Origin of the sequence: Mixta theicola (assembly GCF_002895925.1) — a bacterium.
GTDB lineage: Bacteria > Pseudomonadota > Gammaproteobacteria > Enterobacterales > Enterobacteriaceae > Mixta > Mixta theicola.
The window spans coordinates 1-115343 of sequence record NZ_NWUO01000010.1; the positions used below are offsets into that span (position 1 = coordinate 1).

The window sequence follows — 115343 nt, forward strand, 5'->3', positions numbered from 1 at the left end:
AACGTTCCCAGTCCCACGTTCTGTCGCGACGCCCCCCGAACATAAATAACCCCCCACGTCCGCCGCGACATCTCCGAACTCACTTCCATCCCCAGTTCGCCGCGACGCCCCTGAACTAAATACCACCTCCAGCCCGCCGCGACGCTCCTGAACTAAATACCCCCTCAGTCCGCCGCGACATCCCCGCACAAAACTACAATCTCACCGCCTTTTCAGTTAAACTCCTCCCTTATATCTAACGTCACTCCTTAAAAGATCCTAAAGCCATGTTTGAAATTAATCCGGTGAAAAATCGTATCCAGGACCTCACTGAGCGCAGCGACGTTCTTAGGGGGTATCTTTGACTACGATGCCAGGAAAGAACGCCTCGAAGAAGTAAACGCCGAACTGGAACAGCCTGACGTCTGGAACGAGCCAGAGCGCGCCCAGGCTCTGGGTAAAGAACGCTCCGCGCTGGAAGCCATCGTTGACACCCTTGACCAAATGGCTCAGGGGCTGGAAGACGTTGCCGGCCTGCTGGAACTGGCGGTAGAAGCGGACGATGAAGAAACCTTCAACGAAGCCGTCGCCGAACTGGATGTCCTTGATAAAAAACTGGGCGAACTGGAATTCCGCCGCATGTTCTCCGGTGAATATGACAGCGCTGACTGCTACATCGATCTCCAGGCGGGCTCCGGCGGTACGGAAGCACAGGACTGGGCCAGCATACTGCTGCGTATGTATCTGCGCTGGGCAGAAGATAAAGGCTTCAAAACCGAAGTTATCGAAGCCTCCGACGGCGAAGTCGCGGGCATTAAATCTGCCACCATCCGTATCTCCGGCGACTACGCGTTTGGCTGGTTGCGCACCGAAACTGGCGTCCATCGCCTGGTGCGTAAAAGCCCGTTCGACTCCGGCGGCCGTCGTCACACCTCCTTCAGCTCCGCCTTCGTTTACCCGGAAGTGGATGACGATATCGATATTGATATTAACCCGGCGGACCTGCGTATCGACGTCTATCGCGCATCCGGCGCGGGCGGTCAGCACGTTAACCGTACGGAATCAGCGGTGCGTATCACCCACATTCCAACCGGCACCGTAACCCAGTGTCAGAACGATCGCTCTCAGCATAAAAACAAAGACCAGGCCATGAAGCAGATGAAAGCCAAGCTTTATGAACTGGAAATGCAAAAGAAAAATGCCGAAAAACAGGCGCTGGAAGATAACAAATCTGATATTGGCTGGGGCAGCCAGATTCGCTCATACGTGCTGGATGATTCACGCATCAAAGATCTGCGCACCGGCGTAGAAACGCGTAACACCCAGGCGGTGCTGGACGGCGATCTGGATCGTTTCATTGAAGCAAGTTTGAAAGCAGGGCTATAAGGAACCGACATGTCTGAACAACAACCGCAGGGCGCTGATGCCGCGCTTGAACTTAACAACGAACTGAAAGCGCGTCGTGAAAAGCTCAGCGCGCTGCGTGCACAGGGCGTGGCGTTTCCGAACGACTTCCGCCGCGACAGCGTCTCCGACCAGCTGCACGCGCAGTTCGATGATAAAGAAAATGAAGAGCTGGAAGCGCTGAATATCGAAGTCTGCGTGGCGGGGCGGATGATGACGCGCCGTATCATGGGTAAAGCGTCATTTGTTACGCTGCAGGACGTGGGCGGACGTATTCAGCTTTACGTCGCGCGTGACGATCTGGCGGAAGGCATCTACAACGAACAGTTTAAAAAATGGGATCTGGGCGACATCCTCGGCGCGCGCGGCAAACTGTTTAAAACCAAAACCGGCGAGCTCTCCATTCACTGTAGCGAACTGCGTCTGCTAACCAAAGCGCTGCGCCCGCTGCCGGATAAATTCCACGGCCTGGCCGATCAGGAAACTCGCTATCGTCAGCGCTATCTTGATCTGATCGCCAACGAAGAGTCGCGTAACACTTTCCGTATTCGCTCGCAGATTATGGCCGGTATCCGCCAGTTTATGGTTGGCCGCGACTTTATGGAAGTGGAAACCCCGATGATGCAGGTGATCCCCGGCGGTGCGTCTGCCCGTCCGTTTATCACTCATCATAACGCGCTCGACATCGATATGTACCTGCGTATCGCGCCGGAACTCTATCTGAAACGCCTGGTGGTCGGCGGTTTCGATCGGGTGTTTGAAATCAACCGTAACTTCCGTAATGAAGGCATCTCGCCGCGCCATAACCCTGAGTTCACCATGATGGAACTCTATATGGCCTATGCGGATTACAAAGATCTGATCGAACTGACGGAAAGCCTGTTCCGTACGCTGGCGCAGGATGTGTTGGGCACCACCGAAGTGCCTTACGGCGAGCAGACGTTTGATTTCGGCAAGCCGTTTGTCAAACTGACGATGAAAGAAGCGATTCAGAAGTATCGTCCGGAAACCAACCTTGCCGATCTGGAAGAGTTTGATAAAGCGGTGGCGATTGCGCGCTCGCTGGGTATCAAAGTTGAGAAAAGTTGGGGCCTGGGCCGCGTAGTTACGGAGATTTTCGAGGAGACGGCGGAAAGTCATCTGATTCAGCCGACCTTTATCACCGAATATCCGGCGGAAGTTTCTCCGCTGGCGCGCCGCAACGACACCAACCCGGAAATCACCGATCGCTTCGAATTCTTTATCGGCGGTCGTGAAATCGGCAACGGTTTCTCTGAGCTGAACGACGCTGAAGATCAGGCCGACCGTTTCCGCCAGCAGGTGGAAGCGAAAGACGCCGGTGATGATGAAGCGATGTTTTACGATGAAGACTACGTTACCGCGCTGGAGCACGGCCTGCCGCCGACCGCAGGTCTCGGCATCGGTATCGACCGTCTGGTTATGCTGTTCACCAACAGCCACACCATTCGTGACGTTATTCTGTTTCCGGCGCTGCGTCCGTCCGCGAAGTAATATCGTCAGGCTCGGTGAAAAGGGACGCTCAGGCGTCCCTTTTTACTTTGGCTGCGCGCTGGCGCTTTTCTTGAGATTGTCTTATTCCTTTGCCAGACTTAAACGATCCTTCTGCGGAGCCGATAACATGCAGCCGATAACGAGCCCCGACTTTATTCGTCACTGGCAGGAACTGGAAGAGCCAGATAAACCGCATTACCGCGACAGTAATGAACATATGGGCATCGGCGCGCCGCTGGGCCGGGCGCTGGGATTAACACGCATTGGCATTCATCATGAGCGCCTGCTGCCAGGGCGTCGCCTCTCTTATCCGCATGCTGAAAGCGCGGAAGAAGAGTTTGTCTATGTGCTGGAAGGGCATCCTCATGCCTGGATCAATGGCGAGCTATATGCCTTGCAGCCGGGCGATGCGGTGGCATTTCCGGCGGGAACGGGGATTTGTCACACATTTATCAATAACGGGACGGCGGAAGTCAGGCTGCTGGTTGTCGGCGAAGCGCAGAAAGAGGAAAACCGCATACATTACCCGCTTAATGCTGAATATGAAGCGACCCGAAAAGATCGCTGGCACAATCCGCCATCGCAACCATTCGGCCCGCATAACGGATTGCCGGATAAACCGCGCGGGCAGGGCTAACACGCCGGGCCGACGTTATAAACTGTCGCTTATGACTTTGTTTCTGCCGTCAGCCAGGTTGAAAACTGGGACCAGGGAATATAAAGCGCGACATTCTTATACAGCGTTTTGCCGCTTTTCTTATCGTTAATCTCTGCGCTGTAGCCGACAATCACCCCGGCCAGCGTATCATCAGACGCATTATAAACCGCGCCGCCGGACATCCCCTGAACCACGCCCGCGTCAGCGGCCACCACTACGCAGCTCGGCTTATTCCAGCTGTTTTGCAGGCTGCTATTCACCAGGTTTTTACCGGATGAAGCGACCGGCATCGCGGTATAAAAGCTGTAGCCGTACAGGTTAACCCGATCGCCCATAAAACCGTTACGAAAGCGCGGCGGCAGATCTTTTTCATCATTCTTATGGTAAATAATGGCCAGATCGCATTCAGGATGCCAGGCCTTAACCTTATATAAAGAGAACTTCGCAACGTGGGCGGCGGTCAGGCTATAGTTCGCGGTCAGAGGAATGGTGGTGCCCAGCGTGCCCAGGCCCAGCACCGTAGGGATACCGGTTACGGTCATATCAACGCGCCTCTGGGCTTCTTTACTGTATTCATAATGGCCAACCGAACAGCCGGTCAAACCCAACACCAGCAGGGCGAACGTCTTACGCATGATAAATCCCCGATATTGACCATTAAGCGCTGTTTATCCGTTGTCAGGATGTCGGCAGCCGCCTTGCTTTCTTTAATGCCTTATTTATCCGCTAAAAACCATAATGTTGTTACATTCCACACCGTTGCAGCATGGGGAAGGCAAACTTTAACAAAATACCACCGCCAGTTGTTAAGTGAGGGTAAAGGAATACTCTTAAAGGCGATGCGCGCTTTGCCCCAGCTAACCGCAGGATTATTGCTCGTAGCGCAATAAACCCTTGTCAGTTTCGGGGTGTTTGTCACATTAACGCTGTGCTTTAATAGCCGTCGTGACGCAATAAATAGATGCAGCAACACAACGCGTCATCCCATCCGCTGCCCGCTAGCGGTCTGCCTGGAGTCTGCAATCATCGTTTCTGGAGAATGTTATGCCTGTTTCATTACTGGCGTTGGCGCTGAGTGCGTTTGCAATCGGCACCACTGAGTTCGTTATTATGGGATTACTGCCGGAGGTAGCGGGCGACCTGCACGTGTCGATTCCTTCCGCCGGCTGGCTGATTAGCGGCTATGCGTTGGGCGTCGCGATCGGCGCGCCGGTAATGGCTCTGCTGACCGCGCGGCTGCCGCGCAAACGCACGCTGACCCTGCTGATGTCGATTTTTATTATCGGCAACATACTGTGCGCACTGGCTTACAGCTATAACCTGCTGATGCTGGCGCGTATTGTTACCGCGCTGTGTCACGGTGCCTTTTTTGGTATCGGTTCGGTGGTTGCCGCCAGCCTGGTTGCGCCTGGCCGTCAGGCATCGGCGGTCGCGTTGATGTTTACCGGCCTGACGCTGGCTAACGTGCTGGGCGTGCCGCTCGGTACCTGGTTTGGTCAGCTGTATGGCTGGCGCGCCACCTTTGGGGGCGTAGCGGTGATTGGCGTGCTGGCATTTATGGCCCTGATCGTTAGCCTGCCGACCAATAAAGATGAGAAGCCGGTACACCTCGGCAGCGAAATCAGCGCGCTGGCGAACGGCAAACTCTGGCTGTCGTTGCTGATGACGGTCTGCTTTGCGGCGGCGATGTTTGCCCTGTTTAGCTATATCGCTCCGCTGCTGTTACAGGTCACCGGCATCAGCAATCGCGGCGTGAGCTGGACGCTGTTTCTGATCGGCGCCGGCCTGACGGTAGGCAATATCATCGGCGGCAGGCTGGCGGACTGGAAAGTTTCCTTCAGCCTGATGCTGAGCTTTGCGCTGATTGCGCTATTCTCGCTGGCCTTTAGCTGGACCAGCCACGGACTCTGGCTGGCGGAAATTACTCTGTTCCTGTGGGCGATGGCGACCTTCGCTACCGTACCGGGCCTGCAAATTAACGTGGTGCGTCACGGTAAAGAGGCGCCGAATCTGGTTTCTACCCTGAATATTGCCGCGTTTAACGTTGGTAATGCGTTAGGCGCCTGGGTTGGCGGGGCGGTTATTGAAGGCGGCTACGGCCTGACCGCCGTGCCGGTGGCGGCCGCATTGCTGGCAGCGGTCGGGCTGATGGTTTGCCTGATCACCTTCCGTCGCGCTGGCGGAGAGGCGCAGCCGGTACGCGCTTAATTTAGCAGAGCGACGCGCTGGCGGCATATCATGTGCCGTCAGCGCCTTCGCCAGCTCCTCTCTCACGCCCGCCCGATCCCGATGCCGCGCTATGCGTCCCTGTTACCATTCTGCTTCATCCACTCCGTTTCCAGATGCGCTCTGCGACTTGTTGCGCAGGCCGCAGATTATCAAAGCGCTAACCATAATATTTCCTGCACGATAAATCATCGGAAATAGCCCGCGGAACGGTCAGTATTATCCGAGCGCGTTATGGCTAATTGCACGCTAAAGTGTGCGCTTATGCCTCATTGGCTTATTAACGCTTTATGTTACCTTATCTGTTTTATACAAGAGTGTTAATCTATGAAGATACACAAAATCATCACCCCAAACTTTTATAAGAAGTTTAAATGTGCGGGATCGGAATGTTTAAATGATTGCTGTCATGGATGGAATATTTACATAGATAAAAAAACACATGAAAAATATATCAATTCACCTGATGAAGAAATAAAAACCATTGCTAAAAGCAGTTTAAAACTGGCCAAAGGGGGCAAAAATAAATATTCCATTATTCATTTTGATGAGAATGGAAAATGCCCATTTTTTACGGCGGATAAGCTGTGTAAAATCCATCAAAAAATGGGCGGCGATTCGCTCTCCAATACCTGTGCGGGCTATCCCCGAAGAACGGATAGCTGGGGCGATCAGTTGCGCCATAACATGACAATGTCCTGTTCGGAGGTAGTGCGACTGGTGCTGTTTGAACAGGAGAGTATGCTACAGCATGAAGAGACCAACCTTATTGCAACGGCCGCCAAAACCACACTGGCTTCCCGGCATATCTTAGGGCAAAAAAATCAGCTTATTCATCTGTTTGCCTGGAACCTGATTGCTGCGCAAAGCAGCAGTATCGAAGCCAACCTGCTGGCGCTGGCTCAGTTTATTTTATATCTGCAGCGTATAAACTTTGATTTATCTGGCCGGCTGTCTGAAGCTGAAGCCTTTTATGAAGAGCTGATTGTGGCGCTTAACCGCGGCCAGCTGGTAGCGAATAGCAATACAAACGAGCAGTCTGCGCTGTTGAAACTTCGCGCCGTCATGGCGATTTTTAAAGATAATATAAATACCACGGTGCGTAATTACTCTCTTCGCGATAATTATATTTTAATTGCTGATTATCTGAGCGGAGCGGAAACCGCTGATATTGCTGCAATGCAGGCTAAGTTCACCGAGATTAACCAGCAATGGCAGCAGCTTTGTACGGTTTCATGCCTGAAAGAGCCGTATGTTATGCGTAATTATTTACATTATCAGCTCTACAGCAGCTGGTTTCCAGGCAAAGACCTTGCCCTTATTATGCGGAAATTTTACCGCATCGTTATGGATTACTTTTTCCTGAAATTTTCGCTTGCGGTGAAATCGCTGCAGCAAGAAATTAAACAGGACGATGTGGTTGAGCTATTTGCCGATTATTATCAGTACATCAACCACAGTTCATCAATGGCGGATAAACTCGATAAAGCCATCGATGAAATCAATGGCGGCGATGATTTATCCTGCCTGCTGCTGTTAGGCTAAAAACGCTGCCGTCTGGCTAATCAAGCAGGGCATTAAGCTTAACCCGAAACTGCGCGGCCTCGTGCTGCAGGTGCAGGCTAAACGCGTTAACCAGCGCCGAAGCCGGACGATGCAGCGGGCGGATCAGGCTCACCGTAAAGGGCACCTCAACGCTAAAGCGTCGGATTGCTACGCCGCTGGCCGCATAATCAAGAGCCGTCAGCGGATTCACCACCGAAATTCCCACGCCTGCCCGCACCATCGCGCATACCGACGCCGCGCTGTGCGTTTCCATAACCATTCGGCGCTGCACGTTCTGCTCATGAAACAGCGCGTCCAGCAGCTGCCGATAGCTGTCGCTGCGCGACAGGCTGATATAGCTTTCGCCGGCAAAATCCTGCGGCGTTAGCCGCCTGCGCGAGGCTAAAGGATGATCCGCAGGCAAAACGCAGACCTCGTTCAGCGTTAACAGTTCGATGCGCTCCGTACCGGCGGGCGTAATGTGGGTTTCGGTCAGGCCGAGATCGTGGCGCTGGGCTGACAGCCACTCTTCCAACAGCGGCGATTCCTGCGGAATGATATTCAGGCTGAGATCGGGATAGCGCTGCAGAAAAGGCTGGCAAAGCGGCGGCAGCAGCGACTGGGAAAAAACCGGCAGGCAGGCGACAGAAAGCTCGCCCTGGCGAAACTGACGCAATCCTTCCGCCGCGCTGATGATGCGATCGAGACCGTACCAGGATCGCTGCACCTCTTCAAACAGGCGCAGCCCCTGTACCGTGGGATGCAGGCGGCCGCGCACGCGCTCGAACAGACTCAGCCCGGTCAGCTTTTCAAAGCGGGCCAGCTCGCGGCTGACGGTTGGCTGAGAGGTATGCAACAGCTCGGCGGCGGCGGTCAGGTTGCCGCTGGTCATCACCGCGTGAAAAATTTCGATATGTCGATGGGTGATGTTAGCCATGATTTCTCCGAAAGCGAAAGCCATATCATATTTGCATAGACTCTGCAGAAACAGATATTTTTCAGGTAAAAAGAGCTATGGCGTAATGGGGGAAATTTTAAGGAGAAACCTCATGCCGCGCCCGCTTAACCACCCTGACAGCGCCCTGAACGCCGCTAACCTGCTGCCGCTAACCGAACGCTATGATGGTCCGTTTTGGGCCTATGATGCTGATATTATTCGCCAGCGCATTGCTCAGCTACGGCAGTTTGACGTGGTGCGTTTCGCCCAGAAGGCCTGCTCGAATATTCATATTCTGCGCCTGATGCGTGAAGCTGGCGTGAAAGTCGATTCCGTTTCGCTGGGTGAAATTGAACGTGCGCGGGCGGCGGGCTATGTCGCGGGCGGCGATGAGATCGTTTTTACCGCTGACGTGCTGGATAAACCGACGCTGACGCGGATTGCCGAGCTGCGCATTCCGGTTAATGCCGGATCGGTGGATATGTTGCATCAGCTGGGCGAGCGTTCGCCGGGCCATCCGGTCTGGCTGCGGGTCAACCCAGGTTTTGGTCACGGTCACAGTCAAAAAACCAATACCGGCGGTGAAAACAGCAAGCACGGCATCTGGCACCATGATTTGCCGCAGGCGCTGCAGGCCATTCAGCAGTACGATCTGCAGCTGGTGGGCATTCATATGCATATCGGTTCCGGGGTGGATTATCGCCATCTGGAGCAGGTATGCGATGCCATGGTAAGCCAGGTTATCGCGCTGGATCGGGATATTACGGCGATCTCTGCCGGTGGCGGCCTGTCGATTCCCTATCGTTACGGCGAAGAGGCGATCGATACGCAACACTATTACAGCCTGTGGCACCGCGCGCGCGAACGTATTGCGGCACATTTGGGTCATGCGGTGAAATTAGAGATCGAGCCTGGACGTTTCTTGGTTGCCGAGGCGGGCGTGCTGGTGGCGCAGGTGCGGGCGGTGAAAGAGATGGGCAGCCGTCACTTTGTGCTGGTGGATGCGGGCTTCAGCGATTTAATGCGCCCTTCGATGTACGGCAGCTATCATCATATTTCGCTGCTTTCTGCTGATAACGCGGCGGCGCAAAGAGAGCAACGTGAAACGGTGGTGGCGGGGCCGCTGTGCGAATCGGGTGACGTATTTACCCAGCTGGAAGGCGGCAAGGTAGAAACCCGCCTGCTTCCGGTAACGGCGCCGGGCGATTATCTGGTGTTCCATGATACCGGCGCGTATGGTGCCTCCATGTCTTCCAACTACAACAGCCGTCCGCTGATCCCGGAGGTGCTGTTTGATGGCGGCGAGGCGCGTGAAATCCGCCGTCGCCAGACCATTGAAGAGCTGCTGGCGCTGGAGCTGTAACACGCGGGCCGTTCCTGCTGCCATAGCGGGAGCGGCCGGGTATTTACGCCAGCAGCTCTTTGCGCAGCAGCACGATCTCCTCTGCCAGATCCCGGCACAGCATGGCATTCATTAAATGATCCTGCGCGTGCACTAGGATCAACGTCACCGGTAATTTCCCTTCGCCCTCATCGGCGCCGATCAGTTGCGTTTGTATTTGATGCGCCGCTTTAGAGGCTTCCGCCGAGGCTGCCAGCGCCTCGTCCGCCTGCTGCCACTCACGCCTGCGGGCTGACTGAATCGCGCTCATCGCATAAGAACGTGCCTCGCCAGCGTGAATCAACAGCTCCATGACGACTTGTTCAAAATTCATACTCACCTCGATTATTGGCATACCAGATTTGAGTTAATCATCTTATTGGAATACCAAATAAGCAAACTGCGCTAAAGATCACAGAAAAAAGCGGATAACAGGCTAATTTTGGTATGCCATATCAGGGAAGGGTTGGGTTGTCACAACAGGACGATTACTCACTTACCCTGAGGTATTGCTTATGTCTCTACAGGATCGACTGATTGACTCGCTGGGAAGCTTCGCCACGCGCTTTAACAGCTATCGCTACATCATGGCGATCAAAGCCTCTTTTATTACGTTGATGCCGGTGATTATCGTTGGCGCTTTTTCGGTGCTGATCTCCAATATGGTGCTGGATGCCAACAACGGCCTCGCCAGTTTCCCGGCGCTCTCTTTCTTGGCCGATCTCAAGCCGATCACCACCAGTATTAACTATGCCACGCTGAGCTTTCTGAATATCGGCGCGGTATTTTTGATCGGTATTGAGCTGGGCAGGATTAACGGCATTAAAACGCTGTTTCCGGGCCTGCTGGCGGTGATCTGTTTTATCGCCGTCACGCCGACTACGCTGCAGATGATGGTAGACGGGCAGATGCGGCTGGTAACCGACGTGCTGGCGAAACAGTTTTCCGATACCAAGAGCCTGTTTCTCGGCATGTTTATCGCCATTTTATCGGTAGAGATTTACTGTCGGCTGGAGAATGTCGATCGGCTAAAAATTAAGATGCCCGATACCGTGCCGCCAAACGTTTCGGCCTCTTTCTCGGCGTTGATCCCGGCGATCATTACCGTGTCGGCTATCGCTACCTTCGGCTTTATTTTTCACCGGGTCAGCGGCATGTATCTCTACGATGCGGTTTATCGCGTGGTGCAGCAGCCGCTGGAGTCGGTGGTGCAGAGCCTGTGGGGGATCTTGCTGCTGATGTTTGTCGCCCAGCTGTTCTGGGTGATCGGGATTCATGGCAATCAGATGATTAAACCGATCCGCGAGCCGCTGCTGCTGGGAGCGATTCTGGTGAATATGAACGCTTTCGAGCAGGGTAAAGAGGCGCCCAATATCATTACCATGCCATTCTGGGATGTTTATATGAGCATTGGCGGTTCAGGATTAACCATCGGCCTGCTGACGGCGGTGATGCTGGCGACCAAACGCAAAGAGATGCGCGAGATAGCCAAACTCTCTTTTGGGCCGGGGCTGTTTAATATCAACGAGCCGGTAATTTTCGGTATGCCGATTATGCTGAACCCGATTCTGGCAATCCCTTTCATCATTACGCCGCTGGTGACCGGCGCCATTGGCTATTTCGCTACGCTTACCGGTTTTGCGGGTAAAGCGGTAGTGATGGTGCCCTGGACTACGCCGCCGATTATTAACGCCTGGCTTTCTACCGCCGGCTCAATGGGAGCAGTGGTGACCCAGCTGGTTTGTATTGTTGTTTCGGTGCTGATCTATCTGCCGTTTGTCAAAATCGCGGCGCGCCGTGCCGAAGCCGCCGAGGCGAAAGCCCTGCAGCAGCCGGAGCTGGTGCAGCCTTAAGGAGTGGGAATGAGCAAATTGACCATTGATATTCCGCCAGATTTTATCCTGGGCGCGGCGGCGTCCGCCTGGCAAACCGAAGGCTGGCACGGCAAGAAGGCGGGGCAGGATTCTTATCTGGATGCCTGGTATCAGCAGGATCGTCACGTCTGGCATAACGGCTACGGCCCGGCGGTGGCGACCGATTTTATCAATCGCTATCGGGAAGATGTGGCGCTGATGAAAGCTTGCGGGCTGACGCACTATCGCACCTCGATTAACTGGTCGCGCTTTCTGCTTGATTATGAAACGGCACAGGTGGACGAAGAGTACGCCCGCTATTACGACAGCCTGCTTGATGAGATGGAGGCCAGCGGCATTGAGCCGATGCTGTGTCTGGAGCATTACGAACTGCCGGCGATACTGCTGGAAAAGTATGGCGGCTGGGGCTCGAAAAAGGTGGTGGATCTGTTTGTTCGCTACGCGGAAAAGGTGTTTGCGCGCTATGCGCATCGGGTTAAGCGCTGGTTTGTGTTTAACGAGCCGATTGTGGTGCAAACCCGCGTTTACCTCGATGCGCTGCGCTGGCCATATCAGCAAAGCACCGCGATCTGGATGCAGTGGAATCATCATAAAAATCTGGCGACCGCGCGGGTAGTGGCGCTGTTTCGCGCCGGAGGCTGGCCGGGCACTATAGGGACGATTTTAAACCCGGAGGTAACCTGGCCGCGTTCCAGCGCGCCGCACGACAGGAAAGCCGCAGAGATGTATGACCTGTTCTATAACCGAGTGTTTCTCGATCCGGCGATCAAGGGGGAATATCCGCCCGCGCTGCTGCAGCTGTTAGCGCAGCATCAGATAAGATGGGAGTACAGCGATGAGGATTTAGCGTTGATCGCAGCGCATCGCGTCGATGAAGTCGGTTTGAACCTTTACTATCCGCATCGGGTAAAAGCGCCGTCGCGCGCCTGGCATGCACAAACGCCGTTTCATCCCTCTTATTACTATGAACCTTTTGAGCTGCCGGGCCGACGGATGAATCCGTCACGCGGCTGGGAGATTCAGCCACGCATCGTGGCGGATATTGCCCGGCGGATGCGCGATGAGTACGGTAATTTCCCGTGGTTTATTGCGGAAAACGGCATGGGAGTTGAGAACGAAGCGCGCTTCAGGAATGCCGAGGGTGAAATTCAGGACGATTATCGCATCGCCTTTATCGCTGAGCATTTATATGAAGCGCTGCTTGCCCGGCAGGCGGGCATTAACTGTCAGGGCTATATGCTGTGGGCGTTTACCGATAACGTTTCGCCGATGAACGCTTTTAAAAATCGCTATGGTCTGATTGAGATCGATTTAGAAAATCAGCGCCAGCGGCGGATGAAAAAGTCAGCGCACTGGTTTCGTCAGCTGCGCGCCAGCCGTCAGCTGACCCTGACGCTGGATGATCAACCCAGGTAAGGAGCCGCAAATGAAACGTATCGTACTGGCCTGCGCTGCGGGCATGTCAACTTCAATGGTGGTGACGCGCATGGAGAAAGAAGCAGCGGCGCGCGGCCTGAGCTATCAAATTTACGCGATCCCGGAGCAAAACCTGCGCGAGGAGCTGCAAAACTCTGCCGGTGAAGTGGCCGTCGTGCTGCTGGGGCCGCAGGTGCGTTTTAAGCTGGAGGAGAACAGGAAGCTGACCGATAGCCATCAGATTCCGATTGCGGTAATTGATACGCTGGCTTACGGCACGCTAAACGGCGCAAAAGTACTCGATCAGGCGCTGGCTTTGATAAACTAGCGGAGTATCGCCATCTGTTATTATCGGTTAATCAGGCGCTACGGGATGGTGTTGTCAACGGGCTAAGGGTGATGAAGTGGATAAGGGCGCAGCGCCGCAAGAGAGAAAGCAGTATCAGGAGATTGGCGAGCATTTGCGCCAGCAGATCGTGGCCGGGCTTTATCCGGTTGGCTCACGTTTACCGCCGGAGCGTCATCTTGCTGAGACCTGGGGCGTGAGCCGAACCATCGTCCGCGAGGCGTTGCTGATGCTGGAGCTGGAGGGAACGGTCGATATTCGTCAAAGCTCTGGCGTTTATGTGATGCGTATTCCCAGCGCGAGCAGCGATGAGGAGGAGGCTTTTTTCCGCAGCGACGTGGGGCCGTTTGAGATGCTACAGGCGCGTCAGCTGCTGGAGAGTAATATTGCCGCTTTCGCCGCGCGGATGGCAACCAAAGCCGATATTGAGAATTTGCGGCGTACGCTGGAGCAGGAGCAGCGCGCGATCGCGCTGGATGATACCAGTCAGGATAACGATCGTTTGTTTCATTTGCTGTTAGCGGGGGCGACGCAGAATCAGATGTTGATGGATACGGTAAAGAGTATCTGGCGGCATCATGAAAATAATCCGCTGTGGCAACAGTTACGCAGGCATATTGAGACGCGCAGTTACCGGTTGAAGTGGCTGAGCGATCATCAGACGATCCTGGCGGCTTTACGTCGGCGCGATGTGATGGGTGCCTGGCAGGGGATGTGGCAACATCTGGAGAATGTAAAAAATACGCTGATGGAGCTGTCGGACGCCGATGCGCCGGATTTCGATGGTTATCTGTTTGAATCGGTGCCAATTTTTCAGGGTAAGCTGGTATGAGCCGCTGGCATATTGTTCCGTTGGCTGAGGTGCCGCAGTATCAGCCGCAGCTGATGGAGTGGCTGTGGCGTGCCTTTGGCGATGAGAAGAGCCGGGATTTTTTCGCCAGCGTGATAGAGAGTAGCGTGCGCGGCGCTGATTTCCCGCAGACGTTTGTGGCGTTGGACGGCGGGCTTCCCGTGGGAACGGTAGGCGTTTGGCGTTGTGATTTGATTAGCCGTCAGGATCTTTTTCCGTGGCTGGCGGCGCTGTATGTAGATGAAAGCGCGCGCGGCAGCGGGCTGAGTGCGGCGCTGCAAAGTTATGCGGAAGCGTGGTGTCACGCACGGGGCTTTGCCGATCTGTATCTGTACGCGCTGTGTGCTGATTATTATGAGCGTTTTGGCTGGCGCTATATTGGCGATGCGTTGGATTATCCCGATGTGGTGGTTCGTTTGTATCACAAGGCGCTGCGATAAGCGCGGCGCGTCGGTTTCAGTTCGTTCGGCGGCGGGGCTGAGTTTACGGTGGTTTCAGTTCGTTCGGCGGCGGGCAGGCGCTGCGTAAAGAGGTCGTGAACCCATCCCTGGGGACTCCGCCGCGTCATCCCTGACGCGGAGGCTTTACTCCGCTGCCTGCCCGCCGCCTCACTGGCTCTGATGTTTGTTTGCTGCCGCCTCACTGGCTCTGACGTTTGTTTGCTGCCGCCTCACCAATTCTGATATTTATTCGCTGCTGTTCCGTCGAAACTGCCGTCCTCTTGTGCACGACTTACATCACACTGGATATATCGGCGCGATACTTTTATGTGATTATAATAACTTTTTTATTTCAAGCGATATAATTCGGCCTTTATATAACGGATGGAATTACCTTTTCATATAAATGATATAAGTTATTATTCTTTATAATTACGCCCACTCACTAATAATTCCTGAAATGTGCCCCCGTTAAAATAATGGATGATTCTGACTTGAAATAAAGCCAATGATTATGTAATTGTCCACCCGGAAATTTGCATCATAAGTATATGATGTATGAGCTTCAGCCTGCCCGGAACCGATTTTTATTACCTGCCGCGCGACGATCTGGCCCCGGAGAAATATGAGGAAATTATTTCTCCTCGTTCCGCCTGGTCGCATATCGACAGCAAATATGTTTTTGATGACCGCCCAACTTTAGGTTTTCAGCTGATTAATATGCATGAGCGCGAATTTAGCGGCTATAGCAATCAGCCGCCGCCGCACGGGCCACGGGAGCGGGACAAGCTGAAAAGAATGCTCTTCAGCGGTGAGGTGGTAATGCTCGGCGGTTTTTCTGCCTCAAAGGGATGGCTTTTTTATATCGACGAGCACGGCGAACTGATTTGCCGCGACCCGCTGGCGTTTAAGTTTGACGGGGCGCAAGGCGTCATCCGTGAATATAAAAGATCGATCGCCCGCCGGGATTACAGCAGGCGGGGCGGGAAACCGCGCGCCACCGTTTTGCCGGCTCCACTGGCGAAGATAAAGCAGCCCGCGCCGCTCAATACCATCAACAGCAAAGCCGCCGGGCGGCTTCTGGCGGCAGGCGGGATTTATAACGGTAATCCTGACGGGTTCAGGCAGACCGCAGAACAGCTGGGAGGCGAGGCGCCCGCCGGTTATGACCAGATGATGTCTGACCAGGCCAAAGGCTTGCTTATTGCGGGCGCTTCGATAGCGGCTGGCCTGACTATGGGGCGATTAAGAGTCGGGGATGATAAAATTGCGGGGCCGGCGAATAAACTAAAGAAAAAAGGAAGCAATTTCGCTACATCAGAGATAGAAGCGCGGATTACCGCGGCTAATAAACCGATCAATAATCAAGGGATGTCAACTGCTGCAAGGGCGTGGGAAAAACATTCTGTCAGGCCAGAAGGAACCTTCGAACCTATAAAGGGCAGCCAGGCCAAGAAAAATGCGGCAGCAGAAAGCTTTATTCGTGATGTTTTGCACAATCCTGATACAGTGCGAAAAGAACTATCGCGTGGCGGTGTCGATTATCGTTTACCTAACGGGCGAGGAATTAGATTTAATCCTGATGGCTCGTTCAATACCTTATTGGATCCACCGGTGAAAAGATGATGAAGAAAAATCTGGAACTGTTTTTTTCCAGCCCAATGGAATATGAAGAACTGACCCTTGAGATCCAGTTGGATCGAGAAAGAATTATTGAGATCAATCAAGATAAAGGAGTAAATCATCTGGAGGCTGAGCTTTTTGGTAGCGATCAAGCTCATGGATTTGTGGCAAAAGTGCCGCTCGATGAGCTTATAGCTATTTTAATTGAAGCGAGAGAAACGCTTAAAAATAAATAAATTACACACTTCGTGCTGTCGCCCAGCCGTTTTTAAAATTTGATGGGACGCAGGATATTACCCATGAATCTAACAGGCCGGTTGCCCGCCGGGGCTACAGCAGGTGAGGCGCACGCCCCACCGTTTTACCCGCCCGCCGCCTCGCTGGCTTGGTATTTGTTTGCTGCCGCCGCACTTGTTCCTGCGTTTGTTTGTAGTTCTTCAACCCGGCGGGCTAACCGAATGCCTGCGCACCAGCGTTGGATTAAACGTATTCGTCACCTCCGGCAGCGGCTGATTATTCGCTAACGCTAATGCCAGCTCGGCGGCCTGCTGCGCCATTGTCACGATCGGATAACGGATGGTGGTTAAACGCGGACGCACATAACGCGACACCAGCACATCATCGAAGCCGATTAACGACATCTCCTCCGGCACACGAATGCCGTTATCGCTCAGCACCGCTAACGCGCCCGCCGCCATCGAATCGTTATAACAGGCGACGGCGGTAAAATTCCTGCCGCGCCCTAACAGCTCCGTCATTGCCTGCTCGCCGCCCACCTCATCCGGCTCGCCAAACGCGACCAGCCGATCGTTACAGGGCAAACTGTGTTCCTTCAGCGCATCGTAATAACCCTGCAAACGCTCCTCGGCATCGGAAATCGTATGCGTAGAACAAATATAAGCAATCTGATCGTGACCCTGCTGAATCAAATGTCGGGTTGCCAGCCAGGCGCCGTAGCGATCGTCCAGCGCAATACAGCGCTGCTGGTAAGCAGGCAGCGAACGATTAAGCAGCACCATGCCCGGCATCTGCTGCATCAGCTTCTCCAGCTCCTCATCCGGGATCTTTTTGGCATGCACCACCAACGCCGCGCAGCGATGACGCATCAGCTGCTCAATCGCCTGCCGCTCCTTAATCTCATTGTGGTAACCATTACCAATCAGCAAAAAATTGCCGGTCTGCCAGGCAATCTCATCAACGGCTTTTACCATCGCACCAAAAAACGGATCGGAAACATCGCCAACAACCAAACCAATGGTTTCCGTTGACTGCTGGGCCAGCGCGCGCGCGTTGGCGTTCGGGTGATATTGCAACTGTTCCATTGCGCTAAACACCGCCAGACGAGAATTTTCACTGGCCTTGGGGGAATTATTGATAACGCGCGAAACGGTGGCGACAGAAACGCCCGCCAGTTTGGCGACATCCTTTATCGTAGCCATGAATAGAGTATCTTCCGGGGTAAACGTTTACACATACTGAGAGTGTTGCGGAAAAGACCCGCAAGTTCAACCGCACAGAATGTCAGCCCCGTCGCAAAGCACACCGAATATTGCACTTTTATTTTTCTGACGGGAAAGGCTACCATGCCCACCTGTTTCTTTTGCTGACTTCTGCCTCCGCGCCATGACTTTCAAAAAAGTTCCGCATCTCGCCCACTGGGGCGCCTTCACCGCCGTAACTGAAAATGGCCGGCTCACCAGCTGCGAACCGTTTTTTGCTGACAGCAATCCCTCGCCGATGCTGCAAAGCATTCCGCAGCTGGTCTATTCGGATAAGCGTATCCGTCAGCCGATGGTGCGCCGCTCCTGGCTAAAAGCGCGGGAGAACAGCGATCGCACGCTGCGCGGACATGAAGACTTTATCGCCGTTGACTGGGAAACCGCGCTCGATCTGGTCGCGGAAGAAAACCAGCGCGTACGTGAACGCTACGGTGCCAGCGGCATTTTTACCGGATCGTATGGCTGGTCCTCGGCGGGACGGGTAAACCATGCGCGCACGCTGGTACGGCGCTTTTACTTCAACGGCGGCGGCGGCGTCGATCAGATGGGCAACTACAGCTGGGGCACGGCGCAATTCTTCCTGCCTTACGTGATCGGCACTTATATGCCGCTCACCGGACGCGTAACCGACTGGCCAGGCGTTATTGAACACGCAGAAGTGATGCTGGCCTTTGGCGGACTGGCGCTGAAAAATGCGCAGGTTGCTTCGGGCGGAGCGGGTGAACATACCCTGAAACCGGCGCTGGAGCAGCTGGCGCGCAAAGGCACGCGCGTAATCAACGTCAGCCCGCTGCGCGATGATTGTCCCGCCTTCCTGAATGCCGACTGGATCGCGATTCGCCCCAATACCGATGTCGCCCTGATGCTGGCGCTTGGCTATGAAATTGAACGCCTTGGCGCGGCGGACCGCGACTTTCTTAACAGCCACTGCGTTGGCTATCCGCAGCTGCGGGATTATCTGCTGGGACAAAGCGACGGTGTCGCGAAAACGCCGCAGTGGGCCAGCGCTATCACCGGCGTCGCGGCGGAGCGCATCGCCGAACTGGCGCGTCAGCTAATCGGTAAACGCAGCTTTATCACCTGTTCCTATGCGGTACAGCGTGCGCATCGCGGCGAACAGCCCTACTGGATGATGATTGCGCTCTCCGCCATGCTGGGACAGCCGGGCCTGCCGGGCGCAGGCTTCTCGTTTGGGCATGGTTCGATGAACAGCGTGGGCAATCCGCGCATTGATACGCCTGCGCCGCAGCTGCCCACCGGGCCAAACCCGGCCGGGCTGGCGATCCCGGTCGCGCGCATCTGCGATATGCTGCTGCAGCCCGGCGAAAGTTATGCTTTCCAGGGACAAACGCACCGCTATCCCGATATTCATCTGATGCACTGGGCGGGCGGTAACCCTTTCCATCATCATCAGCAGCTTAACCGGCTGGTGGAGGGCTGGCAGCGGCCAGACACGGTTATCGTACAGGATATTGTCTGGACGCCAGCGGCGCAGATGGCCGATATTGTATTGCCGGTCACCACCACGCTGGAGCGTAACGACATCGGCGGCTCCTCGCGCGATCGCTTTGTTTTCGCTATGCATCAGGCGATCGCTCCACAGCATCAGGCGCGTAACGATTTCGATATTTTTGCCGATCTGGCCGAGCGCCTCGGCTATCGGGAACGCTTCACCGAAAACCGTAATGAGATGCAATGGATCGCCCACCTTTATCAGCAGTGCGGCGAAGCGCAGCAGTGTAAAGGCGTACAGTGGCCGACGTTTGATGAATTCTGGCAGCGCGGCTATGCCGACGTTCCGGCCAGCGAGCGCGACTACATCTTTATGTCTGACTTTCGCGCCGATGCGCAGGCCAGCCCGCTACAGACGGATAGCGGGAAAATCGAACTCTTTTGCCAGACCATCGCTGATTATCAGCTGGACGACATGGCGGGGCACCCGGAGTGGCGCGCGCCGCAGGAGTGGCTGGGCAGCGAACAGGCAGATCGCTTCCCGCTGCATCTGATCTCTGTTCAGCCGGCTGACCGATTGCACAGCCAGCTGGATGCGACGCCGAACGTACAGGCGAACAAAACCGCCGGACATGAAACGCTGTGGATGCATCCGCAGGATGCGGCGGCACGCGGCATCAGCGATGGCGATGAAATTGAGGTCTTTAATTCGCGCGGCATTATGCTGGCGGGTGTCCGGCTGAACGCTGGCCTGACGCCGGGCGTGGTGGTTATCTCTACCGGCGCCTGGTTCGATCCTGGCTTTGGCGGAGCCTGGCATCCCTGGGACCGCGCCGGCAATCCTAATGTTCTGACGCTGGATATTGGTACCTCGTTGTTAACGCAGGGGCCGAACGCTATGTCCTGTCTGGTAGAGATCCGTCAACGGCAAACGTTGCAAAAAAGCTGATAAATCACATAGCTGGTTACATTTTGCGGGTAACTGTTGCGAATCATTGATAGCCGCCCGTCGCTGCCGCTTGGTACATTTTAAATCCCAGAGGTATTGATGGGTGAACATCAACAAGTTTATTGATTACACCAACCTGCGCAGATGCGCAGGTTTTTTTTGCCTGCCTTAAGGTCACGGACCATGCCCCGCATACAAAAATTTCTTGGAAAAGACCAGATTAAAGCGCCGTTCAATCCATTTCGGTTTCGCCTTATTTGCCTGGGCGTGCTGGGATGCCTGACCGTTCTGCTGGCCCGTGTCGCCGACCTGCAGTTAATTAATCATCCGATGCTGGAACACGAAGCGGATCAGCGTTCGCTGCGTACCGTTACCCTGCCCACTAACCGTGGCACCCTGCTGGACCGCAATGGCGAAACGCTGGCGCTTAGCGTCCCCTCACGCGACATCATTGCCGACCCGCAGCGCGTACTGGAGGCGAACCCCGATTTCACCAGCCCCAAATGGGAATATCTGGCCAACGCGCTTAACCAACGTCCGGAACAGCTACAGCAGCAAATTACCGCCAACCCGCATCGCCGCTTCCTTTACCTGGGCCACAAAATCGAACTGGGCATTGCCAAGGATATTAGCAAGCTGCATCTGAAAGGCATTAGTACTGTGTATAACGACAGCCGTTTTTATCCGATGAGCGAAGCGGCGGCGCCGCTTATTGGCATCGTCGGGGCCGATAACATCGGGCTGAACGGGCTGGAAAAAGGCTATGACAAAGTGCTGCAGGGGCAGCCGGGCGTCGAGAAATATCGCCAGGATCGCGAAGGCAACATCATTTCCATGATCGATTATCAGCCGCCGAAGCAGCCGCCTACCGTGCAGCTCAGCGTTGATAAATTCGATCAGTACACGCTTTACAGCAAGCTGCGCGATGGCGTGCTGCTGAATAAGGCGGATTCCGGCGCGGCGGTACTGGTTAAGATTGATACCGGGGAAATCCTTGGAATGGCCTCCTATCCTTCGTTCAACCCGAACAACTACGCGGACGTCTCGCCTGCGCAGATGCGTAACGTGGCGATCAATGACAGCTTTGAACCGGGATCGACGGTAAAACCGCTGGTGGTAATGGAGGGGCTGGAGCGTGGCCTGGTGCGGCCTGACTCGGTGCTGGATACCACGCCGTACCGCGTTAACGGCCACCTGATCCGCGACGTGGGCCACTGGCCACGCCTGACCATGACCGGCATCCTGCAAAAATCGAGCGACATCGGCGTATCGCATATTGCGCTGGCAATGCCAGCAGAAGCGCTGGTGAATACCTATCACGCTTTTGGTCTGGGTAAGCCGACCGGCCTGGGGCTGACCGGCGAAAGCGTCGGCTATTTTCCGCTGCATCGTCAGCGCTGGGCGGATATTGAACGCGCTACCTTCTCGTTTGGCTACGGATTACGCGTCACGCCGCTACAGATCGCCCGTGAATATGCCACGCTGGGCAGCTATGGCATTTACCGTCCGCTTTCCATTACCAGGGTAACGCCGCCGGTGATCGGTAAACAGGTCGCCAATCCGGAAACGGTAAAAACGGTGGTGCATATGCTGGAGAGCGATGTATTGCCTGGCGGGACCGGCATTCGCGCGGCGGTGCCGGGCTACCGGTTAGCCACCAAAACCGGTACGGCGGAGAAAATGGGCGCCAGCGGAAAATATGACGGCGGCTACGTTAACTATACTGCCGGCATCGCTCCGGCCAGCAATCCGCAGGTGGCGCTGGTGGTAATGATTAACCATCCTACCGCGGGCGATCACTTTGGCGGCTCGGTCGCCGCGCCGATCTTCGGTAACATTATGGCGCCGGTGCTGAAGCATATGAATATCGCCCCCGATGCGCTGGTAAGCGCCGCGCCGCATTAAGGAGGCTGAGATACAACCGCGCAATAAAATAGCCTGTTTGTTTTTTTAACCTGCCAGCGTTGAGTTCAGCAAACCTTTGCTGCATGGTGATAGGCAGTTTTTTAACTGCTAAGGAACTGGCATGTTGTTTAATTTTTTCCGTTTTCTGTTTCGTCTACTGTGGCGTGTACAGCTGCGCGGCGATCTCTCCGGGCTGCGCAAAGAAAAGGTACTGATTGCGCCTAATCACGCGTCGTTTATGGACGGCGCCTTGCTGGCGCTGTTCCTGCCGGTAAAGCCCGTTTTCGCCGTCTATTCCGATATTACCGATAAGTGGTTTATGCGCCTGCTTAAGCCGCTGGTGGATTTTGTTCCGCTCGATCCTACGCGGCCCATGTCGCTTAAATACCTGGTGCGTACGCTTAATGAGGGGCGTCCGGTGGTGATCTTCCCGGAAGGGCGCATTACCATCACCGGTTCTTTAATGAAAATCTACAGCGGAGCCGGCTTTGTCGCGGCGAAATCGCAGGCGACGATCGTACCGATGCGCATCGAAGGTGCGGAATACACGCCTTTTGGTCGCCTCGGCGGCACCTTTAAGCGCCGCCTGTTCCCGCGCATTACCCTGACGGTGCTGCCGTCCACCCTGATTCCCATGCCCGATGCGCCACGCGCCCGCGACCGGCGCGCCCTGGCCGGTGAGCATCTGCATCATATTATGATGGAGGCGCGAATGGCGGTGCGTCCGCGCGAAACGCTGTTCGAAGCTTTTCTCAGCGCCCGTACCCGCTACGGCTGGTTCAAGCCCTGCATCGAAGATATTAGTTTTGCCCCGGACAGCTACAGCGGCCTGCTGAAAAAATCGCTGGGCGTGGGGCGCATTCTGGAACGCTATAGCCAGCAAGGCGAATATGTCGGCCTGCTGCTGCCGAACACCACGGTGACCGCCGCCGCTATTTTCGGCGCCACGCTACGCGCACGCGTTCCGGCAATGCTGAACTACACCGCCGGAGTAAACGGCCTGACCAGCGCGGTTACCGCCGCCCGGATAAAAACCGTTTTCACCTCGCGGCAGTTTCTGGATAAAGGCAACCTGTGGCATCTGCCGCAGGGGATCCCGCAGGTAAAGTGGATCTTCCTGGAAGATCTGAAAGATACTCTTACCGGCAAAGATAAGCTGTGGATCCTGGCGCATCTGCTGATTCCCCGGCACGCTATGCTGCCGCAGCGGGCGGAGGATGCGGCGATGGTGCTGTTCACTTCCGGCTCGGAAGGCAATCCGAAAGGGGTCGTACACTCGCATAAAAGCCTGCTGGCGAACGTGGAACAGATTCGTACCGTCGCGGACTTTACGCCGCGCGATCGCTTTATGGCTTCGCTGCCGCTGTTCCATGCCTTTGGCCTGACGGTTGGCCTGTTCACCCCATTATTTACCGGCGCTCAGGTGTTTTTATATCCCAGCCCGCTGCACTATCGCATCGTGCCGGAGCTGGTATATGACCGTAACTGCACCGTGCTGTTTGGCACCTCGACCTTCCTCGGCAACTATGCCCGTTTCGCCAATCCCTATGATTTTGCGCGCCTGCGCTATGTGGTGGCCGGGGCGGAGAAACTGCAGGAGGGAGTGCGTCAGCTTTATCAGGATCGTTTCGGCATCCGTATTCTGGAAGGTTATGGCGTTACCGAATGCGCGCCGGTGGTGGCGATTAACGTGCCGATGGCGGCAAAACCGCATACCGTTGGCCGTCTGCTGCCGGGCATGGATTCGCGTCTGATGTCGGTGCCTGGCATTGAACAGGGCGGACGGCTACAGCTGCGCGGACCGAATATTATGAATGGCTATCTGCGCGTGGAGCGTCCTGGCGAGCTGGAGCCGCCAATGGCCGATAACGGCGAGGGCGTTATGGAGCCGGGCTGGTACGATACCGGCGACATTGTCAGCTTTGATGAAGGCGGCTTCTGCCAGATTCAGGGCAGGGCGAAACGCTTTGCCAAAATTGCCGGCGAGATGGTTTCCCTGGAAGTTGTTGAGCAGATCGCCCTGAAAGCCTCGCCGGAAAAACAGCATGCCGCCACCATAAAGCCGGACGGCAATCGTGGCGAAGCGCTGGTGCTGTTCACCACCGATCACGAACTGCAGCGCGATAGTCTGCAGCAGGCGGCCCGCGAGCTGGGCGCGGCGGAGCTGGCGATACCGCGAGATATTCGTTTCCTGCAACAGCTGCCGCTGCTGGGCAGCGGTAAGCCCGATTTCGTTACGCTGAAAAAAATGGGGGAAGAATGAAACGCCCCGTTGATAGCTCCCCGTTAATGTCGCGCGGCATGCTGGCGGTGATCGTTGCCCAGTTCTTCTCCGCTTTCGGTGATAACGCGCTGCTGTTCGCCACGCTGGCGGTGCTGAAAAATCAGCACTATCCCGACTGGAGCCAGCCGGTGCTGCAAATGGTATTTGTCGCCACCTATATCCTGCTGGCGCCTTTTGTCGGTCAGCTGGCGGATAGCTTTGCCAAAGGGCGCGTAATGATGCTGGCGAACGGCCTGAAACTGCTGGGCGCGCTGGTGATCTGTTTTGGTCTGGAGCCTTTCGCCGGTTATGCGCTGGTCGGTATCGGCGCGGCGGCTTATTCACCGGCCAAGTATGGCATTCTTGGCGAAATCACCACCGGCGAGCAGCTGGTCAAAGCCAACGGCCTGATGGAAGCCTCCACCATTGCGGCGATCCTGTTGGGATCGATGGCGGGCGGCGTGCTGGCGGACTGGAGCCTGCTGGCGGCGCTGATCGCCTGCGTGGTGACTTATGCGCTGGCGGTGGTCGCCAACGTGTCGATTCCGAAGCTTTCGGCGGCGCGTCCCGGTCAGAGCTGGCATCCGCTGGCGATGTCGCGCAGCTTTTTCCAGGCGGCCCGGCTGCTGTGGCGCAACGGTGAAACGCGCTTTACGCTGGTGGGCACCAGCCTGTTCTGGGGCGCTGGCGTAACGCTGCGCTTTTTGCTGGTGCTGTGGGTGCCGGTTGCGCTGGGCATCACCGACAATAAAACCCCCACGCTACTGAATGCGATGGTGGCGGTCGGGATTGTGATTGGCGCGGCGGCGGCGGCGAAGCTGGTTACGCTAAAATCCGTCGGACGCTGTATGCCTGCTGGCGTACTGATTGGCGTCGCGGTGGTGATTTTTGCGCTACAGCACACTCAGCTGAACGCCTATGCGCTGCTGATTGTTATTGGCGTGCTGGGCGGCTTTTTTGTGGTGCCGCTTAATGCGCTGCTGCAGGAGCGCGGTAAGCAAACGGTCGGCGCGGGTAACGCGATTGCGGTGCAAAATCTGGGCGAGAACAGCGCAATGTTGCTGATGCTGGGCCTCTATTCGCTGGCGATCGCCAGGGTGCGCCGCCGGTCGCGACCGGCGTCGGCTTTGGCGCGCTGTTTGCGCTCTCCATCGCCATACTCTGGGGCTGGCAGCTGGCGCAAAAACGTCGCGGATAGCAAGAGGGATAAGCAGGCGCAGCGTTCAACGCTGCGCCGCTGTTTCAGGGCGCGGGATAGGTATAGCGACGATGAATGGTTTCCAGCTGTTCCATTAGCTCGCTGCTTAGCGTCAGCTGCCAGCTGTCAATATTGCTCTGCAGCTGCTCACACGTCGTGGCGCCCAGCAGGGTGCTGGCGACGAAAGGCTGCTGACGCACAAAGGCCAGCGCCATCTGCGCCGGATTGATACCGTGGCTGCGCGCCAGATCGACATATTCAGCTATCGCCTGCTGCGACTGCTCGCCGCTGTAACGCGTAAAGCGGCTAAACAGCGTATTACGCGCGCCGGCCGGACGCGCGCCGTTCAGGTATTTGCCGCTAAGCGTACCGAAAGCGAGGCTGGAATAGGCCAGCAGCTCGACGCCTTCGTGCTGGCTGATTTCCGCCAGGCCAACCTCAAAGCTGCGGTTTAGCAGGCTATAGGGATTCTGGATGGAAACAATCCGCGGCAGCCCATGTTTTTCCGCCAGCTGCAGATAACGCATCACGCCCCACGGCGTTTCATTCGAGACGCCGATATAACGGATCTTACCGGCGCGTACCTGTTCGGCCAGCGCCTCCAGCGTTTCCAGCAGCGTAACCGGCACGCTGGTATCGGTATACTGATAGCCCAGCTTGCCAAAGCAGTTAGTCTGACGCTGCGGCCAGTGAACCTGATAAAGATCGATATAATCGGTGTTCAGACGCTTCAGGCTCTCTTCCAGCGCCACGCGAATATTCTTGCGATCCAGCACCTGGACCGGGCGAATGCCAGCGTCGCTGCCGCGCGATGGCCCGGCGACTTTGGTCGCCAGCACGATCTTGTCACGATTGCCGCGCGCCTTCAGCCAGCTGCCGATATAGCTTTCGGTAAGTCCCTGCGTTTCCGGGCGTGGTGGAACGGGATACATTTCCGCGGTGTCGATCAGGTTAATGCCGCAACTAATGGCTAAATCCAACTGGGCATGAGCATCGGCTTCGCTATTCTGCTCACCAAACGTCATGGTTCCCAATCCCAGCTGGCTGACTTCCAGCGTACTGTGGGGGATACGGTGATAGTGCATTTGCCGGCTTCCTTTTGTCATTATGGGAGAATCTTGGCGGCACCGTTTCAAACGGCGCCATTTCGACTATAGCGGGCGCTGACGAGAGGGGGAAGAGGAGAGTTGTGGTTCAATTTATCGATAAGCGCCGAGAGCTGTTGCAGAGTCGGCGCTTATATCAGATTAGCGCTCAATGATGGAAGAGACCTCATCACCGTTAATTTGCATTTCATTACCGGCCTGATCGGTATATTTGACCAGCCCTGTTTCCTTATCAATTTCTGGCTTGCCGTCGGTCATAATCATATGACCATCTTTGGTGGACATGACGTAATTGCTGCTGCAGCCGCTTAACAGCAGCATCATAGTCAGGGCAGCTACGCTGGTTAACCGCTTCATTGCCTCTATTCTCCTGGGTGGTTATTTAACTAAACAGTGTAGTAATAAAATATTTACTGCCCAGGATTAATCACAGGATTCTGAAAAAAACGCAGATAAGGAAATATCCGGCCGTAGCCGGATAATAACGTGCGGAAATTACTGCGCGGATTTTTTGCCACGCAGCAGATTAAGACTCTCTACCGCCATTGAGAAGAACATCGCGAAATAGATATAGCCTTTCGGCACGTGGATATTGAAGCTTTCCAGAATCAGCGTAAAGCCGACCAGAATAAGGAAAGCGAGCGCCAGCATTTTCACTGAAGGATGGCGATCGACAAACTCCCCGATTCCTTTCGCCGCGAACATCATCACGGCCACCGCAATAACCACCGCCGCCATCATAATAAACAGGTGATCGGAGAGACCAACCGCGGTAATCACCGAATCGAGACTGAAAATAATGTCCAGTACCATAATTTGCGCAATGGCCCCGACAAAGGAGTGGACGTTAGTTTTATGCTCCTCATCATTGCCTTCGATGCTTTCGTGGATCTCCGAGCTTGATTTCCACAGCAGGAACAGGCCGCCGCCGAGCAGAATCAAATCGCGCGCGGAAAAAGGATGATCCATCAGGGTAAACAGCGGGTTGGTGAGTTTAATCACCCAGGCGATAGAGGCCAGCAGCCCCAAACGCATCAGCATGGCGCCCATCAGGCCAAGGCGGCGTGCGCTATTTTGTTGATGTTTAGGCAGTTTTGCGACAACCAGGGAGAGGAAAATAATATTATCGATGCCCAACACAATTTCCAGTATGGTCAGCGTGCCGAGGGCCAGCCAGGCATTGGGATCTGCAATCCAGTCAAACATTGTAACATTGCATCCTAAACGAAAATTAAACGATGATTATACGCATCGCTTCACGGACTGGACAATGTTAAAGCAAAAAATGGCGCGCCAGCAGCGGGGCGGTAAAGCTCTTTTTCAGATAAAAGCCGCGCGGCAACGTCATAATCGGCTGGCCATATTCGCCGATGCCTTCAGTTAACGCCTTGCTGTTGGCCGCTTTGGGGCGGATCTGCAACACTTCGCCGTGGCGGGCAGTGATGCGATCCACCTGGCCTAATACGATCATATCCATCAGCTCTTCCCAGTCGCGCTGCAGCAGCTCCTCTTCCTGCGGCGTCGGGCTCCACAGCAGCGGCGCGCCAACGCGTCGCGTCGCCAAAGGAAGGGCACGATCGCCTTCCACCGGCATCCACAGAACCCGCGCCAGCTTATGACGTACGTGGCTGTTTTCCCAGGTAACGCCGCTATTGCCGGTCAGCGGCGCGACGCAAACGAAAGTGGTTTCCAGCGGTCGGCCCTGCGCATCAACCGGGATCGTTTTTAGCTCCACGCCAAGGTGGGCAAAATCACGTTCAGGCTTGCTGCCAGCGCTGGCGCCCAGATGCATCTCCAGCAGCATGCCGACCCAGCCTTTATCGCGGCGTAAATCCGCAGGCGCGGCGATACCGGCCTGCTGCGCCAGTTCGCCCAGCGTATAGCCAGCCAGCGCCTGCGCGCGCGCCAGTAAGGTCGCCTCATCCGGCGGCGGCGTGGTTAGAAAACGAGGCTCCATCTCTCCCTCATTGATTGGTTAAAAAATAACCACCCGTGACGGGCAGCTTATTAGCGGCCAGGCGGACATAAAAACGGGGGAATAATAGCATGATAAATCTTAAGATTTTATTTGGCCGCGTTAGCGGCGGCTCAAATCGCGTCGGCGTTTTACCCACATTGTCACCGGCAATGAACAGGATCTTACACCCAGTTATCCACAGAAACATGGGATAACTCAGCTTTTTCTCCCATACTGTTTCCATTTACAGCCTTGACGCAGGGCCTTTTTACTGGGCGCAGCCATTTTGTGCATAACTTTATGGCATATTCTGTGGATAAAATCAGCGGTGTGCGATCTTTCGCCAGTAAAGGATCCTTGCGGGTATAAACAGTGCGATTAGGGTCAGAATAGCCGCTAATAATGAGGATAAGCTTTTTAAAATAAATGGGTTACGCATACTTGTCCCGCAAAGGATCGCGGCGGCTGTTGCTGCTTTTCCCACGCGGTTACCATGTTCTGCACAAAGCTATCCACAGAAAAAGTGAATAAAATTACCATTTTTCGCCGACCGCTGTTTATAACTATGTTGAAATCTGTGAGTTATCCCCCTGTTATGCGTTATTCACAGCCGCAAGCAGTGGTTTACCGCCTGTAAGGAGTATGAAACAATCACTCTATCTGAATTTCAGTTTGAGGTAGTCCCGTGATCGACGATGATGGCTACCGCCCAAATGTTGGTATTGTAATTTGTAACAGACAGGGACAGGTATTGTGGGCCCGGCGTTTCGGACAGCACTCCTGGCAGTTTCCTCAGGGCGGGATTAATCCCGGAGAAACGGCGGAACAGGCCATGTACCGCGAACTCTTTGAAGAAGTCGGCTTGCACCGTAAAGATGTGCGCCTGCTCGCCTCTACCCGAAACTGGTTACGTTATAAGTTGCCAAAACGTTTGGTGCGTTGGGACACGAAGCCGGTATGTATCGGCCAGAAACAGAAGTGGTTTCTTCTGCAGTTGATGTGCAATGACGCCGATATCAACATGCAAACCAGCAGCACTCCGGAATTTGACGGCTGGCGCTGGGTCAGCTTTTGGTATCCGGTTCGTCAGGTTGTCTCCTTTAAACGCGACGTTTACCGCCGCGTGATGAAAGAGTTTGCCGCTGTGGTCATGCCATTGCAGGAGAGTGCAACGCAGCGTAATACGCCTGCTTATCGACGGAAGAGAGGTTAAGCCACGCTGATGATGCTGACTCAGTTGCGTGAGATTGTAGAGAAAGTGGCGGGCGCACCGCGCCTCGAAGAAGCGCTGGAAATCCTGGTTAACGAAATCTGTTTCGCCATGGAAACTGAAGTGTGCTCCATTTATCTCGCCGATCACGATCGTCGTTGCTATTACCTGATGGCGACGCGCGGACTGAAAAAGCCGCGCGGTAAGATCGTCACGCTGGCCTTTGATCAAGGCATCGTCGGGCTGGTTGGACGGCTGGCGGAACCGATCAACCTGGCCGATGCGCAAAGCCACCCCAGCTTTAAATATATCCCTGCGGTTAAAGAAGAACGTTTCCGATCCTTCCTCGGCGTGCCGATTATTACCCGACGCCAGCTACTGGGCGTGCTGGTGGTGCAGCAGCGCGAGCATCGCCAGTTTGATGAAAGTGAAGAGTCCTTCCTGGTCACGCTCGCCACTCAGCTGGCCACGCTAATTACCCAATCTCAGGTTAGCCAGCTGTTTGGCCATTTCCGCCAAAAACGCGTGCGTGCGCTGGCGGCGGCACCCGGCGTGGCGGTTGCGCCCGGCTGGGTCGATGCCACGCAGCCCTCGCTGGAGCATGTTTTCGCCGCCTCGACGCTGGATGTAGGGCGCGAGCGTGAACGGCTGTCGCAGGCGATGAGCGAGGCGGGCAACGAGTTTCGTCGCTTTAGCAAACGCTTCAGCGCCAGCGTGCAGAAAGAGAGCGCGGCGATTTTCGATCTTTACTCTCACCTGTTAACCGATGCGCGGCTTAAACAGGATCTGTTTGCCGAGATCGACAGCGGATCGGTGGCGGAGTGGGCGGTGAAGAAGGTGATCGAGAAATTCGCCGCTCAGTTCGCCAGCCTGCAGGACACCTATTTGCGCGAGCGCGCGGGCGATCTGCGCGTGCTGGGGCAACGGCTGCTGTTTCACCTTGATGATACGCTGCAGGGCACCAACGCCTGGCCGGAACGTTTTGTCCTGGTGGCGGATGAGCTAACGGCGACCACGCTGGCGGAGCTGCCGCAGGAGCGGCTGGCTGGCGTCGTAGTGCGTGACGGCGCGGCCAACTCTCATGCGGCGATTTTGGTGCGGGCGATGGGCATCCCAACGGTGATGGGCGCGGATATTCTGCCTGAGCTGTTAAATAAGCGCTTACTGATCGTTGATGGCTATCGCGGCGAATTGCTGATCGATCCGGAGCCGGTGCTGATCCAAGAATATCAGCAGCTGGTCAGCGAAGAAAATGAGCTGAGCCGGCTGGCTGAAGATGACGTTGAGCAGATCGCCCGGCTAAAAAGCGGCGAGCGCATTCAGGTGATGCTGAACGCGGGCCTGAGCGCTGAACATGAGCAGACGATGGGTAACTGGGTGGACGGCATTGGCCTCTACCGTACTGAAATCCCGTTTATGCTGCAAAACGGCTTCCCCTCAGAAGAGGAGCAGGTCGCGCAGTATCAGGGTATGCTGCAGCTGTTTCTGAACAAGCCGGTAACCCTGCGTACGCTGGATATTGGCGCGGACAAACAGCTGCCCTACATGCCCATCAGCGAAGAGAACCCCTGCCTGGGCTGGCGCGGCATCCGCCTGACGCTCGATCAGCCGGAGATTTTTCTGGTGCAGGTGCGCGCCATGCTGCGCGCCAACGCCGCCAGCGGCAACCTCAGCATTCTGCTGCCGATGATCACCAGCATTGATGAAATTGACGAAGCGCGTCGCCTGATCGATCGGGCCGGGAAAGAAGTGGAAGAGATGCTCGGCTACGCCATTCCCAAACCGCGCATCGGCATTATGATCGAAGTGCCCTCAATGCTGTTTATGATCTCTCATCTGGCTGCGCGCGTTGACTTTATTTCGGTCGGCACGAACGATCTGACGCAGTACCTGCTGGCGGTGGATCGCAACAATACCCGCGTGGCCAACCTGTATGATTCGCTGCATCCGGCGATGCTCAAAGCGCTGAAGTCGATTGCCGAATCCGCGCGCGAAGCGCAGGTCGAACTCTGCCTGTGCGGTGAAATGGCGGGCGATCCGATGTGCGTGGCGTTGCTGATTGGGCTCGGTTATTACCATTTGAGCATGAACGGAAAAAACGTGCCGCGGGTAAAATATCTGCTGCGGCACATCGACCGCGAAGAGGCGCTTCTGCTTTCCGAACGCAGCCTGCAGGCGCAAACCGCGACCGAAGTGCGGCATCAGGTCGCCGCCTTTATGGAGCGGCGCGGTTTAGGCGGGCTGATCCGCGGCGGCCGTTAAGGTATTTATCCGCGTTTACATTTCGATGAGCCAGCCAGAAAACGGCTATGTTATCATGCCTGGCCGGTTTTTCCTGGCTGAGAGGCGCTGCGTGTTACGCAGTGCGCAAGGAGTGAACTATCCATCGTCCAGCCTGTGGACGGATGACATTAATGGTGAAAGATGAATAGCTATCTGGCTTTCCCTCAATTCGATCCGGTGATTTTCTCCATCGGGCCTGTCTCCCTGCACTGGTACGGCCTGATGTATCTGGTTGGGTTTATTTTTGCTATGTGGCTGGCGGTAAGACGGGCCAACAAGCCCGGCAGCGGCTGGAAAAAAGAGGAAGTGGAAAACCTGCTGTATGCGGGCTTCCTTGGCGTGTTCCTTGGCGGTCGCATTGGCTACGTGCTGTTTTACAACCTGCCGCTGTTCCTGGATAACCCGCTTTACCTGTTTAAAGTCTGGGATGGCGGCATGTCGTTCCACGGCGGGCTGATTGGCGTAATCGTGGTGATGCTGTGGTTTGCCCATCGTACCAAACGCCACTTCTTCCAGGTCGCTGACTTTATTGCGCCGCTGATCCCGTTCGGACTGGGCGCGGGCCGTCTTGGTAACTTTATTAATGGTGAACTTTGGGGCCGCGTCGCGCCGAATTTTTCCTGGGCGATGCTGTTTCCCGGCTCGCGCAGCGAAGATGTGGCGCTGGTCGCCACGCACCCTGAGTGGCAATCGCTGCTGGCGACATACGGCGTGCTGCCGCGCCATCCTTCACAGCTGTATGAGCTGGCGCTGGAAGGCGTGGTGCTGTTTACCATTCTGAACCTGTTTATCCGCAAGCCGCGCCCGATGGGCAGCGTTTCCGGCCTGTTCCTGATTGGCTACGGCACGTTCCGCATTATCGTGGAATTCTTCCGGCAGCCCGATGCCCAGCTGGGCCTGTTTAGCGGCATCAGCATGGGACAAATTTTGTCGGTACCGATGATTCTGGCCGGCATCATCATGATGATTTGGGCGTACCGTCGTCGCCCGCAGCTACAAACAGGTGAACAGAAATGAAGCAGTATCTGGCATTAATGGAAAAAGTGCTGAACGAGGGCACGCCGAAAAACGATCGCACCGGCACCGGCACGCTGTCGATTTTCGGCCACCAGATGCGTTTCAATCTGCAGGAAGGCTTTCCGCTGGTGACCACCAAGCGCTGCCATCTGCGCTCGATTATTCATGAGCTGCTGTGGTTCCTGAACGGTGACACCAACATCGCCTATCTGAAAGAAAATAACGTCTCGATTTGGGACGAGTGGGCCGATGAACATGGCGATCTCGGACCGGTATATGGCAAACAGTGGCGCAGCTGGGGCGCGGCTGACGGTCGTCAAATCGACCAGTTGGCTAAGGTGCTGGAGCAGCTGAAAAACGATCCCGACTCGCGGCGGATTATCGTTTCAGCGTGGAACGTTGGCGAGCTGGATGAGATGGCGCTGGCGCCGTGCCACGCTTTCTTCCAGTTCTACGTGGCGGACGGCAGGCTCTCCTGCCAGCTCTATCAGCGCTCCTGCGATGTATTCCTCGGCCTGCCGTTTAATATCGCCAGCTATGCGCTGCTGGTGCATATGATGGCGCAGCAGTGCGATCTGGAACCGGGTGATTTTGTCTGGACCGGCGGCGATACGCACCTTTACAGCAACCATCTGGAGCAGGCGCGGCTGCAGCTGACCCGCGAACCGCGCCCGCAGCCGACGCTGGTCATCAAACGCAAGCCCGCCTCGCTGTTTGATTACCGTTTCGAAGACTTTGAAATCGAAGGCTACGATCCGCATCCCGCCATTAAGGCGCCGGTGGCGATATAACCCCGGCCCGCCAGCAGCGCACCCCCGCGCCGCTGGCGTCCATCCTTAACGACTGAGGCTGGCGGCAGCCCTCTACCGCCAGCGGGCAGCGGTCGTGAAAAAAGCAGCCCTGCGGCAGCCGTCGATTCCCCGGCAGTTCGCCCTTGTTGTCTGCTATCTCTTCTTCCAGCGATCGATCGACGCGCGGCACCGAATCCAGCAGCAGACGAGTATAGGGATGACGCGGCTGCGTTAATACCTGCTCCGTCGCCCCCAGCTCCACAATCTGTCCCAGATACATCACCGCCACCCGATCGCTCATATGGCGCACCACCGACACGTTATGCGAAATCAGCACATAGGTTAGCTGGCGCTCACGCTGTAGCTTAACCAACAGATTGAGGATTTGCGCCTGCACGGAAATATCCAGCGCCGATGTCGGCTCATCCAGCACGATAATATCGGGCTGCGCCGAAAGCGCGCGGGCGATGGCGATACGCTGTCGCTGCCCGCCGGAAAAGGCGTGCGGCAAACGGTCAAGATATTCCGGGCGAATGCCGGTCAGCAACGCCAGCGACTGCGCCAGTTCGCGGCGCTGCGCCTCGCTGTTATGTTTCTGAATCCATACCGGCTCGGTAATAATGCGCCATACCGGCAGGCGCGGATCGAGCGAGGAGAGCGGATCCTGAAACACCATCTGCATACCGCTGCCCAGCCACGAGTTGGGGTTGTATGCGCGATGACATGCGCCGCTGGCGGGTTTGATCATGCCCATCAGCAGCTGCGCCAGCGTGCTTTTACCGCAGCCTGATTCGCCGACGATGCCCAGCGTTTCACCGCGGGCAATCTGCAAATCCAGACCGTTTAGCGCATGAACGCGTTCGGTGACCTTGCCGCGCCAGTTGGTGCGCGCCGGGAAATTAACGTGAACGTTGTCCAGCTCCAGCAATATTTCAGACATGGCGTTGCTCCAGTTGCGGATGCCAGCAGGCGGCCAGCCGGGCGTCGGTGCCGCACGGGCTAAGTAAGGGCGCCTGCCGACAGCGTTCATCGGCGGCGAAGCAGCGTTCGCGGAAGGCGCAGCCGACGGGCAGCTGCGTCAGGTTCGGCACCGTGCCGGGAATGGCGGGCAGCTCGGCGCGCGGGGCGCTGGCCTCTGGCGCGCAGCGCAGCAGCCCAACGGAATAGGGATGCGCCGGTTGGGCAATCACCTGCTGCGTGGCGCCGCTTTCGATCACTGCCCCGGCGTACATGACATACAGGCGATCGCACAGCTGTGAAACCACCGCCATATCGTGGCTGATAAACAGGACGGCAGTGCCGCTGGCGCGCGCCTTTTGCTTCAGCAGGCGCAACACCTGGCGCTGCACGGTTACATCCAGCGCCGTGGTGGGCTCATCGGCGATAATCAGCTCCGGCTCGCAGGAGAAGGCCAGCGCAATCATCACCCGCTGGCGCATACCGCCGGACAGCTCAAAGGGATAGCGCCGCATCACCTGCGGCGCATCGGCAATCTGCATTTCCGTCAGCAGCGCGATCGCCTTTTGCCGCGCCTCGCGGACGGAAAGTGGCCGGTGCTGACGAATCACCTCGATCATCAGCTGACCGATACGGCGCGTTGGATTCAGGGCGGTCATCGGCTCCTGAAAAATCATCGCCACCTTTGCGCCGCGCAGCTGGCGCATCTGCTTTTCGCTGGCGTTAATTGCGTCCTGACCCAACAGCCGCACGCTGCCGCCGTTAATACGATAGCTATCGTTAGGCAGCAGGCGCATCGCCAGCATCGCGGTAACCGATTTGCCAGAGCCGGATTCGCCCACCACGCCAACAATTTCGCCACGATGAATCGTCATCGATACGCGATTGAGCGCATGGATCTCGCCCTGAAAAATGGGAAAGCTGAGCTGTAAATCGTCAATGACTAACAGGGGTTCGTTCATTAATGACGTCCTCCGCTTTTAGGATCGAGCAGGTCGCGCAGCCCGTCGCCAAACAGGTTAAAGCCGACGGCGGTGATCAGAATGGCCACGCCGGGAAAGGTGCAGTACCACCATTGATCCAGCACGTAGTTACGCCCGTTGGCGACCATCGCGCCCCATTCGGCGGTTGGCTGTTGCGCGCCAAGGCCGATAAAACCCAGAGTGGCGGCCATCAGAATGGCGGTGCCAATATCCAGCGAAGCCTGCACCACCAGCGGCGGCAGGGCGTTACGCAGTACGTGCCAGCCGATCAAATGCCAGCGCGATGCGCCGAACGTGCGCGCCGCCTGTATATAGGCAAACTGGCGCACCACCAGCGTTTGCCCGCGCGCCAGCCGCACATAAAAAGGAATGCGCACAATGGCGATGGCCAGCATGGCGTTGAACAGGCTTGGCCCAAGCGCTGCCGCCAGCGCCATGGTCAGCACCAGCGACGGGATCGACAGCATAATATCCATCACCCGCATAATCAGCGCGTCCGCCCAGCCGCCCAGCACGCCGGAGAAGCAGCCAAGCAGCGAGCCGATACCGCCCGCCAATACCACCACCGCCAGCCCGGCGGCGATCGACTGCTGGCTGCCGATCAGCACCCGGCTGAACAGATCGCGGCCCACTTCATCGGTGCCGAACCAGTGCGCGGCGGAGGGCGGCTGTAAACGCGCCGCCAAATCAACGGCGTTGGGATCGAACGGCGTCAGCCAGGGGGAAAACAGCAGCATCAGCAGCATTAGCAGCATAATGGCGCCGCCAGCCAGCGTCAGCGGACTTTGCTTCAGCAGCCAGAACGCCTTGCTGACGCGCCGCCTGGCGGGCGCTTTTACCGGGGCCAGTTGGGTTTCACTTACCGTCATGCATTGCCTCCACGACCGATACGCGGATCGATCCATACATAGAGCAGGTCTACCAGCAGGTTAACCAGCACATAAGCAAACGACACCACCACCGCGAATCCCATCACCGCCGGGAAATCAAGCGCCTGAATTGAGGCCACGACGTAAGCGCCCATGCCGGGCCAGGAAAAAACGGTTTCCGTTAGCACCGCGCCGTACAGCAGATCGCCCAGCGCCAGGCCCAGCACGGTTATCGAGGGGATCAGCGCGTTAGGCAGCGCGTGCGTCATAACGATGCGCCAGCCGGGCAGCCCGCTGGCGCGGGCGGTACGAATATAATCCTCGCTGAGCTGTTCCAGCATCGCCGAGCGGATCTGGCGCGCCACGATGCCGAGATGCACAAAGGCCAGCGTCAGTGCGGGCAAAATCAGATGCTGCAGGCTGTTAAAAAAGGCTGCGCTATCGCCGGCCAGTAGCGTATCGATCAGATAAAAACCGGTAACGTGCGCGGGCGGATCGAGCCAGTCATCCAGCCGACCGCCGCCGGGCAGCAGGTTAAGATGTCCGTAAAACAGCACGATAACCCCCAGCCCCAGCCAGAAGGCGGGCGTGGAAATGCCGGTAATCGCCAGCAGGCGCACCAGGTGATCGAGCCAGCGGTTGCGAAACACCGCCGACAGCACGCCAAGCGGCACGCCTGCCAGCAGCGCCAACAGCAGCGCGCACAGCGCCAGCTCCAGCGTGGCGGGGAAAAACAGACGAATATCCGCCAGCACCGGCCTGCCGGTACGAATCGAGGTGCCAAGATCGCCATGCAGCAGATCGCTGACATAATGGATAAACTGCTGCCACAGCGGCAGATCCAGCCCCAGCTGATGACGAATATGCTGCACCATTTCATCGCTGGCGCGATCGCCCGCCAGCAGGCGCGCCGGATCGCCGGGGATCAGATGGGAAATAATAAAGGTAATAACGCACACGCCCATCATTACCAGCAGCAGCCCCCAGCAGCGCTGCCGCAGAATGCTCCACAGAGTCATAGTCCTGGCCTCTTTATCAGGCGACGCACGGACAGCGCCGTTACTTACTCATGGTGGCAACGTTATAAACCTGCTCCAGCATCGGGTTATAAACAAAGCCCTGAACCGCCTTATTCATCGCCATCTGATAGTTTTTCTGGAACAGATAAACGTAAGCCGCGTCATCAATCACTTTCTTTTGCGCCGCCTGATAATCAAGGGTGCGCGCCGCCTGATCGGTAGTCGCTAACGCCTGTTTCAGCAGGGCATCCACCTGCGGATTGCTGTAAAACGCGCGGTTGCCCGGCAGGCCTTTTTTATCCGACTGGAACCAGTAGTTCATATACATATAGGGATCGGCGAAATCCGGGCTCCAGTTGCCGATGGCGATGTCATAATCGCCTTTACCCACGCGGTCGCGCATCGTGGCGTTCGCCAGCTTCTCCAGTTTTACGCTGATGCCCAGCGCGCTGAGGCTGGCCTGGGTGGCAAGCGCGATCGGCTCCCAGTTAGGATCGTTGTCGGAATAGAGGAAAGAGAGGGTTTTCGGCTTGTCCGCCACCTTCTCCCAGGCGGCTTTCGCCTGCGCCGGATCGTTACTGTACTGCATAGCCTGCGCATCGAAGCCCCACATGCCTTCCGGGATCGGCCCGCGCATCTGTTTGCCGTTGCCCGCCAGAATGCCTTTCACCATTCCCTGATAATCGGTTGACCAGGAGATAGCGCGCCGCAGTTCCACCTGATTCAGCGGAGCCTTCGCGTTATTCAGATAGAGATAGGTCACGCGCAGCGAGGGATATTCCGCCACCCTGACCTTATCCTCTTTTTTTAGCGCGCTAAGCTGATCGACAGGCAGCGATTCGGCAATATCAATATCACCGCGCGTTAGCTGCAGGCGGCGCGACGCGCTTTCGCCAATGATTTTAACGGTTACGCGCTTAAACGTCGGGCGTGTGCCGTTGTAATGCGGATTGGGAACCAGCAGCAGCTGCTGACCTTTTTGCCAGCGCTGCAGCATAAACGGGCCGGAACCGGCGGTATGCTCAGCCAGCCAGCCGCGCGCATCGTCGGTAGCATGCTGCGCCAGCACCGCCGGATTAAGGATGGCCGCGCCGTCGTTGGCCAGCGTATAGAGGAACGGCGCAAAGGGAGTGCTGAGCGTAAAGCGCACGCTGTTGGCGTCCAGCGCTTCAACTTTTATATCTTTGGGAAAAGCCTCTGACGGCCCCTGCGCCACCTTCATCAGACGTTCAAAAGAGGCTTTTACCGCTGCGGCGGTAACCGGCGTCCCGTCGGCAAACTTTGCCGTCGGGTTAAGCTTAAAGGTCCATACTTTTTGATCTTCCGAGGCCTGCCAGCTGGTGGCCAGATCGCCCTCTATCTTCGTCGATCCTTTCCCGCCCTCGGTCTTATACTGCACCAGCCGTTGATAGGCCGGGTAGATTACCGCCCAGTCGTTATTATCAATGGTGACGGCCGGATCGAGCGTTTGCGGATCGGCAGCCTTGCCGATAACCAACATCTCTTTGGGGACTGCCGCCAGCGCGGGCGTCACCGTCGCGCTAATAGCAAGGGCAAGCAGCGCCGGACGCAGCAGGCAACAGATAACAGAGTTTTTCATGGCAGGCTCCTGGTTAAAGTGAACTGGCTGTGGTTACAGCAGGAAGAGCGGGACAGCTAAAACGATCGCTGAGCAGCGGATAACGAACAGAGTCGGGCAGTTCAAAATGCCACCACTCGCTGTTAATACCGATAAAGCCGCCGGCCTGCATAATGGCATTCAGCACCAGACGGTTACGGTGCGCCGTTGCGGGAATATCCGGGCTCCAGAGATGCGAACGCGCATTCATCTCGTCAAAAGCGGTGCCCATATCTAGAAGATTGCCCGCCTCGTCGCGCAGCGTGACGTCAATGGCCGTGCCGCGGCTGTGGTTAGATCCCAGCGAAACGGCCATAACATATTGCGGGTCTGGACAGGCCAGCCAGAGATGCTGCTGCGCCAGCTGAGGACGCCAGGCGTCATACACCACCAGCGTCAAACCGGCCAGCCGCGCCACCTCGACGCTGCGCGCCAGCGCTTTCGCCGCGTCGGGATGCAGCAAACAGCGCGCCTGCTGATAGATGGCGTAGCCGGTAATATTGTCCGGCGAGGCATATTTCAGATCGATCTCCAGCTGTGGAAAAGTGTCGGCCAGATCGACCAGTTCAACTTCCTGCATCATGCGTTTCCCCTGTTAGCGTTCAAATTGTCCAAACTCTTGCTGTAGCTGACGGTTGATTGCCAGCCTGTCAGCCAGCCGGTCGCCGAGATGTTCAACCACTGCGGAAAGCAACAGATTAAACAGACAGCTCAGCGGCGCCAGCGAATCCCAAAAGTGTCCGGTATCGGTTTTAACCTGCAGTAAATCCAGCGGATAATCGCGTGCCCACGGACACCAGACATCGGTGACCAGCGCCAGCGTCATCTGTCGTTCGCAGGCAACGCGGCAAAAATGGCGCGCGATGGTGGAATAGGCGCGGGTATCGGTCACCACCACATAAGGCGAGGCAAATTCAGAATTGAGCGTCTCCACCCAGCTTCCCGACAGCCCGTCCACATAGCTGACGTGCGGGCGCAGATATTCCAGATGGCTAAAAAAGGCGTTGGCGATACCGCGTGTGGACTGAATGCCCAGCACAAACACCGCCTCGGCGTTGGCCAGCCGCTGACTGATGCGGTTAAACGCCTCGCTTTGCGCCAGCTGATAAACCTGGGTAATCGCATCCAGTTCCAGCTTCAGCGACTGGCGATAGCGATCGGGCAGATGGCGCTGCTGTTGCCAGGAGTCGAGACGATCGATCACGCCCCACGGCTTATAGGTTATCTGCGGCGTATCACGCAGGCTTTGCCGAACTTCATTGAGGTTACGGTAGCCCAGCCGCCGTAAATAGCGGCCAACGGTAATGCCGCTGGTGCCGGTGGCGCGTGCAATGCTGTCGGCGGTTTCAAACGGAATTTGCGTGGTATGGGTCAGTAGCCAGCTGGCGATACGCTTGCCGCCTGGCGTTTGCTGAGCAAAAGAGCTCTCAATGCGGGCAATCAACGTCGGCTTATCCATTCTCACCACCTCAGTGTTATCAGACTGTCAGCGCTGACCCGGCTGTTATTGATTTAACAAAGCAGAAGTCATGCCAGGTTTAAGCGGCCGGCAAAGCCGCGCTGTGGGGGTAAAAATGCGCTATGGCGTTGATTATGTCTTAACAAAAGATCAACAAATGTGCAGCATCGCGCATTTTTGGTGCAGGCTTAGCCGTGTCTGAGATGAGGGTCTTTGTTGTGCGGCAAGTTTCACAGCGTATTGTAAGCCGCTGCAAATCGGCTAAAAAAGCGGGAAGAGCGCCCGTAATCCGCAGACGCCGCGCTGGTCGCTATTCTCCAGCGCGGCACAATAGCGCGATGAAAACAACGCGTGCTGAAGGATTTACCCTGATGGAGCTGCTGCTGGTGCTGACTATAGCCGGTCTGCTGAGTCTCGCTTCGTTGCAGGGCTGGCAAAGCTGGCAGCAGCGCCAGCGTATGCAGGAGACCGCCCGGCAGCTGCAGCGCTTTTTACATGGCGTACGGGCGTGGGCCAACTGGCATAACCGGGAACAGCCGCTGTGGCTGCTGACGGGCGAACGCTGGTGCCTGGGCAGCGGAGCCATACCTGCGGCTGGCTGCGGTAGCGGACGGCGCCTACAGCTGCTGGCGCCGCACCCGCAGGTGCATATCATCGCCATTGACGGGGAGCCGGGATTTTACGGCAAACGCAACGTGGCAAAAGCGGGGCACATTATTTTTGGCGAAGGCACGCTGCGCTGGCGCGTAATTATATCCTCACGAGGCCGTATCCGGCTTTGTCAGGTCGCGCCATGTCTGTAAAAGCCGCAGGGTTTAGCCTGATGGAAATGCTGATCGCGATGGCGCTGAGCGGCATTTTAATGCTGGGGGCGCTGCGTCTGCTGCCGCACCTGCAGCGGCAAAACCTTCAGCTGCAAAGCCAGGTGCGGCTACAGGAAGAGCTACAGCAAATAATGAACGTACTGGAAAAGGCGATTCGGCGCGCTGGCTACTGTCACGGGATCTGTCAGGGGACGCCGCTTATCCTTCAACGGGACTGCCTGCTGGTCAGGTGGGATGAAAACAGCAATGGCCGCTGGGAAGGGCCGGAGCATGAGGAGAGCGAATGGTACGGATACCGACTCCGCAATCAACGCCTGGAGATGCAGCGCGGCGTGAGCAGCTGCGACGGCAGCGGCTGGGAAAGCCTTTCCGATCCGGCCACGCTAGCCGTTGGCGAGCTGGTGTTTACCCGCGCCGGGCGGCAGGTGACGCTGACGCTCGGCGGCGAATCGCCGAGCTTTCCCGCGCTTCATCTCACGCTGCAAGGCGTGGTCAGCACCCACAACGCACCTTAAGGCAGGATGGCGGCATGGCGCTAGCGATGGTGCTGCTGGTTCTGCTGCTGGGCTCAGGCCTGCTGCATGCCACGCGTCAACAGCTGGATGGTGCGCTGTCGCTGGTCGCAGATGAGCGACAGTTCCTGCTGGAGCAGCATCAGGCGCTTTCCGCGCTGGCCTGGGGCGCACAGTTGACCTGGCCGCCTCAGCAGCAGGGCTGGCATTGCCAACGGCAGCCGCAGTTTGGCTGGCGTGCCTGTGTGCTGCATCGGGATAACGGCGAAGCGCTGCTGCGCGGCGGGGGTGAGTCAACCGCCGGGGAGGCGCTGGCGCTATGGCAGTGGCTGACGCCGGGAGAAGGCGGGCGCTGGCAACCGCTGGCGCACGGTTGGCTCGATTTTTGTCCGCTTTCACCCTCGGATTGCCTCGCTGATGAAGGGTGAAAGAGGGTTTAGCGTAGTGGAAACGCTGCTGGCGCTGCTGCTGTTTGCCATCAGTTTAACGGCGCTGTTGCACTATCAGCGGATGCTGGCGGCAGGCTTTTACCAGCAGTGGCAACAGCGCGAGGCATGGCGCGTCGCTGCACTGCGTCTGCAGGGGCAGGAGAGCGAAGGCTGGCAAACCTCGCTACGCTCGTTACCGGCGGTGGAAGGCTGCCTGTTTTGGCAGGCCACGGCTTCCCGGCCCGGTTTGTCTCCTGTTACGCTGGGCCAGCTGCGCTGTGATCAATGACTTTCCGGACGGCTGAATTTCCCGCCAGGCGCGCTGTCATTAACCGTACTTTTGCGCTTTTTTTGCCCACCGGTTGCATTAGCTGATTTAAGAGGTAGAGTGTCCCCGCGCTAACGCGCAGTAGCAGCACTGAACAGGAGCCACTATGTTTACGGTTTATCACTCCAACCAGCTCGATATTCTTAAATCGCTGGCGGCGTATCTGATTGAAAACGAACCGTTACGCGATCCTTTTCAGTCCGAAGTGGTGCTGGTGCAAAGTCCGGGCATGGCGCAGTGGCTGCAGATGCAGCTGGCCCAGCAGTTCGGCATTGCGGCCAATATCACTTTTCCGCTGCCCGCCTCTTTTATCTGGGATATGTTTGTGCGCGTATTGCCCGGTATCCCCAAAGAGAGCGCCTTCAATAAAGCCAGCATGAGCTGGAAGCTAATGACGCTGTTGCCCGATCTGCTGCGGCAGGAGGCGTTTCGCCCGTTGCAGCACTATCTTAACGACGACGATGACAAGCGTAAGCTGTTTCAACTGGCTTCGCGCGTGGCCGATCTTTATGATCAGTATCTGGTCTATCGCCCGGAATGGCTGAATAGCTGGCAGCAGGGAAAAATTATCGATGGGCTGGGCGATGCGCAGCAGTGGCAGGCGCCGCTGTGGGCCGCGCTGGTGGCATATACCCGCGACCTCGAACAGCCGGAGTGGCACCGCGCCAACCTGTATGCGCGCTTTATTCAAAAGCTGGAAAGCAGCGAATCGCGTCCGGCGGGTCTGCCCGATCGCGTCTTTATCTGCGGAATATCCGCGCTGCCGCCGGTCTACCTGCAGGCGCTGCAGGCGCTGGGCAAGCATATCGATATTCACCTGCTGTTCACCAACCCCTGCCGTCACTATTGGGGCGATATTCAGGACTACGCTTTTCTGGCGAAGCTTCAGAGCCGCCGTCGCCGCCATCATCAGCAACAGCAGGAGATCGCCTTGTTTCGCGATCCCGAAGCCGCCTCGTCATTATTTAACGATGCCGGGGAACAGCAGCTGACCAACCCGCTGCTGGCCTCGTGGGGCAAGCTGGGGCGCGATAATCTTTATCTGCTGGCGCAAATGGAGGCGCGGGAAATCGATGCCTTTGTTGAGGTGCCGGAAGATACGCTGCTGCAGGCGTTACAGCACGATCTGTTGGAGCTGGAAGATAACGCGGTTATTGGCCTGGACGCGGAAGAGCTGAAAAGCAGCCATAAAAAACGCTGTCTCGATCCGCAGGATCGTTCCGTGGTGGTGCATGTCTGCCACAGTCCGCAGCGCGAAGTAGAAGTTTTACAGGATCAATTATTGGCGATGATGGAGGCGGATCCCGCGCTGACGGCCCGCGATATTATCGTAATGGTGGCCGATATTGACGCCTACACGCCTTATATTCAGGCGGTATTCGGCAACGCATCGGCGGATCGCCATCTGCCTTTTGCGATTTCGGATCGGCGCGCCAGCTTCGCCCATCCGGCAATTATGGCCTTTATCAATCTGCTCGCTTTACCGGACAGCCGCTTCGCCTGTGAGGAAGTGCTGGCGCTGCTGGAAGTGCCGGCGCTGGCGACGCGCTTTGCTATTGATGAAGAAGGGCTGCGCCGTTTGCGGATGTGGGTAGAGGAGTCCGGCATTCGCTGGGGGCTGGATGATGATAACGTGCGTGAGCTGGAGCTGCCACCGACCGGCCAGCACACCTGGCGCTTCGGTATCACCCGTATGCTGCTCGGTTATGCGATGGAAAGCGCGCATGGCGACTGGGACGGCATCCTGCCTTACGATGAGTCCAGCGGGCTGATCGCCGAGCTGGCCGGTAATCTGGCAGAGCTGCTGATGCAGCTTAACCACTGGCGTCAGGTGTTGGCCCAGCCGCGTACGCTTAGCGACTGGCAGCCGCTGTGCCGCGAAATGCTGCAAACCTTTTTTGCCGCCGATGTGAATACCGATGCCGCGCTGATGCTGATTGAAGAACAGTGGCAGCAGGTAATGGCCTATGGTCTGCAGGCGCGCTACATCGATAACGTTCCGGCCACGCTGCTGCGCGATGAGCTGGCCGCGCGCCTCGATCAGCAGCGTATCAGCCAGCGTTTTCTGGCGGGGCCGGTTAACTTCTGTACCCTGATGCCGATGCGTTCGGTGCCGTTTCGCGTGGTTTGCCTGCTGGGAATGAATGACGGCGTCTATCCGCGCACGCTGCCGCCGCTGGGGTTTGATTTAATGGCGCAGCAGCCGCAAAAGGGCGACCGCAGCCGCCGAGACGATGACCGTTTCCTGTTCCTGGAGGCATTGCTTTCGGCGCAGCAGAAACTCTATATCAGCTATATTGGCCGCTCGATTCAGGATAATACGGAACGCTACCCTTCGGTGCTGCTCACTGAGCTGGTGGATTATATTGGGCAAAGCTTTCATCTGCCGGGCGATGAGGCGCTGGACGTTGACAGCAGCGCTCAACGGGTGCTGGCGCACCTGCATTGCCTGCACAGCCGTATGCCGTTCGATCCGCAAAACTTCGCGCCGCAGGCGGAATATCGCAGCTTTGCTCAGGAATGGCTGCCTGCGGCGCGCGGCAGCGGCGAGCCGCATCCGCCGTTTATGCAGCCGCTGCCGCCGCTGGAGACCCGCGAGCTGAGCTTTGAACAGCTGCTGCGTTTCTGGCGTCACCCGGTACGCGCCTTCTTTACTATGCGCCTCGGCGTCAGTTTTGCGCTGGAGCAGACCGAGCTGCCTGACGCCGAGCCGTTCGTGCTGGATGCGCTCGATCGTTACCAGATTAACGCTCAGTTGCTTAACGCGCTGATTGAAGAAGAAGATACCCAGCGGTTGTTCAATCATCATCGTGCGGCGGGCGTATTGCCCTATGGCGCTTTCGGCGAACTGTTCTGGCAAACGCAGCAGGAAGAGATGACGCCGCTGGCTGAGCAGGTCAGAGAACTGCGCGCCGAAAGCCGCAGCGTGGAAATCGACCTGACCGTCGCGGGGGTTAAGCTGAATGGCTGGCTGGTGCAGGTGCAGGAAAACGGTCTGCTGCGCTGGCGTCCGGGCGTGCTGAACTTTACCGATGGTCTGGCGCTGTGGCTGGAGCATCTGGCGTGGTGCGCGCTGGGTGGAAAAGGGCAGAGCCGTATGCTGGGGCGTAAAGAGAGCAGCTGGTGCTTTGACGCGATCGATGCGCAGCAGGCGCAGGAGTGGCTTACGCGCTATGTCGAAGGCTATCGTGACGGCATGTGTTCGCCGCTGCTGCTGCTGGCGAAAACCGGCGGCGCCTGGCTGGAAGCGAGCTACGACGCCAAAAACGATGTCATGCTGATGGATGAAGCCACTCAGACCAAAGCGCGAGCGAAGCTGTTAACCGCCTGGCAGGGCAACTATCAGCTGGAAGGCGAAGGCAGCGATCCTTATCTGCAACGCCTGTTCCGTACGCTGGAAGCGACGCAGCTTGATGCTATTTGCGCCGCTGCCGAACAGTGGCTGTTGCCGCTGTTGCGTTTTAACCGCAGCGATACGCAGAAAAATGATGAATAGCTAATTTAACCTACAGTAGAAGCGCCTGGCGGAACGCTTATCCGCCAGATTTCAGTAGTGATATTTGTTTTGGCCAGCGACACCGCGTTGGAGAAAAGGATAAAACTCAAGGGGATTAAATGCGAAAGTACGCTGTCTGGACAGCCAGTCTGTTACTGATGTTTACTCTGTTTAGCCAGGCGGCCAGCGCTGAGAAAGGCTGGCAGCCCATCGATCGGGCCATTCAAAAAAGTGATAAAGATCCCCGTCACTATCAGGCGATTCGTCTGGATAACGGAATGACGGTACTGCTGGTTTCCGATCCGCAGGCAACGAAATCACTGGCCGCGCTGACGCTGCCGATTGGCTCGCTGGACGATCCCGCAAGGCAGCTGGGCCTGGCTCACTACCTTGAGCATATGGTGCTGATGGGATCGAAGCGCTATCCGCAGCCGGATAATCTGGCGGAGTTTCTGAAGAAGCACGGCGGCAGCCATAATGCCAGCACCGCCTCCTATCGCACCGCTTACTATCTGGAAGTGGAGAATGAAGCGCTGGCCCCGGCCGTTGACCGCCTGGCGGATGCCATCGCCGAGCCGCTGCTCGATCCGGTCAACGCCGATCGCGAGCGGAATGCGGTTAATGCTGAGCTTACTATGGCGCGTTCCCGTGACGGGCACCGCATGGCGCAGGTGGGTGCGGAAACGCTGAATCCGGCGCATCCTGCGGCGCGCTTCTCCGGCGGTAACCTGGAAACGCTGAGCGATAAACCGGACAGTAAACTGCACGATGCGCTGCGCCAGTTTTATCGGCAGCACTACTCGGCCAACCTGATGAAAGCGGTTATTTACAGCAATCAGCCGCTGCCGGAACTGGCAACTATCGCCGCGCAGACTTTTGGGCGGGTGAGCAATCATCAGGCCAGCGTTCCTGTAATCAACGTACCGGCGGTAACCGACCAGCAGAAAGGTATTATCATCCATTACGTTCCGGCCCAGCCGCGTAAACAGCTGCGGGTAGAGTTTCGCATCGATAACAATAGCGATCGCTTTCGCAGCAAAACCGATACCTTAATCAGTTACCTGATTGGTAACCGCAGCAAAGATACGCTTTCCGACTGGCTACAAAGTCAGGGGCTGGCCGACTCCATTGATGCCGGTGCCGATCCGATGATTACGCGTAACGGCGGCGTATTCACCATTAACGTCTCGCTGACCGATAAAGGGCTGGCGCAGCGCGATCGGGTGGTTGCGGCGATTTTTGATTACCTTGCTATGCTGCGCGATAAAGGCATCGATAAACGCTATTTCGATGAAATGGCGCATGTGCTGGAGCTGGATTATCGCTATCCGTCGATCAGGCGCGATATGGATTATATCGAATGGCTGGCGGACACCATGCTGCGGGTGCCGGTCGAACATACGCTGGATGCGCCTTACCTTGCTGACCGCTACGATCCGGCGGAAATCAACGCGCGCCTGCAGGGAATGACGCCGCAGAATGCGCGTATCTGGTATATCAGCCCCGACGAACCGCACAATAAAATCGCTTATTTTGTCGATGCGCCTTATCAGGTCGATAAAATCAGCGCCGATCTGTTCAGTAAATGGCAGCAGGACGCCGCAGAGGTCAAGCTGGCCCTGCCTGCGCTGAATCCCTATATTCCCGATGACTTTAGTCTGATCCCGGCCGCTGAAAAGCCGATAACGCATCCGCAGCCGCTGATTAATGAGCCGGGGCTGCGCGCCTTTTATATGCCGAGCCGCTATTACGCCAGCGAGCCGAAGGCCAATATTATGCTGGCGTTGCGGAATAAGGCGGCGACGGACAGCGCCCGCCATCAGGTGCTGTTCGCCCTGAATGATTATCTGGCGGGCGTGGCGCTGGATGAGCTGAGTTCGCAGGCCTCGGTTGGCGGCATTAGCTTTTCTACCGGCGGAAATGAGGGTATCACTCTTAGCGCCAGCGGTTTTACGCAGCGGCTGCCGAAACTGTTGATTACGCTACTGCAGGGTTACGTTAACTATGTCCCGACGGAAGAGCTGCTGGCGCAGGCAAAGTCCTGGTATAAAGAGCAGCTGGATGCGGCGGAGAAAGGCAAAGCCTTTGAACAGGCGATTCAGCCGGTACAGATGTTGTCGCAGCTTCCCTACACCGAACGCAGCGAGCGCCGTAAGCTGCTGGATTCTGTCAGCCTGAAAGAGCTGAACGACTATCGTCGTATGCTGGCGGAGCAGGCGACGACGGAAATGCTGGTGGTGGGTAATATGGCGCCGCAGGCGGTAGAATCGCTGGCGCGTGAGGTAAAGCAGCAGCTGAACTGTCAGGGTAAAAGCGGGTGGCGCAACGAATATGTCACCATCAACCAGCCGCTGCGCGCCAATATCCAGAAGGCGGGCAGCAGCAGCGACTCGGCGCTGGCGGCGGTTTACGTCCCTGTCGGCTACAGCGAAGATCAGGGTATTGCCAACAGCACGCTGTTGAGTCAGATTATTCAACCCTGGTTTTATAACCAGCTGCGTACTCAGCAGCAGCTGGGCTATGCGGTCTTCACCTTCCAGATGCCGGTTGGACGCCAGTGGGGCATCGGTTTCCTGTTGCAAAGCAACAGCAAGCAGCCTGCCCTGCTGCTGCAGCGCTATGAGGCCTTCTATCCTGACGCTGAAAAGCGGCTGCGGGCGATGAGCCAGCAGGATTTTGCGCAGTATCAGGCGGCGCTGATTAATGAACTGCAGCAGCGTCCGCAAACGTTGGATGAAGAAGCGGGGCGCTATAACAAAGATTTTTATCGGGAAAATTACGCTTTTGATACCCGGGATAAAGTCATTGAGCAAATTAAAACGCTGACGCCGCAGAGCCTGGCGGATTTCTTCCACCGGGCGACGATCGCTAAGCAGGGCCTGGCTATGCTGTCGCAGATCTCCGGCAGCCAGCATGGAAAAGCTGACTATGCCTCACCGCAAGGCTGGAAAACCTGGCCGAACGTCAGCAGCCTGCAGCAGTCGCTGCCGGTAACAAGCGAGAAGAAATGAGCAACAACAATCCGCAACGGCTCGATCCGCTAACGCTGCCGCTTTATGGCGAGCGGCTTATCGAGGCGTCAGCGGGAACCGGAAAAACCTTTACTATCGGCATACTCTACCTGAGGCTGTTACTTGGCCTTGGGCAGGATAATGCTTTCCATCGTCCGCTGTCGGTTGAAGAAATCCTGGTGGTGACCTTTACCGAGGCGGCCACCGCCGAGCTGCGGGGACGTATCCGGCAGAATATCCATGAGCTGCGGCTGGCCTGCGTGCGCGGCAGCAGCGCCAACCCGGTGCTGACGGCGCTGATGCAGGAGATTAGCGATCCGGCCGATGCCGCCGCGCTGCTGCTGGCCGCCGAGCGGCAAATGGATGAGGCGGCGATTTTCACCATTCACGGCTTCTGCCAGCGTATGCTGAATCTCAATGCCTTTGAGTCCGGGATGCTGTTTGAACAGCAGTTGATTGAAGATGAATCCGCGCTGCGCCGTCAGGCGGCCGCCGATTTCTGGCGGCGTCACTGTTATCCGCTGCCGCTGGCGATCGCCAAAGTGATTGCGCAGGAGTGGACCGGGCCGGAGCAGCTGCTTGCCACCTTAACCCCGTGGCTGCACGGCGAATCGCCCGCGTTAAAATATGCGCCGGATGGCGAAGAAACCCTGGCGCAGCGCCATGAGAAGATCGTGGCGCGCATCGATAACCTTAAGGCTGAGTGGCGTGCGGCGGCGGCGGAACTGCGCGAGCTGATTGAAAAGTCCGGCGTCGATAAGCGTAGCTATAGCAGTAAGCATTTACCTGCCTGGCTGAATAATGTGGCGGCCTGGGTTGAAGAAGAGATGCAGGGCTACACGGTGCCCAAAGATCTGGCGCGTTTTCGCCAGAGCGTGCTGCTGGAAAAAACCAAAAAGGGCGAGCCGCCGCGGCATCCGCTGTTTGCGGCGGTGGATGCCTTTCTCGCCGAGCCGCTGTCGCTGCGCGATCTGATTATTGCCCGGGCGCTGGAAGAGATTCGCCTGGCGACCCGCAGAGAGAAAAAACTGCGGGCGCTGCTCGGCTTCGATGATTTGCTTAGCCGTCTGGATGAGGCGCTGCAACAGCCAGGCGGCGATCTGCTGGCGGAGGCGATTCGCGCCCGCTATCCGGTGGCGCTGATCGATGAATTCCAGGATACCGACCCGCAGCAGTATCGTATCTTTCGGCGTCTCTATATTGCGCAGCCGGAAAATGCGCTGCTGCTGATTGGCGATCCGAAGCAGGCCATTTACGCCTTTCGCGGCGCGGATATTTTTACCTATATGCGCGCCCGTAGCGAAGTCAGCGCTCACTATACGCTGAACACTAACTGGCGCTCATCACCCGCTATGGTGGCCAGCGTCAACCAGCTGTTTTCCCGGCTGGATAATCCCTTTTTATTCAGCCAGATCCCTTTTATTGAGGTTAACGCCGCGCCGCCCAACGAAACGCGCGGCTTTCATCTTGACGGCGCGGTGCAGCCAGCGCTGCGCTTCTGGCTGCAGCCCGGCGAAGGCGTGGGCGTTAGCGAATACCAGCAGTGGATGGCGCGCCAGTGCGCGGCGGAAATTCTTCACTGGCTGCAGGCTGGCCTGCGCGGCGACGCGCTGGTTGGCAAGCAGGGCGACCAGCGTGCGGTCAGAGCCTCGGACATTACCGTGCTGGTACGCAGCCGCAGCGAGGCGGCGGTCATTCGCGAGGCGCTGGAAAGCCTTAATATTCCTTCGGTCTATTTATCCAACCGCGACAGCGTGTTTACCACGCCGGAAGCGCGTGAACTGCTGTGGCTGCTGCAGGCGGTGCTGGCTCCTGAGCTGGAGCGCACCCTGCGCAGCGCGCTGGCGACCAGTATTTTAGGGCTGGATGCGGTCACTATTGATGCCATGAGCCAGGATGAAGATCGCTGGGACGCGCTGGTTGATGAGTTTGCCGCCTATCGCCAGCGCTGGCAGCAGCGCGGCGTTCTGCCGATGCTGCGTGAGCTAATGACCCGGCGCAATCTTGCAGAAAACCTGCTGGCTTCTGACAGCGGCGAGCGGCGTCTGACAGATCTGCTGCATCTTGGCGAGCTGTTGCAGGAAGCCGCCGCGCAGCTGGATAGCGAACATGCGCTGGTGCGCTGGCTGGCGCAGCAAATCGCGCAGCCTAACCATCAGTCGGCCAGCCAGCAGCTGCGTCTTGAAAGCGACCGTCATCTGGTGCAGATCGTGACCATCCACAAATCCAAAGGGCTGGAATATCCACTGGTATGGCTGCCGTTTGCCGCTAACTTCCGTGAAGCGGCGCAGGGGCTGTATCACGATCGCCAGACTTTTCAGGCTCTGCTGGATCTGAGCGATGATGAAGAGAGCCTGGCGCTGGCCGAGCAGGAAAGGCTGGCGGAAGATTTACGCCTGCTGTACGTAGCGCTAACCCGCTCTGTTTATCATTGCAGCATCGGCATTGCGCCGCTGATTAAGGGCAATCGTAAAAAAGAGGGCAACAGCGACCTGCATAAAAGCGCGGTGGGCCATCTGGTCCAGCGTGGCGAAGCGCTCAACGCCAGCGGGCTGCAGGCAGCGCTGCGTGACTTAAGCAACGACGCGGTAGAAATGGTGATGCCGGAAGAGGCTGCGGCAGGACGCTGGCAGCCGGAGGGCGATCGTATGGTGGAGCTCGACAGCCCGGTGGTTTCCCGTCCGCTACAGGATCACTGGCGCGTCACCAGCTACTCTGGCCTGCAGCAGCACGGTTCGACGGTTGTGCTCGATTTGACGCCGCGCTTTGATATTGATGCGGCAGGAGAAATGGCTGAGGTTGTCGCACCGGCGCTGACGCCGCATACCTTTCCGCGCGGCGCTTCGCCGGGCACTTTTCTGCACGGCCTGTTTGAAATGCTTGATTTTAACCAGCCGCCGGATGAAGCATGGCTGGCGGAACAGCTGCAGCTGGCCGGTTTTGGCGAACAGTGGCTACCGATGCTTACCGACTGGATTAGCCGGGTATTGCAAACGCCGCTTAATCAGGAAGGCATCCATCTGGCGAGGTTAACGCCGGGCCGCTATCTGGTCGAGCTGGAGTTTTATCTGCCGATGCATCAGCTGCTGACCGCACCGGCGCTGGATGCGGTAATGCGTCAGCACGACAGCCTGTCGGCTCAGGCGCCGGGGCTGAATTTTCAGCAGGTGCAGGGGATGCTGAAAGGCTTTATCGATTTGGTTTTTTGCTGGCAGGGGAAATATTACCTGCTGGATTATAAGTCTAACTGGCTGGGCGAAGAGAGCGCCGCCTATACGCCGCAGGCGATGGCGGAGGCGATGATTAGCCACCGCTATGACTTGCAGTATCAGCTTTATACGCTGGCGCTGCATCGCTATTTGCGTCATCGTGTAGCGGATTATGATTATCAGCGCCACTTCGGCGGCGTGTTTTACCTGTTTTTGCGCGGAATGGACGGCAGCGCCAGTGAAAATGGCGTGTTTCATCACCGTCCGTCTGCAGATTTTGTCATGGCGCTGGATCGCCTGTTTTCCGGAGACAAGGTGGAAGCGGAATGAGAAAAATGAGCGAGTTGCTGCGCGAGGCGGTGGACAAACGCCTGATACGCGCGCTGGATTTGCAGTTCGCCCATATGCTGGCGGATGATGGACAACCCGCGCTGATGCTGGCGGCGGCCTGCGTTAGCGCCGAGGCGGGAGAAGGGCATGTTTGCCTGCCGCTCGATCATTTTCGTGACGGCCAACTGTTTGCCGGACGGCAGCCGGAGCTGGCGGCCGAAATCTGGCAGACGGTCGGGCAGCCGGCAGACTGGCAGCGTTTGCTGTTGCAAAGCCACGCGGTAAGCGATGGCTCAAAGCCGACGCCGCTGGTGGTGGCGCAGCAGCGGCTCTATTTGCACCGCATGTGGCGCGGAGAAGGCCATGTGGCGCGCTTTATCGCGACTGAGCAGCCCGTACCCGCTTTTAATGACGCCGATTTGCAGCGGATATTAAATGAGCTGTTCGGCAATCGCCCTGACGACTGGCAAAAAATTGCCGCCGCCGTGGCGATTACCCGTCATATCTCGGTGATTTCCGGCGGTCCGGGAACCGGAAAAACCACTACCGTCGCTAAACTGCTGGCGGCGCTGATTCGGCTTTCCCAACAAAAGCTGCGCATTCGTCTGGCCGCGCCCACCGGTAAAGCGGCGGCGCGGCTCACGGAGTCTCTGGGCAAGGCGCTGCAGGCGCTGACGCTAAGCGACGCGGAGCGCACCGCCTTTCCTGAAGAGGCGACAACGCTGCACCGTTTACTGGGCGCGCAGCCCAACAGCCAGCGGCTGCGTTACCACGCCGGTAACCCGCTGCATCTTGATGTGCTGGTGGTGGATGAGGCCTCAATGGTGGATCTGCCGATGATGGCAAATTTGATTGCCGCATTGCCGAAACATGCGCGGGTTATTTTCCTTGGCGATCGCGATCAGCTGGCTTCGGTCGAAGCGGGAGCGGTATTGGGCGATATTTGCCGCTGCGCCGAGGCGGGTTACAGCACGGCGCGCGCCAGGCAGCTGGAGCAGCTTACCGGCTGTCAGCTGGACGGGATGGACGGCGAGGATATGCCCAACGTGCGCGACAGTATTTGCCTGCTGCGCAAGAGCTACCGTTTCGATGCCCGTTCCGGTATCGGTCAGCTGGCGCAGGCGGTGAACGCTGGCGATGCCAAAGCGGCGGAAAAGGTATTCGGCGCGGGCTTTGCTGATATTTGCCGCAGCGAGCTAAGCAATGCCGAACATTACCAGCAGCTCCTGGAGCAGGGGATTGCGGGTTATGAAGAGTATCTGACGCTGCTGCAGCGCAATGCGGATGCGGATGAAGTGCTGGCGGCATTTGCCCGTTACCGGCTGCTGTGCGCGCTGCGCGAAGGGCCATTTGGCGTTGCCGGTTTGAATGAACGTATCGAACGTCAGCTGCTGAAACAGCGGCGGATTCGGCGGCCGCAGGCGCAAAGCCGCTGGTATATTGGTCGGCCGGTAATGATTGCGCGCAACGATAGCGCGCTGGGGCTGTTTAACGGCGATATTGGCGTAGCGATGAACGATGCCAGCGACGCGTTGAAAGTGTTCTTTCCGCTGCCGGACGGCACGATTAAGGCGGTGCAGCCAAGCCGTTTACCGCCGCACGATACCGCCTGGGCGATGACGGTGCATAAATCGCAGGGATCGGAGTTTGAGCATACGGCGCTGGTGCTGCCTAACCACTATTTGCCGGTGCTGACGCGGGAGCTGGTGTATACCGCCATTACCCGCGCGCGCAGTCAGCTAACGCTCTATACCGATCGGCAAATCTTTGCGCGGGCGGTAGCCGTGCGTACCCAGCGGCGCAGCGGGTTGGTGGAGCGCCTCAGCGCTCCCTGCAGTGACATGCCCGATTTTTGATTCCCGCTTTTTATCGGGCTTCAAATAATAGCGTAATATCGCCCAGTACAATATTACGCTATTGTCATTGAACTATTAATTATGTACCGATCTGATTAAAAATAAGTACATTATATATTTCCTTAATATTCATCTCTTCCACCCTGTGCATATATTAACCTCTTTAATGTTGTTGTTTTAAATTTGAGGAGGATATATGTCAAATTCTGTTTATTTAAACGTTGCAGAGGTTGCTGGTGAATGTGTGGAAGCGAACCATAAGGAATGGATAGATATATTTTCTGTTAATTGGGGGGCTTCTCAGCAGATAAACAATTATCGAGGCGGTGGCGGTGGTGCGGGCAAGGTAGATTTTAAGGATCTCAGCGTGGTCGCCGCGATTGATAATGCGATGCCGACGTTAATGAGAATGTGCGCTACTGGTCAGCATATTAAAGATGTAAAGGTCTCACTCTGCAAGGCTGGCGGCGGTAAATCAGTAGAATATGCTTTGTTTATATTAAAAGATGCATTAATTGCTGATGTAAGTATCGGTGGTTCGAGTGGAAGCCAGACGTTGGTGACCTATAAATTCCAGGCTGCAGCGATACAAATTTATTATTGGAAACAGATGAACAACGGCGTGAAAGGCGCAGAAGTTGCGATGGGGTTTGATATAAAACAGAATAAAGTCACAGGTTGATTATGGCGAAAATCATCGTTGATAATGAAATCGGCTTAATTGTCCGTGGCAAACGTCTTCCCACACATGTACCAGACCTGTTAGAACAACATGCTGATTGTGTGTTAAGCGATGGAGCGCCTGTCGGGTTTTACGGTACAGGTGCAGGCTATCTTGGCGTATCAGCTTCCACAGGGTTGGGGATGGACGGGGTTGTTATGACGTATGATGACCTTGCCTCTCCCGCTTATGGCCGGATCCATTATGTTGATGCTACCCTGGCTAAAAAATATAATCTGGTGTCTACCTTGTTGTTAATTAAAGTATCCGAAACAGAATCCATGCTTTTTACCGCTGCATGGAATGAAATGAAAAATGATCCGGGGGGCTTCAGCCTGTTAGGCAATAACTGCTCCACTCATGCCAGCCTCGCATTTAATAAGGCGGGAGTTTTGCCCTCTTCCATCCCTGGCGTCGATACGCCTGACAATTTATACCATCAGCTGGTTTCAATAAGAAATGGTCACACCCGTTGTTTTTCCGGATTTCTGGGATTCACGCCTGCAACAGGAGGGTTCAGTATTGATATGCTATAAACGCTCAGGTACGTTAAAAGCCACGCTGTTTTTAACGCTATTCGCATTCTCCAGCGGAGGAGCTATGGCTTCTTTTTTAGCAAAAAAAATTGAGTTTAAAGCGGAAAACGCCATGTTTAAGGGTGTTGAAGCGTTACAGCCAGAAAATAAATTCATTGTAGCGGTAAAAAAGGTAAAGAAAGAAGAGACGAGCATTTTTTCCTTAAAGCGATCGCCCTCATTGATCTCCGGTTATCCCAATCCCGTATTGGTTGAAGGCATAATATTAAGCGGTTCAGAAACAACGCTAATTAATCAACCGGTAATGTTACGTTTGCCTGAGCAGGAGTGGCAGCGTATCAAGGCGGAGGAAGGATCAATTATCGGCACCGGTATTATCGTGACCGAACAGGGATATGGCTTACTCTGCCTGGAAAATCTTACGGGCGAGGATAATGATAAACATGCCGCCTGGTTAAATAGCTTATCCTGCCGTAAACGCTGGGAGGCGACATAATTGACCGATACAGGCCAGGCTGTGCCGGTCAGCTACGTCGCTAAGCGCTACGTTAAATCCGCCATCAGCACTTTGGAACGGCGCTGGTAGTTATACATCTGCTTTTTACTTTCCGGCAGCAGCTCTATCTCTACCGGTGTAAAGCCGCGCTCCTGGAACCAGTGAATGCTGCGGGTGGTGAGCACAAACAGCTTTTTCAGCCCCAGCTGGCGCGCCTGTAACGCGACACGCTGCAGCAGCATTTCACCGCGTGAGGAACTGCGATAGTCCGGGTGTACCGCGACGCAGGCCATTTCGCCAATTTGCTCTTCCGGGAAGGGATAGAGCGCCGCGCAGGCGATGGTCAGATTATCGCGCTCGATAATGGTGAATTTATCGATCTCCATCTCCAGCTGCTCGCGCGAGCGGCGCACCAGAATTCCCTGCTGTTCCAGCGGGCGGATCAGCTCCAGAATCCCGCCAATATCGTTAATAGTGGCGCGTCGGATCTGCTCGGCGGATTCCATCACGATCTGCGTGCCGATGCCGTCACGGGAGAACAGCTCCTGTAACAGCGCGCCATCTTCCTGATAGCTGATCAGATGGCTGCGCCGCACGCCGCTGCGGCAGGCCTTCACCGCACCGCGTAGAAAACGCACCGTGCCAGAGAGGTAATCGCCGCGCTGCTCCAGGGTTTCAATGCGCGCCTGTGCATCGTTCGGGAACAGCTCGGAAATAATATTGCCTTTATCATCCGTCGCGCCCTGCTCAGAGCAGAAGCCGATCATCTTTTCTGCCCGCAGCTTAATCGCCAGCTGGGTTGCGACCTCTTCCGAAGTCAGATTAAAACTTTCGCCGGTCACCGATACCGCCACCGGGCCAATCAAAACAATCGCGTCGCTGTCGAGCTGGCGATGGATCGCCTCTTCATCAATACGGCGAATTCGTCCGCTGTGGCAATAGTCGATGCCATCGTCCACGCCCAGCGGCTGAGAAATAATAAAGTTGCCGCTGACCACGTTAATATGCGCGCCCTGCAGCGGCGTATTGCTCAGGCTCATCGACAGGCGGGCGGTAATATCCAGCTGCAAACGTCCGGCGGCCTGCTTGACCAGCTCAAGGGATTGCGCATCGGTTACGCGGGTGTGCTTGTGATAAAGCGGTTCCAGCTGATGTTCTGTCAGACTGGCGTCGATTTGCGGGCGGGCGCCATACACCACGACCAGCCGAATGCCGAGGCTATGCAGCAGGCCAATATCGTTAACTATGCTGGAAAAGTTATCATGCTCAATCGCCTCGCCGCTGAGCATAATGACAAAAGTCTTACCTCGGTGGGCGTTGATATAGGGAACGGAATGACGAAAACCCTGAACCAGTGCGGTGCTACGTTCCTTCACGGCAAACCCTCTTTTGCATGAATATTCGATTTTTGTGTATTTTTATTCTTTTGTGGTCGGAAGTGCAAGCGGCTTTTATTGATGCTTATCATTTTTCACAATCGGATAATAAGCTTAACAGGCTGCATTTAATGGGCTTTTCCGGGTGACAGCATAAAAGCGATTGGGTTAAAGTTTTCGCCACATTTTTTTCCTGGCTTTTTTTTAGACACAACACAGCATCTGGAGCGGCATGTCCGAATCTCATCCCGTCATCAGCCGTCGTCGGCTGTTACAGGGCGCTGGAGCAATAGGGTTACTGAGCGTTAGCCGGGTTGGGCTGGCGGCCAACAGCCATATTGTTGCGGTGCGCATCTGGCCTTCTTCCAGCTATTCCCGCCTGACCATTGAATCAAGCGTGGCCCTGAAATATAAGCAGTTCGCCCTGAGCCATCCCGAACGCGTGGTGATCGATCTTGAAAATCTGCACCTGAATCGGGTGCTGACGGGAGTAGGGCAACTGGTGCAGAAAAACGATCCCTATATCAAAACGGCGCGCGTAGGCCAGTTCGATAAAAATACCGTGCGCATCGTGCTGGAGCTAAAACAGAACGTTGCGCCGCGCCTGTTTACCCTGGCACCGGTAGCCGGTTTTAAGCACCGTTTGGTGGTCGATCTCTATTCGGCGCACGACACGCAGAACGATCCGCTGCTGGCGCTGCTTAAAGATTATAATCAGGGCAATCTGGAACGTACGCAGCCTGCCGAGGCGCCGCTGCCCGGCAAAGCGGGGCGCGACCGTCCCATCGTTATCATGATTGATCCGGGACACGGCGGTGAAGATCCCGGCGCGCATGGCCTGCATAAAACGCGTGAAAAAGATATCGTGCTGAAAATCGGCCGCCGTCTGAAGGCGTTAATTGATAAAGAACCGAATATGCGCGCTTATATGACGCGCAATGAAGATGTCTTTATCCCGCTGAAGGTACGCGTGGCGAAGGCGCGTAAGCAGCGGGCCGATCTGTTTGTTTCCATTCACGCCGATGCGTTTACCAGTCGGGCGGCGCGCGGTTCTTCGGTATTTGCGCTCTCGACGAAAGGCGCAACCTCGACGGCGGCGCGCTTTCTCGCGCAAACGCAGAATGAATCGGATTTAATTGGCGGCGTAAGTAAAAGCGGCGATCGCTACCTCGACCATACGATGTTCGATATGCTGCAAAGCCAGACCATTACCGATAGCCTGAAGTTTGGTAAGGAAGTGCTGACGCGCATAGGAAGGGTTAATCATCTGCATAAGCGCAGCGTGGATCAGGCCGGGTTTGCGGTATTAAAGGCGCCCGACATTCCATCGATTCTGGTCGAGACGGCGTTTATCAGTAATCCAGCGGAGGAGCGCAAGCTGCGTACGACGCGCTATCAGCAGCAGGTGGCTGAAGCGATTCTTGGCGGCATCAAAGCCTATTTTTCGAAAGGGGCGGCGCTGGCGCACCATAAGTAACAAGATAACCGGGGAGCGCGCTTGCGGGCGAACCGGCTTTTTACCAAACGCCAGATACAAAAAAACACCCTTGAGGGTGTTTTAATGATTGGTTGCGGGAGCCGGATTTGAACCGACGACCTTCGGGTTATGAGCCCGACGAGCTACCAGGCTGCTCCATCCCGCGTCCGGATGTTGTCGCTTCCGTCACGACAAGCTATTGCGTACTGCTTAATTGGTTGCGGGAGCCGGATTTGAACCGACGACCTTCGGGTTATGAGCCCGACGAGCTACCAGGCTGCTCCATCCCGCGTCCGTGGAAGCGCACTATACTCTTACCGGATTATGATGCAACCCCTTTTTGAAAATTAATTAGAATAGCAGGGCTGGTTGATGAATATATCCGCTCCCTGGCGATTTATTAAACAAAGGGCGCGACACTTTTTCCGGTAACGCATTTCATTCTTATAACCCCTTTGCTATCTTGCCCTGCAAGCAGCTGAGGTGAGAATGCAATGAAAGGACGTTGGACAAAGTATTGGGTTACGGGCGCGCTGTTAGCACTGCTGGCGGGATGTTCTTCTAAGCCGACCGATCGCGGTCAGCAATATAAAGATGGCAAAATTGAGCAGCCGCTAGCGCTGGTGAATCAGCCGAACGCCAAAGGGCGCCCGGTTAACGGTAAAGATTTCGGCGATCAGGTCAGTGAAATACGCTTCGCCGCTTCTTCTTTATATACACGCCAAAATAATACCTATAGCGCTATTGAGAACTGGCTGCTGGCGGGCGGCGATACGCGCCAGCTGCGGCTGTTTGGTCTGGATGCGTATCAGATGGAAGGGATGGATAATTACGGCAACGTCCAGTTTACCGGTTATTACACGCCGGTTATCCATGCGCGCTATACGCGTCAGGGCGAGTTCCAGTATCCGCTGTACCGTATGCCGCCGCGCAGTAAAGGCCGTAAATTGCCGAGCCGGGCGCAGATCTACAGCGGCTCGCTGGACGATCGCTATGTGATTGGCTACAGCAATTCGCTGATGGACAACTTTATTATGGATGTGCAGGGCAGCGGCTATGTCGATTACGGCGATGGGCGTCCGCTGATGTTCTTTGGCTATGCGGGTAAGAACGGCTGGGCCTATCACAGCGTCGGTAAGGAGCTGATCGATCGCGGTGAAGTGAAGCGCGAAGATATGTCAATGCAGGCGATCCGCAAGTGGGCCGATGCCCACAGTCCGCAAGAGGTGCGTGCGCTGCTGGAAACCAATAACTCTTTTGTTTTCTTTAAGCCGGAGAATTTTACCCCGGTGCGCGGCGCCAGCGCGGTGCCGCTGATTGCGAAAGCGTCGGTGGCGGCGGACCGCTCGTTGATCCCGCCGGGAACGGTACTGCTGGCGGAGGTGCCGCTGTTAAATAATGACGGCAAATTTACCGGCAAGTATGAGATGCGGTTGATGGTGGCGCTGGACGTGGGCGGCGCAATCAAAGGCCAGCACTTTGATATTTACCAGGGCATCGGCCCGGAAGCGGGGCATATGGCGGGTTTCTTTAACCACTATGGCCGCGTTTGGGTGTTGCGCAGCGCGCCGGGCAGCGGCACTATGCTGTTCAGCAACGCGCAAAACAACCAGAATGGTTCAATGCTGGTCAGCGTCAGCCAGTAAACTTCCGTATGGCGGGCCGTTCTGGCCCGCTATCGACTAGCAAAAGGTTATTTCATGAGAGTTCTCTCTGACGCCTGGCGGCAGCGCTTTGGCGGTACGGCGCGTCTCTATGGTCAGGACGCATTACAGCTGTTTGCCGATGCGCACGTCTGCGTGATCGGCATTGGCGGCGTCGGCTCGTGGGCGGCGGAAGCGCTGGCGCGTACCGGTATCGGCAGCATTACGCTGATCGATATGGATGACGTTTGCATCACCAACACCAACCGTCAAATTCATGCCTTGCAGGGCAACGTTGGCAAGGCAAAAACGGAAGTCATGGCCGAGCGCATTCTGGCGATCAATCCGGAATGTACGGTTAACTGCGTGGACGATTTTATTACGCCCGATAATACCGCCGAGCTCATGCGCGCTGGCTATAGCTATGTGATTGATGCGATCGATAGCGTGCGGCCCAAGGCGGCGCTGCTTGCCTGGTGCCGGCGCAATAAGATCCCGGTGGTGACGACCGGCGGCGCCGGCGGTCAAATCGATCCTGTTCAGGTTCAGGTCAGCGATCTGGCGAAGACGATTCAGGATCCGCTGGCGGCGAAGCTGCGTGAGCGGCTAAAGCATGATTTCGGCGTGGTGAAGAATAGCAAAGGCAAGCTGGGCATCGACTGCGTGTTCTCTACCGAAGCGTTGGTTTATCCGCAGCCGGACGGCAGCGTTTGCGCTTCACGCAGCACGGCGGAAGGACCGAAGCGGATGGATTGCGCCTCCGGTTTTGGGGCCGCCACGATGGTAACGGCCACCTTTGGTTTTGTTGCGGTATCACACGTGCTTAAGAAAATGTTGGCGAAGGCGGCGCGTCAGGGTTAGCCGCCGCTGCGCGTACCGCTCGCGCCAGCGCATCCAGCCCGCTGCTGCGCGAGGCGCTTAGCTGTTCGCGCAGGCCCAGCTCATCAAACAGCTGCAGCGGGTCCTGCTGCAGCAACGTTTCCGGCTGCTGCCGTTCTACCGCAGTCAGCAGTACCGCCAGCAGGCCGCGTACGATCCTTCCTTCGCTGTCGCCATAAAAATGCAGCGATCCGTCATGCAAACGCTGATGGCCCAGCCAGACGCGATTTTCACAGCCGCTCAGCTCAATTCCCGCGCTTTTCAGCGCGTCCGGCAGCGGCGGCAGCTGTTTACCCAGCAGGATCAGCTGGCGATAGCGCTCTTCCCAGCCGGGGCAGGCGGCAAACTTTTCTTTTAACGATGAAACGGTGATCAGTTCAGCAAACGGATGTGGGGCGATAAGCGTCATAGTCGTTACTCGGCCAGTAAAGTGATGGCGTTATGGATGGCGCGCACCAGCGCATCGACATCCTGCAGGCTATTATAGGGCGCAAATGAGGCGCGCAGCGTACCACTGACGCCCAGCGCCGCCATTAACGGTTGGGCGCAATGCTGACCGGCGCGCACCGCCACGCCGCTTTCGGCCAGCAGCGTGACGACATCGCTGTGATGAATGCCGACAATATCAAAAGAGAGCAGGCTGGACTCGCCGCTGCGGAAGCTGCGGAAGCCGGGAATCGCCTGCAGTTGCTCTTCCGCCAGCGTCGCCAGGCTGCGGCTCCAGCGTTCTGCGGCGTCAATATCAACGGTTTCCAGCCATTCCAGCGCCGCGCTCAGGCCGATAACGCCCGCCACGTTTGGCGTACCGGCCTCAAAGCGCCACGGCACCGGCTGCGGCGTAAAGCCGCTGAAATCAACATGGCTAAGCATTTTGCCGCCGCCCTGCCAGGCCGGCATCGCTTCCAGCAGCGCCGGTTTACCATACAGCGCGCCGATGCCCATCGGTCCGTAAAGCTTGTGGCCGGAAAATGCATAAAAATCAATATCCAGCGCCTGTACGTCCGGCGGGCAATGCACCACGCCCTGCGCGCCGTCTACCATAACCAGCGCGCCAGCGGCATGCGCCAGATGAATCGCCTGCGCCAGATCGGGACAGCCGCCGGTAACGTTGGACATCTGCCCCAGCGCCAGCAGGCGCGTTTTACTGTTCAATAGCGTGGGCAACAGCGCCATATCCGGCAGATGCTGCGCGTCCAGCGGCCATTTCACCACCCGGGCGCCGGTCTGCCCGGCAACCATCAGCCAGGGAACCAGATTGGCATGGTGCTCTGCTTCGCTGACGATAATTTCGTCGCCGGGCTTTAATGTGGGTCTTAATCCGCTCTGCGCCACCAGGTTGATCGCTTCGGTGGTGCCGCGTGTCCAGATAATCGTCTGCGGATGCGGCGCATTAATCAGGCCGGCGACCTGCGCGCGTGCGCTTTCATAGCGCTCGGTGAGCTTACGCGCCGCGGCATACTGGCTGCGATGGACGGTCCCGGCACTCAGGCTGTAATAATGCTGGGTGGCCTCAATAACCGCCTGCGGTTTGAGCGCCGTGGCGGCGCTGTCCAGATAAACGCCCGCGTTTGCCAGCGCCGGAAACTGCTGACGTAACTGGGCGGGATTAAATAGGGTCATGCGGTTCTCATTACAATAAAGGTTTAGCAAATGCTGCCAGGAACAGGTTGAAAATCTCCTAAGCCGCTGGCGAAGCAGCAGATCCGCGTTATGCTGAAAAGGCAAGGTTTAAACTGTTTACCATCGGTTTGCCAGGCTGAATGTTGATACTGAGCGGCATTCATCTGGCTGACCGCGACGGTTGGTTTATCGCATTTAATCCGCAAGGAGACAGAAAATGAAAAAACTCGCCGCAGTACTGGCCGCCTGTGCCATGATTTTTACTTTAGCAGCCTGTTCCAGCAATTACGTCATGCATACCAATGATGGCCGCACCATTATTACCAACGGTAAGCCTATGGTAGACGATGATACCGGTATGATCAGCTATAAAGATGTCCAGGGCAACGAACAGCAGATCAACCGCTCTGATGTGAAAGAGATGGTAGAGATGGGCCAGTAATTTCAGGCAAAAAAAAGCACCGCATTTTGCGGTGCTATTAAAATCACTATGGACAGACAGGGTAAATCTACAGAAATACAGGAATAAACGGTAGCTGAGCTACCCGATCTGAAAAGCGTCAGATCAAATTGCAAACACAACATCACATCCACAAGCCAAAAGCCTTCTGAATCAGCCGTTTCCCGCTTATTCTGAAAAACTTTTCGTTCCGGCTCAGGAAGTGCGGCAACTATAGGTATTTGCTGGAGCTTCCTCAACGGACAATTTATAATGTCTCGGATAAAAAAATCTAATACGTAACGCGATGCTGTCGGGTTGCGTCAAAGTGTTTCATCCAAGATTTGGAAACCATGTCAAAACGTCTTCCACCACTGAATGCCCTGCGCGTTTTTGATGCAGCAGCGCGTCATCTTAGCTTTACCAAAGCGGCTGAAGAGCTGTTTGTTACCCAGGCGGCTGTAAGCCATCAGATTAAATCTCTGGAAGATTTTCTCGGTCTGAAGCTGTTTCGGCGGCGTAATCGTTCGCTATTATTAACCGAGGAAGGTCAAAGCTACTATCTGGATATTAAGGAGATTTTCTCCGCGCTCAACGATGCGACGCGCAAGCTGCAGTCGCGCAGCGCCAGGGGCGCTCTGACGGTCAGCCTGCTGCCGAGTTTTGCGATTCAGTGGCTGGTGCCGCGTCTTTCCAGCTTTAACTCAGCTTATCCGGGAATCGACGTACGTATCCAGGCGGTGGACCGGGAAGAAGAGAAACTGGCTGACGATGTTGACGTGGCGATTTTTTATGGTCGCGGCAACTGGCCGGGACTGCGCGTAGAGAAACTGTATGCTGAATATCTGCTGCCGGTTTGCTCGCCGCTGCTGCTCACCGGCGATAAACCCTTGAAAACGCCAGCCGATTTAGAGCATATGACGCTGTTGCACGACGCTTCGCGCCGCGACTGGCAATCCTATACGCGTCAGTTAGGCTTGCAGCACATTAATGTGCAGCAGGGGCCTATTTTCAGCCACAGCGCGATGGTGCTGCAGGCGGCGATTCATGGCCAGGGCGTGGCGCTGGCGAACAATGTCATGGCGCAAAGTGAAATTGAGGCGGGCCGCCTGGTTTGCCCATTTAATGATGTGTTGGTAAGTAAAAATGCTTTTTATCTGGTTTGTCATGACAGCCAGGCAGAACTGGGTAAAATAGCCGCCTTTCGGCACTGGATTCTGGCAAAAGCCGCAAGCGAGCAGGAGAAATTCCGCTTCCGCTACGCCAATTAACCTATTTATCCGCGACGGAGTGACCCGGCGCGTTATGTTACGAGGATCGTTCGATGTCCAGTCGTGCAATGTTAATTTTTTCTGCCATTAGCGGCTTTTTCTTTGTCGCTTTTGGCGCATTCGGGGCGCACGTCCTGAGTCAGTCTCTGGGGACGACGGAAATGGCCTGGATTCATACCGGGCTGGATTACCAGGCGTGGCATACGCTGACCATTATCGGCCTGGCTGCGGCGATGCTACGCCGCGCCAATATCTGGTTTTACTGGAGCAGCGCGTTTTTAGCCCTGGGCGTGGTGCTGTTTAGCGGCAGTCTTTATTGTCTGGCGCTGTCGCATCTGAAGATGTGGGTGTTTGTTACGCCAGTAGGCGGCACCTGTTTTCTGATTGGTTGGATTTTAATGTTAATCGGCGCGCTGCGTCTGAAGAGAAAGGCAGATCGCCATGAATAAAGTGTTGTTATATTGCCGTTCCGGTTTTGAGAAAGAGTGTGCGGCAGAAATTACCGATAAGGCGGCGCAGCGTGAAGTTTATGGTTTCGCTCGGGTAAAAGAGAATGCGGGCTATGTGCTGTTTGAGTGTTATGCCGCCGCCGATGCCGATAAGCTGGCGCGCGAGCTGCCTTTCAGCGAGCTGATTTTTGCCCGTCAGATGGTGGTGGTCGGCGATCTGCTGCGTGATTTGCCGCCTGAGGATCGTATTTCCCCGGTGGCCGGGATGCTGAACGGGGTGGTAGAGAAGGGCGGCGACTTAAGGGTCGAGGTACCGGATACCAACGAAGCGAAGGAACTGCTGAAGTTTTGCCGCAAGTTTACCGTTCCGCTGCGTGCGGCGCTGCGTCAGCAGAAGAGTTTGCTGAATTATGAGAGCGCCAGCCGGCCGGTGATCCATGTCTTTTTTATCGCTTCTGGCCACTGTTATGTGGGGTACTCTTATCCCAACAATAATTCGCCGTTTTTTATGGGTATTCCCCGTCTTAAGTTTCCTTCTGATGCACCGAGCCGTTCCACGCTGAAGCTGGAAGAGGCGTTTCATGTGTTTATTCCGGCCGATGAGTGGGATGAACGTCTGGCAAGCGGGATGTATGCGGTGGATCTGGGCGCCTGTCCGGGCGGCTGGACTTATCAACTGGTGAAACGCAGCATGATGGTGCATGCGGTGGATAATGGTCCGATGGCGCCTTCTCTGATGGATACCGGCCAGGTGATGCATCATCGTGAGGATGGTTTTAAGTATCGCCCGACGCGCAGCAATATCAGCTGGGTGGTGTGCGATATGGTGGAAAAGCCGGTGCGCGTGGCTAATTTGATGGCGGAGTGGCTGATTAACGGCTGGTGTCGTGAGGCGATTTTTAATCTTAAGCTGCCAATGAAGAAGCGCTATGAAGAGGTGTCACAGAACCTGGCGATGATGCAGGAGAAGCTGCAGGAAAACGGCATTAACGCTCAAATTCAGGCGCGCCAGCTTTATCACGATCGTGAAGAGGTGACGGTGCATATTCGCCGCGTTTGGGGAGCCGTGCCGGGCCGCCGCGACGAGCGTTAAAGCAGGCGAGGTAATCCGCCTTTCTGGATTACTGAGCCGTCTGCTCGCTCATATTTCGTATGCGGCACCGAAACCTACCAGCACATTTTCCAGATGCCGATCGCAAGGGTAACGAAGCCGTGACGGGAATAGGCGCCAGAAGTTCTGTATACTCAGGACATAGCGGCTTCCCGTCGCGCCCACTCGCGAAGGCCGTCGACTTTTTTCGGTAACGGTATTCCGGTGCTGGTGGGCGGTAACGCCTGCCTCTCGCATTCAGATGAAAAATTGTCGCATTAACGCCACCAGCGCTGCTGTCGGCACCCAAAGCCTGAAACTTTCTCTTTAAATAAATAAACATAACCACAACAAATAACGCCATAAACAGAATGTAACCGTTCAGGGTAAATAACAAAAATAACCCCCGCCAGGATCAATATTCAGGCTGCCTTCGTTTTTATTGACAGATTTATATATTTAGGGTTGTATTATGAACGAAGCCATTCATATGGCTTCGCGCTGTATTAAAGGGAACTCTTAATTAAAAAGGAAATTACAATGAAAAAGGCTTGCAAATTCGCTATTCTGTCCGCTTTTCTGGTAACTCTGACCGGCTGTACCGGTAGCGTTTATAATAAAGAAAAAAACTGCGATTATGACTATTTACTGCACCCGGCTGTCTCTATCTCTAAAATCATTGGCGGCTGCGGCCCGGCAGATAAATAACAGCATTTTTGTTATAGCGCTTCATGCTGGTCTTAATTGACCAGCATTTTTAATTTGAAAATAAATTTATTAACAATCACCAGATTTTATTGCTTAAGGCCAGGTCTGGCTAATTTCCCCGTAGCCGTAAATCTTTCAGATTACCGTTAAGATGAAGATCGGTGCGCAGCGTAGCGACGCGCTGGCTAATAAAGGCCATCTCGCGCTGTTCGCTTAACTTCTTGCGCCACTTATCCGGCACCGCATCAAGCTGCTGATACAGCGCTTCCAGCGAACCAAACTGCTGTAATAACTGGCTGGTGCTTTTGGGACCAATTCCGGCTACGCCAGGTATTTTGCTACTGCTAATCCCTGCCAGCCCCCAAAAATCAGGCAGCCTTGCTGGCGCGACGCCGAATTCCTGCTCAATAAAAGGTAAATCCAGCCACCGTTTCTGAAAATAATCGCGAATTCGGATCTCAGGCGCCAGCAGCTGACAATAACCTTTATCCGTTGAAACAATCGTCGCCTGATAGCCGCTTTGCGCCACCTTCACGGCCAACGTAGCCGCCAGATCGTCGGCCTCATCGCCTTCGGCGGCCCAGCAGGGCACGCCAGCCTGACGAAACGCCGCCTGCAGCATGGGCATTTCCCGCTGCAAATCTTCCGGCATCGGGGGACGTCCCGCCTTATAATCCGGCAACAGCTGATGCCGCCAGCCCTCACGGCGCAGCTCATCATCAAATACCGCAACGACATGCGTGGGCTGCGTATGGCCCAGCAGCTGCTGCAATGCCGCGACGCAGCGATCCTGACAGGGCGTTCCCTGCACCGCATGAATGCGGCGGATAAGATTTAGCGCATCAATAATTAATAAATGAATAGTCATAGTTAAAGATGGGCAGCCTGATGCCGCCCGTTTGGCATTATTTAATGATTTCGTAGCACGGAATATAGGCCGTACCCGGTAGCTTCATGCGGTGCTGGGCCACAAAGCCCTGCAGCAGATCGTCCATGCGGTGCATAATGGCCGGATCGCCATGAAGTTTATACGGGCCTTTCTGCCGAATCTCGCGGATACCTATCTCCTTCACGTTACCGGCCACAATGCCGGAGAAGGCGCGGCGTAAGGCTGCCGCCAGTTTTTCCGGGGGCTGATTAGGATAGAGATTAAGATTCGCCATATTCTCATGCGTTGGCAGGAAGGGAACCTGTAAGTCCGGCTCAATACGCAGCGACCAGTTAAAGCTGTAAGCATCGCCGCTTTCACGACGATTCTCTTTAACCTGCGGCATCGCTTTTTTCATCTGGCGCGCCACTTCGGCTGCATCGTCAATAATAATGGTGTAATAGCGACGCGCCTGCTCGCCGACGGTATTAACGATAAATTCATCCAGCACGCGGAAATAATCAGCGCTCTCTTTTGGCCCGGTCAGGATCAGCGGCAGCACCTGATCGTTATTTTCCGGGTTCATCAGAATACCCAGCAGATATAGCAGCTCCTCCGCCGTACCGACGCCGCCCGGAAAAATGATAATGCCGTGCGCGATACGCACAAACGCTTCCAGACGCTTTTCAATATCCGGCATGATAATCAGCTCATTGACCAGCGGATTCGGCGGCTCTGCGGCAATAATCGACGGCTCGGTCAGGCCGATAAAACGTCCTTCGCGATAGCGCTGCTGAGCATGGCCGACAGCGGCGCCCTTCATCGGCGCTTCCATTACGCCAGGCCCGCAGCCGGTACAGATATTCAGTTCGCGCAGGCCCAGCTGGGTGCCAACGTTGCGGCAATACTGATATTCTGTAGCGTTAATCGAGTGGCCGCCCCAGCACACCACCGTATTCGGGTATTCGCCCACGTGCAGGGCGCGCGCATTACGCAGGATAGAAAAAACCAGGTTGGTAATATAAACGGAATTATCCAGATCGAGCTGCTGAAAGCGGCCTGCCGTCTCGAACTGACCCGTTACAAACAGAATGTCGCGCAGTACGGCAAACAGGTTAGCCTGCAAAGAACGGATAATGCGTCCGTCAACAAAAGCCTCTTCCGGCGGATTGATCAGTTCCAGTTTTACGCCACGCTCACGGCGCAGCACATTAATATCGAAGTTTTCAAAGCGGGAGAGCAGCTCATGGCTGCTGTCAGTCTGGCTACCGGAATTAAGCACGGCGAGAGAACAGTTGCGAAACAGCTGATAGAGATCGCTGCTGGCCGTACGCTTCAGCATGTCGACTTCTAATTGCGAAAGCAAATCCATCGAGCCAAGTGGGCTGATATGTGTAATCAAGTGAACTCCTTTACACCCGCCAGGGTGACAAATGACACCGTGCCGTTACGGCAACCGCCCGGTGACGAGAAAATCCCTGAGCGGTGGTGTAGCGCCACCGCTGTTTCTCAGAGTAGCCTGCCGTGCTGAAGTTCCTCAACCGATTCCTGTAACAGAACGTAGTCCTGCGAGGAGCTCCGCAGTTTACTGGCGCACCAGGCGTGAATGGCTGGGCGAAAAGTCACTATTGCTGCGCCACGGATTAATATCCAGTCCGCCGCGTCGCGTATAGCGGGCGTAAACCGACAGCGTTTCCGGCTGGCAGAAGCGCAGCAGATCGTTAAAGATACGTTCTACGCACTGCTCATGGAACTCATTGTGACGGCGGAACGAGACCAGGTAGCGTAGCAATGCCTCACGTCTGATGCGCGGCCCGCGATAGCGGATTTGTACCGAACCCCAGTCAGGCTGATGGGTAATCAGGCAGTTCGATTTCAGCAAATGGCTAACCAGCGTCTCTTCAACGATCTCTTCGCCTGCGGCATCGGCCAGATAATCGGCGTTGAACTGGTAGTCATCAATGCTGATGTCCTGCTCATCAATACAGAAACCGTCGAACTGACCAATCGGCTGCCCTTCAATTTCCTGCAGGCGAAACAGCGCCACGCTGACCTCTCCCTGAGCGCAGGCGCGCAAATCACGTTCCAGCGTCTGGCGCACCTCGCCCCAGTCGGCAAAGCGCGTCTGGTTAAAGCTGTTAAGATAGAGCTTGAAACTTTTTGATTCGATCAGGTTAAGGCTGTCCGCCTGTAGCACCACTTCGCCCACGGCGACCTGTGGAACGCCTTTGGCGTTCAGCCAGGAGAGCTCATACAATGTCCAGATATCTGCGCCGTGGAAGGGCAGGTTAACAGGATAAAGGCCCAGGGGCTCACGATTAAGCGAGCGAGGCACTGCCTGCAGCAGGCCAGGTTCGTAACGATCCTGCCAGGCGGTCGGCTTGCCCAGAGTCAGGCTGGCAAGCGCCTGATGTTGTTCATAAGAAGACATAACGTAACCTCAAACCCGTCAGGGGTGACGAGCGGTGTCTTTTCCGGTGATAAAGAAACGGTAAATAAGGCTGTAGTGTAACTCAGTCAGCCTGGAGTAAAAAAAGATGAATGATCTAATTGCCGCCGCGTTGCGTGACTTCACTCAGCATTACTGCCAACAATGGCAACAGCGGTATGGGCACCTGCCCGCCAGCGCAGAATTATATGCGGTTCCTTCGCCTTGCGCGGTAGAAAATCGCGGCGAGCGCGTGCTGTGGCAGCCACAGCCTTTTAGCGCCGAGCCGCATTTGGCTGCGGTAGAACGGGCGCTGGAACTGCAGCTGCAGCCTGCGGTGGTGAGCTATTATACAACGCAGTACGCCGGAGATATGCCGGCGACATTCGAGCAACAGCCGATCACTTTACTTCAGGTATGGAGCGAGGACGATTTTGTGCGCGTGCAGGAAAACCTGATTGGGCACCTGGTGATGAAAAGGCGTTTAAAACAAACCCCGACATTATTTATTGCCACAACCTCATCTGATTCAGAAGTTATATCGGTGTGTAATTTAACCGGCGAAGTGATCTGCGAAACGTTGGGAACGCAGCAGCGCAAAAAACTGGCGCCGGATATTCGGATATTTCTTAAGTCATTACAACCAGTTACTGAGCTTAGTTAAGTGATTGGCTCGACTTATTGTGAGAGATCTCTTACGTAAGCTGTGAGAGATCGCCAGGATAAACGGCAAGGAAACCAAAGGTTTTTTTGTGAAAATAATGTAAATCATGAACTTAGTGAAATCCGCCTTTTCAGATTTTTGCCTGCTTTAATTGTTAACGGAAAAGGTAGCTTGTTTCCTGTGCTGGCTGAGGCAAACTACATATTATCGGAAAGGGAATCCGTGGAATGGACAACGTCAGGGAAGGCGTTCAGCAGGATGATCTGCCGCGCAGGGAAATGCGTTAAAGGATAGCTTCAGGATGAAGCCGAATATTCCAGGCTGGAATAAAAGGACACCTCCAGGACGGAGAATGAGAGCCAGACAGGATGTCTGGTGGGCCAGGAAAGCCAATGGAGTATCGCCATGAAGGCGGGTTTGTCAGGATGACAACAGGGAAAAGTTTTCATGGATGAGCAGGGAGCAATAAAGTAGCAGGACGGCTGCAAACGAACCGGGGGCACTGTATTACAGTGCCCCTTTTTTTATGCCGCGCGTTTTCCCACCGGCCCACCGATGCTATGCTTGCCGCCCTTAAAATTTCACCCGTTGTGAGGATGCCCATGCACCGTGAACATCAGGTTCGTCAGGGGTTGCTGGCGATCGAAGCATTACTGAAAACGCATGCGCTATGGCAAAACGAAGCGCCTGAGTCGGCAGCGTTCGACAGCACGCAGCCGTTTTTCCTCGATACCATGCGGCCGCTGCAGTGGTTGCAGTGGGTGCTGATCCCCCGTATGCACGCCCTGCTCGACGCCGGAGCTGCGCTGCCGCAAAATTTTGCCATCGCGCCCTATTATGAAATGGCGCTGGACGCCGGGACGCCGGGACGGCACGAGCTGCTGGCCCACCTTAGCGCGCTCGATGCGCTGTTTACTACCACGGATCGCTGATGCTGGAAATTATCTATCAAGACGAATGGCTGGTAGCGGTAAATAAACCGGCTGGTTGGCTGGTGCATCGCAGCTGGCTGGATCGCAAAGAAAAAGTTGTGGTGATGCAGACGGTGCGCGATCAAATTGGCCAGCACGTATTTACCGCGCATCGGCTCGATCGTCCCACTTCTGGCGTGCTGCTGATGGGGCTTTCCAGTGAAGTCGGCCGTCTGCTGTCGCAGCAGTTTGAGCAGCATCAGATGGTGAAAACCTATCATGCCGTGGCGCGTGGCTGGCTGCAGGGCGCGGAGCGGCTTGATTATCCGCTGACCGAAGAGCTGGATAAAATAGGCGACAAATATGCCTCGCCGGATAAAGGGCCGCAGCCGGCGGTAACCGACTGGCGCGGGCTGGCGATAACTGAACAGCCGGTGGCTATTGGCCGCTATCCCACCTCCCGTTACAGTCTGGTGGAGCTTCAGCCAGCGACGGGCCGCAAACATCAGCTGCGTCGTCACCTTTCTCATTTACGCCATCCGATTATTGGCGATACCACGCACGGCGATTTACGCCAGAACCGCGGCGTGGCGCAGCATTTCGGCTGCGATCGCTTAATGCTGCACGCCAGCAGCCTGGCGCTGAACCATCCGGTAACCGGCGAGCCGCTTATCCTGCGTGCCGGGCTCGATCATGACTGGCAGCGCCTGATGCAGCAGTTTGGCTGGCAGCATCATCTCCCTGATATTCCCAGGGTTGAGTTTGAACAATCGCCAGGCCAGGATAGAGAATCACTCTAAGGGAGAAGTTTATGGCGCAGATAGGTATTTTCGTCGGAACGGTGTACGGCAACGCGTTGCTGGTCGCGGAAGAGGCCGAACCGATCCTGCAAGAGCAGGGGCATCAGGTACAGATTTTTGAAGATCCCGGCTTTAGCGACTGGCAGCAGTACGGCGATAAAGTTGCGCTGATCGTCACGTCGACCACCGGCCAGGGGAATTTCCCCGACAGCATTGCCGGGCTGTATCACGACGTAAAGGAGAAGCTGGGCCATCAGCCTCAGCTGCGCTATGGCGTTATCGCGCTGGGAGACAGCAGCTACGATCATTTCTGCGGCGCGGGCAAAACCTTTGATGCGCAGCTGCAGGAGCAGGGGGCAACGCGCATAGGCGATGTGCTGCTGGTGGATGCGCTGGAATCACCGGAGCCAGAAAGCGTCACCTCGCCCTGGGTTGAAAGCTGGGGCAAGCTGCTGTAATCCTTCCCGCTCCGGTAGGCGCCAGCCTTCCCCGGTCAGGTTACCGGAGCCGGATTAAACACCGCCAGCGCATTGCGAATGCCAAAGCGATCGGACCAGGTTTGCTGGCGGCCGCTGGCAATATCCAGAATTAACTCGAATAAGCGCCAGCCCACCTGTTCAATGGACTCTTCCCCGGTCGCAATGGTGCCCGCATTAATATCTATTAAATCGTGCCAGCGGTTTGCTAACGCGGTGCGCGTGGCCATTTTGATTACCGGAATAGCAGCCAGACCATACGGCGTGCCGCGCCCGGTGGTGAAAACCTGCAGCGTAATGCCGGAGGCCATCTGCTGCGTGCCGCAGACAAAATCGCTGGCGGGCGTGGCGGCATAAATCAATCCGCGTTTGGTCGGGCGCTGTCCGGGCGACAGCACCTCAACGATGGCGCTGCGTCCTGATTTAGCAATCGAGCCGAGCGCCTTTTCGACCACGTTTGCCAGCCCACCTTTTTTATTGCCCGGCGAGGGGTTGGCGCTACGATCGGTTTGTCCCTGGCGCAGATAGTCATCATACCAGGCCATCTCTTCCAGCAGACGTTTACCGGTCGCCTTATCCACCACGCGCGGCGTTAACAGATGAATCGCATCGCGAACTTCGGTGACTTCGGAAAACATCACCGTTGCGCCGCAGCGCACCAGCAGGTCCGAGGCGTAGCCCACCGCTGGATTCGCCGTCACGCCGGAGAAAGCATCGCTGCCGCCGCACTGCATACCAACAATCAGCTCGGAAGCGGGACAGGTTTCTCGCTGGCGCTGGTTCAGGCGTTGCAGGTGCCGATCCGCCACGCGCAGGATCTCCTGCACCATCGCCTGGAAGCCGACATGGCGTTCATCCTGCAAACGCACAATATCCTCGTCGCCGAGGGCGATCGCCTGCACGTCATCGCCGTTAGCGGCTAACAGCCGCTCCGGCTGCAGCTTTTCACAGCCGAGGCTCACCACCATCGCTTCACCGCCGAAGTTGGCGTTCAGAGCCAGATTATGAATGGTGCGGATAGGGATAATGGCCGCTGGCGCATTGATCGCCACGCCGCAGCCGTAAAGATGATTCAGCGCCACCACGCCGTCAACGTTGGGATAACGCGGCAAAAGCTCGCGCTCAATAATAGTGACCACGTAATCCACCACGCCGGCCACGCAGTGCACGCTGGTGGTAATCCCCAGCAGATTGCGCGTGCCGACGCTGCCGTCGGCGTTGCGGTAGCCTGCAAAGGTATAGCCTTCCAGCGGCGGCAGCGGCTCAGGCACGCGCGTCGCCAGCGGCAGACTTTCCAGCGGCGGCGCTTCGGGCAGCGCCACCAGCGATTCTTCAATCCAGCTGCCCTGGGCAATATCACGTAGCGCGTAGCCAATAACTTCACCATAACGACGAATGGTTTCGCCGCGCGCAATCGCGCTGAGCGCCACCTTATGCCCCTGAGGAACATGTTCCGTCAGGCGCAGCCCGCATGGAAACAGGGTGCCGGCAGGCAGGCCGTTGTCATTTACCACGATAGCGACATTATCGTCTGCGTGTACCCGGATATAGCGCGGCGTCTCTTTATGCACTGTTTTCATTGCTTCGGTATCCAGTAAATGGAAAAAGGTTGGAAAGGAAAAGGAAGATGGCGCTGGTGAAAACCGCGTCTTAAGTTTTTGCTGTGAAAAGTATATGAAGCGGCAATGCCGCGGGCATTATGCAAATGACCTGGTTTCAATTTTCTGTTCACTTCATTTTCAGGCTTTAGAACAAATGCAAGTGAAGAGGCTCACAAACCCGACCCGCGCTATCCAGGGCCCGCAGCCGATTGGCCTGAAAACAACGATTCCGTGAGCCGTGCCGCAGCGAATTATGCAAACGCCATAAAATAAGCGCTTTTCACCGCCAAATATCAGGCTTTACTCCAGTGAATTGCCCCGTTGCGCTCCCTATACTTTTTCCCTGGTTTGACAACCGGTGAGACAGCCGCGCTGCGTAATACATGTTTTTGCTAATGGATAACTATCGCATGTTTAACCCAACCTCATTCTGATACTCAACGCGATGTGTATGCAGTCAGAGTGGAAAGTAGCGTACCGCTATATTTCAGGAGTGCATCATGAATTCATACAGCCAGGCGGAGAGCGCCGTGGAAAAAAGAACTAACGCACGATACTGGATCGTCGTGATGCTGTTTATCGTCACGTCCTTTAACTATGGCGACCGCGCCACGCTTTCGATTGCCGGCTCCCAGATGGCGAAAGATATTGGCCTCGATCCGGTCGGTATGGGCTATATCTTCTCGGCATTCTCATGGGCCTACGTGATTGGCCAAATCCCCGGCGGCTGGCTGCTTGACCGCTTCGGCTCGAAGCGCGTCTATTTCTGGAGCATCTTTATCTGGTCGCTGTTTACGCTGTTACAGGGCTTCGTGGATATTTTTTCCGGCTTTACCGTTATCGTCGCGCTGTTCATGCTGCGCTTCCTGGTGGGGCTGGCGGAGGCGCCTTCTTTCCCCGGCAACAGTCGGATTGTCGCCGCCTGGTTTCCGGCGCAGGAGCGCGGGACCGCCGTGGCGATTTTTAACTCAGCGCAATATTTTGCCACCGTTATTTTCGCGCCGATTATGGGCTGGCTGACCGCTCAGGTTGGCTGGTCGCACGTGTTCTGGTTTATGGGCGGACTGGGCATCATCCTCAGCTTTATCTGGCTGAAAGTGATCCACGATCCTAACGATCATCCGGGCGTAAACCGGGCCGAGCTGGAGTATATGGAGCAGGGCGGCGCGCTGATCAATATGGACGCGAAAAAGAACCAGCAAAAAGTCAGCGGAGGTGAAAAATGGAGCCAAATTCGCCAGCTGATTACCTCGCGTATGATGATCGGCATCTATCTCGGCCAGTACTGCATTAACGCGCTGACCTACTTCTTTATTACCTGGTTCCCGGTTTATCTGGTGCAGGCGCGCGGCATGTCGATTCTGAAAGCGGGGTTTATCGCCTCCATTCCGGCTATTTGCGGTTTCCTTGGCGGCGTGCTCGGCGGCGTTATCTCCGACTGGCTGATGCGTAAAACCGGTTCGCTGAATATCGCCCGTAAAACGCCGATTGTGCTCGGCATGCTGCTCTCTATTTCGATGGTGACCTGTAACTACGTCGATACGGAATGGCTCGTGGTGTTCTTTATGGCGACCGCCTTCTTCGGTAAAGGCATCGGGGCGCTCGGCTGGGCGGTCATGGCGGATACCGCGCCTAAAGAGATCAGCGGCCTCAGCGGCGGCCTGTTCAATATGTTCGGCAACATTTCCGGCATCATTACGCCAATCGCTATCGGCTACATCATTGCCGCCACCGGCTCTTATAACGGCGCGCTGATTTACGTGGGCATCCATGCTTTCGTCGCGGTGCTGAGCTATCTGGTGCTGGTGGGCAATATCAAACGTATCGAATTGAAAAAAATAGCGTAAGGAGAGGCGATGAATACGCAAAGCACGCCCGTTATTACTGAGATGAAAGTTATTCCGGTCGCCGGTCATGACAGTATGCTGCTCAATATCGGCGGGGCGCATAGCGCTTACTTTACCCGCAATATCGTGGTGCTGACCGATAGCGCCGGGCATACCGGCCTTGGCGAAGCGCCGGGCGGTGAAACCATCTGGCAGACGCTGAACGAGGCGATCCCACAGGTGGTGGGCCACGAGGTTGGACGGATGAACCGGCTGGTGCAGCAGGTACATAAAGGTAATCAGCACGCTGACTTCGATACGTTCGGCAAAGGCGCCTGGACATTTGAACTACGGGTCAATGCGGTGGCCGCGCTGGAGGCCGCCCTGCTGGATCTGCTGGGCCAGTGCCTGAATGTGCCGGTAGCCGAGCTGCTTGGGCCGGGTAAACAGCGCGATGAAGTTACGGTGCTGGGCTATCTGTTTTATATCGGCGACCGCCAAAAAACGGATCTGCCTTACCTTAGCGGCGAACAGGCGACGCACGACTGGTATCACCTGCGCCATCAGCAGGCGCTGGACAGTGCGGCGGTGGTACGGCTGGCGGAAGCCGCGCAGGATCGCTATGGCTTTAAAGACTTCAAGCTAAAAGGCGGCGTGCTGCCGGGCGAAGATGAAATAGAAACCGCACGGGCGTTGAAAAAACGCTTCCCGGACGCGCGGATCACCGTTGACCCTAACGGCGCCTGGAGGCTGGATGAGGCGATCGCCCTCTGCAAAGGGCTACAGGATGTTCTCAGCTATGCCGAGGATCCCTGCGGTGCCGAACAGGGCTATTCCGGGCGCGAGGTGATGGCGGAGTTTCGCCGCGCCACCGGCCTGCCGGTTGCCACCAATATGATCGCCACCAACTGGCGTGAAATGCAGCACGCGGTAATGCTGAACGCGGTCGATATTCCTCTGGCCGATCCGCACTTCTGGACCTTAAGCGGCGCGGTGCGCGTTGCGCAGCTCTGCGACGACTGGGGCCTGACCTGGGGCTGCCATTCCAACAATCATTTCGATATTTCCCTGGCGATGTTTACCCACGTCGGCGCGGCCGCGCCGGGTAAGCCGACCGCCATTGATACGCACTGGATCTGGCAGGAAGGCGACTGTCGTCTGACCAAAGAGCCTTTGCAGATCCGTCAGGGCAAAATTGCCGTGCCCGATAAGCCCGGACTGGGTATTGAACTGGACTGGGAACGCCTGCAACAGGCGCACGAACTGTACAAAACGTTGCCGGGCGGCGCGCGTAACGACGCGACCGCGATGCAGTACCTCATTCCCGGCTGGACATTTGATCGCAAGCGCCCGGCGTTTGGGCGCAGAAAAGCATAAGGAACCGACCATGAGCCAACAGAACGCTACGCCGAAAATTACCGCGATGCAGGTCATCCCGGTTGCCGGTTATGACAGTATGCTGCTCAATTTGAGCGGGGCGCACGCACCTTTTTTTACCCGCAATATCGTGATTATCAAAGATAACGCGGGCCATACCGGCGTAGGTGAAATTCCCGGCGGCGAAAAGATCCGCCAGACGCTGGAAGAGGCGGCGGCCCTGCTTGTCGGTCATACGCTGGGCGAATATAAAAACCTGCTCAGCCAGGTGCGTAACACCTTCGCCGATCGCGATGTCAGCGGGCGCGGCACGCAAACTTTCGATCTGCGTACCACCATCCACGTGGTTACCGGCATCGAGGCCGCGCTGCTTGACCTGCTGGGGCAGTTTCTTGGCGTTAACGTCGCCAGCCTGTTGGGCGAAGGCCAGCAGCGCGATCGGGTCGAGATGCTGGGCTATCTGTTCTACGTTGGCGATCGACGTAAAACGTCGCTGTCTTATCAGAGCGAGCCGGATGCCAGCTGCGACTGGTATCGCCTGCGTCATGAAGAGGCGCTGACGCCACAGGCGGTAGTCAGGCTGGCCGAAGCGGCGTATGAGAAATATGGTTTTAACGATTTCAAACTGAAGGGCGGCGTGCTGGCAGGCAGCGAAGAGGCGGAAGCGGTGACCGCGCTGGCGCAGCGTTTCCCGGAAGCGCGCATTACGCTCGATCCCAACGGCGCCTGGTCGCTGGAAGAGGCGATTAAGCTGGGTAAACAGCTGCGCAACGTGCTGGCCTATGCCGAAGATCCGTGCGGCGCCGAACAGGGTTATTCAGGACGCGAGGTGATGGCGGAGTTCCGTCGCGCCACCGGCCTGCCGACCGCCACCAATATGATCGCCACCGACTGGCGTCAGATGGGGCATACCCTGTCGCTGCAGTCGGTCGATATTCCGCTGGCCGACCCGCATTTCTGGACCATGCAAGGCTCGGTGCGCGTGGCGCAAATGTGCCATGAATTCGGCCTGACCTGGGGCTCCCATTCCAATAACCATTTTGATATCTCGCTGGCGATGTTTACCCACGTTGCCGCCGCCGCGCCGGGCAAGATTACCGCCATTGATACGCACTGGATCTGGCAGGAGGGCAACCAGCGCCTGACGAAGCAGCCGCTGGAAATTAAGGGCGGCATGGTGCAGGTGCCGCAGAAGCCGGGCCTGGGCGTCGAGCTGGATATGGATCAGGTGATGAAAGCGCACGAGCTTTATCAGCAGCACGGATTAGGGGCGCGCGATGATGCGCAGGCGATGCAGTTCCTGGTGCCGAACTGGAGCTTTAACAACAAACGTCCATGCCTGGTGCGCTAAGCGCGCCTAACCGAGAGGAAACAGTATGTCTTATCCTAACCGTTTTCGTCAGCGTCTGCTGAGTGGTGAAACGCTGATCGGCAGCTGGTGTTCGCTGGCGAATCCTATTACCACGGAAGTTCTCGGCCTGGCGGGTTTCGACTGGCTGGTGCTGGACGGCGAACATGCGCCGAACGATGTCACCACCTTTGTGCCGCAGCTGATGGCGCTTAAAGGCAGCCCCAGCGCGGCGGTGGTACGTCCGCCCTGCAATGAGCCGGTGATTATCAAACGCCTGCTGGATATTGGTTTTTATAACTTTTTGATTCCCTTTGTGGAAAGCGAAGAGGAAGCCGTGCTGGCCGTGGCCTCAACGCGCTATCCGCCCGCCGGTATTCGCGGCGTCTCGGTTTCGCATCGCAGCAATATGTACGGCACGCTGCCGGACTACAACCTCGACATCAACAGTAACGTCAGCGTGCTGGTGCAAATTGAAAGCCAGCAGGGCGTGGACAATCTCGACAGCATCGCCAGGGTAGAGGGCGTTGACGGGATTTTTGTCGGTCCGGGCGACCTTTCCGCCGCGCTCGGTTATCTGGGGCAGCCCGCCCATCCTGAAGTATTAAAGGTGATTCAGCATATCTTTGCGCGTGCGAAAGCCGCAGGCAAACCGAGCGGCATCCTTGCGCCGGCAGAGGCTGACGCGCGCCGCTATCTTGAATGGGGAGCAACCTTTGTCGCCGTGGGAAGCGATCTGGGCGTTTTCCGTAATGCAACGCAGGCGCTTTGCGATCGTTTTAAAAAATAGCTTAACAAGGGGAATGACAATGAAAATTGGATTTATTGGCCTCGGCATCATGGGCAAACCAATGAGCAAAAACCTGGTAAAAGCGGGTTATACGCTGGTGGTTCGTGATTTCAGTGCGGGAAACGAGGCGGAACTGGTTGAGCTGGGCGCCACCACGGCGAAAACGCCAAAAGAGGTTGCCGGGCAGTGCGACGTGATCATTACTATGTTGCCGAACTCGCCGCATGTTAAAGAGGTGGCGCTGGGCGAAAACGGCATCATCGAGGGCGCGAAACCCGGCACGGTACTGATTGATATGAGCTCCATCGCTCCGCTGGCCAGCCGCGAGATCCATCAGGCGCTATCGGAAAAGGGCATCCACATGCTGGATGCGCCGGTGAGCGGCGGCGAACCAAAAGCGATCGACGCGACGCTTTCGGTGATGGTGGGCGGCGATAAAGCGGTTTTCGATCGTTATTACGATCTGATGAAAGCGATGGCCGGTTCGGTGGTGCATACCGGCGATATTGGCGCGGGCAACGTCACCAAGCTGGCGAACCAGGTGATTGTCGCGCTGAATATTGCGGCGATGTCCGAGGCGCTAACCCTGGCGACGAAAGCGGGCGTCAACCCGGAGCTGGTTTATCAGGCCATCCGTGGCGGACTGGCGGGCAGCACGGTACTGGATGCTAAAGCGCCGATGGTCATGGATCGTAACTTTAAGCCGGGTTTCCGTATCGATCTGCATATTAAAGATCTCAGCAATGCGCTGGATACCTCGCACGACATTGGCGCGCAGCTGCCGTTAACCGCCGCCGTTATGGAAATGATGCAGGCGTTGAAAGCGGATGGCATGGGCACCTCCGACCACAGTGCGCTGGCCTGCTATTATGAAAAGTTAGCGAAGGTTGAAATTTCACGCTAGCCATCCGCATCGGTTTAAAGCCGGTCAGGTTGACCGGCTTCGTTCTCTGGCTGCGGCCAGCCCAATAGCGTTCGGACTATTTATGAAAATCGTTATCGCACCGGATTCGTATAAAGAGAGTTTATCCGCCCTGCAGGTCGCTTCGGAGATTGAAAACGGCTTTCGTGCAATCTTTCCCGATGCTGAATACGTTAAGCTGCCGGTTGCGGATGGCGGAGAGGGCACCGTAGAGGCGATGGTGGCGGCCACGCAGGGAAAAATCGTCAGGTTATCGGTTACCGGACCCCTGGGCGAACCGGTTGATGCTTTTTATGGTTTGTCTGGCGATGAAAGCTGCGCGTTTATTGAGATGGCCGCAGCCAGCGGCCTGGAACTGGTGCCGCCTGCGCGACGCGATCCGCTGGTGACCACCTCCTGGGGAACCGGCGAGCTTATCGCCAACGCGCTGGATCGTGGCGTACAGCATTTTATTATCGGCATCGGCGGCAGCGCGACCAACGATGGCGGTGCCGGGATGGTGCAGGCGCTGGGCGCCAGACTGCTTAACGCGCAGGACGAGCAGATCGGTTACGGCGGCGGGGCGCTGCCGCAGCTGGCGCGCATTGATATTAGCCAGCTCGATCCGCGTCTGCGTCAGTGCCGCTTTGAGGTGGCCTGCGACGTCACCAATCCCCTGACGGGCGAAGAGGGCGCCTCGGCGATTTTGGGCCGCAAAAAGGCGCGACGCCGCAGTTGGTAACCCAGCTTGATAACGCGCTGGCGCACTATGCGGCTGTTATTCAGCGCGATCTGGATATTGACGTGCTGCATATTTCCGGCGGCGGAGCGGCGGGAGGAATGGGCGCGGCATTGCATGCTTTTTGCCAGGCGGAACTGCGGCGCGGCATTGAAATCGTTACCGAAGCGTTGGGTCTTGATGAGTTAGTGAAGGATGCCACGCTGGTGATCACCGGCGAAGGACGCATCGACAGCCAAACCGTTCACGGCAAAGTGCCGATTGGCGTGGCGAAAGTGGCGAAGCGCTACAACAAGCCGGTGATAGGCATTGCCGGCAGCCTGACGGCGGATGTTGGCGTGGTTCACCAACACGGTCTGGATGCGGTATACAGCGTGATCTATTCCATTTGTACGCTGGAAGACGCGCTGGATAACGCGGCGCAAAACGTGCGTATGACGGCACGCAATATCGCCGCAACCCTGAAAATCGGTCAGGCTTTCAATCAGGCCTGACTCAGAATGTGGCGCGCCGCCTGCGCCACATTCTCCATCTCATCCAATAGTTCCAGCAGCTCAGGCTCCAGCGCCATTACTTCGCCATCCAGCCGCAAACTATATTCAATCTGCCGACACAGCTGTTTCATCCGCGGCACGCCGCTGTAGCTGGCGCTGCCGTGCAGCTTATGGATAATTTCCCGTAGCCCGTTCTGACGATTTTCCGCCAGGCTCTGTTCCACTTTTGCCTGAACTTCCGGCAGGAAATCAAGCAGCATTCGCAGCAGATCGCGCGCCAGATCGGGCTTACTGGCCGCCTGACGCAGCGCCAGCTGCCAGTCAAGCGAAGGAGAAATAGCGGGCGCTTCCGGCGCTGCCGGCCGCAGGGTTGGCGAGTAACGCGCCAGCAAGTGGCTGAGTTTCTCTTCGTCAATCGGCTTGGCAAGGTAATCATTCATGCCCGCCTTAATTAAGTGTTCGCGCTCGCCATCGATCGCATGGGCAGTCACCGCGATAATCGGCGTATTGGTATGCTGGGGCAGCTCCCGAATCAGCTCGCTGGCGCGAATGCCGTCGATTTCCGGCATCTGAATATCCATTAGAATAATGTCCAGCGCCTGCTGGCGGGCTATATCAATCGCTTTTTCGCCGCTGTCGCACAGCACGATATTCTCTACCTGCTCCTCCAGCAGCGCGCCAATCAGCTTCAGATTAGCCGGATTGTCATCCACCGCCATTACCGTCAGCGGCAGGCGGGCGCGGGCGGGCAGGTCATAGAGTTTGCGCGCATGCATATCGAGCATAATCGGCAGCAGCCGCGTGCGGGTTACCGGCTTGCATAAACAGGCATCAATTCCGCGCGTTTTCAGCAGCTCCGCCTGTAACAGCATCTGGCTGGGCAGGGCCATAATCACGCAGTCGGCGCGCGCCGTCAGGCTGTTAATAAACGCCTGCGACAGCACGCTGTCGGTGCTTTGGCTAACAGGCAAACTCACCAGCAGCATATCGTAACGCGTCTCGGTCAGCCCTTCGAGCGTCAGGCTGTAGCTGACCGTCAGCGGCGTGGAGCTCAGAATATCCAGCGCCGCCTGCGCCGCGGCCGGATTCGCCTCAACATAGGCGAGGCGCTTGCCGCGCAGCCCGTCCAGCGCGCGTGGATCGCTGGCGGCGTTCGGATTCAGCGCCAGGCTGACATGGAACCAGAAGGTCGAGCCCTGACCCTGGCGGCTGTGAAAAGCGATAGCGCCGCCCATCTCTTTCACCAGCTTCTGCGTAATAACCAGCCCAAGCCCGGTTCCGCCGTGCCGCCGGGAAATACTGGCGTCGGCCTGGCGAAAAGCCTCAAACAGCTGCGACTGCTGCTTCTCGGCGATCCCGATTCCGGTATCGTGTACCTGCACTTCCAGCTCGACGCTACTATTGCTCAGGCCGCGCTTTTCCACGCGAATATCGATATTGCCGCGCTCGGTAAACTTCACTGCGTTGCCGATCAGGTTGGTTAAAATCTGCTGCAGACGCAGCGGATCGCCGATCACGTTATCCGGCACCTCGCCCTGGACGTTAATCGTCAGCTCCAGCCCTTTATCGTGGGCGGAAGGTGCCAGCAGCACCAGGGTTTCATCCAGCGTGGCGCGTAGCGGGAACGGGATAGATTCCAGCACCAGCTTTCCGGCCTCCAGCTTCGAGAAGTCCAGCACATCGTTGATAATGCTAAGCAGGTTATTTGCGGAGCGTTCGATGGTATGCAGGTAATCGCGCTGGGTGGAGGTGAGCGGCGTTTTTAACGTCTGACGCGTAAAGCCGATGACGCCGTTAAGCGGCGTGCGCAGCTCGTGCGACATATTGGCCAGGAACTCCGACTTGATGCGGGCGGCTTCCTGCGCCCGGCGCTTGGCCAGATCCAGCTCAACGTTCTGGATCTCCATCTGTTCCAGCGTTTCGCGCAGGTCGGAGGTCGCCTGATCGATATTCTGCTGCATCTCTTCATGATAGGCGGTCAGCGACATCGCCATCGCGTTAATGCCGTTTTTCAGCATATCCAGCTCGCCGAGCATATAGCCCTCAACGCGGCTGTCGAGCTGACCGCGACGAATGCGATCTACCGTGCTGACCATATTGCGTATCGGACCGGTAACGTCGCGCATCAGGCGATAGGCGAACAGCATGGCGATACACAGGCAAAACAGCAGCAGCAGCGTAGAAATAAACACTTCTTTATATTGCTGAAGCCTGACCGACTGCAGATCCAGCTCAATCGCCACGTAGCCCAGCGGATTACCGGTAGGCTTGGCATCCCGCCCCGGCGATTCATCCGGATAATAACTTTCTGATACGATCGGCGTGCGCAGCACAATGATATTCGCGCGGCGTTCAATAGCCGTCTGGTTGGGCGGCTTAGCGCCATTCGACAGGCGCAACAGCTCCTGATTCAGGTGATAGTTAGAGGTAACAAATATCTGATTTTTATCATCAAACACCGTGATGGCACGTACGATGTCGGAGTGACGGCGATGCAGCAGGCTAACCAGCTGGCGTACCGATTCACGGCTGTGAAAGGTCATGCCATACTCACTGGAAACCGCCAGCGGTTCGATAATATTAGCCCCGGCATCCACGAGCTGACGCTGCAGTTCGTTATAGCGATGCACCACAAAAAACGTACTGAGCAGCAGGCCAATCATTAAGGTCGGTGCCAGTATTAAAATCATCATCCTTGCCCGCAGGCTGTATTTGGTCATGATAGTCCGGTATGAGACAATTACGCCGGGCAGTAACGCCGTCAATCAGGCGTCACTTCGCGTAGCAATTATTCAGAGATTCTATTCCACTATGGCGCAATTCTACTCCGCAAAACGGCGTGTGACGACCCGACAAACAATTACGGTCACTATTCACGATCTTGACGCTTTCGGTCAGGGGGTGGCTCGTCATCAGGGCAAAACGCTATTTGTCAGCGGCGCGCTACCGGGCGAGCAGGTTGAGGTTGAGCTGCTGGAGGATAAACGCCAGTACGCACGCGGGCGCGCACGGCGGATTTTACAGCCCAGCGAGCAACGCGTTACGCCGCGCTGTCCATATTTTACCGTTTGCGGCGGCTGTCAGCAGCAGCACGCCTCGCAAGCGCTACAGCAGCAGAGTAAGGCCAGAGCATTGGCGCATCTGCTCACGCGCGAAACCGGACAGCAGACCACGGTGGAGGAGATTATCGGCGACAGCGCTTACGGCTATCGCCGCCGCGCGCGTCTCGGCTTGCAATATCAGGCCAAAACGCAGACGCTGCAGTTGGGCTTTCGTAAAACCGCCTCTAATGAGCTGGTTTCAATCGATTGCTGCCCCATTTTGAAGCCCGAACTTGATGCGCTGCTGGTGCCGCTCAGGGCCTGTCTCTCTTCGCTACAGGCGGTACGGCGGCTGGGGCATGTCGAACTGGTGCAGGCGGATAATGGTCCGGTGCTGGTTTTGCGCCATCTTGATGCGCTGAGCGCCGGCGATCGGCAAAAGCTGGAACGTTTTTCGCATGAGCACCAGCTGGCGCTGTTCCTGGCGCCGGATAGCGAGCAGCTACAGCAGATTAGCGGCGAGCCGCCTTATTATTTGTCACATCAGCTAAAGCTGAGCTTTAGCCCGCGCGATTTTATTCAGGTCAATGACGCGGTAAACCAAAAAATGGTGGCAAAGGCGCTGGAGTGGCTCGATCTACAGCCGAACGATCGGGTTTTAGACCTGTTTTGCGGCATGGGAAACTTTACTTTGCCGATGGCAAAGTTTGGACAAAATGTTGTGGGTGTGGAGGGCGTAGCAGCTTTAGCAGCACAAGGTGCGTATAATGCCAAGCTGAATGGTCTTGAAAACATCACCTTTTTTCATGAAACCTGGAAGAAGAGGTGACGCGCCAGCCCTGGGCGGCGCACGGTTTTGACAAGGTGTTACTGGATCCGGCACGTGCGGGCGCAGGCGGCGTGATGCAACATATTGCTAAACTCGCGCCACAACGTATTGTTTACGTTTCCTGTAACCCGACGACGCTTGCTCGCGACAGTCAGCTACTGCTGTCGTCCGGTTACCGGTTGGAAAGGGTTGCGATGCTCGATATGTTTCCTCATACCGGTCATCTTGAATCTATGGTGCTATTCGGTAAAACATAAGTATTTTTACAGGTTGCCAGGAGAGGTTATGGTTGCGGTAAGAAGCGCACATTTGAATACGGCGGGTGAATTCGCGCTCGATGAGTGGATCACCAGTTTGGGGATCGTTAACCCGCAATCAAGTGAACGACTGGCCGCTACCTGGCACTATTGTGAGGCCGTAACCCAATCGCATCCCGATCAGGCTCTGCTGCTGTGGCGCGGCATTGAGATGGTCGAAATCCTGTCGATGCTGAGCATGGACAATGACACGCTGCGCGCCGCGCTGGTTTTTCCGCTGGCGGATGCCGATGTGGTTTCGGAAGAGAAGCTGGAAGAAACCTTTGGCAAAGCGATTGTTTCGCTGGTGCATGGCGTGCGCGATATGGATGCGATTCGCCAGCTTAAGGCTACCCATAACGACTCGATGGCTTCCGAGCAGGTGGATAACGTGCGCCGCATGCTGCTGGCGATGGTGGAAGATTTCCGCTGCGTGGTGATCAAGCTGGCCGAACGCATTGCTCACCTGCGTGAAATGAAGGATGCGCCGGAGGATGAACGCGTTCTGGCGGCGAAAGAGTGTACCAATATCTACGCCCCGTTAGCCAACCGTCTCGGTATCGGGCAGCTTAAGTGGGAGCTGGAAGATTTCTGCTTCCGCTATCTTCATCCTGACGAATACAAACGTATCGCAAAGCTGCTGCACGAGCGCCGTATTGTCCGCGAGCAGTATATCGAAACCTTTGTGGAGAGCCTGCGCACCGAGATGGTGCGTGAAGGCGTGAAGGCTGAAGTCTACGGGCGTCCCAAACATATTTACAGCATCTGGCGTAAGATGCAGAAAAAGTCGTTGGCGTTTGACGAACTGTTTGACGTGCGGGCGGTGCGGATTGTCGCCGAGCGCCTGCAGGATTGTTACGGCGCGCTGGGGATTGTACATACGCTGTATCGTCATCTGCCGGATGAGTTTGATGACTATGTCGCTAATCCGAAGCCAAACGGCTATCAGTCGATTCATACCGTGGTGCTCGGTCCCGACGGCAAAACGGTTGAGATTCAGATCCGCACCCGCCAGATGCATGAAGATGCCGAGCTGGGGGTCGCCGCTCACTGGAAGTATAAAGAGGGCTCCGGCGGACAGGCGCGCGGCGCGCATGGGCATGAGGAGCGTATTGCCTGGCTGCGTAAACTGATCGCCTGGCAGGAAGAGATGGCGGATACCGGCGAGCTGCTGGAAGAGGTGCGCAGCCAGGTATTTGACGATCGCGTTTATGTTTTTACGCCGAAGGGCGACGTTGTCGATCTGCCTGCGGGTTCGACGCCGCTTGATTTCGCCTACCACATTCACAGCGATATTGGTCACCGCTGCATCGGCGCCAAGATTGGCGGCCGTATCGTGCCGTTTACCTATCAGCTGCAGATGGGCGATCAGATTGAAATCATCACGCAAAAGCAGCCAAACCCCAGCCGCGACTGGCTAAATCCTAACCTTGGCTATGTCACCACCAGCCGTGGGCGTTCCAAAATCCACGCCTGGTTCCGCAAGCAGGATCGCGATAAGAATATCGTGGCTGGCCGCCAGATTCTGGATAACGAGCTGAATCAGTTGGATATTAGCCTGAAAGAGGCGGAGAAGCTGCTGCTGCCGCGCTATAACGTCGGCACGCTGGATGAGCTGCTGGCGGCGATCGGCGGCGGCGATATACGCCTTAATCAGATGATCAATTTCCTGCAGGCGAAGCTGAATAAGCCGAGCGCGGAAGAGGAAGATCGTGAGGCGCTGCGCCAGCTGACGCAGAAAAGCCATACGCCGCAGCGTTCGGGGAAAGAGAGCGGGCGCGTGGTAGTGGAAGGCGTTGGTAATCTAATGCACCATATTGCCCGGTGCTGTCAGCCGATTCCGGGCGACGATATTGTGGGCTTTATTACCCAGGGGCGGGGGATTTCCATCCACCGCGCCGACTGCGATCAGCTGGCGGAGCTTATGTCGCATGCGCCGGAGCGGATCGTGGATGCGGTTTGGGGCGAAAGCTATTCCAGCGGTTATTCGCTGGTGGTGCGCGTGACTGCCAACGATCGCAGCGGGTTACTGCGCGACATTACCACCATTCTTGCCAATGAGAAGGTGAACGTGCTGGGTGTATCCAGCCGCAGCGATACGCGTAAGCAGCTGGCCACCATAGATATGGATATTGAGATTTACAATCAGCAGGTGCTGGGACGCGTGCTGGCGCGCCTTAATCAGGTTCCTGACATTATCGACGCCCGACGTCTGCATTAATTATCCGGTATGCCGTACGCGGTGCGGTATGCCGGTCCCGCTTATTCGCATTAAGGTTTCATTATGACTGCTCTTGATCGTCTGCTGACTATTATGCAGACCCTGCGCGATCCGCAGCACGGCTGCCCCTGGGATCGTCAACAAACTTACGCCACCATTGCGCCCTATACGCTGGAAGAGACCTATGAGGTGATCGACGCCATTCAGCGCGAGGATTATGACGATCTGCGCGGAGAGCTGGGCGATCTGCTGTTTCAGGTCGTTTTTTATGCGCAGATGGCGCGTGAAGAGGGGCGTTTTACCTTCGATGATATTTGCCACGGTATTGCCGATAAGCTGGAACGCCGTCATCCGCATATCTTCGCGGATGCGCAGGTGAAAAACAGCGAAGAGGTGCTGCATAACTGGGAGCAGATTAAGCAGCAGGAGCGCGCGGAGAAAGCGCAGCATTCGGCGCTGGATGATATTCCACAGGCGCTGCCGGCGCTAATGCGCGCGCAAAAGATCCAGAAGCGTTGCCGCAGCGTGGGGTTTGACTGGAATTCGTTAGGGCCAGTGGTTGATAAAGTGCATGAAGAGATCGATGAGGTGATGCACGAAGCGCAGCAGGCGGTGATAGATGAGGCGAAGCTGGAGGAAGAAGTTGGCGATCTGCTGTTTGCTACCGTCAATCTGGCGCGTCATCTCGGTACTAAAGCGGAGACGGCGCTGCAAAAAGCCAACGTGAAGTTTGAACGACGTTTTCGGCAGGTTGAGCAGATTATCGCGGCGCAGGGCATGAATATGAGCGACGCCTCGCTGGATCAGATGGAGGCCGCCTGGCAGCAGGTTAAAGCCGGCGAGAAAGCGGCGGGCTAATTTATTATTTTTAATTTAAAACCGCTCCGCTGCCGTCAGCAGGAAAAGGTCGCTTCCCAGGCTTTGGGCGTTGATTTGCCACAAAAAGCTTTTTTGCCATTCAGCCGCAGCCTGCGGCTTACTCGTTTCAGCTTTTAGCAAAAAAATTTCGCTCACTATGACCCAAATCAACCCTTTTGGCGTATCACCCGGTTAAGGTAGGCCGTCATCGGGTATGGCGATGGCGGCAATGTTTAATTGTGGGTAAGAGGTGAATCCGGTATACTGTTTTCCCGTCCTGGTTATTCCACCGTCTTTAAACCTCAACTCTCAGGTTCAGCATGACAACGAACTATATTTTTGTGACCGGCGGGGTCGTATCCTCTCTGGGTAAAGGCATTGCCGCAGCCTCCCTCGCAGCCATTCTTGAGGCGCGTGGCCTGAACGTGACCATCATGAAACTGGACCCGTATATCAACGTGGATCCGGGTACCATGAGCCCAACGCAGCACGGTGAGGTGTTTGTTACCGACGACGGCGCCGAAACCGATCTCGATTTAGGTCACTATGAACGCTTTATCCGCACCCGGATGACGCGTCGCAATAACTTTACCACTGGCCGCATCTATTCTGAGGTGCTGCGCAAAGAGCGCCGCGGTGATTACCTTGGGGCTACCATTCAGGTTATTCCGCATATCACTAACGCCATCAAAGAACGCATTATCGAAGGCGGCGAAGGCCACGATGTGGTGCTGGTGGAAATCGGCGGTACCGTTGGCGATATCGAATCTTTGCCTTTCCTGGAAGCCATCCGTCAGATGGCGGTTGATGTAGGGCGCGAACATACCCTTTATATGCACCTGACGTTAGTGCCTTATATGGCCGCGGCGGGTGAAGTCAAAACCAAGCCGACGCAGCACTCTGTTAAAGAGCTGCTCTCTATCGGTATCCAGCCTGATGTGCTGATCTGCCGTTCCGATCGTGCCGTACCGGCTAACGAACGCGCTAAAATCGCGCTGTTCTGTAACGTGCCGGAAAAAGCGGTCATCTCTTTGAAAGACGTTGATTCCATTTATAAGATTCCTGGCCTGTTGAAATCACAGGGGCTGGACGATTATATTTGTAAACGATTCAGCCTGAACGTACCGGAAGCTAACCTCTCTGAATGGGAGCAGGTGATTTACGAAGAGTCGAATCCGGGCGGAGAAGTGACCATCGGTATGGTCGGCAAATATGTCGAGCTGCCGGATGCGTATAAATCCGTGATTGAAGCGCTGAAGCATGGCGGCCTGAAAAATCGCGTAACGGTTAACATCAAGCTGATCGATTCGCAGGATGTTGAATCGCGCGGCGTTGAAGTGTTGAAAGACCTGGATGCGATTCTGGTGCCGGGCGGCTTTGGTCCGCGCGGTATCGAAGGCAAAATTCTCACCGCTCAGTATGCGCGTGAAAACAATATCCCTTATCTGGGCATTTGCCTGGGTATGCAGGTAGCGCTGATGGAATATGCCCGTAACGTTGCGGGTATGGCTGATGCCAACTCAACGGAATTTGTGCCAGACTGTAAATATCCGGTGGTGGCGCTGATCACCGAATGGCGCGATGAAAACGGCAATGTCGAAGTTCGCAGCGAGCAGAGCGATCTCGGCGGCACCATGCGCCTCGGCAGCCAGCAGTGTCAGCTGTCCGATAATAGCCTGGTGCGTCAGCTGTACGGCTCCGATACCATTGTTGAGCGTCATCGCCATCGTTATGAAGTCAACAATATGCTGTTGAAGCCTATCGAAGCGGCAGGTCTGCGCATCGCTGGCCGCTCAGGGGACGATCAGCTGGTTGAGATTATCGAAAACCCGAACCACCCGTGGTTTGTTGCGTGTCAGTTCCATCCGGAATTTACCTCAACGCCCCGCGATGGTCACCCGCTGTTTGCCGGCTTTGTGAAGGCCGCAAGCGAGTACCAGAAGCATCAAGTGAAGTAAGCGTTTTTATAACAGTGCGCGAACTTTTCGCGCACTGTTTGTCAGAGTTTTAGCTTAACTTGTACTGAGGAAAAACTAATGTCCAAAATCGTTAAAGTCATCGGTCGTGAAATCATCGACTCACGTGGTAACCCGACTGTTGAAGCTGAAGTTCATCTGGAAGGCGGTTTTGTAGGTATGGCTGCCGCGCCGTCAGGGGCTTCCACCGGCTCTCGCGAAGCACTGGAACTGCGTGACGGTGATAAATCTCGTTTCCTGGGTAAAGGCGTCACCAAAGCAGTCGCTGCGGTTAACGGCCCGATTGCTGAAGCCATCCTGGGTAAAGATGCGAAAGATCAGGCGAACATCGACAAGATCATGATCGATCTGGACGGTACCGAAAACAAATCTAACTTTGGTGCTAACGCGATTCTGGCCGTTTCTCTGGCAAGCGCCAAAGCTGCAGCCGCAGCCAAAGGCATGCCGCTGTATGAGCACATTGCTGAACTGAACGGTACTCCGGGTAAATTCTCTATGCCGCTGCCGATGATGAACATCATCAACGGCGGTGAGCACGCCGACAACAACGTCGACATCCAGGAATTCATGATCCAGCCGGTTGGCGCTTCCAGCGTGAAAGAAGCGATCCGTATGGGTTCTGAAGTGTTCCATCACCTGGCGAAAGTGCTGAAAGCGAAAGGCATGAACACCGCAGTAGGTGACGAAGGCGGCTATGCGCCGAACCTGGGCTCCAACGCTGAAGCGCTGGCGGTTATCGCCGAAGCGGTAAAAGCAGCGGGCTACGAGCTGGGCAAAGATATTACTCTGGCGATGGACTGTGCGGCATCTGAATTCTACAAAGATGGCAAATACGTTCTGGCTGGCGAAGGCAACAAAGCGTTCACTTCTGAAGAGTTCACTCACTTCCTGGAAGATCTGACCAAACAGTACCCGATCGTTTCTATCGAAGACGGCCTGGACGAATCTGACTGGGAAGGCTTCGCTTATCAGACTAAAGTGCTGGGCGATAAAATCCAGCTGGTGGGCGACGACCTGTTCGTCACCAACACCAAAATTCTGAAAGAAGGTATCGAGAAAGGCATCGCTAACTCCATCCTGATCAAATTCAACCAGATCGGCTCCCTGAGCGAAACTCTGGCTGCAATCAAGATGGCGAAAGATGCTGGCTACACTGCCGTGATCTCTCACCGTTCTGGCGAAACCGAAGATGCAACCATCGCTGACCTGGCGGTAGGTACTGCAGCCGGCCAGATCAAAACCGGTTCTATGAGCCGTTCTGACCGCGTGGCTAAATACAACCAGCTGATTCGTATCGAAGAAGCGCTGGGTTCTAAAGCACCGTTCAACGGTCTGAAAGAAGTTAAAGGTCAGTAATTACGCTTGCGCGTGCGGCGGAGTTTACCCGCTGCCCGGCTGCTGTTGAACCCCGTCATCTGACGGGGTTTTTTTATCTCCCGGCCGTCAATATTCAGCCTCTGCTACAGTTTTGACCAAAAGTTTAAACAGCGCGCATGAAAACGTATAACCGACCAGGTCGGGCCATTCGTTAATATTTACCCGCCGCTGGAATGAAAAAAAATATAGAAAAATAGAACCAGTTAATGTTAATTGCATCGCTGGCCAGGTTAATTTTTGCGGAAAACAACCCCGGAAACTTATTTTAAACTGGGACAGTTTTATACAATGAAAGTTAAATTTTGAGAATTTATACTTCGGTAAAGCGGTAATTGTCATCGCATATTCAACCAGAATTTCCCGGTGTCAGTAGTCGATTAAAACAACAGTTTTTTCTGAACGGGTATAAAAAAGTAAATGTCAAACGGACTGCCAGCGGTATGCGTCTGGTGCGCTGCATGGCGTAAATCCGGCGTAAATCCAGGCTACGGTATCGCCTGTACTGAACGGCGCAATCTGCGTATTTTCTGAAAAGCGCCGAATTACGCCGAGGCTTTTTCATTATGCTGATAATAATGAAGGACTTGCAGGGAAAATAGCTGTTTACAGAACTATCTGATTTGGTTGCGGGCATAGTTAATTTTTAACAGGAATATGTAAACCTTACGTCATTATTTGTAATGATACGGAAGGTTAAAAATGAAATACCGTGCTGACATTGACGGTCTTCGCGCACTCGCCGTGCTGCCAGTGATCGCCTATCACCTGGGCGTGACCGGTATTCCCGGTGGGTTCACCGGAGTTGATATTTTTTTCGTCATATCCGGTTATCTCATCTGCGGCATTATTTATCAGAGTGCCATGAAGGGTGAGTTTTCTTATCTTGAATTTTACAAGCGTCGCTGCTTACGTATTTTACCGCCGCTATTTGTGGTACTGATAGCCACGCTATTGTTTGGCTATCATCATCTGCTGCCGGCGCAGTTTACCGAACTGGGCAATAGCGCCGTTGCCACCACGCTTTTCTCGTCGAATATCTATTTTTGGCAGCAAACCGGTTACTTTGCCGGCCCCGCAGAACTTAAACCTCTCCTGCATACCTGGTCTCTGGCGGTTGAAGAACAGTTCTACATTCTGTTCCCGATTGTGCTGCTGCTTGCCGTACGCTGGTTTCGCCATCGCGTAACGCAGGTCATGTTGGCAATCATTGCGGTTTCGTTTCTGCTCAGCATTGTTGGCGTACTGAAAAAGCCCGATTTTACCTTTTATATGTTGCCTACGCGTGCGTGGGAGCTGGCGGTCGGTGGGATTATTGCGGTTTCATCTATTGAAGCGCGCATGGCGACCGTGCGTCAGGACATTAAGCATCTGATGAGCCTTGCCGGGCTGGCGCTGATTCTGTTTGGCTTTTTCTGGCTCAGCACCAGCAAACCCTTTCCCTCGTGGAATGCGCTCTGGCCATGTGTCGGTAGTTTCCTGCTGATTCTGGCGGGCCGGGAAGCCGTCGTAAACCGCATTCTGGCGTTGAAACCAGTGGTTTATGTCGGAATGATCTCTTACTGCCTCTATCTCTGGCATTGGCCGATTATCGTTTACAGCAAGATGTTCCTGAATATGAATGAAGGCGTACGCGATCTGCTGGTGCTGGCGATGACCTTTGCCCTGGCTATCGCTTCCCGCTATCTCGTCGAAATTCCTTTCCGCTATAAGCTATCGAACCTGAATCCGGCAATGGTTTCCGCCTTCTCCGTGGTGGGCCTGGTGATTATCGCTTCGACCACGCTGTATAAAAGTCATATCAGCAATGAGTCCGGTAAGTTTTCCGATCAGGCGCTGGCGGTGGCGAAATTCTCTCAGTATCGCGGTACCGAGGAGTATTTCTATCAGTTCCGTTTAGGTAAATGCTTTATCGATGGGAACAATGAAGCGAAAGGGCATTACGATCGTGATTTCTGTCTGAAAACCTCCGCCACGGAAAAAAATTATCTGTTAATCGGCGACAGCCACGGTGCCCATCTGTGGCGTGCGCTCAGCCTTGCTGCGGGAGGTAGCGTTAATTTGATGCAGGCAACCTCAGCAGGATGTAAACCCGTATCGCACCAGTCCTTCAGCAATAAATGTACTGAACTGATGGATTATGTCTATCAGCAGTGGATCCCCAAACACAAAATTGATGGCGTCATTATCTCCGCCCGCTGGCTGCCGGAGGATATTGCTCCTCTGAAAGCGACGCTGGAAACGCTAAAAGGATTGACCAACAATATCACCGTTATGGGACCGACGATTGAGTATGCCGAGCCTCTGCCGGATCTGCTGGCCTATCAGGAGAACGGGCGTAAAGATTTAGTCTCAAGTTCCGTTAACCGAAATATTAAAGGTATCGATCTGCGGATGCAGCAGGCGGCGGCAGAAGAACAGGTGGGTTATATCTCGGTTTACAATATTATGTGTCCGAATGATGTTTGCCATGCGCTGGCTTCAAACGGTCAGCCGAGCGCGTTTGATTATGGTCACTTCACGCTAAGCGGCGCGAATGACGTTGCGCGTCAGGCGATGGTGCAGTTGCGCCACGACAAATTTATGTAGCAGGAAGCAGCCGCCCAGCCTGATGCCGGGCGGCTTTTTTTAATCTTCAGTTTGTGCCTTTTCTGCCTGCGATATTTGGCGTCACTCCCTTCATCTGCCATAATCTGCGCCCTTATTTCTCCTGACGTGAGTGCGTGATGCAGTACCCGATTAATGAAATGTTCCAGACGTTGCAGGGCGAAGGTTTTTATACCGGCGTTCCGGCAATTTTTATCCGCTTGCAGGGATGCCCGGTTGGCTGCAGCTGGTGCGATACCAAACATACATGGGATAAGCTGGCCGATCGGGAAACCTCGCTGGGCGATATTCTGGTAAAAACAGTGGAAAGCGATGCCTGGGGCGCTGCCGATGCTGATGCCTTACTACAAACCATCAACCAGCAGCAGTGGACCGCACGCCATGTGGTAATTACCGGCGGCGAGCCGTGCATTCACGATTTAACCCCGCTGACCGATGCGCTACAGCAGGCCGGTTTCAGCTGTCAGATTGAAACCAGCGGTACGCATCCGGTGCGTTGCACGGCGCAAACCTGGGTTACGGTTTCGCCTAAAGTTAATATGCGCGGCGGCTATGACGTGCTGGATCAGGCGCTGGTGCGTGCCGATGAGATTAAGCATCCGGTGGCGCGTCAGCGCGATATTGCTGCGCTGGATCAGCTGCTGGAAACCATCGCCGACGACAAACAGCGAATTATTGCGCTCCAGCCCATCAGCCAGAAAGAAGATGCGACGCGGCTGTGTATTGAGACCTGCATTGCCCGCAACTGGCGGCTGTCGATGCAGACCCATAAATATCTGAATATTGCCTGATAAGCGGGCCGGATGTGCAGGCATCCGGCCCGGAGTCTTATGCGTTAGACCAGCTCTGAATGCTCTCCTCCGCGTTTAAGCGACCGTGGAAGATCTCCCAGGATTTCTTCAAAATCGGATCGGTGTGGCGCGGCAGGTCTTTAAATATTCCTTTATTAATCGCTTCGTACAGCGCGGCATTCTGCGCGCTGGGTTCGAAGAGATCTTTCACGCGCACCATCCTGGCGACGGCCTCTTCATACGAAGCGTACAGCCCTAACCCTACCGCCGTGTTGATTGCCGCCCCCAGACTGGCACAGCTGTTGATGCTGTTGCGCCGTACTGGCAGGTTGAATACGTCGGCAAAAATCTGCATGAACAAATCACTGTTAGAACCGCCGCCGGTGACTATCAGCTGACGGGCAAAATGGTCCATTTCACGGCACATATTGTCGTAGTTGTTTTTCAGCGTCATCGCGATACTTTCAAGGATTGCCCGGTACATCCAGGCGTAGTCCATCGTTGCGTTAAAGCCGATGAAAATCCCTCGTTTGTAGGGTTCCCAGGGATTGGTGAGCCAGTCCAGCACCGCCATTAAACCGTCGCAGCCAGGAGATACTGCGGATGCCCGGTAGTTGAGGTAATCTTCCGGAGTGACGCCGCTGGCAGCTGCATCTTTAAGCAGCGACTCGCCGAGCATGTCCCGCAGCCAGCTTACGGTCCACATGCCTTTGCGGATGCCGTAGCCCTCGTACAGCAGCGTCTCCGGGATCGAAGACATGATAGGCCAGTAGTGCACCGGATCTTTTGGCAACGCCTGACCATTCATCATCAGGGCGATGTAGGTTCCCAGTGAAATGACGGCGGTTTCATCATCCAGCAAGCCGGCCCCCAGCGCCTCTACGGGTTTGTCGCTGGTGGTACATACCAGCGGTAATCCGACGGGGAACCCGGTGGCCTGTGCGGCCTGCGGCGTGATGTTTCCCAGAACTGTTCCCGGCATTTGTACCTCAAACAGCATCTCCCTGGGGATCTGAAACTTGCGCATGATTTCCGAATCGTGGCTCCATTCCCAGGTTCGGTAATCCACCGGCCACTGACCAAAGTAGTTGGCAATATTGTCCTTAAACTCTCCGGTCAGGCGGTGGGTCAGATAGCCGGAAAAAGAGGTGACCCAGGCCACGTCGCTGTTGGTATGCTCGTAGGGGCGGGTGACCCGAGCGTCCTGCCAGCTGATAAGCTGTGCAGCGGGCGTACCATCGGCCCTGAGCAGCGCGCGGCAGCAGCGGATGGAACCAAGACCAATGCCGACGATATCATCAGGATTGCCTGTAAATTGCCGCATCAGATCTTTTCCGGCGAGGCACAGAGATTGCCACAGGTCGTCATCCGGGTGTTCAGCCGTATCGGCATCCGGGGTGTACATCGGCTGCAGCGCCCCCTTTCCCTCGCAGACGACGTTACCTTCAAGGTCGTACATTACGACCTTGGTGCTCTGACTGCCGCCATCAATTCCAATGATGTATTTTTGGGCCATCGTCATTCTCCTGTGTACCCATTATGTTATGCGGTTTTACGCGCCGCTGGCCTGGGAAGGGGAGCCTGTCTGGCTCAGAGGCACTTCCGTCGCGCGTATTTTTTTGTACAGTAAAAAAGTGAAAACCATCACCATGCACATCGCGCCAAGTCCCATCATCCACATATTGCGATAGGCTTCGGCTGCGGGCAGCGTATCCTGCCAGTAGCCGACGATCGGATAGACAAAGACGTCCGGCAGAAAGCCGATGACCGAGCAGATGCCCACCGTGGTGCCCATAATGAAGGTCGGGGTTTTCGCTTCGCCTGGACAGGCAAAATAGAGGCCGCGCGAGGCGTAGCAGGTAAAGCCAAGCAGCAGAATAAGGCCTATACCCACCGCAACGGATTGCGGGTGGTGGTTTGTTGCCAGCAGCGCGATAAGCGCCAGCGCACCAATAACTGACAGGATCTGAATCACGCGGGTGGGGGATTTTACCCGGCTGTAGGTGGTAATCAGTCCACCCAGCGGGCCGCACATGGCGCGGAAGATCTTATTAATCACAATGCCCATATAGCTGGCGGCCACCAGCGACATACCGTACATTTCCGTAAGGTAGTTGGTGGAGTAGCTGAGGATAGCGTAGATGGTATAAACGCCGAGGATTATCATGCTGCAATACCAGGTGGTGCTGATACGCAGTACGGAGAGGATATCGCTAAGCTGAAAGGTTTTTTTCTGCCGATCCGTCGTTTTCACCTCATGGCTGACGCCATCGCTGACGAAGAACCAGCACAGGATCCCCAGCGCAATGTATACCACGCTGTAGATCAGTATGACGGTTTTCAGGCTGTTCGGATCGTCTGACGCAAAGCGGGAAAAGGCCCACATGGTAAAGACCGCCAGCGACATGACGCCAACGCCACGCAGGCCCTCCATCCAGCCCATAATCTTGCCCTGTTCGCTGTGATCGCCAAGCATTGAAGCTGCTTTAATCGATACCGACCACAGCATCAGAATAGTGGTAATCGCGAAAGCAACCTGAATAAGCAGCATCGCCCAAAGAGGCGGATAAGTCATCATCAGCAGACCAAGAATACCGGTAATAATCATTGCTGAAGTAATCATTTTCCGATGTGAAAATTTATCGGCAATGACGCCGCTGGGCGCGTATAAAATAATCGCAGTAATACCGAAAGTACTCATTATTAATCCAATTTCGGTATTGCTGAATCCCATAAATTTTGCCATAGGAATCTGGTAAATATAACGTAAATAAGCCAGGTCAAAGCTAACGCCACCGCTAAAACTAATAATTGCAAGCGTTATCCAGCGTCGATAAGAGTGTTGTTGCATAGCGTATTCTCGTTTTGTACAGACAAAAAAAAGAGAAAAGTAAGCCGCCTTTCCAGGTGGATTACTTTTCTCATAGTCTCTAGTAATAGATATTAGAAATATCATGGCAGGCCAGATTACTCTGTGAGAATAATCACGCTTCTCAATTTTATCGATCAAAATCATTACTAATAAATCTCTGTGATTCTCATCACATTTAGATTCGCAGCGCTATGCTAAAAATTATGCCCAGTTACCAGAGAATATGAGAAAGGTAACTTCCCTCTCGCGGGGGAAGTTGCCTTTCTTTTTTTTTGCTTAAAGGATTTTGGAGCCGGATATGTCAATCGAATCTCTCAACGCATTTTCTATGGATTTCTTCTCCCTGAAGGGCAAGACCGCCATTGTCACCGGCGGCAACAGCGGCCTGGGCCAGGCTTTTGCTCTGGCGCTGGCGAAGGCGGGGGCAAATCTGTTCATTCCGAGCTTCATTCAGGATAATGGCGAAACCCGCGAACTGATTGAGCAGCAGGGCGTTCAGGTGGAATTTATGCAGGTTGACATCACCGCTGAAGGCGCGCCGCACAAGATTATTGCCGCCTGCTGCGAGCGCTTTGGCAGCGTGGATATTCTGGTCAACAATGCCGGGATTTGTAAGCTCAATAAAGTACTCGATTTCGGCCGCGCCGACTGGGATCCGATGATCAGCGTTAACCTCACCGCCGCGTTTGAATTAAGCCACGAAGCGGCAAAAATCATGATCCCGCAAAAGAGTGGAAAGATCATTAATATCTGTTCGCTGTTTTCCTGGTTAGGCGGTCAGTGGTCACCTGCATATTCGGCAACCAAACACGCGCTTGCGGGTTTTACCAAAGCCTATTGCGATGAGCTTGGTCAGTATAATATTCAGGTCAATGGTATTGCGCCTGGATATTATGCCACCGAAATTACTGCGGCTACCCGCAGTAATCCGGAAACAAATCAGCGCGTGCTTGATCATATTCCTGCCAATCGCTGGGGTGATACGCAGGATTTAATGGGGGCGATGGTTTTTCTTGCCAGTCGCGCTTCAGATTATGTCAATGGTCACTTATTAGTTGTCGATGGTGGTTATTTAGTCCGCTAATTTCTTAAGGCATTTAATAATGCCGATGGTCAAAACGGGTGGTTTCTGCTGCTTATTTACTTTTAAATCAGGAAGGTAATTTTATGTCTTTATCCCGCGAAGCAATTGTTGAACAGGTCAAAGAGATCGTTGGCCCTGAGCGCGTGATCACCGATGAGAACGTGCTCAAGAAAAACAGCATCGACCGCTTCAGAAAATATGCGGATATTCACGGTGTCTTTACCCTGCCTCTGCCAGCGGCGGTGGTGAAGCTTGGTTCTACGGAGCAGGTTTCCCGCGTGCTCTCCTTTATGAATCAGAACAGGATCAACGGCGTACCGCGTACCGGCGCATCCGCTACTGAAGGGGGACTGGAGACGGTAGTGAAAAACTCGCTGGTGCTCGATGGCGCCGGGATGAACAAAATCATCAATATTGATATTGAGAATATGCAGGCGACCGCGCAGTGCGGCGTTCCTCTGGAAATACTGGAAAACGCCTTGCGCGCTAAAGGCTACACCACCGGACACTCCCCGCAGTCAAAACCGCTGGCCCAGATGGGCGGCCTGGTGGCGACCCGCAGCATTGGCCAGTTCTCTACGCTGTACGGCGCTATTGAAGATATGGTGGTCGGGCTGGAAGCGGTACTGCCGGACGGGACCGTCACCCGCATTAAAAACGTGCCGCGTCGTGCTGCGGGCCCTGATATTCGCCACATTATCATTGGTAATGAAGGGGCGCTGTGCTATATCACCGAAGTGACGGTAAAAATCTTCAAGTTCACGCCGGAAAACAACCTTTACTATGGCTATATCCTGGATGATATGAAGCTGGGCTTCGAGATCCTGCGTGAGGTGATGGTAGAAGGCTACCGTCCGTCGATTGCGCGTCTGTATGACGCTGAAGATGGCACTCAGCACTTTACCCACTTTGCCAATGGCAAATGCGTGCTGATCTTTATGGCTGAAGGTAACCCGCGGATGGCGAAGGCGACGGGCGAGGGGATTGCAGAGATTGTTGCCCGCTATCCGCAGTGCCAGCGCGTTGACAGCAGGCTGATTGAAAACTGGTTTAACAACCTGAACTGGGGGCCGGATAAAGTTGCCGCCGAGCGCGTGCAGATCCTGAAGACCGGCAACATGGGCTTTACCACAGAGGTATCCGGCGACTGGAGCTGCATCCACCAGATCTATGAACGCGTTATTCACCGCATTCGCACCGAGTTCCCGCATGCGGACGATATTACCATGCTGGGCGGCCACTCCTCCCACAGCTATATCAACGGCACCAACATGTACTTCGTCTACGACTACAACGTGGTGGGCTGCAAGCCGGAAGAGGAGATCGACAAGTACCACAATCCGCTGAACAAGATCATTTGCGAGGAGACCATCAACCTCGGCGGATCGATGGTTCACCACCACGGTATTGGCAAGCACCGCGTACACTGGGCGAAGGCAGAACACGGTACGGCCTGGGCGCTGCTGGAAGGGCTGAAGAAGCAGTTCGATCCGAACGGTATCATGAATACCGGCACTATCTATCCAATTGAAAAATAATCATCATCGCGGCTTCCCTGGTCAGGGAGGCCGATTTTTTGAAGGGGATGCTATGAGCTCGTCACCGGTAAGTATGGACGACCTACCGCTTACCCGCTTTCACTGCCGCATTGCCGGACTCACCTATGGGGCACACCTCACCGATGGTTACGTTCTCGGCGTTATCGGCTATGCAATGATTCAGCTCCAGCCGCAAATGCAGCTTACGTCGCTTCAGGAGGGGTTGATTGGCGGCTCGGCGCTGTTTGGCCTGTTTCTTGGCAGCCTGATCCTCGGCTGGATCTCCGACTATACCGGGCGCCAGCGTATTTTTACCTTCAGCTTTCTGCTGATTACCCTGGCCTCTTTTTTGCAGTTTTTCGTCACCACGCCCGAACAGCTGATCTTTCTGCGTATCCTGATTGGCTTTGGTCTCGGCGGGGACTACTCCGTGGGTCATACGCTGCTGGCTGAGTTCTCTCCAAAGCGTTATCGCGGCATGCTGCTTGGCGCATTCAGCGTTGTCTGGACAATAGGCTACGTGCTGGCAAGCGTTGCCGGATACGCCTGGATTAATATCGCGCCGGATGCCTGGCGCTGGTTGCTCGCCTCGGCGGCGCTTCCGGCGTTGATTATCACCCTGATGCGCATAGGCACTCCCGAATCGCCACGCTGGCTGATGCGCCAGGGCCGAATTACCGAGGCGCATGAAGTGGTTCGTCGTTTTCTTGGGGCGAATGTGCTGCCGGGAGATGAGATTTCAGCTGTCACCACGCGGCATATCAGCACCCTGTTTTCCGCCCGCTACTGGCGGCGCACGGCCTTTAATAGCCTGTTTTTTATCTGTCTGGTGGTGCCGTGGTTTGTTATTTATACCTGGCTGCCAACCATTGCTCAGAGTATCGGGCTGGAGGCTGCGCTGAGCGCAAGCCTGATCCTGAATATGCTGCTGATCGCAGGGGCTCTGTTGGGGCTGCTGCTGACCTGGATGCTCTCCCGGCGGCAGTTTCTGATTGGCAGCTTTCTGCTGCTGGCGATAACGCTCAGCGTACTGGCCTTTACGCCATCGAGCAACAGCATCGCGATCCTGCTGCTGTTTACGCTGTTCAGCATGACGATCTCCGCAGCCAGTAATCTGGTCGGCATTCTGCCAGCAGAAAGCTTTCCAACCGATATTCGCTCGCTTGGCGTGGGCTTTGCCACTTCAATGAGCCGCCTGGGAGCGGCCATCAGTACCGGGCTGCTGCCGCTGGCGCTGACGACATGGGGAATGCGCACCACCTTGCTACTGCTGGTAGCGGTGCTGCTGGTTGGCCTGCTGGTCTCAATACTGTGGGCGCCGGAAACTAAAAATCTCTCACTGGTCGAGGCTGCGCAACAAAAAACACAGGGAAAGGAGAATGAACATTCTGTTGGCGTTTAAGGCAGAACCGGATCTGGGCATGCTCGGAGAGGCCGACTGGCAGGCTGCGGCAAAAAGCGCTAAGGGGCCGGATCCGGGCTTGATGCGGTTGGTAATGGGGAGCGATGAGCAGGGGGCGGCGGAGCTGATGCTTCAGGCCAAAGCGCGCAATGCGCAGCTGAACCTGAGTGCGATGACGGTAGGGGATGCGCGCGCAATGCCGCTCCTGCGCCACCTTGCCGCGCTGGGATTTACTCAGCGAACCCTGGTGAATACAGCGCGGGATCTGCGCTTTAATCCGGCATTTATCGCCCGGCAAATTGCCGAACGTGTCAGGCAGGAGAAGATCGCGATGGTTCTGCTGGGCAGCCAGAGCAGCGAGGGGCAGAACGGTCAGACCGGCTGGCTGCTGGCCGACATACTCGGCTGGCCCTGCTTTTCAGGCGTAACCGGGCTGGAGGCCAGGGAGAACGGTTTTACGGTGCAGAGCGATGATTTTCATCAGCGCAGCCAGTGGCAGCTGGCTCAGCCTGCGGTACTGATGGTGCAAAACCGGGGGCAGATGGCGCTTCGCGTGCCGGGAATGCGCGCCCGGCTTGCTGCGGCGCAGGCCGATGTTATGCAGATCGCACCGGCTGGCGAGGCGCACCCGACAGCCGTCTGTTCATCCTTAGCAAGAGAGGTTTCCCGCCGGGCGGGAGAGGTAATTGTCGCAGATTCGGTGCAGGAAAAAGTGCAGAAACTCTGGGATCGGTATCTAAGCGGGAGGATGTCGCGATGAAAATTGTACTGGTGGTTCTGCATTCCGGCGATGAACAGGATTTTGCGGCTTTTCTGGCGGATAACCAGCTGGAGGCACTCCCGCGTACTCTGTGGCGAGCGACGGCACCATTTTTTCTGGCAGAACAGCTGCTGGCGCCGCTGGAGGTAGCGTTCCGGGCCGATCCGGCTGCGCTTATTCTCTTCCCTTGCTCACGGGAGGGTGATGAGCTGGCAACTCGCCTGGCCTGGCGACTTAACGGAAGCGCCGTATGCCGCGCCAGCGGCTGTAGCCTGACGGAGAAAAAGGTCAGCAAAGCCGCTTACGGCAGTGCGCTGACGGCCATGCTGACATATAGCGCGCTGCCGCTGTGCCTGACGCCCGCGCGCACTCTGGCGGGCTATAGGGGTAACGTCCCGGAGGCCGTCACCGAAAAGGCGATTGTTCCGCAGCCGCTGGGGCACTCGCTTGCGCCTCCTCAGCGGCTCAGTCGGCCTGAGCATCCGCTACAGTCGGCGAAGTATGTGCTGGCGACCGGGCAAGGGGCCTGTGGGGAAATATTTACTGAGCTGGCCCGCGGGCTGGATGCTGAACCGGGATATACCCGCCAGCGGGTAATGTCGGGTGGCTGCGATGAACAGCGAATGCTGGGCGTTTCCGGTCAGACCGTGGCACCGAAGGTTTGCATCATCGCGGGGGCTTCCGGTGCATCTGCCTTTATGACAGGCGTCAGCAAGAGCCAGTTTATTGTGGCGGTCAATACCGATCCCGCAGCGCCGGTGTTTGCCGCTGCGGATGTCGGTATCGTCGGAGATGCCCAGGCGGTGCTGGAGGCGCTGGCAGCGCGCCGCCGCGCTAGCGGCTAAGGGATTTTGCCAGCCTCCAGACGTCGGTATTGGTGGTGGACAGGGCGGCGACGCCTGCGGCGATGGCGTTGCGGGCGTCCTCTTCATCGCAGACCAGACCTCCGGCAATCAGCGGCTGACGTACTTTTTCCGTCACCCAGTTCAGCACTTTTGGCATGCAGCCCGGCAGAATTTCGATACAGTCGGCGTTCGACTGCGCCACCTGCTTATCAATATTGTGAAATGAAATAGAGTCGACGATAAACATCCGGTGAATGCAGAAATAGCCCTCGGCGCGGGCGGCTTTCAGCATGCTGGCTTTAGTACTGATAATGCCGTCAGCCTGGGTCACCAGCTTCAGAAACTGAATAACCACTTCTTTATTCGACGCACCTTCCAGCAGATCGACATGAATAAAGGCGAATTTCCCGGCTTTCTTTATTTTTTGTACTATCCCGCTGATGGTGCAGATATTGCCATACAGCACCGAAATAAACTGGCAGTCGGAGTCAATGGCAAGCTGCAGGCTGGCGTTATCTTTTACCGCAGCAATAACCGGGCTTTGTTTCAGCAGGTGGAGTAGTGGCACGCAGAGATCCTTACGTAAATTAACCAAAGCGCAGCGCTATGCCACAACCTGATGCCGGATAGCGCCACTGCGAAAACGCTGAAGGGCCTGCGATCGTTCGACAGCAGCCGCACTCCAGACAGCCGCGATAGTTTAGCACTGCCTGTCCCTCGGCATTACGCTGAAACAGACCCGCCGGACAAACTTTTTCCAGCAGGGCAAACTGCTCATCGTTGAGGGTTCCATCCAGCACAATATGCGACCGATCGTCAGGCACGTAGCAATTGCGCGCGAGGCTCTCATTTACAGACATTTCAGGCTCCTTAACATCAGACCGGAGAGCCGCCGCAGGCCGGCGCGGTGACCGTGACGCAGCAGAATTCGCCACAGAGGGGGAGTAATCGTTGCGTCAGCGCGGCTCAGGTCTGCCAGTACGCTGCGACAGAAGGCCGGACCCTGCTGATACCAGATGCTGTTCTGTAGCAGGGCTGGCAGGTGGCGATAGCGGCGCAGCTGCTGCCAGAGCAGGCTCTGCTGAAGCTCCTGTTTATAGCGGGTTGCCAGTGGTGAATGCGCTTCGCTCTCTCCGGCGATAAGCGCGTTTGCTGCTGCCTGAGCGCTCAGTACCGCCATATCCATGCCGCGAACGGTCAGACCGGTGTTAATACAGGTTCGCAGCGTATCACCAATCAGCAGCCAGCCTTCGCCCCCCCGACGGGAAGGCAGAGCGTGCAAACCACCTTCCGGTACCAGATGTGCGCCGTACTCCAGCACTTCCGTTTCGCGCACCAGCGGCCGTACGCCCGGATGGCTCTTGAGTGTTTCCAGCAGCGTAGATGCCGCGGCGGGGCCATCCCGCAGTGAAGAGAGCGGGGCGACGACCCCAAGGGAGAGAGAATGACGATTGGTGTACAGGAACCCACCGCCAGCTTTGCTTCCGCACAGTTGACCGCTGAATAACCATGCAGCGCCCTGATCCTCCTCCAGCCGGAAGCGCGCCTGGATAAGCGCAGGATCGAGCGCCAGCGTCTCTTTTATTCCCAGCGCCATGTTGTCCATCGACGGGGGAGGGATAAGCCCGCTGCGTTCAGCAAGCTCACTGTTGACGCCTTCGGCCAGCACGACGGTTTTTGCACGCAGCAGCTCTCCTTCGCAAACGACGCCCGTAATTCGCTCCCCCTGTTTATGCAGCGCCTCTACCGTAACGCCGCAGAGCAGCTGCGCGCCTGCTGCTTCAGCCTGCGCGGCGAGCCACGGATCGAAGCGTGCGCGCAGCACGCTCCAGGATTCGCTAACGGGATGGTTTCCACTGAGCGTGGTGGCACCTTCGGCGGTCAGCAGAGAGAAGTGTTCGTGCGTGATCCGGCGTTCAAGCGGCGCCGTTGCCTGAAAGTTGGGGATAATATTTGCCAGTGCGTAGCCGTAGAGCCTGCCGCCGGAGAGATTTTTGCTGCCGGGCTGTTCCCCGCGTTCGATAAGCAGTACGGAAAGCCCTGCGCGGGCGCAGAGCAGAGCGCAGGTGCTGCCCGCAATCCCTGCGCCAATGATAATAGTGTTAAAATCGTCCGCCATCCTGCGCTCCTTTTCTTCTGAGCGCACCACTCTAACATAGCGGATTTAAAGGGAAATTGATGCCTGCCGCAAAGGCAGTTATTACTCGCCGCGATAAACGCAGCCGGCGGTGCAGGTTTCTTTGATCATCACCGCGCTAAGCAGCGGCACGACCGGTTTCATCTGCTGCCAAATCCACTGCGCCAGCACTTCGCTGGTGGGATTTTCCAGGCCGGGAATATCGTTCAGATAATAGTGATCGAGACGATCGTATACCGGTTTAAAAGCGGCCTTCAGCTCGGCGAAATCCATAATCCAGCCGGTATAAGGATCAACATCTCCGGTGATTTCAAGGCGCACCAGGAATGAGTGACCGTGCAAACGTCCGCACTTATGGCCTTCAGGCACGTGCGGCAGACGGTGGGCGGCTTCGAACAGGAAATCTTTAAAAAGCGTAGTTGCCATAGTCGGTATCTCAGTTGTTGCAAAAACCGGCGAAGTCTACCGGAAAAACAGATTTTCCGCACCCGTTTCCCCTGCTATCGCCGCTTTTGCCCATGCTCAATCAACGCCCACTCTTTAACAGATTGATAAATAAATAATTTAGTAAGAAGCTAAAGCGTTAAGATTTATCGGCAAAAGTGTTTAGGCGTTTTGGTTATTTATTATTTCTAACCCTTATTTACCGGTTAATATGCGACTCGGTAACCTCTACCTTATCTTCCGTCTCTGAACGGTTTGGCACCACTGATACTGGAATTATCAAAGCAATGACGACTCAGGCACCCCCAGGTTCTTTGCTCCCGCTTAATCCGGAGCAGCTCGCCCGCTTGCAGGCGGCGACCCATGATTTATCAACGACGCAGCTGGCATGGATTTCCGGCTATTTCTGGGGGGTGGTTAACCAGTCGCCCGGTGCCGTTTCAGCCACGCAGAGCGCGCCCGCGCCCGCCGCTGAAGCACCGGCCATTACGCTGCTCTCCGCTTCGCAAACCGGCAATGCGCGCCGGGTGGCGGAACAGCTGCGCGACGATTTACTGGCGGCAAAACTGAATGTGAAGCTGGTTAATGCCGGCGACTATAAATTCAAACAGATCGCCCAGGAGAAACTGCTGCTGGTCGTTACCTCAACGCAGGGCGAGGGCGATCCGCCGGAAGAAGCGGTCGCGCTGCATAAATACCTGATGTCGAAAAAAGCGCCGAAGCTGACGGAAACCGCTTTTGCGGTGTTTGGCCTTGGCGATACCTCATATGAGTTTTTCAGCAAGGCCGGGAAAGATGTCGACAGCAGGCTGGCCGAGCTGGGCGCTGAGCGTCTGCACGATCGCGTTGATGCGGATGTCGAGTTTGCTGCCGATGCGGAGAAATGGCGCAAAGAGATCGTCGCGCTGCTGCAAAAGCGCGTACCGGCTGAGACGCCTGCACAGGCCGCCGCCACCGCCACCGGCACCTTTAATGAAGTGTTCACCACGCCTTATACGCGTGACGAACCGCTGGTCGCGACGCTTGCGGTTAATCAGAAGATTACCGGTCGCGCCTCCGATAAGGATGTGCGTCATATTGAAATTGATTTAGGCGATGCCGGGCTGCGTTATCAGCCAGGCGACGCGCTTGGCGTCTGGTATGAAAACGATCCGGCGTTAGTGAAAGAGCTGACTGAGCTGTTATGGCTGCGCGGCGATGAAATTGTCGAGGTGAAAGGGCAAAACCTGCCGCTTTCCCAGGCGTTGCAGCAGCATTTTGAGCTGACGGTCAACACGCCGCAAATCGTTGAGCAGTACGCCAAACTGGTGCGCAACGAGAAGCTGCTGACGCTGGCGGCGGATAAGGCCCAGCTGCAGCATTATGCACAAACCGTACCGATTGTTGATATGGTGCGTCAGGCGCCCGGCGAGCTGAACCCGGAGCAGCTGCTGTCGCTGCTGCGTCCGCTAACGCCGCGCCTCTATTCCATCGCCTCTTCGCAGGCCGAGACGGAAAGCGAAGTGCATATTACCGTCGGTGCGGTGCGCTATGAAATTGACGGACGTCCGCGTGCCGGCGGTGCCTCCAGCTATCTGGCCGACAGGCTGGAAGAAGAGGGCGAAGTGCGGGTGTTTATCGAGCATAACGATAATTTCCGCCTGCCCGCCAATCCCGACGCGCCGGTCATTATGATCGGGCCGGGTACTGGTATCGCGCCGTTCCGCGCCTTTATGCAGCAGCGTGAAAACGACGGCGCCAGCGGTAAGAACTGGCTGTTCTTCGGCAATCCGCATTTCACCGAAGATTTTCTGTATCAGGTGGAATGGCAGCGCTATGTAAAAGAGGGGCTGCTGACCCATATCGATTTAGCCTGGTCGCGTGACCAGCAGCATAAAGTTTACGTACAGGACAAAATCCGCGAGAAAGGTGCGGAAGTGTGGCGATGGCTGCAGGAAGGCGCGCACATTTATGTCTGCGGCGATGCCAACCGTATGGCAAAAGACGTTGAGCAGGCGTTACTGGAAGTGGTAGCCGAACAGGGTGGAATGGACCTTGAATCGGCTGATGAATTTTTAAGTGAGCTGCGCATTGAGCGCCGTTATCAGCGAGATGTTTACTAATGAGTGAAAAACACCCAGGGCCGCTGGTCGTCGAAGGAAAACTCTCCGATGCGGAGCGCATGAAAAAAGAGAGCAATTTTCTGCGCGGGACGATTGCCGAAGATTTACACAATGGCCTGACTGGCGGCTTTAGCGGCGATAACTTTCTGCTGATCCGTTTTCACGGCATGTATCAGCAGGACGATCGCGATATTCGCGCCGAACGCGCCGAGCAAAAGCTGGAGCCGCGTCATGCGATGATGCTGCGCTGCCGTCTGCCGGGCGGCATTATTACGCCGAAGCAGTGGCTGGCGATCGAGAAGTTCGCTACTGAAAACACCCTGTACGGCAGCGTTCGCCTGACCAACCGTCAGACTTTTCAGTTTCATGGCATCCTGAAAAAGAACGTGAAGCCGGCGCATCAGATGCTGCACGAAGTGGGGCTGGACGCGATCGGCACCGCGAACGATATGAACCGCAACGTACTGTGCAGCTCTAACCCGGTGGAGTCCGAACTGCATCAGGAAGCGTACGAGTGGGCGAAGAAAATTTCCGAGCATCTGCTGCCGCGTACCCGCGCTTACGCCGAGATCTGGCTGGATGAGAAAAAGGTCGCCACCACGGAAGAGGAACCGATCCTCAGCGCAACCTATCTGCCGCGTAAGTTTAAGACCACGGTTGTGGTGCCGCCGCATAACGATATTGATCTGCACGCTAACGATCTGAACTTTGTCGCGATTGCGGAAAACGGCAGGTTGGTGGGCTTTAACCTGCTGGTGGGCGGCGGTTTGTCCATTGAGCATGGCAATAAAGAAACCTATGCCCGCACCGCCAGCGAGTTTGGTTTTCTGCCGCTGGATAAAACGCTGGCGGTTGCCGAAGCCGTGGTCACTACCCAGCGTGACTGGGGCAATCGTACCAATCGTAAGAATGCCAAGACCAAATATACTCTTGAGCGCGTTGGCGTTGAGACGTTCAAAGCGGAAGTGGAACGACGCGCCGGTATCACCTTTGGGCCGATCCGTCCTTATGAGTTCACCACGCGCGGCGATCGCTTTGGCTGGGTAAAAGGGATTGATAATAAGTGGCATCTGACGCTGTTTATTGAGAACGGCCGTCTGCTTGACTATCCGGGACGTCCGTTGAAAAGCGGCGTGGCGGAGATTGCTAAAATCCATCAGGGCGATTTCCGTCTGACCGCTAATCAGAATTTGATTGTGGCGGGCGTAGCGGAAAGCGAAAAGGCGCGCATTGAAGAGATCGCCCGTTCGCATGCGCTGATGGAGAACGTGACCGCGCAGCGTGAAAACTCGATGGCCTGCGTGGCGTTTCCGACCTGTCCGCTGGCGATGGCGGAAGCGGAGCGTTTTCTGCCCGCCTTTGTGACCCGCGTGGAAGAGATTATGTCGCAGCACGGCGTCGGGAACGAGCATATTGTATTGCGCGTGACCGGCTGTCCGAACGGCTGCGGACGCGCCATGCTGGCAGAGCTGGGGCTGGTGGGTAAAGCGCCGGGACGTTATAACCTGCATCTTGGCGGCAACCGCAGCGGCACACGTATTCCGCGCATGTACCGTGAAAATATTACCGAAGAAGAGATTCTGGCGAATATTGATGAACTGGTGGGCCGTTGGGCGCAAGAGCGCACGCCGGGCGAAGGCTTTGGTGATTTCACCATTCGCGCCGGTATCGTAAAACCGATCGTCGATCCAGCCCGGGATTTCTGGGAATAACGGAGGGGATGATGTCTGTACTCGATCTCGCAGCACTGAATGAATTGCCGAAAGTTGAGCGCATCATGGCGTTGGCTGAGGTAAATACGCAACTGGAAGCGCTGTCCGCCGAGGATCGCGTGCTCTGGGCGCTGGAAAATCTGCCGGGTGAGTTTGTTCTCTCTTCCAGCTTTGGTATTCAGGCGGCGGTATCGCTGCATCTGGTTACGCGCCAGAAGCCAGACATCCCGGTGATTCTGACCGATACCGGCTATCTGTTCCCGGAGACCTATCGCTTTATTGATGAGCTGACGGAAAAGCTGGATCTGAACCTGAAAATATTTCGGGCGGAGCAGTCGCCGGCGTGGCAGGAAGCGCGCTACGGCAAGCTGTGGGAACAGGGCGTGGAAGGGATTGAGCGCTATAACGAGATCAATAAGGTTGAGCCGATGAATCGCGCGTTGCAGACGCTCGGTGCGCAGAGCTGGTTTGCCGGTTTGCGTCGCGAGCAGTCCGGCAGCCGTGCCCATTTGCCGGTACTGGCGGTGCAACGCGGCGTGTTTAAGATGTTGCCGATTATCGATTGGGATAACCGTAAGGTTTATCAGTATCTGCAGCAGCACGGTTTGGGTTATCACCCGCTGTGGGATGAAGGCTATTTGTCCGTGGGCGATACGCATACCACGCGTAAGTGGGAGCCGGGCATGGCCGAGGAAGAGACGCGCTTCTTCGGTTTAAAGCGCGAATGCGGGCTGCATGAGTAAGCCGTAACGAACAGCATAAACGCAACAGGCGGCTCTCGGGCCGCCTGTTTACTTAGCGTATAGCCTTACATTCATAATTCCTTCTCTCCTTCCTCTTGATTGATTATCCCCACGCCCCGGAAACAAGACATATCTGCCAGGCCGCAAGCTGGAAAAACCGTACACTGCTGGCGGCCGCGGCGCGAGACGGTCGACGTGGCGCTAATGCATCAAGCGCCCTGTTGCGGTTTATAAGGGAGAGCGGTGATGAAAGGGAAAAAAAACATTATCTGGGCAGCGGCAACGGCAGCGGTGGCGGTGTTACTGCTGTTTTTATCTTACTTTACGGTTAACGAGGGTGAGCGCGGCATTGTTTTAAGGTATGGCAAAATTGTGAAGGTGGCCGAACCGGGGCTGGGCTTCACCTTTCCGCTGGTGGAAAGCGTCCGTAAAATCTCCATCCGCAATCAGTCAATGCTGTTTACCGGTATGCAAGCCTACAGCCGCGATCAGCAGCCCGCCGTTATGACGGTATCGGTCAATTTTCATATCCCGGCCGCCGATGCGGAAGCGGTCTATACCGCTTATTCCACCATTGAAAATATGAAAGAACGCCTGATCGCCAGGCAGATTCCGACGCAGCTGGAAAACGTTTTTGGTAAATATACCGCTATCAGCGCGGTGCAGGATCGCGCCCGGCTGGTGCAGGATATGCAAGTGGCCTTGCGCAACGCGGTAATAGGGCCGCTGGTAATTGATTCTGTCCAGATAGAAAATATCGATTTTTCCGATGCCTATGAGAAATCAATTGAGGATCGGATGAGAGCGGAAGTGGCTATCGCCACCCGTAAGCAGAATCTGGAAACGGAAAAAATTCAGGCGCAGATCGCCGTTACTCAGGCGCAGGCAGAAGCGGAAAGCAGGCTGGTGACCGCCCGGTCTGAAGCGGAAGCTATTCGCCTGAAGGGCAGCGCTGAGGCAGAGGCTATTCGCCTCAGAGGCGAAGCGCTGCGGAATAATCCGGAGCTGGTTAGCCTGATAACCGCGGAACGCTGGGATGGCAAGCTGCCCGAAACCATGCTCCCCGGCGGGAGCGTACCTTTTATTCAAACCAAATAAGCGTGACTAAAAAGTGCGGGCCTGTTGTTCAGGCCCGTACCACATTTTTATCAGCCCTCGGCCAGCGCCTTTAGCGCTTCTGAGGTTCGTGAAATATTCACCTTAATAACCTCGTAGTGCGCCACCGCCACAAAAGGATCTTCAGCCAGAATGGTATCCAGACGACTACGATCGATATCTTTCGCCATAATCACGCCGCCGCTGCGCGGCTCCTTACGGCCTGCGGCGATAAAAACGTCAACAGCAAAATAACGCTGCAGCCAGTTAATATGCGCTTCAGTCAGGGCTTCAACTTCCTCAATTGGGCGATGATAGCTCAGGTTAATAATGTACATTATGACTCCTTCTTGGCGGCGGGAGGATTAGCCAGCTCGTTAATCAGGGGAAACAGAATGCGAACGCTATCGCGCGTGCGGGCGCTGATGCGTCCGGGTAACCAACGGTCAAGATAGCTTAAATTATCCCACTCGGTTTGATGATGGCTGACTCCCTGCGGAAAATGGCGTGAAACGGCGCGCTGCTGCGTACCATCTTTCTTGCCCAGATCCCAGTTAGCGGCGCGCACCGTCAGCAAGGGAAAACCCGCGGCGTCAAAAGCGTTAGGCGTCGGATAAGCCGCGCTGTGAAGCGGACGGGTTGTCGCGTTAATGCCATAACGATGCGCAATATCCAGCGCCCGGTCGCGTGTCTGCTTGATTACCGCCGACGCGGTATTCTTCCCGCTGTTAAAATAGAGGCGATCGCCCACAATCAAACTATCGAGATCGATCACTAACAGCGTATTCTTGCGATCGGCAGCTTTCATCCGCGCGATATAAGCATCGCAGCCGTGCAAATCATTCTGATGCGCGCTGAGCGCCACAAAACGCACGCCGTAATGCAGCGGCGTATGGCTGAGCCGCTGCGCCAGCTCCAGCATCACGCCAAGCCCGGATGCGTTATCATCCGCGCCCTGCAGACGCAGACCGCCAATATCCTTCTGCGTTTCTTCTTCGCTCAATGGCCGCCAGGTATCCAGGTGCGCAACCACTAAAATCTCCTGCGGCACTTCTCCGGCATGTGCGGCAATCACCGAGGTGGCGGTAATGTTGCGCCAGTGCGTCTTGCCATTATTGTCGCGCCACGGCGCTTTGGTTTTAAAATCGCGCTTATCGCTCTTATAACCTAACTCCGCAAACTGTTGCTGAAGGTAGTCGGCGGTAAGCAGCTCTGCCGGGCTACCCGCCATGCGGCCGGGAAACAAGGTGGCGATATGGCGTAACTGCTGCTCTGCAAACTGGCCGGGAACCGGGGCGCTGGCGCTAACCGGTAAACTGATGCCGCAGCTGAGCAGCGCGGCCAACGCACTCAGGCGGAGCAAGGAAAACATACCATAGTCCTTAGGCGTCATCCGATGACGCTGAAACGAAATAATTTTGCATAGATAGTATGAAAGTGTGACGCGGATTGCACAATTTCAATTGCTCTTAAATACCCGAAATATCATCCGTTAAGCATCTTTTATTCGAAGCTTTGCCGCGGCTTTATTCCATTCGGTAACTACTCATTCCAATTCGTAATTTCATCTGTCGGAAGCTGCAGTCGTATAGTCGCGTTAACTTTTTGTTATTTAATATAAGGCCGACGTGGATTATCTCCCTATATTTGCCGATCTAAAAGCCAGGCCGGTGCTGGTTGTCGGCGGCGGCGATGTGGCGGCACGCAAAATCGAACTGCTGCGGCGCGCTGGCGCGCAGGTGCAGATTGCCGCGCGCACGCTTTGCCCGGAACTGCAGACGCTGGCGGATAATCAGCAGGTTGAGTGGCTGGCGACGCAGTTTGAAGAACAGCAGCTCGATCGGGTTTATCTGGTCATCGCCGCGACCGATAACAGCGAACTTAACGCCCAGGTCTTCGCAGCGGCCAGTCAGCGTCGGCTGCTGGTAAATGTTGTTGACGATCAGCCGAAATGCTCCTTTATCTTCC

Annotated in this window: 96 protein-coding genes, 2 tRNA genes and 3 pseudogenes (1 of these 101 running past the window's edge); 67 read left to right on the plus strand and 34 right to left on the minus strand. The window is 55.9% G+C overall.

Translation table 11 applies throughout. The features are described 5' to 3' along the window. Positions 1-266 precede the first annotated feature (266 nt). From prfB to COO59_RS13645, 3 genes are all read left to right on the plus strand, one after another. Positions 267-1365, plus strand: a protein-coding gene (prfB, locus tag COO59_RS13635; protein ID WP_103060342.1) for a peptide chain release factor 2 whose coding sequence is annotated in 2 segments (ribosomal slippage) — positions 267-341 and positions 343-1365 — 1098 coding nt in all. Because the reading frame shifts where the segments join, the coding sequence is not laid out codon by codon here. Between the two features lie 9 nt (positions 1366-1374). Then, positions 1375-2895 (plus strand): lysine--tRNA ligase, encoded by a 1521-nt coding sequence (gene lysS, locus COO59_RS13640; RefSeq protein WP_103060343.1) that lies wholly within the window; start codon positions 1375-1377, stop codon positions 2893-2895. 127 nt (positions 2896-3022) lie between these two features. After that, a complete protein-coding gene (locus tag COO59_RS13645; protein WP_103060344.1) occupies positions 3023-3532 on the plus strand; it encodes a cupin domain-containing protein in 510 nt (169 codons plus the stop codon). A gap of 29 nt (positions 3533-3561) precedes the next feature. Here COO59_RS13645 and COO59_RS13650 read toward each other — a convergent pair whose 3' ends face one another. Continuing rightward, positions 3562-4188 carry a trypsin-like peptidase domain-containing protein gene (locus tag COO59_RS13650; RefSeq protein ID WP_103060345.1) on the minus strand — a complete coding sequence of 209 codons (627 nt, stop codon included), beginning with the start codon at positions 4186-4188 and terminating at the stop codon, positions 3562-3564. Positions 4189-4597: 409 nt separating this feature from the next. On the opposite strand from COO59_RS13650, the gene COO59_RS13655 reads away from it, so the two are divergent. Next, positions 4598-5761, plus strand: coding sequence for an MFS transporter (locus tag COO59_RS13655; RefSeq protein ID WP_103060346.1), 1164 nt, complete (start codon positions 4598-4600; stop codon positions 5759-5761). Between the two features lie 345 nt (positions 5762-6106). Further along, a complete protein-coding gene (fliB, locus tag COO59_RS13660) occupies positions 6107-7324 on the plus strand; it encodes a flagellin lysine-N-methylase (RefSeq protein ID WP_103060347.1) in 1218 nt (405 codons plus the stop codon). Between the two features lie 16 nt (positions 7325-7340). Here fliB and COO59_RS13665 read toward each other — a convergent pair whose 3' ends face one another. Further along, positions 7341-8261 carry a LysR family transcriptional regulator gene (locus tag COO59_RS13665; RefSeq protein WP_103060490.1) on the minus strand — a complete coding sequence of 307 codons (921 nt, stop codon included), beginning with the start codon at positions 8259-8261 and terminating at the stop codon, positions 7341-7343. Positions 8262-8373: 112 nt separating this feature from the next. Here COO59_RS13665 and lysA point away from each other — a divergent pair, with 112 nt between their 5' ends. After that, positions 8374-9624: a diaminopimelate decarboxylase gene (gene lysA, locus COO59_RS13670; RefSeq protein WP_103060348.1), complete on the plus strand. Its 1251-nt coding sequence runs from the start codon at positions 8374-8376 to the stop codon at positions 9622-9624. 43 nt (positions 9625-9667) lie between these two features. Here lysA and COO59_RS13675 read toward each other — a convergent pair whose 3' ends face one another. Continuing rightward, positions 9668-9976 (minus strand): PTS lactose/cellobiose transporter subunit IIA, encoded by a 309-nt coding sequence (locus COO59_RS13675; protein ID WP_103060349.1) that lies wholly within the window; start codon positions 9974-9976, stop codon positions 9668-9670. 181 nt (positions 9977-10157) lie between these two features. Here COO59_RS13675 and COO59_RS13680 point away from each other — a divergent pair, with 181 nt between their 5' ends. From COO59_RS13680 to COO59_RS13715, 7 genes are all read left to right on the plus strand, one after another. Continuing rightward, complete coding sequence (locus COO59_RS13680) at positions 10158-11495, plus strand: PTS sugar transporter subunit IIC (RefSeq protein WP_103060350.1); 1338 nt, start codon at positions 10158-10160, stop codon at positions 11493-11495. A gap of 9 nt (positions 11496-11504) precedes the next feature. After that, the gene (locus COO59_RS13685; RefSeq protein WP_103060351.1) at positions 11505-12932 is read left to right on the plus strand and encodes a glycoside hydrolase family 1 protein; all 1428 of its coding nucleotides are present in this window, start codon (positions 11505-11507) and stop codon (positions 12930-12932) included. Between the two features lie 10 nt (positions 12933-12942). After that, the gene (locus COO59_RS13690) at positions 12943-13260 is read left to right on the plus strand and encodes a PTS sugar transporter subunit IIB (RefSeq protein WP_103060352.1); all 318 of its coding nucleotides are present in this window, start codon (positions 12943-12945) and stop codon (positions 13258-13260) included. Positions 13261-13336: 76 nt separating this feature from the next. After that, positions 13337-14110, plus strand: coding sequence for an FCD domain-containing protein (locus COO59_RS13695; protein ID WP_085070295.1), 774 nt, complete (start codon positions 13337-13339; stop codon positions 14108-14110). Then, positions 14107-14568, plus strand: coding sequence for a GNAT family N-acetyltransferase (locus tag COO59_RS13700; protein ID WP_103060353.1), 462 nt, complete (start codon positions 14107-14109; stop codon positions 14566-14568). The genes COO59_RS13695 and COO59_RS13700 overlap by 4 nt, the downstream gene beginning before the upstream one ends. 558 nt (positions 14569-15126) lie before the next feature. Then, positions 15127-16194 carry a DUF8093 domain-containing protein gene (locus tag COO59_RS21290; RefSeq protein ID WP_240614141.1) on the plus strand — a complete coding sequence of 356 codons (1068 nt, stop codon included), beginning with the start codon at positions 15127-15129 and terminating at the stop codon, positions 16192-16194. Further along, a complete protein-coding gene (locus COO59_RS13715) occupies positions 16191-16427 on the plus strand; it encodes a hypothetical protein (RefSeq protein WP_103060354.1) in 237 nt (78 codons plus the stop codon). Before COO59_RS21290 ends, COO59_RS13715 begins: the two co-directional genes overlap by 4 nt. A 201-nt stretch (positions 16428-16628) precedes the next feature. On the opposite strand, the gene galR is transcribed toward COO59_RS13715, so the two are convergent. After that, positions 16629-17630 carry an HTH-type transcriptional regulator GalR gene (gene galR / locus COO59_RS13720; protein WP_103060355.1) on the minus strand — a complete coding sequence of 334 codons (1002 nt, stop codon included), beginning with the start codon at positions 17628-17630 and terminating at the stop codon, positions 16629-16631. 184 nt (positions 17631-17814) lie between these two features. On the opposite strand from galR, the gene COO59_RS13725 reads away from it, so the two are divergent. The 4 genes and pseudogenes from COO59_RS13725 to lplT all read left to right on the plus strand — a co-directional run bounded on the left by COO59_RS13725 (position 17815) and on the right by lplT (position 25457). Continuing rightward, positions 17815-20091 (plus strand): molybdopterin guanine dinucleotide-containing S/N-oxide reductase, encoded by a 2277-nt coding sequence (locus COO59_RS13725; protein WP_103060356.1) that lies wholly within the window; start codon positions 17815-17817, stop codon positions 20089-20091. A 183-nt stretch (positions 20092-20274) separates the two neighbouring features. After that, a complete protein-coding gene (locus COO59_RS13730; RefSeq protein ID WP_103060357.1) occupies positions 20275-21996 on the plus strand; it encodes a penicillin-binding transpeptidase domain-containing protein in 1722 nt (573 codons plus the stop codon). A 121-nt stretch (positions 21997-22117) separates the two neighbouring features. Next, entirely contained in the window at positions 22118-24259 is a 2142-nt protein-coding gene (gene aas / locus COO59_RS13735; RefSeq protein ID WP_103060358.1) for a bifunctional acyl-ACP--phospholipid O-acyltransferase/long-chain-fatty-acid--ACP ligase, read from the plus strand. Then, a pseudogene (gene lplT / locus COO59_RS13740) lies at positions 24256-25457 on the plus strand (lysophospholipid transporter LplT). Before aas ends, lplT begins: the two are co-directional and overlap by 4 nt. 44 nt (positions 25458-25501) lie before the next feature. Here the strand turns inward: lplT and COO59_RS13745 are convergent. The 5 genes from COO59_RS13745 to COO59_RS13765 all read right to left on the minus strand — a co-directional run bounded on the left by COO59_RS13745 (position 25502) and on the right by COO59_RS13765 (position 28764). Continuing rightward, a complete protein-coding gene (locus COO59_RS13745) occupies positions 25502-26542 on the minus strand; it encodes an NADP(H)-dependent aldo-keto reductase (protein WP_103060359.1) in 1041 nt (346 codons plus the stop codon). Between the two features lie 162 nt (positions 26543-26704). After that, positions 26705-26920 (minus strand): YgdI/YgdR family lipoprotein, encoded by a 216-nt coding sequence (locus COO59_RS13750; protein ID WP_103060360.1) that lies wholly within the window; start codon positions 26918-26920, stop codon positions 26705-26707. Between the two features lie 138 nt (positions 26921-27058). Beyond that, the gene (locus COO59_RS13755; protein ID WP_103060361.1) at positions 27059-27769 is read right to left on the minus strand and encodes a TerC family protein; all 711 of its coding nucleotides are present in this window, start codon (positions 27767-27769) and stop codon (positions 27059-27061) included. Positions 27770-27836: 67 nt separating this feature from the next. Beyond that, positions 27837-28520 carry a DNA mismatch repair endonuclease MutH gene (gene mutH, locus COO59_RS13760; protein WP_103060362.1) on the minus strand — a complete coding sequence of 228 codons (684 nt, stop codon included), beginning with the start codon at positions 28518-28520 and terminating at the stop codon, positions 27837-27839. Between the two features lie 7 nt (positions 28521-28527). Next, positions 28528-28764: a hypothetical protein gene (locus tag COO59_RS13765; protein ID WP_103060363.1), complete on the minus strand. Its 237-nt coding sequence runs from the start codon at positions 28762-28764 to the stop codon at positions 28528-28530. 441 nt (positions 28765-29205) lie between these two features. Between COO59_RS13765 and rppH the strand changes: the two genes are divergently transcribed. The 4 genes from rppH (at position 29206) to thyA (ending at position 33821) form a co-directional block, all read left to right on the plus strand. After that, positions 29206-29733, plus strand: a complete 528-nt coding sequence (rppH, locus tag COO59_RS13775; RefSeq protein WP_085070316.1) for an RNA pyrophosphohydrolase — start codon at positions 29206-29208, stop codon at positions 29731-29733. 12 nt (positions 29734-29745) lie between these two features. Further along, a complete protein-coding gene (ptsP, locus tag COO59_RS13780; protein WP_103060491.1) occupies positions 29746-31992 on the plus strand; it encodes a phosphoenolpyruvate--protein phosphotransferase in 2247 nt (748 codons plus the stop codon). A 162-nt stretch (positions 31993-32154) separates the two neighbouring features. After that, positions 32155-33030 (plus strand): prolipoprotein diacylglyceryl transferase, encoded by an 876-nt coding sequence (gene lgt / locus COO59_RS13785; protein WP_103060364.1) that lies wholly within the window; start codon positions 32155-32157, stop codon positions 33028-33030. Next, positions 33027-33821 carry a thymidylate synthase gene (gene thyA / locus COO59_RS13790; protein ID WP_103060365.1) on the plus strand — a complete coding sequence of 265 codons (795 nt, stop codon included), beginning with the start codon at positions 33027-33029 and terminating at the stop codon, positions 33819-33821. Before lgt ends, thyA begins: the two co-directional genes overlap by 4 nt. Here the strand turns inward: thyA and COO59_RS13795 are convergent. Genes COO59_RS13795 through COO59_RS13825 form a run of 7 tightly spaced genes read right to left on the minus strand, consistent with a single transcriptional unit; the run spans position 33799 to position 40726 of the window. Continuing rightward, positions 33799-34761: an oligopeptide/dipeptide ABC transporter ATP-binding protein gene (locus COO59_RS13795; RefSeq protein ID WP_103060366.1), complete on the minus strand. Its 963-nt coding sequence runs from the start codon at positions 34759-34761 to the stop codon at positions 33799-33801. The genes thyA and COO59_RS13795 overlap by 23 nt on opposite strands. Continuing rightward, entirely contained in the window at positions 34754-35740 is a 987-nt protein-coding gene (locus COO59_RS13800; RefSeq protein WP_103060367.1) for an ABC transporter ATP-binding protein, read from the minus strand. Before COO59_RS13800 ends, COO59_RS13795 begins: the two co-directional genes overlap by 8 nt. Further along, entirely contained in the window at positions 35740-36630 is an 891-nt protein-coding gene (ddpC, locus tag COO59_RS13805; RefSeq protein WP_103060368.1) for a D,D-dipeptide ABC transporter permease, read from the minus strand. Before ddpC ends, COO59_RS13800 begins: the two co-directional genes overlap by 1 nt. Beyond that, positions 36627-37649 (minus strand): ABC transporter permease, encoded by a 1023-nt coding sequence (locus COO59_RS13810; RefSeq protein WP_103060369.1) that lies wholly within the window; start codon positions 37647-37649, stop codon positions 36627-36629. Before COO59_RS13810 ends, ddpC begins: the two co-directional genes overlap by 4 nt. Before the next feature lie 40 nt (positions 37650-37689). Then, positions 37690-39249 carry an ABC transporter substrate-binding protein gene (locus tag COO59_RS13815; protein WP_103060370.1) on the minus strand — a complete coding sequence of 520 codons (1560 nt, stop codon included), beginning with the start codon at positions 39247-39249 and terminating at the stop codon, positions 37690-37692. Between the two features lie 13 nt (positions 39250-39262). Beyond that, positions 39263-39850: a D-alanyl-D-alanine dipeptidase gene (gene ddpX, locus COO59_RS13820; RefSeq protein ID WP_103060371.1), complete on the minus strand. Its 588-nt coding sequence runs from the start codon at positions 39848-39850 to the stop codon at positions 39263-39265. 12 nt (positions 39851-39862) lie between these two features. Then, positions 39863-40726 (minus strand): MurR/RpiR family transcriptional regulator, encoded by an 864-nt coding sequence (locus COO59_RS13825; RefSeq protein WP_103060372.1) that lies wholly within the window; start codon positions 40724-40726, stop codon positions 39863-39865. Positions 40727-41064: 338 nt separating this feature from the next. Here COO59_RS13825 and COO59_RS13830 point away from each other — a divergent pair, with 338 nt between their 5' ends. The 11 genes from COO59_RS13830 to COO59_RS13880 all read left to right on the plus strand — a co-directional run bounded on the left by COO59_RS13830 (position 41065) and on the right by COO59_RS13880 (position 56473). Then, positions 41065-41529, plus strand: coding sequence for a prepilin-type N-terminal cleavage/methylation domain-containing protein (locus COO59_RS13830; protein WP_103060373.1), 465 nt, complete (start codon positions 41065-41067; stop codon positions 41527-41529). After that, entirely contained in the window at positions 41520-42065 is a 546-nt protein-coding gene (locus COO59_RS13835) for a prepilin peptidase-dependent protein (protein ID WP_103060374.1), read from the plus strand. The genes COO59_RS13830 and COO59_RS13835 overlap by 10 nt, the downstream gene beginning before the upstream one ends. Before the next feature lie 14 nt (positions 42066-42079). Then, complete coding sequence (locus tag COO59_RS13840) at positions 42080-42490, plus strand: DUF2509 family protein (protein ID WP_103060375.1); 411 nt, start codon at positions 42080-42082, stop codon at positions 42488-42490. Beyond that, entirely contained in the window at positions 42480-42779 is a 300-nt protein-coding gene (locus COO59_RS13845) for a prepilin-type N-terminal cleavage/methylation domain-containing protein (RefSeq protein ID WP_103060376.1), read from the plus strand. Before COO59_RS13840 ends, COO59_RS13845 begins: the two co-directional genes overlap by 11 nt. A gap of 145 nt (positions 42780-42924) precedes the next feature. Then, positions 42925-46314, plus strand: coding sequence for an exodeoxyribonuclease V subunit gamma (recC, locus tag COO59_RS13850; RefSeq protein WP_103060377.1), 3390 nt, complete (start codon positions 42925-42927; stop codon positions 46312-46314). A gap of 119 nt (positions 46315-46433) precedes the next feature. Continuing rightward, positions 46434-49325 carry a pitrilysin gene (gene ptrA, locus COO59_RS13855; protein ID WP_103060378.1) on the plus strand — a complete coding sequence of 964 codons (2892 nt, stop codon included), beginning with the start codon at positions 46434-46436 and terminating at the stop codon, positions 49323-49325. Then, a complete protein-coding gene (recB, locus tag COO59_RS13860) occupies positions 49322-52864 on the plus strand; it encodes an exodeoxyribonuclease V subunit beta (protein ID WP_103060379.1) in 3543 nt (1180 codons plus the stop codon). The genes ptrA and recB overlap by 4 nt, the downstream gene beginning before the upstream one ends. After that, entirely contained in the window at positions 52861-54720 is a 1860-nt protein-coding gene (gene recD / locus COO59_RS13865) for an exodeoxyribonuclease V subunit alpha (RefSeq protein WP_103060380.1), read from the plus strand. Before recB ends, recD begins: the two co-directional genes overlap by 4 nt. A gap of 196 nt (positions 54721-54916) precedes the next feature. After that, a complete protein-coding gene (locus tag COO59_RS13870; RefSeq protein ID WP_103060381.1) occupies positions 54917-55402 on the plus strand; it encodes an Hcp family type VI secretion system effector in 486 nt (161 codons plus the stop codon). Between the two features lie 2 nt (positions 55403-55404). Continuing rightward, a complete protein-coding gene (locus COO59_RS13875; RefSeq protein WP_103060382.1) occupies positions 55405-55977 on the plus strand; it encodes a hypothetical protein in 573 nt (190 codons plus the stop codon). A 64-nt stretch (positions 55978-56041) separates the two neighbouring features. Continuing rightward, complete coding sequence (locus COO59_RS13880; protein WP_103060383.1) at positions 56042-56473, plus strand: hypothetical protein; 432 nt, start codon at positions 56042-56044, stop codon at positions 56471-56473. 47 nt (positions 56474-56520) lie between these two features. Here the strand turns inward: COO59_RS13880 and argA are convergent, their stop codons facing one another. Next, positions 56521-57849: an amino-acid N-acetyltransferase gene (argA, locus tag COO59_RS13885; protein WP_103060384.1), complete on the minus strand. Its 1329-nt coding sequence runs from the start codon at positions 57847-57849 to the stop codon at positions 56521-56523. Positions 57850-58081: 232 nt separating this feature from the next. Between argA and amiC the strand changes: the two genes are divergently transcribed. Then, entirely contained in the window at positions 58082-59326 is a 1245-nt protein-coding gene (gene amiC, locus COO59_RS13890; RefSeq protein WP_103060385.1) for an N-acetylmuramoyl-L-alanine amidase AmiC, read from the plus strand. An 89-nt stretch (positions 59327-59415) separates the two neighbouring features. Here amiC and COO59_RS13895 read toward each other — a convergent pair. Together COO59_RS13895 and COO59_RS13900 are read right to left on the minus strand one after the other, a co-directional pair. Then, positions 59416-59492 (minus strand) — tRNA-Met (locus COO59_RS13895). Positions 59493-59541: 49 nt separating this feature from the next. Then, a tRNA-Met gene (locus COO59_RS13900) sits at positions 59542-59618 on the minus strand. 202 nt (positions 59619-59820) lie between these two features. Here COO59_RS13900 and mltA point away from each other — a divergent pair. Together mltA and tcdA are read left to right on the plus strand one after the other, a co-directional pair. Beyond that, entirely contained in the window at positions 59821-60972 is a 1152-nt protein-coding gene (mltA, locus tag COO59_RS13905; protein WP_103060386.1) for a murein transglycosylase A, read from the plus strand. A 54-nt stretch (positions 60973-61026) separates the two neighbouring features. After that, positions 61027-61830 carry a tRNA cyclic N6-threonylcarbamoyladenosine(37) synthase TcdA gene (gene tcdA, locus COO59_RS13910; RefSeq protein WP_103060387.1) on the plus strand — a complete coding sequence of 268 codons (804 nt, stop codon included), beginning with the start codon at positions 61027-61029 and terminating at the stop codon, positions 61828-61830. Here tcdA and csdE read toward each other — a convergent pair. Together csdE and csdA are read right to left on the minus strand one after the other, a co-directional pair. Beyond that, a complete protein-coding gene (gene csdE, locus COO59_RS13915; protein WP_103060388.1) occupies positions 61793-62257 on the minus strand; it encodes a cysteine desulfurase sulfur acceptor subunit CsdE in 465 nt (154 codons plus the stop codon). The genes tcdA and csdE overlap by 38 nt on opposite strands. 5 nt (positions 62258-62262) lie before the next feature. Then, positions 62263-63468 (minus strand): cysteine desulfurase CsdA, encoded by a 1206-nt coding sequence (gene csdA / locus COO59_RS13920; protein ID WP_103060389.1) that lies wholly within the window; start codon positions 63466-63468, stop codon positions 62263-62265. 217 nt (positions 63469-63685) lie between these two features. Here csdA and COO59_RS13925 point away from each other — a divergent pair, with 217 nt between their 5' ends. From COO59_RS13925 to COO59_RS13945, 5 genes are all read left to right on the plus strand, one after another. Continuing rightward, positions 63686-63910, plus strand: a complete 225-nt coding sequence (locus COO59_RS13925; RefSeq protein WP_103060390.1) for a YgdI/YgdR family lipoprotein — start codon at positions 63686-63688, stop codon at positions 63908-63910. 350 nt (positions 63911-64260) lie between these two features. Further along, positions 64261-65178, plus strand: coding sequence for a transcriptional regulator GcvA (locus COO59_RS13930; protein WP_103060391.1), 918 nt, complete (start codon positions 64261-64263; stop codon positions 65176-65178). Positions 65179-65231: 53 nt separating this feature from the next. Further along, positions 65232-65627, plus strand: a complete 396-nt coding sequence (locus COO59_RS13935; RefSeq protein ID WP_103060392.1) for a DUF423 domain-containing protein — start codon at positions 65232-65234, stop codon at positions 65625-65627. Then, positions 65620-66720 (plus strand): 23S rRNA (cytidine(2498)-2'-O)-methyltransferase RlmM, encoded by a 1101-nt coding sequence (gene rlmM, locus COO59_RS13940; protein ID WP_103060393.1) that lies wholly within the window; start codon positions 65620-65622, stop codon positions 66718-66720. Before COO59_RS13935 ends, rlmM begins: the two co-directional genes overlap by 8 nt. A 537-nt stretch (positions 66721-67257) precedes the next feature. Further along, a complete protein-coding gene (locus COO59_RS13945) occupies positions 67258-67425 on the plus strand; it encodes a YhfL family protein (protein WP_103060394.1) in 168 nt (55 codons plus the stop codon). Between the two features lie 109 nt (positions 67426-67534). On the opposite strand, the gene xni is transcribed toward COO59_RS13945, so the two are convergent. The 3 genes from xni to queF form a co-directional block, all read right to left on the minus strand. Continuing rightward, positions 67535-68293, minus strand: coding sequence for a flap endonuclease Xni (xni, locus tag COO59_RS13950; protein ID WP_103060395.1), 759 nt, complete (start codon positions 68291-68293; stop codon positions 67535-67537). Positions 68294-68330: 37 nt separating this feature from the next. Further along, complete coding sequence (gene ppnN / locus COO59_RS13955) at positions 68331-69695, minus strand: nucleotide 5'-monophosphate nucleosidase PpnN (RefSeq protein ID WP_103060396.1); 1365 nt, start codon at positions 69693-69695, stop codon at positions 68331-68333. A 183-nt stretch (positions 69696-69878) separates the two neighbouring features. Beyond that, entirely contained in the window at positions 69879-70724 is an 846-nt protein-coding gene (queF, locus tag COO59_RS13960; RefSeq protein ID WP_103060397.1) for an NADPH-dependent 7-cyano-7-deazaguanine reductase QueF, read from the minus strand. 106 nt (positions 70725-70830) lie between these two features. Between queF and syd the strand changes: the two genes are divergently transcribed. The 4 genes from syd (at position 70831) to COO59_RS13980 (ending at position 73554) form a co-directional block, all read left to right on the plus strand. Then, a complete protein-coding gene (gene syd, locus COO59_RS13965) occupies positions 70831-71385 on the plus strand; it encodes a SecY-interacting protein (RefSeq protein ID WP_103060398.1) in 555 nt (184 codons plus the stop codon). A gap of 602 nt (positions 71386-71987) precedes the next feature. Continuing rightward, positions 71988-72317, plus strand: coding sequence for a YqcC family protein (locus COO59_RS13970; RefSeq protein WP_103060399.1), 330 nt, complete (start codon positions 71988-71990; stop codon positions 72315-72317). Continuing rightward, entirely contained in the window at positions 72317-73096 is a 780-nt protein-coding gene (gene truC / locus COO59_RS13975; RefSeq protein WP_103060400.1) for a tRNA pseudouridine(65) synthase TruC, read from the plus strand. The genes COO59_RS13970 and truC overlap by 1 nt, the downstream gene beginning before the upstream one ends. Before the next feature lie 11 nt (positions 73097-73107). Next, the gene (locus COO59_RS13980) at positions 73108-73554 is read left to right on the plus strand and encodes a flavodoxin (protein WP_103060401.1); all 447 of its coding nucleotides are present in this window, start codon (positions 73108-73110) and stop codon (positions 73552-73554) included. Between the two features lie 35 nt (positions 73555-73589). On the opposite strand, the gene garD is transcribed toward COO59_RS13980, so the two are convergent. Next, positions 73590-75152 carry a galactarate dehydratase gene (garD, locus tag COO59_RS13985; RefSeq protein WP_103060402.1) on the minus strand — a complete coding sequence of 521 codons (1563 nt, stop codon included), beginning with the start codon at positions 75150-75152 and terminating at the stop codon, positions 73590-73592. Between the two features lie 521 nt (positions 75153-75673). Between garD and COO59_RS13990 the strand changes: the two genes are divergently transcribed. The 6 genes and pseudogenes from COO59_RS13990 to COO59_RS14015 all read left to right on the plus strand — a co-directional run bounded on the left by COO59_RS13990 (position 75674) and on the right by COO59_RS14015 (position 82648). After that, positions 75674-77020: an MFS transporter gene (locus COO59_RS13990; RefSeq protein WP_103060403.1), complete on the plus strand. Its 1347-nt coding sequence runs from the start codon at positions 75674-75676 to the stop codon at positions 77018-77020. A gap of 9 nt (positions 77021-77029) precedes the next feature. Next, positions 77030-78376: an enolase C-terminal domain-like protein gene (locus COO59_RS13995; RefSeq protein ID WP_103060404.1), complete on the plus strand. Its 1347-nt coding sequence runs from the start codon at positions 77030-77032 to the stop codon at positions 78374-78376. A gap of 10 nt (positions 78377-78386) precedes the next feature. Beyond that, positions 78387-79727: a glucarate dehydratase gene (gene gudD / locus COO59_RS14000; protein ID WP_103060405.1), complete on the plus strand. Its 1341-nt coding sequence runs from the start codon at positions 78387-78389 to the stop codon at positions 79725-79727. 25 nt (positions 79728-79752) lie between these two features. After that, entirely contained in the window at positions 79753-80514 is a 762-nt protein-coding gene (gene garL, locus COO59_RS14005) for a 2-dehydro-3-deoxyglucarate aldolase (RefSeq protein WP_103060406.1), read from the plus strand. Between the two features lie 13 nt (positions 80515-80527). Beyond that, positions 80528-81418 carry a 2-hydroxy-3-oxopropionate reductase gene (garR, locus tag COO59_RS14010; protein WP_103060407.1) on the plus strand — a complete coding sequence of 297 codons (891 nt, stop codon included), beginning with the start codon at positions 80528-80530 and terminating at the stop codon, positions 81416-81418. 82 nt (positions 81419-81500) lie between these two features. Further along, positions 81501-82648: pseudogene (locus COO59_RS14015) on the plus strand (glycerate kinase). Here COO59_RS14015 and barA read toward each other — a convergent pair. Then, positions 82639-85368 carry a two-component sensor histidine kinase BarA gene (gene barA / locus COO59_RS14020; RefSeq protein WP_103060408.1) on the minus strand — a complete coding sequence of 910 codons (2730 nt, stop codon included), beginning with the start codon at positions 85366-85368 and terminating at the stop codon, positions 82639-82641. The pseudogene COO59_RS14015 and the gene barA overlap by 10 nt on opposite strands. A gap of 91 nt (positions 85369-85459) precedes the next feature. Between barA and rlmD the strand changes: the two are divergent. The 7 genes and pseudogenes from rlmD (at position 85460) to queE (ending at position 96641) form a co-directional block, all read left to right on the plus strand. Next, positions 85460-86775 (plus strand): annotated as a pseudogene (gene rlmD / locus COO59_RS14025) (23S rRNA (uracil(1939)-C(5))-methyltransferase RlmD). A 28-nt stretch (positions 86776-86803) separates the two neighbouring features. Beyond that, a complete protein-coding gene (relA, locus tag COO59_RS14030; RefSeq protein WP_103060409.1) occupies positions 86804-89035 on the plus strand; it encodes a GTP diphosphokinase in 2232 nt (743 codons plus the stop codon). Positions 89036-89098: 63 nt separating this feature from the next. Continuing rightward, a complete protein-coding gene (gene mazG / locus COO59_RS14035; RefSeq protein ID WP_103060410.1) occupies positions 89099-89893 on the plus strand; it encodes a nucleoside triphosphate pyrophosphohydrolase in 795 nt (264 codons plus the stop codon). Positions 89894-90213: 320 nt separating this feature from the next. After that, positions 90214-91851, plus strand: coding sequence for a glutamine hydrolyzing CTP synthase (gene pyrG / locus COO59_RS14040; protein ID WP_103060411.1), 1638 nt, complete (start codon positions 90214-90216; stop codon positions 91849-91851). A gap of 78 nt (positions 91852-91929) precedes the next feature. Continuing rightward, positions 91930-93225: a phosphopyruvate hydratase gene (gene eno, locus COO59_RS14045; RefSeq protein ID WP_085070408.1), complete on the plus strand. Its 1296-nt coding sequence runs from the start codon at positions 91930-91932 to the stop codon at positions 93223-93225. 720 nt (positions 93226-93945) lie between these two features. Continuing rightward, positions 93946-95832: an acyltransferase family protein gene (locus COO59_RS14050; protein ID WP_103060412.1), complete on the plus strand. Its 1887-nt coding sequence runs from the start codon at positions 93946-93948 to the stop codon at positions 95830-95832. A gap of 137 nt (positions 95833-95969) precedes the next feature. After that, entirely contained in the window at positions 95970-96641 is a 672-nt protein-coding gene (gene queE, locus COO59_RS14055; protein WP_103060413.1) for a 7-carboxy-7-deazaguanine synthase QueE, read from the plus strand. Positions 96642-96678: 37 nt separating this feature from the next. Here the strand turns inward: queE and COO59_RS14060 are convergent, their stop codons facing one another. Both COO59_RS14060 and COO59_RS14065 read right to left on the minus strand, forming a co-directional pair. Continuing rightward, positions 96679-98157 (minus strand): FGGY-family carbohydrate kinase, encoded by a 1479-nt coding sequence (locus COO59_RS14060; protein WP_103060414.1) that lies wholly within the window; start codon positions 98155-98157, stop codon positions 96679-96681. 36 nt (positions 98158-98193) lie between these two features. Continuing rightward, complete coding sequence (locus COO59_RS14065) at positions 98194-99492, minus strand: MFS transporter (RefSeq protein ID WP_103060415.1); 1299 nt, start codon at positions 99490-99492, stop codon at positions 98194-98196. Positions 99493-99811: 319 nt separating this feature from the next. Here COO59_RS14065 and COO59_RS14070 point away from each other — a divergent pair, with 319 nt between their 5' ends. The 5 genes from COO59_RS14070 (at position 99812) to COO59_RS14090 (ending at position 105142) form a co-directional block, all read left to right on the plus strand. After that, positions 99812-100597 (plus strand): SDR family oxidoreductase, encoded by a 786-nt coding sequence (locus tag COO59_RS14070; RefSeq protein ID WP_103060416.1) that lies wholly within the window; start codon positions 99812-99814, stop codon positions 100595-100597. A gap of 83 nt (positions 100598-100680) precedes the next feature. Beyond that, entirely contained in the window at positions 100681-102135 is a 1455-nt protein-coding gene (locus COO59_RS14075; RefSeq protein WP_103060417.1) for an FAD-binding oxidoreductase, read from the plus strand. Next, positions 102119-103537 (plus strand): MFS transporter, encoded by a 1419-nt coding sequence (locus COO59_RS14080; protein ID WP_409371607.1) that lies wholly within the window; start codon positions 102119-102121, stop codon positions 103535-103537. Before COO59_RS14075 ends, COO59_RS14080 begins: the two co-directional genes overlap by 17 nt. After that, positions 103515-104297 (plus strand): electron transfer flavoprotein subunit beta/FixA family protein, encoded by a 783-nt coding sequence (locus COO59_RS14085; RefSeq protein WP_103060419.1) that lies wholly within the window; start codon positions 103515-103517, stop codon positions 104295-104297. Before COO59_RS14080 ends, COO59_RS14085 begins: the two co-directional genes overlap by 23 nt. Beyond that, a complete protein-coding gene (locus tag COO59_RS14090; RefSeq protein ID WP_103060420.1) occupies positions 104294-105142 on the plus strand; it encodes an FAD-binding protein in 849 nt (282 codons plus the stop codon). Before COO59_RS14085 ends, COO59_RS14090 begins: the two co-directional genes overlap by 4 nt. Here the strand turns inward: COO59_RS14090 and COO59_RS14095 are convergent. The 4 genes from COO59_RS14095 to queD all read right to left on the minus strand — a co-directional run bounded on the left by COO59_RS14095 (position 105132) and on the right by queD (position 107705). Then, the gene (locus tag COO59_RS14095; RefSeq protein WP_103060421.1) at positions 105132-105710 is read right to left on the minus strand and encodes a glycerol-3-phosphate responsive antiterminator; all 579 of its coding nucleotides are present in this window, start codon (positions 105708-105710) and stop codon (positions 105132-105134) included. The two genes, COO59_RS14090 and COO59_RS14095, sit on opposite strands and share 11 nt — an antisense overlap. 19 nt (positions 105711-105729) lie before the next feature. Further along, the gene (locus COO59_RS14100; protein ID WP_103060422.1) at positions 105730-106002 is read right to left on the minus strand and encodes a ferredoxin family protein; all 273 of its coding nucleotides are present in this window, start codon (positions 106000-106002) and stop codon (positions 105730-105732) included. Next, positions 105993-107261: an FAD-dependent oxidoreductase gene (locus tag COO59_RS14105; protein WP_103060423.1), complete on the minus strand. Its 1269-nt coding sequence runs from the start codon at positions 107259-107261 to the stop codon at positions 105993-105995. The genes COO59_RS14100 and COO59_RS14105 overlap by 10 nt, the downstream gene beginning before the upstream one ends. 81 nt (positions 107262-107342) lie before the next feature. After that, on the minus strand, positions 107343-107705 hold the full coding sequence (gene queD / locus COO59_RS14110; protein ID WP_103060424.1) for a 6-carboxytetrahydropterin synthase QueD: 363 nt from the start codon (positions 107703-107705) through the stop codon (positions 107343-107345). A 305-nt stretch (positions 107706-108010) separates the two neighbouring features. Between queD and cysJ the strand changes: the two genes are divergently transcribed. The 4 genes from cysJ (at position 108011) to COO59_RS14130 (ending at position 113378) form a co-directional block, all read left to right on the plus strand. Beyond that, positions 108011-109825, plus strand: a complete 1815-nt coding sequence (gene cysJ / locus COO59_RS14115; protein WP_103060425.1) for an NADPH-dependent assimilatory sulfite reductase flavoprotein subunit — start codon at positions 108011-108013, stop codon at positions 109823-109825. After that, on the plus strand, positions 109825-111537 hold the full coding sequence (gene cysI, locus COO59_RS14120) for an assimilatory sulfite reductase (NADPH) hemoprotein subunit (protein ID WP_103060426.1): 1713 nt from the start codon (positions 109825-109827) through the stop codon (positions 111535-111537). Before cysJ ends, cysI begins: the two co-directional genes overlap by 1 nt. An 11-nt stretch (positions 111538-111548) precedes the next feature. Further along, positions 111549-112280: a phosphoadenylyl-sulfate reductase gene (locus COO59_RS14125; RefSeq protein WP_103060427.1), complete on the plus strand. Its 732-nt coding sequence runs from the start codon at positions 111549-111551 to the stop codon at positions 112278-112280. Positions 112281-112526: 246 nt separating this feature from the next. Then, positions 112527-113378 carry a prohibitin family protein gene (locus COO59_RS14130; protein ID WP_103060428.1) on the plus strand — a complete coding sequence of 284 codons (852 nt, stop codon included), beginning with the start codon at positions 112527-112529 and terminating at the stop codon, positions 113376-113378. Positions 113379-113428: 50 nt separating this feature from the next. Here COO59_RS14130 and COO59_RS14135 read toward each other — a convergent pair whose 3' ends face one another. Both COO59_RS14135 and COO59_RS14140 read right to left on the minus strand, forming a co-directional pair. Continuing rightward, complete coding sequence (locus COO59_RS14135) at positions 113429-113713, minus strand: YciI family protein (protein ID WP_103060429.1); 285 nt, start codon at positions 113711-113713, stop codon at positions 113429-113431. Next, positions 113713-114747 carry an aminopeptidase gene (locus COO59_RS14140; protein ID WP_103060430.1) on the minus strand — a complete coding sequence of 345 codons (1035 nt, stop codon included), beginning with the start codon at positions 114745-114747 and terminating at the stop codon, positions 113713-113715. The genes COO59_RS14135 and COO59_RS14140 overlap by 1 nt, the downstream gene beginning before the upstream one ends. Positions 114748-115003: 256 nt before the next feature. Here COO59_RS14140 and cysG point away from each other — a divergent pair, with 256 nt between their 5' ends. Continuing rightward, positions 115004-115343, plus strand: the start of a protein-coding gene (cysG, locus tag COO59_RS14145; protein ID WP_103060431.1) for a siroheme synthase CysG. 1076 nt of this gene lie beyond the right edge of the window; the window shows 340 of its 1416 coding nt (coding positions 1-340); its start codon is at positions 115004-115006; its stop codon lies off the right edge, out of view.

What these genes read in the sequence shown, in the direction of transcription:
- tcdA (WP_103060387.1), top strand. Translation starts at nt 61,027, where the DNA reads ATGAGAGTTCTCTCTGACGCCTGGCGGCAGCGCTTTGGCGGTACGGCG.
- COO59_RS13815 (WP_103060370.1), bottom strand. Translation starts at nt 39,249, where the DNA reads ATGAAAAACTCTGTTATCTGTTGCCTGCTGCGTCCGGCGCTGCTTGCC.
- ddpC (WP_103060368.1), bottom strand. Translation starts at nt 36,630, where the DNA reads ATGACGGTAAGTGAAACCCAACTGGCCCCGGTAAAAGCGCCCGCCAGG.
- xni (WP_103060395.1), bottom strand. Translation starts at nt 68,293, where the DNA reads ATGACTATTCATTTATTAATTATTGATGCGCTAAATCTTATCCGCCGC.
- aas (WP_103060358.1), top strand. Translation starts at nt 22,118, where the DNA reads ATGTTGTTTAATTTTTTCCGTTTTCTGTTTCGTCTACTGTGGCGTGTA.
- ptrA (WP_103060378.1), top strand. Translation starts at nt 46,434, where the DNA reads ATGCGAAAGTACGCTGTCTGGACAGCCAGTCTGTTACTGATGTTTACT.
- ddpX (WP_103060371.1), bottom strand. Translation starts at nt 39,850, where the DNA reads ATGATGCAGGAAGTTGAACTGGTCGATCTGGCCGACACTTTTCCACAG.
- gudD (WP_103060405.1), top strand. Translation starts at nt 78,387, where the DNA reads ATGAGCCAACAGAACGCTACGCCGAAAATTACCGCGATGCAGGTCATC.
- COO59_RS13690 (WP_103060352.1), top strand. Translation starts at nt 12,943, where the DNA reads ATGAAACGTATCGTACTGGCCTGCGCTGCGGGCATGTCAACTTCAATG.
- COO59_RS13685 (WP_103060351.1), top strand. Translation starts at nt 11,505, where the DNA reads ATGAGCAAATTGACCATTGATATTCCGCCAGATTTTATCCTGGGCGCG.
- garL (WP_103060406.1), top strand. Translation starts at nt 79,753, where the DNA reads ATGTCTTATCCTAACCGTTTTCGTCAGCGTCTGCTGAGTGGTGAAACG.
- COO59_RS14135 (WP_103060429.1), bottom strand. Translation starts at nt 113,713, where the DNA reads ATGTACATTATTAACCTGAGCTATCATCGCCCAATTGAGGAAGTTGAA.
- COO59_RS13880 (WP_103060383.1), top strand. Translation starts at nt 56,042, where the DNA reads ATGGCTTCTTTTTTAGCAAAAAAAATTGAGTTTAAAGCGGAAAACGCC.
- garR (WP_103060407.1), top strand. Translation starts at nt 80,528, where the DNA reads ATGACAATGAAAATTGGATTTATTGGCCTCGGCATCATGGGCAAACCA.
- COO59_RS13700 (WP_103060353.1), top strand. Translation starts at nt 14,107, where the DNA reads ATGAGCCGCTGGCATATTGTTCCGTTGGCTGAGGTGCCGCAGTATCAG.
- COO59_RS14130 (WP_103060428.1), top strand. Translation starts at nt 112,527, where the DNA reads ATGAAAGGGAAAAAAAACATTATCTGGGCAGCGGCAACGGCAGCGGTG.
- COO59_RS13750 (WP_103060360.1), bottom strand. Translation starts at nt 26,920, where the DNA reads ATGAAGCGGTTAACCAGCGTAGCTGCCCTGACTATGATGCTGCTGTTA.
- COO59_RS14105 (WP_103060423.1), bottom strand. Translation starts at nt 107,261, where the DNA reads ATGGCGGACGATTTTAACACTATTATCATTGGCGCAGGGATTGCGGGC.
- COO59_RS14085 (WP_103060419.1), top strand. Translation starts at nt 103,515, where the DNA reads ATGAACATTCTGTTGGCGTTTAAGGCAGAACCGGATCTGGGCATGCTC.
- COO59_RS13945 (WP_103060394.1), top strand. Translation starts at nt 67,258, where the DNA reads ATGAAAAAGGCTTGCAAATTCGCTATTCTGTCCGCTTTTCTGGTAACT.
- lgt (WP_103060364.1), top strand. Translation starts at nt 32,155, where the DNA reads ATGAATAGCTATCTGGCTTTCCCTCAATTCGATCCGGTGATTTTCTCC.
- recD (WP_103060380.1), top strand. Translation starts at nt 52,861, where the DNA reads ATGAGAAAAATGAGCGAGTTGCTGCGCGAGGCGGTGGACAAACGCCTG.
- COO59_RS13830 (WP_103060373.1), top strand. Translation starts at nt 41,065, where the DNA reads ATGAAAACAACGCGTGCTGAAGGATTTACCCTGATGGAGCTGCTGCTG.
- COO59_RS14090 (WP_103060420.1), top strand. Translation starts at nt 104,294, where the DNA reads ATGAAAATTGTACTGGTGGTTCTGCATTCCGGCGATGAACAGGATTTT.
- COO59_RS13655 (WP_103060346.1), top strand. Translation starts at nt 4,598, where the DNA reads ATGCCTGTTTCATTACTGGCGTTGGCGCTGAGTGCGTTTGCAATCGGC.
- COO59_RS13650 (WP_103060345.1), bottom strand. Translation starts at nt 4,188, where the DNA reads ATGCGTAAGACGTTCGCCCTGCTGGTGTTGGGTTTGACCGGCTGTTCG.
- recB (WP_103060379.1), top strand. Translation starts at nt 49,322, where the DNA reads ATGAGCAACAACAATCCGCAACGGCTCGATCCGCTAACGCTGCCGCTT.
- COO59_RS13870 (WP_103060381.1), top strand. Translation starts at nt 54,917, where the DNA reads ATGTCAAATTCTGTTTATTTAAACGTTGCAGAGGTTGCTGGTGAATGT.
- COO59_RS13725 (WP_103060356.1), top strand. Translation starts at nt 17,815, where the DNA reads ATGACTTTCAAAAAAGTTCCGCATCTCGCCCACTGGGGCGCCTTCACC.
- syd (WP_103060398.1), top strand. Translation starts at nt 70,831, where the DNA reads ATGAATGATCTAATTGCCGCCGCGTTGCGTGACTTCACTCAGCATTAC.
- COO59_RS13810 (WP_103060369.1), bottom strand. Translation starts at nt 37,649, where the DNA reads ATGACTCTGTGGAGCATTCTGCGGCAGCGCTGCTGGGGGCTGCTGCTG.
- COO59_RS13800 (WP_103060367.1), bottom strand. Translation starts at nt 35,740, where the DNA reads ATGAACGAACCCCTGTTAGTCATTGACGATTTACAGCTCAGCTTTCCC.
- garD (WP_103060402.1), bottom strand. Translation starts at nt 75,152, where the DNA reads ATGAAAACAGTGCATAAAGAGACGCCGCGCTATATCCGGGTACACGCA.
- COO59_RS13715 (WP_103060354.1), top strand. Translation starts at nt 16,191, where the DNA reads ATGATGAAGAAAAATCTGGAACTGTTTTTTTCCAGCCCAATGGAATAT.
- COO59_RS13795 (WP_103060366.1), bottom strand. Translation starts at nt 34,761, where the DNA reads ATGTCTGAAATATTGCTGGAGCTGGACAACGTTCACGTTAATTTCCCG.
- COO59_RS13925 (WP_103060390.1), top strand. Translation starts at nt 63,686, where the DNA reads ATGAAAAAACTCGCCGCAGTACTGGCCGCCTGTGCCATGATTTTTACT.
- COO59_RS13930 (WP_103060391.1), top strand. Translation starts at nt 64,261, where the DNA reads ATGTCAAAACGTCTTCCACCACTGAATGCCCTGCGCGTTTTTGATGCA.
- queF (WP_103060397.1), bottom strand. Translation starts at nt 70,724, where the DNA reads ATGTCTTCTTATGAACAACATCAGGCGCTTGCCAGCCTGACTCTGGGC.
- COO59_RS13675 (WP_103060349.1), bottom strand. Translation starts at nt 9,976, where the DNA reads ATGAATTTTGAACAAGTCGTCATGGAGCTGTTGATTCACGCTGGCGAG.
- COO59_RS14100 (WP_103060422.1), bottom strand. Translation starts at nt 106,002, where the DNA reads ATGTCTGTAAATGAGAGCCTCGCGCGCAATTGCTACGTGCCTGACGAT.
- COO59_RS13745 (WP_103060359.1), bottom strand. Translation starts at nt 26,542, where the DNA reads ATGCACTATCACCGTATCCCCCACAGTACGCTGGAAGTCAGCCAGCTG.
- barA (WP_103060408.1), bottom strand. Translation starts at nt 85,368, where the DNA reads ATGACCAAATACAGCCTGCGGGCAAGGATGATGATTTTAATACTGGCA.
- cysJ (WP_103060425.1), top strand. Translation starts at nt 108,011, where the DNA reads ATGACGACTCAGGCACCCCCAGGTTCTTTGCTCCCGCTTAATCCGGAG.
- ptsP (WP_103060491.1), top strand. Translation starts at nt 29,746, where the DNA reads ATGCTGACTCAGTTGCGTGAGATTGTAGAGAAAGTGGCGGGCGCACCG.
- COO59_RS14140 (WP_103060430.1), bottom strand. Translation starts at nt 114,747, where the DNA reads ATGTTTTCCTTGCTCCGCCTGAGTGCGTTGGCCGCGCTGCTCAGCTGC.
- COO59_RS14075 (WP_103060417.1), top strand. Translation starts at nt 100,681, where the DNA reads ATGTCTTTATCCCGCGAAGCAATTGTTGAACAGGTCAAAGAGATCGTT.
- COO59_RS13755 (WP_103060361.1), bottom strand. Translation starts at nt 27,769, where the DNA reads ATGTTTGACTGGATTGCAGATCCCAATGCCTGGCTGGCCCTCGGCACG.
- mazG (WP_103060410.1), top strand. Translation starts at nt 89,099, where the DNA reads ATGACTGCTCTTGATCGTCTGCTGACTATTATGCAGACCCTGCGCGAT.
- COO59_RS14050 (WP_103060412.1), top strand. Translation starts at nt 93,946, where the DNA reads ATGAAATACCGTGCTGACATTGACGGTCTTCGCGCACTCGCCGTGCTG.
- COO59_RS13825 (WP_103060372.1), bottom strand. Translation starts at nt 40,726, where the DNA reads ATGGATAAGCCGACGTTGATTGCCCGCATTGAGAGCTCTTTTGCTCAG.
- relA (WP_103060409.1), top strand. Translation starts at nt 86,804, where the DNA reads ATGGTTGCGGTAAGAAGCGCACATTTGAATACGGCGGGTGAATTCGCG.
- COO59_RS13875 (WP_103060382.1), top strand. Translation starts at nt 55,405, where the DNA reads ATGGCGAAAATCATCGTTGATAATGAAATCGGCTTAATTGTCCGTGGC.
- thyA (WP_103060365.1), top strand. Translation starts at nt 33,027, where the DNA reads ATGAAGCAGTATCTGGCATTAATGGAAAAAGTGCTGAACGAGGGCACG.
- COO59_RS14070 (WP_103060416.1), top strand. Translation starts at nt 99,812, where the DNA reads ATGTCAATCGAATCTCTCAACGCATTTTCTATGGATTTCTTCTCCCTG.
- queE (WP_103060413.1), top strand. Translation starts at nt 95,970, where the DNA reads ATGCAGTACCCGATTAATGAAATGTTCCAGACGTTGCAGGGCGAAGGT.
- COO59_RS13665 (WP_103060490.1), bottom strand. Translation starts at nt 8,261, where the DNA reads ATGGCTAACATCACCCATCGACATATCGAAATTTTTCACGCGGTGATG.
- queD (WP_103060424.1), bottom strand. Translation starts at nt 107,705, where the DNA reads ATGGCAACTACGCTTTTTAAAGATTTCCTGTTCGAAGCCGCCCACCGT.
- lysA (WP_103060348.1), top strand. Translation starts at nt 8,374, where the DNA reads ATGCCGCGCCCGCTTAACCACCCTGACAGCGCCCTGAACGCCGCTAAC.
- COO59_RS13765 (WP_103060363.1), bottom strand. Translation starts at nt 28,764, where the DNA reads ATGGAAACAGTATGGGAGAAAAAGCTGAGTTATCCCATGTTTCTGTGG.
- lysS (WP_103060343.1), top strand. Translation starts at nt 1,375, where the DNA reads ATGTCTGAACAACAACCGCAGGGCGCTGATGCCGCGCTTGAACTTAAC.
- COO59_RS13680 (WP_103060350.1), top strand. Translation starts at nt 10,158, where the DNA reads ATGTCTCTACAGGATCGACTGATTGACTCGCTGGGAAGCTTCGCCACG.
- mutH (WP_103060362.1), bottom strand. Translation starts at nt 28,520, where the DNA reads ATGGAGCCTCGTTTTCTAACCACGCCGCCGCCGGATGAGGCGACCTTA.
- COO59_RS13835 (WP_103060374.1), top strand. Translation starts at nt 41,520, where the DNA reads ATGTCTGTAAAAGCCGCAGGGTTTAGCCTGATGGAAATGCTGATCGCG.
- fliB (WP_103060347.1), top strand. Translation starts at nt 6,107, where the DNA reads ATGAAGATACACAAAATCATCACCCCAAACTTTTATAAGAAGTTTAAA.
- COO59_RS13970 (WP_103060399.1), top strand. Translation starts at nt 71,988, where the DNA reads ATGCACCGTGAACATCAGGTTCGTCAGGGGTTGCTGGCGATCGAAGCA.
- COO59_RS13845 (WP_103060376.1), top strand. Translation starts at nt 42,480, where the DNA reads ATGAAGGGTGAAAGAGGGTTTAGCGTAGTGGAAACGCTGCTGGCGCTG.
- COO59_RS13990 (WP_103060403.1), top strand. Translation starts at nt 75,674, where the DNA reads ATGAATTCATACAGCCAGGCGGAGAGCGCCGTGGAAAAAAGAACTAAC.
- COO59_RS21290 (WP_240614141.1), top strand. Translation starts at nt 15,127, where the DNA reads ATGAGCTTCAGCCTGCCCGGAACCGATTTTTATTACCTGCCGCGCGAC.
- cysI (WP_103060426.1), top strand. Translation starts at nt 109,825, where the DNA reads ATGAGTGAAAAACACCCAGGGCCGCTGGTCGTCGAAGGAAAACTCTCC.
- recC (WP_103060377.1), top strand. Translation starts at nt 42,925, where the DNA reads ATGTTTACGGTTTATCACTCCAACCAGCTCGATATTCTTAAATCGCTG.
- galR (WP_103060355.1), bottom strand. Translation starts at nt 17,630, where the DNA reads ATGGCTACGATAAAGGATGTCGCCAAACTGGCGGGCGTTTCTGTCGCC.
- rlmM (WP_103060393.1), top strand. Translation starts at nt 65,620, where the DNA reads ATGAATAAAGTGTTGTTATATTGCCGTTCCGGTTTTGAGAAAGAGTGT.
- csdA (WP_103060389.1), bottom strand. Translation starts at nt 63,468, where the DNA reads ATGACCCTATTTAATCCCGCCCAGTTACGTCAGCAGTTTCCGGCGCTG.
- pyrG (WP_103060411.1), top strand. Translation starts at nt 90,214, where the DNA reads ATGACAACGAACTATATTTTTGTGACCGGCGGGGTCGTATCCTCTCTG.
- COO59_RS14065 (WP_103060415.1), bottom strand. Translation starts at nt 99,492, where the DNA reads ATGCAACAACACTCTTATCGACGCTGGATAACGCTTGCAATTATTAGT.
- amiC (WP_103060385.1), top strand. Translation starts at nt 58,082, where the DNA reads ATGTCCGAATCTCATCCCGTCATCAGCCGTCGTCGGCTGTTACAGGGC.
- eno (WP_085070408.1), top strand. Translation starts at nt 91,930, where the DNA reads ATGTCCAAAATCGTTAAAGTCATCGGTCGTGAAATCATCGACTCACGT.
- COO59_RS13995 (WP_103060404.1), top strand. Translation starts at nt 77,030, where the DNA reads ATGAATACGCAAAGCACGCCCGTTATTACTGAGATGAAAGTTATTCCG.
- COO59_RS14060 (WP_103060414.1), bottom strand. Translation starts at nt 98,157, where the DNA reads ATGGCCCAAAAATACATCATTGGAATTGATGGCGGCAGTCAGAGCACC.
- COO59_RS13935 (WP_103060392.1), top strand. Translation starts at nt 65,232, where the DNA reads ATGTCCAGTCGTGCAATGTTAATTTTTTCTGCCATTAGCGGCTTTTTC.
- mltA (WP_103060386.1), top strand. Translation starts at nt 59,821, where the DNA reads ATGAAAGGACGTTGGACAAAGTATTGGGTTACGGGCGCGCTGTTAGCA.
- COO59_RS13840 (WP_103060375.1), top strand. Translation starts at nt 42,080, where the DNA reads ATGGCGCTAGCGATGGTGCTGCTGGTTCTGCTGCTGGGCTCAGGCCTG.
- COO59_RS13980 (WP_103060401.1), top strand. Translation starts at nt 73,108, where the DNA reads ATGGCGCAGATAGGTATTTTCGTCGGAACGGTGTACGGCAACGCGTTG.
- csdE (WP_103060388.1), bottom strand. Translation starts at nt 62,257, where the DNA reads ATGACGCTTATCGCCCCACATCCGTTTGCTGAACTGATCACCGTTTCA.
- COO59_RS13645 (WP_103060344.1), top strand. Translation starts at nt 3,023, where the DNA reads ATGCAGCCGATAACGAGCCCCGACTTTATTCGTCACTGGCAGGAACTG.
- truC (WP_103060400.1), top strand. Translation starts at nt 72,317, where the DNA reads ATGCTGGAAATTATCTATCAAGACGAATGGCTGGTAGCGGTAAATAAA.
- COO59_RS13730 (WP_103060357.1), top strand. Translation starts at nt 20,275, where the DNA reads ATGCCCCGCATACAAAAATTTCTTGGAAAAGACCAGATTAAAGCGCCG.
- COO59_RS14125 (WP_103060427.1), top strand. Translation starts at nt 111,549, where the DNA reads ATGTCTGTACTCGATCTCGCAGCACTGAATGAATTGCCGAAAGTTGAG.